At 71.4% G+C, this 86,967-nt stretch carries 84 protein-coding genes and 5 pseudogenes (1 of these 89 running past the window's edge); 54 read left to right on the plus strand and 35 right to left on the minus strand.

Annotated elements, in window-relative coordinates; translation table 11 throughout:
- On the minus strand, positions 1-872 hold the 5' end (the start) of the coding sequence (locus tag TN53_RS10595; RefSeq protein WP_046258217.1) for a phosphatase PAP2 family protein. Its footprint begins 1,063 nt before the window's first position; the window shows 872 of its 1,935 coding nt (coding positions 1-872); it begins with the start codon at positions 870-872; its stop codon lies beyond the left edge, outside the window.
- 168 nt (positions 873-1,040) lie between these two features.
- Positions 1,041-1,979: an N-acetylglucosamine kinase gene (locus TN53_RS10600; protein ID WP_420719093.1), complete on the minus strand. Its 939-nt coding sequence runs from the start codon at positions 1,977-1,979 to the stop codon at positions 1,041-1,043.
- Positions 1,980-2,257: 278 nt separating this feature from the next.
- On the opposite strand from TN53_RS10600, the gene TN53_RS10605 reads away from it, so the two are divergent.
- The 6 genes from TN53_RS10605 to TN53_RS10630 all read left to right on the plus strand — a co-directional run bounded on the left by TN53_RS10605 (position 2,258) and on the right by TN53_RS10630 (position 10,530).
- Complete coding sequence (locus tag TN53_RS10605; protein ID WP_234441553.1) at positions 2,258-3,388, plus strand: ROK family transcriptional regulator; 1,131 nt, start codon at positions 2,258-2,260, stop codon at positions 3,386-3,388.
- Positions 3,389-3,663: 275 nt separating this feature from the next.
- Complete coding sequence (locus TN53_RS10610; RefSeq protein ID WP_046258220.1) at positions 3,664-4,983, plus strand: extracellular solute-binding protein; 1,320 nt, start codon at positions 3,664-3,666, stop codon at positions 4,981-4,983.
- A gap of 125 nt (positions 4,984-5,108) precedes the next feature.
- Complete coding sequence (locus TN53_RS10615) at positions 5,109-6,029, plus strand: carbohydrate ABC transporter permease (protein ID WP_046258221.1); 921 nt, start codon at positions 5,109-5,111, stop codon at positions 6,027-6,029.
- Positions 6,026-6,928 carry a carbohydrate ABC transporter permease gene (locus TN53_RS10620; RefSeq protein ID WP_046258222.1) on the plus strand — a complete coding sequence of 301 codons (903 nt, stop codon included), beginning with the start codon at positions 6,026-6,028 and terminating at the stop codon, positions 6,926-6,928. Before TN53_RS10615 ends, TN53_RS10620 begins: the two co-directional genes overlap by 4 nt.
- Positions 6,929-6,930: 2 nt before the next feature.
- Complete coding sequence (locus tag TN53_RS10625; protein ID WP_046258223.1) at positions 6,931-8,649, plus strand: hypothetical protein; 1,719 nt, start codon at positions 6,931-6,933, stop codon at positions 8,647-8,649.
- 51 nt (positions 8,650-8,700) lie between these two features.
- Positions 8,701-10,530: a hypothetical protein gene (locus TN53_RS10630; protein ID WP_046258224.1), complete on the plus strand. Its 1,830-nt coding sequence runs from the start codon at positions 8,701-8,703 to the stop codon at positions 10,528-10,530.
- A 1-nt stretch (position 10,531) separates the two neighbouring features.
- On the opposite strand, the gene TN53_RS10635 is transcribed toward TN53_RS10630, so the two are convergent.
- Positions 10,532-11,122, minus strand: a complete 591-nt coding sequence (locus tag TN53_RS10635; protein ID WP_046258225.1) for a hypothetical protein — start codon at positions 11,120-11,122, stop codon at positions 10,532-10,534.
- 10 nt (positions 11,123-11,132) lie between these two features.
- On the minus strand, positions 11,133-11,978 hold the full coding sequence (locus TN53_RS10640) for an NAD(P)H-binding protein (RefSeq protein ID WP_046258226.1): 846 nt from the start codon (positions 11,976-11,978) through the stop codon (positions 11,133-11,135).
- Positions 11,979-12,081: 103 nt separating this feature from the next.
- Between TN53_RS10640 and TN53_RS10645 the strand changes: the two genes are divergently transcribed.
- Complete coding sequence (locus TN53_RS10645) at positions 12,082-12,447, plus strand: winged helix-turn-helix transcriptional regulator (RefSeq protein WP_234441554.1); 366 nt, start codon at positions 12,082-12,084, stop codon at positions 12,445-12,447.
- Here the strand turns inward: TN53_RS10645 and TN53_RS10650 are convergent.
- Positions 12,432-13,094: a nucleoside/nucleotide kinase family protein gene (locus tag TN53_RS10650; protein ID WP_046258228.1), complete on the minus strand. Its 663-nt coding sequence runs from the start codon at positions 13,092-13,094 to the stop codon at positions 12,432-12,434. The genes TN53_RS10645 and TN53_RS10650 overlap by 16 nt on opposite strands.
- 84 nt (positions 13,095-13,178) lie before the next feature.
- On the opposite strand from TN53_RS10650, the gene TN53_RS10655 reads away from it, so the two are divergent.
- The 4 genes and pseudogenes from TN53_RS10655 to prcB all read left to right on the plus strand — a co-directional run bounded on the left by TN53_RS10655 (position 13,179) and on the right by prcB (position 17,109).
- The gene (locus TN53_RS10655; protein ID WP_046258322.1) at positions 13,179-13,574 is read left to right on the plus strand and encodes a YybH family protein; all 396 of its coding nucleotides are present in this window, start codon (positions 13,179-13,181) and stop codon (positions 13,572-13,574) included.
- Between the two features lie 165 nt (positions 13,575-13,739).
- Complete coding sequence (locus tag TN53_RS10660; RefSeq protein WP_052745171.1) at positions 13,740-15,215, plus strand: hypothetical protein; 1,476 nt, start codon at positions 13,740-13,742, stop codon at positions 15,213-15,215.
- On the plus strand, positions 15,212-16,147 hold the full coding sequence (locus tag TN53_RS10665) for a lysylphosphatidylglycerol synthase domain-containing protein (RefSeq protein ID WP_046258229.1): 936 nt from the start codon (positions 15,212-15,214) through the stop codon (positions 16,145-16,147). Before TN53_RS10660 ends, TN53_RS10665 begins: the two co-directional genes overlap by 4 nt.
- A 109-nt stretch (positions 16,148-16,256) precedes the next feature.
- Positions 16,257-17,109 (plus strand): annotated as a pseudogene (prcB, locus tag TN53_RS44845) (proteasome subunit beta).
- 39 nt (positions 17,110-17,148) lie between these two features.
- Here the strand turns inward: prcB and TN53_RS10680 are convergent.
- Together TN53_RS10680 and TN53_RS10685 are read right to left on the minus strand one after the other, a co-directional pair.
- Positions 17,149-18,108, minus strand: a complete 960-nt coding sequence (locus TN53_RS10680; protein ID WP_046258232.1) for a hypothetical protein — start codon at positions 18,106-18,108, stop codon at positions 17,149-17,151.
- Between the two features lie 11 nt (positions 18,109-18,119).
- Positions 18,120-19,592, minus strand: a complete 1,473-nt coding sequence (locus tag TN53_RS10685) for an APC family permease (protein ID WP_046258233.1) — start codon at positions 19,590-19,592, stop codon at positions 18,120-18,122.
- Between the two features lie 374 nt (positions 19,593-19,966).
- Here TN53_RS10685 and TN53_RS10690 point away from each other — a divergent pair.
- Positions 19,967-20,209: pseudogene (locus TN53_RS10690) on the plus strand (hypothetical protein); the annotation flags it as partial.
- 25 nt (positions 20,210-20,234) lie between these two features.
- Here the strand turns inward: TN53_RS10690 and sthA are convergent.
- A complete protein-coding gene (sthA, locus tag TN53_RS10695) occupies positions 20,235-21,638 on the minus strand; it encodes a Si-specific NAD(P)(+) transhydrogenase (protein ID WP_046258234.1) in 1,404 nt (467 codons plus the stop codon).
- A 91-nt stretch (positions 21,639-21,729) separates the two neighbouring features.
- Between sthA and TN53_RS10700 the strand changes: the two genes are divergently transcribed.
- Positions 21,730-22,860 (plus strand): sulfite oxidase, encoded by a 1,131-nt coding sequence (locus TN53_RS10700; protein ID WP_046258235.1) that lies wholly within the window; start codon positions 21,730-21,732, stop codon positions 22,858-22,860.
- 260 nt (positions 22,861-23,120) lie between these two features.
- Here the strand turns inward: TN53_RS10700 and TN53_RS10705 are convergent, their stop codons facing one another.
- Positions 23,121-23,327, minus strand: a complete 207-nt coding sequence (locus TN53_RS10705; protein WP_046258236.1) for a hypothetical protein — start codon at positions 23,325-23,327, stop codon at positions 23,121-23,123.
- A gap of 141 nt (positions 23,328-23,468) precedes the next feature.
- On the opposite strand from TN53_RS10705, the gene TN53_RS10710 reads away from it, so the two are divergent.
- Entirely contained in the window at positions 23,469-25,700 is a 2,232-nt protein-coding gene (locus tag TN53_RS10710) for an MMPL family transporter (RefSeq protein ID WP_046258237.1), read from the plus strand.
- Here the strand turns inward: TN53_RS10710 and TN53_RS10715 are convergent.
- Positions 25,687-26,778: a PP2C family protein-serine/threonine phosphatase gene (locus TN53_RS10715; RefSeq protein ID WP_046258238.1), complete on the minus strand. Its 1,092-nt coding sequence runs from the start codon at positions 26,776-26,778 to the stop codon at positions 25,687-25,689. The genes TN53_RS10710 and TN53_RS10715 overlap by 14 nt on opposite strands.
- A 222-nt stretch (positions 26,779-27,000) precedes the next feature.
- Here TN53_RS10715 and TN53_RS10720 point away from each other — a divergent pair.
- A pseudogene (locus TN53_RS10720) lies at positions 27,001-27,900 on the plus strand (GNAT family N-acetyltransferase).
- Between the two features lie 210 nt (positions 27,901-28,110).
- Complete coding sequence (locus TN53_RS10725) at positions 28,111-29,079, plus strand: phosphotransferase enzyme family protein (RefSeq protein WP_046258239.1); 969 nt, start codon at positions 28,111-28,113, stop codon at positions 29,077-29,079.
- Positions 29,080-29,085: 6 nt separating this feature from the next.
- Here the strand turns inward: TN53_RS10725 and TN53_RS10730 are convergent, their stop codons facing one another.
- Positions 29,086-29,964: a Gfo/Idh/MocA family protein gene (locus tag TN53_RS10730; protein WP_046258240.1), complete on the minus strand. Its 879-nt coding sequence runs from the start codon at positions 29,962-29,964 to the stop codon at positions 29,086-29,088.
- 217 nt (positions 29,965-30,181) lie between these two features.
- Between TN53_RS10730 and mftR the strand changes: the two genes are divergently transcribed.
- The 4 genes and pseudogenes from mftR (at position 30,182) to TN53_RS10745 (ending at position 33,191) form a co-directional block, all read left to right on the plus strand.
- Entirely contained in the window at positions 30,182-30,826 is a 645-nt protein-coding gene (gene mftR, locus TN53_RS10735) for a mycofactocin system transcriptional regulator (protein WP_046258241.1), read from the plus strand.
- Between the two features lie 145 nt (positions 30,827-30,971).
- Positions 30,972-31,139 carry a hypothetical protein gene (locus TN53_RS49490; RefSeq protein ID WP_420719096.1) on the plus strand — a complete coding sequence of 56 codons (168 nt, stop codon included), beginning with the start codon at positions 30,972-30,974 and terminating at the stop codon, positions 31,137-31,139.
- Positions 31,090-31,341: pseudogene (locus TN53_RS44850) on the plus strand (aldo/keto reductase); the annotation flags it as partial. The gene TN53_RS49490 and the pseudogene TN53_RS44850, both read left to right, overlap by 50 nt.
- 77 nt (positions 31,342-31,418) lie before the next feature.
- Entirely contained in the window at positions 31,419-33,191 is a 1,773-nt protein-coding gene (locus TN53_RS10745) for an ABC transporter ATP-binding protein (RefSeq protein ID WP_046258243.1), read from the plus strand.
- 15 nt (positions 33,192-33,206) lie between these two features.
- Here TN53_RS10745 and TN53_RS10750 read toward each other — a convergent pair whose 3' ends face one another.
- Complete coding sequence (locus TN53_RS10750; RefSeq protein WP_052745172.1) at positions 33,207-33,539, minus strand: hypothetical protein; 333 nt, start codon at positions 33,537-33,539, stop codon at positions 33,207-33,209.
- A gap of 250 nt (positions 33,540-33,789) precedes the next feature.
- On the opposite strand from TN53_RS10750, the gene TN53_RS10755 reads away from it, so the two are divergent.
- Positions 33,790-34,044 (plus strand): DUF5133 domain-containing protein, encoded by a 255-nt coding sequence (locus TN53_RS10755; RefSeq protein WP_046258244.1) that lies wholly within the window; start codon positions 33,790-33,792, stop codon positions 34,042-34,044.
- 27 nt (positions 34,045-34,071) lie between these two features.
- Here TN53_RS10755 and TN53_RS10760 read toward each other — a convergent pair whose 3' ends face one another.
- Entirely contained in the window at positions 34,072-35,043 is a 972-nt protein-coding gene (locus tag TN53_RS10760; RefSeq protein WP_046258326.1) for a GlxA family transcriptional regulator, read from the minus strand.
- 179 nt (positions 35,044-35,222) lie between these two features.
- Between TN53_RS10760 and TN53_RS10765 the strand changes: the two genes are divergently transcribed.
- Both TN53_RS10765 and TN53_RS10770 read left to right on the plus strand, forming a co-directional pair.
- On the plus strand, positions 35,223-35,678 hold the full coding sequence (locus TN53_RS10765) for a DUF2269 family protein (RefSeq protein ID WP_046258245.1): 456 nt from the start codon (positions 35,223-35,225) through the stop codon (positions 35,676-35,678).
- A gap of 102 nt (positions 35,679-35,780) precedes the next feature.
- Positions 35,781-35,996, plus strand: coding sequence for a hypothetical protein (locus TN53_RS10770; RefSeq protein WP_046258246.1), 216 nt, complete (start codon positions 35,781-35,783; stop codon positions 35,994-35,996).
- 3 nt (positions 35,997-35,999) lie between these two features.
- Here the strand turns inward: TN53_RS10770 and tgmB are convergent, their stop codons facing one another.
- From tgmB to TN53_RS10785, 3 genes are all read right to left on the minus strand, one after another.
- On the minus strand, positions 36,000-36,974 hold the full coding sequence (tgmB, locus tag TN53_RS10775; RefSeq protein WP_046258247.1) for an ATP-grasp ribosomal peptide maturase: 975 nt from the start codon (positions 36,972-36,974) through the stop codon (positions 36,000-36,002).
- Between the two features lie 16 nt (positions 36,975-36,990).
- On the minus strand, positions 36,991-37,182 hold the full coding sequence (gene tgmA, locus TN53_RS10780) for a putative ATP-grasp-modified RiPP (protein ID WP_046258248.1): 192 nt from the start codon (positions 37,180-37,182) through the stop codon (positions 36,991-36,993).
- A 178-nt stretch (positions 37,183-37,360) separates the two neighbouring features.
- Positions 37,361-37,636, minus strand: coding sequence for a YkvA family protein (locus TN53_RS10785; RefSeq protein WP_046258249.1), 276 nt, complete (start codon positions 37,634-37,636; stop codon positions 37,361-37,363).
- A 266-nt stretch (positions 37,637-37,902) separates the two neighbouring features.
- On the opposite strand from TN53_RS10785, the gene TN53_RS10790 reads away from it, so the two are divergent.
- Positions 37,903-38,928, plus strand: coding sequence for a hypothetical protein (locus TN53_RS10790; RefSeq protein WP_052745173.1), 1,026 nt, complete (start codon positions 37,903-37,905; stop codon positions 38,926-38,928).
- A gap of 65 nt (positions 38,929-38,993) precedes the next feature.
- Here the strand turns inward: TN53_RS10790 and TN53_RS10795 are convergent, their stop codons facing one another.
- Positions 38,994-40,055, minus strand: a complete 1,062-nt coding sequence (locus TN53_RS10795) for a hypothetical protein (protein ID WP_052745174.1) — start codon at positions 40,053-40,055, stop codon at positions 38,994-38,996.
- Positions 40,056-40,445: 390 nt separating this feature from the next.
- A complete protein-coding gene (locus TN53_RS10800; protein ID WP_046258250.1) occupies positions 40,446-41,039 on the minus strand; it encodes a TetR family transcriptional regulator in 594 nt (197 codons plus the stop codon).
- A gap of 108 nt (positions 41,040-41,147) precedes the next feature.
- On the opposite strand from TN53_RS10800, the gene TN53_RS10805 reads away from it, so the two are divergent.
- The 4 genes from TN53_RS10805 (at position 41,148) to TN53_RS10820 (ending at position 44,052) form a co-directional block, all read left to right on the plus strand.
- Positions 41,148-41,867 carry an NADPH-dependent F420 reductase gene (locus TN53_RS10805; RefSeq protein ID WP_046258251.1) on the plus strand — a complete coding sequence of 240 codons (720 nt, stop codon included), beginning with the start codon at positions 41,148-41,150 and terminating at the stop codon, positions 41,865-41,867.
- Positions 41,864-42,607, plus strand: a complete 744-nt coding sequence (locus TN53_RS10810) for a dienelactone hydrolase family protein (RefSeq protein WP_046258252.1) — start codon at positions 41,864-41,866, stop codon at positions 42,605-42,607. Before TN53_RS10805 ends, TN53_RS10810 begins: the two co-directional genes overlap by 4 nt.
- An 81-nt stretch (positions 42,608-42,688) precedes the next feature.
- A complete protein-coding gene (locus TN53_RS10815) occupies positions 42,689-43,051 on the plus strand; it encodes a PadR family transcriptional regulator (RefSeq protein WP_046258253.1) in 363 nt (120 codons plus the stop codon).
- Positions 43,048-44,052 carry a hypothetical protein gene (locus TN53_RS10820; protein ID WP_046258254.1) on the plus strand — a complete coding sequence of 335 codons (1,005 nt, stop codon included), beginning with the start codon at positions 43,048-43,050 and terminating at the stop codon, positions 44,050-44,052. The genes TN53_RS10815 and TN53_RS10820 overlap by 4 nt, the downstream gene beginning before the upstream one ends.
- Here TN53_RS10820 and TN53_RS10825 read toward each other — a convergent pair.
- Both TN53_RS10825 and TN53_RS10830 read right to left on the minus strand, forming a co-directional pair.
- On the minus strand, positions 44,036-44,530 hold the full coding sequence (locus TN53_RS10825; RefSeq protein WP_046258255.1) for a lamin tail domain-containing protein: 495 nt from the start codon (positions 44,528-44,530) through the stop codon (positions 44,036-44,038). The genes TN53_RS10820 and TN53_RS10825 overlap by 17 nt on opposite strands.
- Positions 44,531-44,624: 94 nt before the next feature.
- On the minus strand, positions 44,625-45,590 hold the full coding sequence (locus TN53_RS10830) for a DUF1152 domain-containing protein (RefSeq protein WP_046258256.1): 966 nt from the start codon (positions 45,588-45,590) through the stop codon (positions 44,625-44,627).
- A gap of 71 nt (positions 45,591-45,661) precedes the next feature.
- On the opposite strand from TN53_RS10830, the gene TN53_RS10835 reads away from it, so the two are divergent.
- Both TN53_RS10835 and TN53_RS10840 read left to right on the plus strand, forming a co-directional pair.
- Complete coding sequence (locus tag TN53_RS10835; protein ID WP_046258257.1) at positions 45,662-46,297, plus strand: GNAT family N-acetyltransferase; 636 nt, start codon at positions 45,662-45,664, stop codon at positions 46,295-46,297.
- 69 nt (positions 46,298-46,366) lie between these two features.
- Complete coding sequence (locus TN53_RS10840; protein WP_046258258.1) at positions 46,367-47,362, plus strand: zinc-dependent alcohol dehydrogenase family protein; 996 nt, start codon at positions 46,367-46,369, stop codon at positions 47,360-47,362.
- Between the two features lie 61 nt (positions 47,363-47,423).
- Here TN53_RS10840 and TN53_RS10845 read toward each other — a convergent pair whose 3' ends face one another.
- A complete protein-coding gene (locus tag TN53_RS10845) occupies positions 47,424-48,788 on the minus strand; it encodes an FAD-dependent oxidoreductase (protein ID WP_046258259.1) in 1,365 nt (454 codons plus the stop codon).
- 212 nt (positions 48,789-49,000) lie between these two features.
- On the opposite strand from TN53_RS10845, the gene TN53_RS10850 reads away from it, so the two are divergent.
- The 3 genes from TN53_RS10850 (at position 49,001) to TN53_RS10860 (ending at position 51,137) form a co-directional block, all read left to right on the plus strand.
- Positions 49,001-49,654, plus strand: coding sequence for an RNA polymerase sigma factor (locus tag TN53_RS10850; protein ID WP_046258260.1), 654 nt, complete (start codon positions 49,001-49,003; stop codon positions 49,652-49,654).
- A complete protein-coding gene (locus tag TN53_RS10855) occupies positions 49,647-50,588 on the plus strand; it encodes a CU044_5270 family protein (RefSeq protein WP_052745175.1) in 942 nt (313 codons plus the stop codon). Before TN53_RS10850 ends, TN53_RS10855 begins: the two co-directional genes overlap by 8 nt.
- 90 nt (positions 50,589-50,678) lie before the next feature.
- Complete coding sequence (locus tag TN53_RS10860; protein ID WP_046258261.1) at positions 50,679-51,137, plus strand: MarR family winged helix-turn-helix transcriptional regulator; 459 nt, start codon at positions 50,679-50,681, stop codon at positions 51,135-51,137.
- Between the two features lie 24 nt (positions 51,138-51,161).
- On the opposite strand, the gene TN53_RS10865 is transcribed toward TN53_RS10860, so the two are convergent.
- The 4 genes from TN53_RS10865 to TN53_RS10880 form a co-directional block, all read right to left on the minus strand.
- On the minus strand, positions 51,162-51,980 hold the full coding sequence (locus TN53_RS10865; protein ID WP_046258262.1) for a chitosanase: 819 nt from the start codon (positions 51,978-51,980) through the stop codon (positions 51,162-51,164).
- A gap of 133 nt (positions 51,981-52,113) precedes the next feature.
- Positions 52,114-54,792 carry a SpoIIE family protein phosphatase/ATP-binding protein gene (locus tag TN53_RS10870; protein ID WP_063776241.1) on the minus strand — a complete coding sequence of 893 codons (2,679 nt, stop codon included), beginning with the start codon at positions 54,790-54,792 and terminating at the stop codon, positions 52,114-52,116.
- A 72-nt stretch (positions 54,793-54,864) separates the two neighbouring features.
- Positions 54,865-57,324 carry a SpoIIE family protein phosphatase gene (locus tag TN53_RS10875; RefSeq protein ID WP_046258263.1) on the minus strand — a complete coding sequence of 820 codons (2,460 nt, stop codon included), beginning with the start codon at positions 57,322-57,324 and terminating at the stop codon, positions 54,865-54,867.
- Positions 57,325-57,487: 163 nt separating this feature from the next.
- Positions 57,488-58,594 carry an EstA family serine hydrolase gene (locus TN53_RS10880; protein ID WP_046258264.1) on the minus strand — a complete coding sequence of 369 codons (1,107 nt, stop codon included), beginning with the start codon at positions 58,592-58,594 and terminating at the stop codon, positions 57,488-57,490.
- Positions 58,595-58,731: 137 nt separating this feature from the next.
- Here TN53_RS10880 and TN53_RS10885 point away from each other — a divergent pair, with 137 nt between their 5' ends.
- The gene (locus tag TN53_RS10885) at positions 58,732-59,961 is read left to right on the plus strand and encodes a PP2C family protein-serine/threonine phosphatase (RefSeq protein WP_046258265.1); all 1,230 of its coding nucleotides are present in this window, start codon (positions 58,732-58,734) and stop codon (positions 59,959-59,961) included.
- A 75-nt stretch (positions 59,962-60,036) separates the two neighbouring features.
- Here the strand turns inward: TN53_RS10885 and TN53_RS10890 are convergent, their stop codons facing one another.
- Positions 60,037-61,239, minus strand: coding sequence for an MFS transporter (locus TN53_RS10890; RefSeq protein ID WP_046258266.1), 1,203 nt, complete (start codon positions 61,237-61,239; stop codon positions 60,037-60,039).
- Between the two features lie 113 nt (positions 61,240-61,352).
- Here TN53_RS10890 and TN53_RS10895 point away from each other — a divergent pair, with 113 nt between their 5' ends.
- A complete protein-coding gene (locus TN53_RS10895) occupies positions 61,353-62,282 on the plus strand; it encodes a LysR family transcriptional regulator (protein ID WP_046258267.1) in 930 nt (309 codons plus the stop codon).
- Between the two features lie 24 nt (positions 62,283-62,306).
- Here TN53_RS10895 and TN53_RS10900 read toward each other — a convergent pair whose 3' ends face one another.
- Entirely contained in the window at positions 62,307-62,732 is a 426-nt protein-coding gene (locus TN53_RS10900; RefSeq protein ID WP_046258268.1) for an arsenate reductase ArsC, read from the minus strand.
- Between the two features lie 19 nt (positions 62,733-62,751).
- Between TN53_RS10900 and TN53_RS10905 the strand changes: the two genes are divergently transcribed.
- Positions 62,752-63,066: an ArsR/SmtB family transcription factor gene (locus TN53_RS10905; RefSeq protein WP_046258269.1), complete on the plus strand. Its 315-nt coding sequence runs from the start codon at positions 62,752-62,754 to the stop codon at positions 63,064-63,066.
- A 28-nt stretch (positions 63,067-63,094) separates the two neighbouring features.
- Entirely contained in the window at positions 63,095-63,838 is a 744-nt protein-coding gene (locus TN53_RS10910) for an aquaporin (RefSeq protein WP_046258270.1), read from the plus strand.
- Here TN53_RS10910 and TN53_RS10915 read toward each other — a convergent pair whose 3' ends face one another.
- The gene (locus TN53_RS10915) at positions 63,839-64,198 is read right to left on the minus strand and encodes an ArsR/SmtB family transcription factor (protein ID WP_046258271.1); all 360 of its coding nucleotides are present in this window, start codon (positions 64,196-64,198) and stop codon (positions 63,839-63,841) included. It lies immediately after the preceding gene.
- A gap of 79 nt (positions 64,199-64,277) precedes the next feature.
- Between TN53_RS10915 and TN53_RS10920 the strand changes: the two genes are divergently transcribed.
- The 5 genes from TN53_RS10920 (at position 64,278) to TN53_RS10940 (ending at position 68,910) form a co-directional block, all read left to right on the plus strand.
- On the plus strand, positions 64,278-65,642 hold the full coding sequence (locus tag TN53_RS10920) for an FAD-dependent oxidoreductase (RefSeq protein WP_046258272.1): 1,365 nt from the start codon (positions 64,278-64,280) through the stop codon (positions 65,640-65,642).
- A gap of 28 nt (positions 65,643-65,670) precedes the next feature.
- The gene (locus TN53_RS10925) at positions 65,671-66,051 is read left to right on the plus strand and encodes an ArsI/CadI family heavy metal resistance metalloenzyme (RefSeq protein ID WP_046258273.1); all 381 of its coding nucleotides are present in this window, start codon (positions 65,671-65,673) and stop codon (positions 66,049-66,051) included.
- 76 nt (positions 66,052-66,127) lie between these two features.
- Positions 66,128-66,763, plus strand: a complete 636-nt coding sequence (locus TN53_RS10930) for a CatB-related O-acetyltransferase (RefSeq protein WP_046258274.1) — start codon at positions 66,128-66,130, stop codon at positions 66,761-66,763.
- A 35-nt stretch (positions 66,764-66,798) separates the two neighbouring features.
- Positions 66,799-67,524, plus strand: a complete 726-nt coding sequence (locus tag TN53_RS10935) for a DUF2625 family protein (protein WP_046258275.1) — start codon at positions 66,799-66,801, stop codon at positions 67,522-67,524.
- A gap of 213 nt (positions 67,525-67,737) precedes the next feature.
- The gene (locus tag TN53_RS10940; protein ID WP_046258276.1) at positions 67,738-68,910 is read left to right on the plus strand and encodes a barstar family protein; all 1,173 of its coding nucleotides are present in this window, start codon (positions 67,738-67,740) and stop codon (positions 68,908-68,910) included.
- A gap of 28 nt (positions 68,911-68,938) precedes the next feature.
- Here TN53_RS10940 and TN53_RS10945 read toward each other — a convergent pair whose 3' ends face one another.
- The 3 genes from TN53_RS10945 to TN53_RS10955 form a co-directional block, all read right to left on the minus strand.
- A complete protein-coding gene (locus tag TN53_RS10945; protein WP_046258277.1) occupies positions 68,939-70,048 on the minus strand; it encodes an EstA family serine hydrolase in 1,110 nt (369 codons plus the stop codon).
- 326 nt (positions 70,049-70,374) lie between these two features.
- Complete coding sequence (locus TN53_RS10950) at positions 70,375-71,190, minus strand: class I SAM-dependent methyltransferase (RefSeq protein ID WP_046258278.1); 816 nt, start codon at positions 71,188-71,190, stop codon at positions 70,375-70,377.
- Positions 71,191-71,210: 20 nt separating this feature from the next.
- On the minus strand, positions 71,211-72,128 hold the full coding sequence (locus TN53_RS10955; protein ID WP_046258279.1) for an EamA family transporter: 918 nt from the start codon (positions 72,126-72,128) through the stop codon (positions 71,211-71,213).
- 39 nt (positions 72,129-72,167) lie between these two features.
- Here TN53_RS10955 and TN53_RS10960 point away from each other — a divergent pair, with 39 nt between their 5' ends.
- Complete coding sequence (locus tag TN53_RS10960) at positions 72,168-72,692, plus strand: MarR family winged helix-turn-helix transcriptional regulator (RefSeq protein WP_046258280.1); 525 nt, start codon at positions 72,168-72,170, stop codon at positions 72,690-72,692.
- Between the two features lie 22 nt (positions 72,693-72,714).
- On the opposite strand, the gene TN53_RS10965 is transcribed toward TN53_RS10960, so the two are convergent.
- From TN53_RS10965 to TN53_RS10980, 4 genes are all read right to left on the minus strand, one after another.
- Positions 72,715-73,686, minus strand: a complete 972-nt coding sequence (locus TN53_RS10965) for an NAD(P)-dependent alcohol dehydrogenase (protein ID WP_046258281.1) — start codon at positions 73,684-73,686, stop codon at positions 72,715-72,717.
- Between the two features lie 276 nt (positions 73,687-73,962).
- Complete coding sequence (locus tag TN53_RS10970) at positions 73,963-74,682, minus strand: DUF1775 domain-containing protein (RefSeq protein ID WP_046258282.1); 720 nt, start codon at positions 74,680-74,682, stop codon at positions 73,963-73,965.
- Positions 74,683-74,739: 57 nt separating this feature from the next.
- Positions 74,740-75,366 carry a hypothetical protein gene (locus tag TN53_RS10975; protein ID WP_046258283.1) on the minus strand — a complete coding sequence of 209 codons (627 nt, stop codon included), beginning with the start codon at positions 75,364-75,366 and terminating at the stop codon, positions 74,740-74,742.
- Between the two features lie 82 nt (positions 75,367-75,448).
- Positions 75,449-75,961: a hypothetical protein gene (locus tag TN53_RS10980; protein ID WP_046258331.1), complete on the minus strand. Its 513-nt coding sequence runs from the start codon at positions 75,959-75,961 to the stop codon at positions 75,449-75,451.
- Positions 75,962-76,345: 384 nt separating this feature from the next.
- Between TN53_RS10980 and TN53_RS10985 the strand changes: the two genes are divergently transcribed.
- From TN53_RS10985 to TN53_RS48210, 11 genes and pseudogenes are all read left to right on the plus strand, one after another.
- Positions 76,346-77,647, plus strand: a complete 1,302-nt coding sequence (locus TN53_RS10985; RefSeq protein ID WP_052745176.1) for an extracellular solute-binding protein — start codon at positions 76,346-76,348, stop codon at positions 77,645-77,647.
- Between the two features lie 7 nt (positions 77,648-77,654).
- Complete coding sequence (locus tag TN53_RS10990) at positions 77,655-78,557, plus strand: carbohydrate ABC transporter permease (RefSeq protein WP_046258284.1); 903 nt, start codon at positions 77,655-77,657, stop codon at positions 78,555-78,557.
- On the plus strand, positions 78,554-79,435 hold the full coding sequence (locus tag TN53_RS10995; protein WP_046258285.1) for a carbohydrate ABC transporter permease: 882 nt from the start codon (positions 78,554-78,556) through the stop codon (positions 79,433-79,435). The genes TN53_RS10990 and TN53_RS10995 overlap by 4 nt, the downstream gene beginning before the upstream one ends.
- A 5-nt stretch (positions 79,436-79,440) precedes the next feature.
- Complete coding sequence (locus TN53_RS11000; RefSeq protein WP_095046426.1) at positions 79,441-80,811, plus strand: carboxylesterase family protein; 1,371 nt, start codon at positions 79,441-79,443, stop codon at positions 80,809-80,811.
- The gene (locus tag TN53_RS11005; RefSeq protein WP_046258286.1) at positions 80,805-81,950 is read left to right on the plus strand and encodes an ROK family transcriptional regulator; all 1,146 of its coding nucleotides are present in this window, start codon (positions 80,805-80,807) and stop codon (positions 81,948-81,950) included. Before TN53_RS11000 ends, TN53_RS11005 begins: the two co-directional genes overlap by 7 nt.
- A gap of 60 nt (positions 81,951-82,010) precedes the next feature.
- On the plus strand, positions 82,011-83,537 hold the full coding sequence (locus TN53_RS11010) for a GMC oxidoreductase (RefSeq protein ID WP_046258287.1): 1,527 nt from the start codon (positions 82,011-82,013) through the stop codon (positions 83,535-83,537).
- Positions 83,538-83,551: 14 nt separating this feature from the next.
- The gene (locus TN53_RS11015) at positions 83,552-84,160 is read left to right on the plus strand and encodes a nucleoside deaminase (RefSeq protein WP_046258288.1); all 609 of its coding nucleotides are present in this window, start codon (positions 83,552-83,554) and stop codon (positions 84,158-84,160) included.
- The gene (locus TN53_RS11020; RefSeq protein ID WP_046258289.1) at positions 84,157-85,095 is read left to right on the plus strand and encodes a sugar phosphate isomerase/epimerase family protein; all 939 of its coding nucleotides are present in this window, start codon (positions 84,157-84,159) and stop codon (positions 85,093-85,095) included. The genes TN53_RS11015 and TN53_RS11020 overlap by 4 nt, the downstream gene beginning before the upstream one ends.
- Before the next feature lie 9 nt (positions 85,096-85,104).
- Positions 85,105-85,452: a VOC family protein gene (locus TN53_RS11025; protein ID WP_046258290.1), complete on the plus strand. Its 348-nt coding sequence runs from the start codon at positions 85,105-85,107 to the stop codon at positions 85,450-85,452.
- Between the two features lie 33 nt (positions 85,453-85,485).
- Positions 85,486-86,316 carry a hypothetical protein gene (locus TN53_RS11030; RefSeq protein WP_046258291.1) on the plus strand — a complete coding sequence of 277 codons (831 nt, stop codon included), beginning with the start codon at positions 85,486-85,488 and terminating at the stop codon, positions 86,314-86,316.
- A gap of 183 nt (positions 86,317-86,499) precedes the next feature.
- Positions 86,500-86,967 (plus strand): annotated as a pseudogene (locus TN53_RS48210) (hydrolase); the annotation flags it as partial.

Raw genomic sequence — 86,967 nt, forward strand, 5'->3', positions numbered from 1 at the left:
GGAACGGCGTACGCGAACGCCAGCGCCGCCAGGTGGAAGGCGTTGGTGTGGCCGCTGGGGAAGCCGCCGTCCTCGGCCGCGTTGGTGCCGCGCTGACGCAGCAGCTGGGTCACGACGACCACGTCCGAGTCGTACACGGGGAAGCCGAGCGCGTCGGTCTTCCCGGTGTCGACGACCTCGCTGTCCTCGTTCATCCGCCACGGACGCGGGTACTGGAAGGCGAACTTGGCCGGGTTGCCGGAGGCGAACGGGCCGCGCACGGTGTCGACCAGCCTGGCCACCTGGCCGAGGTCCGAGGTGTACGAGCCGGCGCCGATCGCGGACCCCGCGGGCGCGCCGGCCGGGACGGCGTCGCTGATGGTGGTCGCGGGTGTGGTGTCCGGCGCGCTGGTGATCGACGTGACCGCCTTGGCACCCGACCTGTACAGGTCGGCGAGCGGGCCGAGCGCGCCGATCATCGCGTAGCTCTGGTGCTGGCGGTCGTAGACGAACGCCTCCTTGGCCTGCGCCTCGGTGCGTGCCTGCGTGATGCGGGCGCAGTAGCGCATGTTGGCGCGCAGGATCTCGGGCAGCAGCGGCGTGCCGGTGTTCCAGGCGGCGCCGGTCTTCCATATCTCGGCGAAGCCGCCGAGGATCCGCAGCACCGCGTTGGTCTCGGCGGTCTGGTTCGCCGTGATGTTGGTCTTGTAGTCGTCGACGAACGCGGCGGCACCGGTGGCGGCTTTCGCGTCCGCGGCTCCGAGCCACGAGGCGAAGGTGGGCGCGGCCAGGACGCCGGCCGAGACACCGATGGAGGTCCTCAGGAACCCCCTTCTGTTCAGGGCGAGTTCACTGACCGACGACGTGGAGCGGGGCCCGGCGGATGACGGCATGCTGCTGCCTCTCTTGAGTTCTTCGGCCGTGCGGCCGGGGGAGTCGAGCGATGACAGCCCGTGGGGCGCGGCAGGAGGAGCGAGCCGCGAGGTGCCCCATGAGGCTTACGAGCGAAGATCTACGGGCGAGTTGTGTCGGACGGGGGTGGACCCGGCGTCCGGCGGGTGTCACAGAAGTGAACGCGCCAGCGCCACCGCCCCCTCGACCGGCGGCACCCGCAGCGGCTGTGGCCTGGCCGTGGGCACCCTGTCCGAGAGGGCGGAGGTGAAGGCGTCGTAGAGGACGGGCTGGGCGAGGACGGTGCTGCCCGCGACCACCACGTCGTCCACCGCGACTCCGCGTGCGGCGAGTCGCTCGACGAGCGCGGCCAGCGACCGGCCGCCCTCCTCGATGACCGCGAGGGCGAGCGGTGAGCCCGCCGCGGCGGCGGCGAACACGGCCGGGGCGTGCCGGCCCCACTCGGCGGAGATGTCCTTGGCGGCTTCCATCGCCGCCCCGATCGCGGGGACTTCGGCGACCTCGAAGGAGGCGACGAGAGCGTGCGCGAGCGCGTCGGGCTCCTCGCCGCGATCATGGGCCGCCCAGACGGCGCGTACGGCATCACGGACGAGACCGGCGGCGCCGCCCTCGTCGCCGAGGACCGCACCCCAGCCGCCGACCTGAGCGGGGCGTCCGTCGGGGAAGCGGCCCACCGCGACCGAACCGGTGCCGGCCACCAGGCCGACCCCCTTGTCCAGGCCCGCTGCGGGCACGAGGAGTTCGGCGTCGCCCACGACCAGCGCGGGCGCGTCGAAGTGGAGCTGCAGGGCGGTGCGGATCTGAGCGCACTGGCGAGGGGTCTCGCAGGCATGTCCGCCGACCGCCAGAGCGGACGGGCGGGCGCCCGTCGGCAGGGCGTCGGCGGCCAGCGTGGCCAGCCAGCCGGCGGCGGTCACGGGGTCGTGCGGCCGCCAGCCGCTGCTGGAGCGGACGTGATCGGCGACCAAGGTGTCGCCCGCGAAGGCGCGCAGATGTGTTTTGGTGCCGCCCACGTCGATACCGACCACGAGCGGGCCAGAAGGTGTGGCGTCCTGCACGGATCCTCTTTCGTCGGTGCGCTGAAGCATGCGACGGCGGGCGAAACCGTGCCGGAGGAAGGCAGTTGAAGAACTAGGGAAGCCCCGGGACGGGCCTCTGACGGACCACGGCAGGCGAGTACCGTGACGTTCGTTAGGAAGTTAACTAACGAAGTACAGTGCGTCAAGAGAAATCGCGCACTCGACCACCGCAGGGCCGCTGCGGGGCGGGAACGCGTGACGTCATGGCATCCCATCGCCGCACCCCGTGAAGACGCTTCGACCGGGGCACGGCGCTCGACCTCCGTGGGAGAACTGTGGAACACGACGTGGCGGAAGCCCCCCGTCTGACCGAGAGCGCCAGCGCTGTATTCGCCGTGCTGGCACAGGCCGGCACGGCTACCCGCCCGCAGCTCGCGAGCCTGGCGGGCCTGTCGAAGCCGACGGTGTCCTCCGCCGTCGCGGAACTCGAGAGCGCCCGCCTCGCCGCCCACTCCGGCACCGCCTCCGGTGCCACCGGCCGCTCAGCCGCTGTATACGGTCTGGGACCGGCCGCCGGTGCGGTGCTCGCCGTCGACCTCGGCCCCGCCCTCACCCGGGTGCGTGGCTGTGCCCTGGACGGCACCCTGCTCGCCCAGGCCACCGGCTCCCGGGACGAGGCCGCCGATGTCGTGCGCGAGGCCGTCTTCGCGCTGCCCGACGGCGCTCCGCTGCGCTCCATCGTCGTCGCCGTCGGTGACGTCACCGCGGAGCAGGACGGCGCGGGAGCCCGCCCCGCCACCGCCAAGGCCAGGCCCGTCTTCGACGCCATGGCCGTCGCTCTGCCGAAGGGCGTCCCGGTCCATCTGGAGAACAACGTCAATTGCGCCGCGCTGGCCGAGCTGCACGAGGGCGCCGCCCGCGGCCGCGCCTCCTTCGGCTATCTGCGGATCGGCGTCGGTATCGGTCTCGGCATCGTCGTCGGCGGCCAGGTGCTGCGCGGGGCCAACGGGGCCGCCGGTGAGCTCGCCCGGCTGCCCTACCCCTGGGACGACGGCGTGGAGCCGCGTCAGGAGGCCCTGGAGGAGTACATCGGCGCCCGCTCGCTGGTGCGCAGGGCCGCCGAGGCCTGGCCGGAGGACGGCGGGCCCTGCCCGCGCACAGCCGACGAGCTCTTCGCCCTCGCCCAGGAGGGCCGGGCGGTGGCCCGTACGGTCGTGGACCGGCACGCCGCCGACATCGGCCGCCTGGCCGCCGCGGTGACCGCCGTACTGGACCCAGGCCTCATCGTGCTGGGCGGCAGCACCGGCGCTGATCCCCAGCTCCTGGCGGGGGTGCGGGCGGAGATGGCGCGGCTGAGCTGGCCCACCGAGGTGGTCAGCAGCACGGTGGGTGATCTCGGCACCGTCGTGGGTGCTTCCCGGCTCGCCGTGGCCCGGGGAGTCCAAACCGTGACCGATGTGGCGCGGGCCAAGGATTGACGGGTTCCGGCTCGGTCTGCCAATGTCCGGACAAGCGCTTTCTAAGTCGGCCGGGACGCCGGCTTGGAGCGAGCGTCCCGACCGTACTGACGTACGGCAACCGCACGAGGGCGTGCCCGCGCGGTGACGGCCATGAAGGCCGGGGATCCTCGCCCGTCAGGATGACGCGGCCGGGCGAGGCCGCGCCCCCGGAAAGCGACTTCTCCTGCAAAATGCACCCGTGCCGCCTTGATCGGCGCCGTGCTCCGTCCCCTGCGACGAAAAAGGGATCGAAGATGACCAATGTAGGTGTACGGCGCTCTCGCCGACTCGGCCGCGGCATGCGCCGCATGGTTCCCCTCGCTGCCGTGGCCTCGGCAGGCGCCCTGCTGCTGACCGCCTGCGGAGGAGGCTCCGACTCGGGCGGCACCTCCAAGTCGCTGACGTTCTGGATCTCCACGGTTCCGGGGCAGGACGCGGGCTGGAAGAAGATGGTGGCGCAGTACAAGAAGGAAACCGGCGTCGCCGTCAAGCTCGTCAACATCCCCTACGACGGCTACACGACGAAGCTGCACAACGCCGCGCAGGCGAACTCCCTGCCCGACGTGGCGGCCGTGCCGGCGCTGGACCCGATCTGGTCGAACAAGCTGATCGACCTCAGTGACATCGCCAACAACAAGGCGAACAAGATCAACGCCAACTTCGTCGCCAAGGACTCGTCCGGGAAGGTGCTTTCCATCCCCTCGGACGTCACCGCGTCCGGCATGTTCATCAACAAGTCGCTCTTCGAGAAGGCCGGCGTCGACTTCCCGACCTCGCCCGACAAGACCTGGACCTGGACCGATTTCATCAAGGCGGCGAACGAGGTCCGGGAGAAGACCGACGCCAAGTACTCCCTGACGTTCGACCAGTCGCCGTCGCGACTGCGCGCCATGGTGTACGAGATGGGCGGCCAGTACGTCCACGCCGACGACTCCGGCAAGTTCTCGGTGGACGCGGCGACCAAGAAGGCCGTGAACACCTTCGTCGGATGGAACGACGACAAGGTCATGCCGAAGTCGGTGTGGACCAGCGGCGCCGACCCGTCGGCCATGTTCCAGAGCGGTGACGTCGTCGCCTACTGGTCCGGCGTGTGGCAGGTTCCCGCCTTCGCCGACAGCATCAAGAAGTTCGAGTGGGCGAGCGTTCCGACCCCCGCCCAGCCGGTGCAGGCCAGCGACGTCAACAGCGGCGGCATGACGGTCGGCTTCAACAACAACGCGGACGCGTCCAAGGCCGCGACGAAGTTCCTGTCCTGGCTGTACGAGCCGGCCCACTACCAGGTGCTGTGCGAGACGTCCGGCTTCCTGCCGGTCGAGAGCGGACTGAACCCGAAGTACCCCTTCAAGTCCGAGGCGGCACAGGCGGCGTTCAAGCTCTACAACGAGTCGATCCCGCTCTACGACCCGATCTCCGGCTACTTCAACAAGGCGCAGACGAACTGGGTGCTGAAGGGCAAGAGCCTGACCGAGGACCCGACCAAGACGGAGCTCGGCAAGGCGATCAACGGCCAGCAGTCCTCCGACAAGGCCCTGGAGAACATCGTGGCCGGCTACAACCAGCAGGTTGGCGGCTGATCGTAGGCCGGTGGGCCCGGGCGGCGGTGGCTCGACCACGCCGCCCGGGCGCCAGGACCCCACGTGATGCCGGGCTCATGGCCTGAGCCCAGAGCAACCCCATCCACCAGCACGGAGTCAGGAAGATGACAAAACGCGCCTCGGCCGTGTCCACGAGCCCGCCCAGGCCGCCCAGGAGACGCAGTAAGTACACCTTTGCGCCGCTCGTCCTCATCGCGGCCAACGTCGTGCTCTTCGCGCTGTTCTTCCTCTGGCCGGCGGTGATCGGGCTTGTCTACTCGTTCACGAACTACACGGGTGTGGGGTCGTTCCAGTTCGTCGGACTCGACAACTACAACAACCTGGTCGGGGACTCCACCTTCTACGACGCGCTGACGCGGACGCTGCTGTACACCGTGCTCTTCGTCCCGCTGAACTTCGTGTTCTCACTGCTCATCGCCAACGTGCTGGTGAGCAAGCACGCCAAGGGCGTATCGGTGGCCCGCATCTTCTTCTTCATCCCGTGGCTGCTGTCGCCCATCGTCGTGGGTGTCCTGTGGCGGTGGCTGTTCGGTGAGAACTTCGGACTGGTCAACTACCTCATCGAGAAGTTCGGCGGCAGTGCCGTTCCCTGGCAGTCGAACGCGGACCTGTCGCTGCTCGTGGTCGTGGTGGCGGCGTCCTGGGCCTGGACGGGCTTCTCGATGCTGCTGTTCATCGCGGCGATCAAGAACGTACCCACCTCGTACTACGAGGCGGCCGCGCTCGACGGTGCCGGTCCGTGGCGCCAGTTCACCAGCATCACCCTGCCGAGCATCGCGCCGACCTCCTTCATCGTCATCCTGCTCAACACGATCCACGCGATGAAGGAGTATCCGCTGTTCGCCTCGCTCAACAACGGCGGACCCGGAACGTCGAACAACCTGCTCGTCCAGTACATCTACCAGACCGGCTTCAAGACGGGCCAGATCGGCTACGCGAGCGCCGCGTCGTTCGTGCTCATGCTCATCCTGATGGTCGTCGCGGTCATCCAGATGATGGTCAACCGGCGGCTGGAGAACCGATGACAACCACAGACATGCCGCGCAAGTCCGACGCCGGTTCCGCACGGGCCGTCGCCAAGAAGCGGTCCCGCAGTGGGCGCAGCGGTGAGTTCCGGCGCGCGGTGGCCCCGACGACCCTGCTGTGGGTACTGGCGGCCCTCTACGCGGTACCGGTGCTGTGGTTCGTCCTCAGCTCCTTCAAGCCGGCGGGAGACCTGTTCTCCCTTCCGCTGACCCTGTTCCCGAACAACCCCACCGTGTCGGGTTACAAGGCGGCGTGGGAGAGCGCCAACTTCTCCCAGTACTTCATCAACACGACCATCGTGTGTGTGATCGCGACGATCCTCACGGTGGGGGTCAGCTGCTGTACGGGGTACGCGCTGGCCAAGTACGACAACAAGTGGCTCAAGGTCTTCTTCGTCGGCATTCTGGCCACCACGATGCTGCCGTCCGAGGTCATGCTCGCCCCGCAGTTCCTGGTGGTCCGCGACCTCGGCCTCTACAACTCGCTCGCCGGCATCATCCTCCCGGCCCTGCTCACCGCGACCGGCTGCTTCATGTTCCGCCAGTTCTTCCTGACGGTCCCCGACGAACTCATCGAGGCCGCCCGCATCGACGGGGCGCGTGAGCTGTCGATCTTCCTGAGGATCATGGTGCCGATCTCCCGGCCCATCATGCTGACGCTCGCCATCCTGTCGTTCCAGTGGCGGTGGAACGACTACATCTGGCCGCTGCTGATGCTGAACGACCCCGAGAAGTTCACCGTGCAGATCGGTATCCAGAGCCTCGTCGGTGCGCAGAACATCAACTGGTCGGTGCTGCTCGGCGGATCGGTCATCTCCATGATCCCGCTGATCATCGTCTTCCTGGTGTTCCAGAAGTACGTCATGAACGCCGACATCAACGCCGGCCTGAAGGACTGACCTTGCCCACCCCGCTCGACCGCGAGTTCGTCCGGTCGGCGGCCCGTGCCGCCGACCGGACGGCCGTCCCCCTGGCGGCCGAACCCGACCGGGAACCCGCCGGTGTGCAGCACCGTGGTCTGGCGCGCCGGGTCAAGACCCTGATCGCGGCATACCGTTCCCCGGACTCGGCACTGCACGGCGACCAGCGGGCCGTGGCCGCCGCCACGACCCACCTGCGCGCCCTGCGCGCCGCGCAGACACTCACCGGCCTCTTCGCCGGAGGGGACAACGTGCAGTCACCGCCGGACTCCGCGTTCACGGTCAACGACGTGTGCGACGCGCATGTCCTCGCCGCCGGCGCGGGGCCGGAACTGCGCGACGTCACGGCGGCGCTCGCCGACATCGCCGACGCAGCCACCGGCCCCCTGCTGACCGGCGGCGCGCACACCCCGAACCACCGCTGGGAGCTGTCCGCGGCGCTGGCCCGGCTGCACCGGTCCTTCCCGGACGACCGGCTGCTCGACCGCGTCGAGGAGTGGCTCGCCGAGGGCGTCGACATCGACGCGGAGGGCCTGTACTCGGAACGCAGCGCCCTCTACGCGTCCCACGTGACCAACCCGTCGCTGCTCCTGCTGGCCGAGGTGCTGGACCGCCCCGACCTGGCGGCCGCCGTCGAACGCAACCTCGCCACCACCCTGGACCTCATCAGGCCGGACGGCACGGTGGAGACCGTCCACTCACGACGGCAGGACCAGAAGCACCCGTTCCCCCTGGCGCCCTACCTTCCGCACTACCGGCTGCTCGCGATCCGCACCGGCCGGGGCGACTTCAGCCGGGCGGCGCGACTGGCGGCCGCCGGCGGCATCGACGACTGGGACCTGCTCGCCCAGACCCTCCTCACCCCGGACCTGTGCCGCGCCCTGCCGGCCCCGGACACGGAGACGCTTCCGCGCGACCGGTACCTCACCACCGCACGCCTCGCCCAACGCGCCTCGGCCACCGCGCACACGGTGGTGTACGGCGGCTCCGACGTGCCCGAGCACCGGCGCATCCGCTCGGGCCTCGCCTGCAACCCCACCTTCCTGCGTCTGTTCGCGGGCGACGCCGTCCTCGACGCGATCCGCCTGACGCGAGGGTTCTTCGACCTGGGCCCGTTCCGCGCCGCCGACATGCGACAGCTCGCCGACAACCGGTACCGGCTCACCGAAACCCTGACGGCCGCCTACTACCAGCCGCTCCCGAAGGACCAGCGGCGGGACGACGGTGGCTACCGGCTGGTGGACGAGGGACGCTTCTCGGCCGCGATGGCCTTCCCGGACCGGCCTCGGGACGAGGTCTCCCACACGACCCACGTCGACGTGGACCTCAGGGAAGACGGGGCCGACCTGCGGATCGACATCAGCGGACCACGGGTGCCCTGGGCCCTCGAACTCACCTTCCGGCCCGGCGGTGTGACCGAGGGCGCCGTACCGATCGGTGACGGACGCTGGTGTCTGACGACCGGGCCGATGACCTACCGGGTCGGCGACGACGAGATCCGGGTCGAGGCCGCCGTCGAGGCGGGCGAACCGCTCGCCGGGCCGGACCGGAGCGACATACTGCGGTACGACCCGGGTCAGGACTACACCGTGGTCGGCGGCACCGACGCGACGACCGGGAACGGTGTCCACATCGGTGGACTCGGCCCGCACACGGTGACCCTCGCACTGCGCGCCCGCCGCCCCGCACCTGTCGTATGACCCCGACGACCCACGCCATGGCCATCTCCGGCACGAAGGGCTGATCCACCCGTGCACCTCCTCCACCAGCGCGGCCCGCTGCACGACCTCCCGGACACCCCGGAGGCATACGACGCCGTCCTCGCCGACGTCGTCGAGCAGGCCCTGGCCCGGCTCACGCCGGAGGGCAACCTCGAACACCCCGACTGTGTCGACGACATCGGCGACACCTCACTCGGCATCACCTCGCTCCTCGCGCTCGCCTGGCAGCGCACCAAGGACCCGCGGCTGCCGCAAGCCGTGCGCCGCAGCCTCGCCTTCCATCTGCGCGAGCGGGTGTACACCGCGGACAACCCCGGCTATCCGAACCTGAGGGTCCGCAACTCCGGTCTTCCGTACGCCCGTTACACCCTCGCGGCAGGCGCACACCCCATCGGTGACTGGCCCAGCACGGTGTGGGCGCTGCTCCAGGCGGTCAATGTGCTGGACGCCGCGGACGGTCTCGTCGACGACACACAGCGCGTCGAGCTGCTCGAGGTGGCCCGCGGCTACTGGCACTGGCTGACCGAGGCGACGTTCTTCAACCCGCAGGAGGCGGGCAACCAGGCGATCGGCTGCATTGTGGGCGGGCTGATGCTGGCGAGCCATCTGCCGTCCCCGGAACGGGAGTCGGTCCGTGGGCGCGCCGTGGACCTGTACGTCGACAGGATCCGCGCCCACCGGGTCCGCGACCGCGGCGCCCTGCTGCCCCCCGAGCACGGCGGCGCCTACGACAACAACTACGGCCCGATCTCGCTGTCCTTCCTCGCCCAGGCCCATCGGGTCAGCGGCGAGGACATCTTCGCGGAGGACGGCGACGCCCTCGCCCGCTACATCGACGCCCGCCTGACAGGCGGCGGTTTCGACAACGGCGGCCCCCGCTACAGCGAACAGCACTCCGCGTTCGAGTCGGTCCTGGGCCTGCGCTACTTCGGCGCCCGGATCGGCTCCGACCTGGGCCGCTACCGGGGCGACAGCCGCTGGGCCCGGCACGCGGTGAAGGCGGACGGCGGGGTCGACGGGCACTTCGCGTGGATGCTGGTCTGGCAGATCGAGGACACGACGCGCTGGCACCGTACGCCGTCGGCCGCCCCCGTCCGCCATCAACTCCGGGCGGGAACCGTGTCGGTGGCGTTCGACGGCCACATGACGCCGTCGGTGATCGAGGCGGACGGCACGTACTGTCTGCCCGCCGCCGTCGACCGTCAGCACGGGTACGGCCCGGTCGTCGACGGCTTCGTGTTCTGCCGCCCGATGGGCGAGATCCGCGTCCGCGACGTCCGCGCCGAGGGCCTCGCGGCCAAGCTGGTCACCAAGCCGGTCGTCGGCCGCGACCACGTCCTGCGGCATGTGCGGTCCCTGTACGTCACCGACGGCACGAGCCTGTGGGTGACGGTCGCCGTGGAACGCCTGCCCGGCACGCCGTATCTGCTCGCCGGCATGCCGTACGCCACGGACGACGGCGACCGGGTCCGCCGGACCGCCGAGGCCCAGGTCGCCTCCGTCGGCGAACTCCGGCTGACCCACCCGCAGTCGGAGGGCGCCGACCACTTCGACGCCCGCTCGGACACCACCCAGCAGCAGGCCGCGTTCGCGCTCGCCGCCGATCCCCGCGGTTACGGCAATCCCGACGAGGGCTGGAGCCATCTGGTCTCCTCGACGGCCCTGGAGGCCGACCCGGTCCCGGACGCCCCTGAGGACCTGCATGTCTTCGCGGTGCGCTACGGCCCCGGCGGCACGTTCACGGTGACGGTCGAGCAGCGCCCCGAGGGCCTGACGGTGCGGGCCGAGGCGTTCACCGCCGTGATCGGCGACATCGCGGGCGACGCCCAAGGCGAACCGGACCTGACGCTGCACCTCTGAATCACAGGGGCAGGCCGACCAGCCCCCAGCCCCGCCGGTCGGCCTCGCCCACCACCACCGCCCACTCTCGCAACAGCACCGAGAACTCGTCGAAGTCCTCGATCCACCGCCCCGGAGACGCGGCGTGCACGGCGAACGGCTCGCGCAGGCTCTCCAACAGCGGTTGCGCCAGGGCCCAGTGGACAGACAGCGCGGAGACGGTCGGCGGGGGACAGACGAGCAGCAGCTCGGGGCGCCGAGGATCGGCGCCGGCCGGGAAGAGGCCGGTGCCATCCTCGTCCCAGAGCAACGGGTGCAGGAAACCGTTCAGTTGCTCCCGCAGCGCGGGGCCGGCGAAGTCCCGTACGTCCTGCCAGGCGTGACCCGCCCAGAAGTGCGGCTTGTACGAGCCGGTGGTGCTGTGGAACTCGTAGCGTCCGCACCACGGCACGTTCGACGCCGCCGGGAACACCCAGCCTTTCCGTGGCTCCGCGTCCCAGTCGATCTCGTCCTCGGGAAGCGCCGCGTCCTCGAGCAGCCCGAGCCGTTCCTCGAACGGTGTCGCCTCGAGCCGCTCCCAGTCGACGGCGAGCACGGTGATGTCCAACCCCATGCGGTAAGTCCTACCGGAACATGGCGGTGTGCCGCCGCGCCCAGTCGGCGAACGTGCCCGCGGCGCGGCCGGTGACGCGCTCGATGTCGGGGCTGACGCGCTGTTCGGCGGGGGTGGGGGCGCCCAGGATGGCGAGGGTGGTGTCCACCACGGGCTCGGGCATGAACCCCAGCATCCGCGCGCGGGCCTCGTCCCGGCTCCACTCGACGAACCCGATCGGCTCGCCCAGCGCCTCGCCGAGGGCCGCGGCCTGCTGTCGGGGAGTGACGCGGGCCGGGCCAGTCAACTCGTAGACCTGCCCGGCATGTTCGGCCGAGCGCAGCGTCACCGCGGCCACCGCCGCGATGTCGGCCGGGTCGACCGTGGGCAGTGCGACGTCCCCGAACGGCGCGGCAACGGTGCGCTGTTCGCGTACGGACCCGGCCCAGGCGAACGCGTTGGAATGGAAGCCGCCCGGGCGCAGGAACGTCCAGTCCAGGCCCGACTGCCGTACGGCCTCCTCGATGCCGTGCCCGATGCCTCCGTGCGAGTCCGACTCCGGGCGGGTCACGACCCCCTGCGACGACAACAGGACGACCCGCTCGACCCCGCCGGCCTTGGCGACGTCCAAGAGGTGCGGGACGTCCAGCAGATGGGCGCTGGGACCCCCGTTCTGCAGGAACAGTGCGTGCGCGCCGTCGAACACGGGGCGCAGGCTCTCCGGGTCGACCAGGTCCGCCGGTCGGTGTCGTAGGCCGTGCGGAACGTCGGCGGAGGTGATCTGCCGGGATGTCGCGATGGTCTCGACACCGGATTCGGCCAGCGCCCGGACGAGCTCCCGGCCGACGTTCCCCGTCGCCCCCGTCACCACGATCATGAGCAACTCCCTTGTGAAGTCGGCGTTGTTGCCGACGAAGGGACGCTAACAGCGTGGATATAGTAGGTACCTAGAGGAAAGTGGCTATCCCGGAGGGATGCGCATGAAGGCCGACGTGACGACCGACCCCGCACTCGCCTGTCCCATAGGCCCGGTCGTGGACATCGTGTTCAGCCGCTGGACCACCCCGATCCTGTGGAGCCTGCACACGCACGGCCGGCAGCGCTTCGTCGAGCTGGAGCGGCGCATCACGAAGATCACGCCGAAGGTCCTCACCCAGCGGCTGCGGCAGTTGGAGCGGGACGGGCTGGTCGTGCGCACGTATCACCCCGAGGTTCCGCCCAGGGTCGAGTACGAGATCAGCAAGCTGGGCCGCAGCCTCGCCCCGCTCTTCGCGCACCTCGCCGACTGGTCCGCCGGCCACCTCGACGAGGTCGAGCGGGCGAGGCACACCTACGACAACGCCTGACGGCGCTCCAGGACCCGGGTGGGGACGACCAGGTCCGCGCGGTCCCGGGTCGCCGTGACCAGGGCGGCGTTGTGCTGGTCCGTGCCCAGCACCCAGGTCACGGCCTCGTCGTGCTCCTTGCCGAACCGCTCGTGCCGGGCCACCAGCCGCCGGATCCGCTCCGGCTCGTCCAGCTCGCAGAACCACACCTCGTCCAGCTGCTGCCGCACCCGTACCCACGCGCCCGTGTCCAGCAGCAGGTAGTTGCCCTCGGTCACCACCAGCCGAGCCGTCGGCGGCACCGGCAGAGCGCCCGCGACCGGCTGCTCCAGCACCCGCTCGAAGCCGGGCGCGTACACGATGTCGCCGTCCTCCTCCGCGCGCAGCCGCCGCAGCAGCGCCGCGTAGCCCGCCGCGTCGAAGGTGTCCGGCGCGCCCTTGCGGTCCCCGAGGCCGAGGCGCTCCAGTTCCACGTCGGCGAGGTGGAAGCCGTCCATGGGGACGTGCGCCACCCATGGCTCCCCGCCCGCGTTCAGCTCCCGCACCAGGAACTCGGCGAGTGTCGTCTTGCCCGCGCCGGGGCTGCCCGCGACACCGAGGATCGCGCGCCGGTCGTCGTGGGCCAGGGCCCGGGCGCGCAGGAGCAGGTCGTCGAGTGTCAGCGGCACACGCAGAGTGTGTCACCCCGTCGTCGGGCGGGGACCCGGACCGGCGGGGAGGATGGCGAGGGGACCCAGGAGGGAGCCGCCACCGTGCCCGACGACGCCGCACAGATCCGCACCCTGATCACGAACTGGGCCGACGCCGTCCACCGGGGCGACCTCGACGGTGTCCTGGCCGACCACGCCGAGGACATCGTCATGTACGACGTCCCGCCGCCCCACCACGGCATCCACGGACTGTCCGCCTACAGCGCCGCCTGGCCGCCCTTCTTCGCCTGGCAGGCCCAGGGCGCCTGCTTCGACATCGAGTCCCTCGACGTCACCGCCGGCTCCGAGGTCGCCTACGCCCACGCCCTCCTGCGCTGCGCGACCCCCGAGGAACTCGCCGAACACCCCGGCCTCCGCCTGCGCCTGACCTTCGGTTTGCGCAAGCAGGACGGCCGCTGGCTCGTCGCCCACGAGCACCACTCGTTCCCGCACGACTGACGCGACGGTTGCGCCGATAATCGGACGAAATATCAGGCACCTGGCCGAACTTCGCGCTGCGCACCGACCGGACGCGGGTTAGTTTGTCCGTGTTTTCTCTATTTCCCCAGCTCATGGCCGTGGGGTCTCGGAAACCCTGCGACGCGTAGGGGTAAGGGGTGGACGATGGTGCACGGCGCGAACGCGACGCTCGTGAGCGTGCGACGGCGCGACACGGCGACCGTGCCCGGTACGGCCCGGCGCAGGCGCGGCGACGTTCTGCTCGCCGTGGTGGCAGGTGCGTTCGTCCTCGCCCAGCTGGTACTCGTACGCCCCTGGATGGGCCTCGGCTGGGACGAGACCGTCTACGTCAGCCAGGTCAGCGCTCAGGCGCCACCCTCCTACTTCAGCGCACCCCGCGCGCGTGGCATCTCGCTGCTGGTGTCGCCCATCGCGTCCTGGTCGACGTCCACCGCACTGCTGCGCGTCTACCTGGCCGTACTGTCGGGCATCGGCCTCTACCTCGCCCTGCGCGTCTGGCGCGGGGTCTTCCCGGCCCGTGTCCTCGCCGGCGCCGGGGCGCTCTTCGCCTCCCTGTGGGTGACGCTCTACTACGGCCCGCAGGCCATGCCCAACTACTGGGTGGCGATCGGCGCGCTGGTCTGCGTCGGCTCCTTCCTGCGCGCCCCGGCCAACCTGTGGGGAGTCGCGGCGGGTGCCGCCCTCATGGCGCTCATGCGGCCCACCGACGCCGTCTGGGTGACCCTGCCCCTCCTCGCCCTCGCGGTGGCGCTGCGCCACTGGCGCATGCTCGTCGCCCTCCTCGCCGGAGCCGTCCTCGGCGCCGCCCAGTGGGTGGTGGAGGCGTACCTCACCTACGGCGGTCTGGCGCAGCGGCTGCACGACGGCTCCCGCATCCAGGGGGGACTCGGCTGGAACCTCGCCGTCGACGACCAGATGCGCAGCCTCGTCGGGCGCACCCTGTGCCGGCCGTGCACCGGTTCGATGCCCCACCCCGTGATCACCGTGTGGTGGTACGTCCTTCCGCTGCTCGCCCTCCTCGGCCTCGCCGTCGCCGTCCGGGCCGGGCGCACCGCACGCACGCTCGTCACGCTGGCCTGCGCCGCGTCGGCGGCCTTCCCGTACCTGTTCCTGATCGGATACGCGGCCCCCCGCTTCCTCCTGCCCGTCTACGCGCTGCTGGCCATCCCGGTCGCCGACGGGCTGCTCCACCTGGTCACCGCACCGGGCGGCAAGTGGCGACCGGTGGCCACGACCCTGGTCGCGCTCGGGCTGGCCGGGCACCTGGCCGTGCAGTACGCGGTCCTGGACCGCACCGTCAGCCGCAGCACCGCCGACCGACAGGCCTGGGAGCGCACCGCGGCCGACCTGCACCGGCTGGGCATCCGGCCGCCCTGTCTGCTCACCGGAGAAGAGGCGCTCCCCATCGCCTTCTACACCGGCTGCTCCTCCGCGGCGGTCAGCGGGCCCAACACCAACTCCACGGCGGCGGAGATCCAGGACACCGCCCGCCGGATCCCGGTCGCCCACCTCGTGCCGGCGCACGGCCGCCCGGCCGGGTACGCCCGCGACTGGACCGCGTACCGGATCGACGGGCTCGAGGTACGGATCGGGCCCGCGGGGGAGGACGGCGGCACATGACGTCCGAACCGGTCGTCTTCGCCCCCGGTCGAAGACGCGTCTACTGGCACACCGCACTCACCCTCGTCGTCCTGGTGGGCACGGTCTGCCTCGCCCAGAGGCAGTGGCCGGTCCTCGAGCGCGGGGCCGTGCGGCTCGCCGTCGCCGACCAGGGCTGGCTGCTGGTGGGCGGCACGGCCGCCGCCGCGACCTGGGTCTGCGCGGCGCTCGCCCAGCAGGGCGCGGTCGTGCGGCACCTTCCCCGAGGGCGGCTCGTGGCCGCGCAGTTCGCCGCCTGTGCCGCCAACCATCTGCTGCCCGCCGGGCTCGGCGCGGGCGCGGTCAACCTGCGCTTCCTCATGCGCTGCGGGCTGTCGGCCGGCCGCGCGGCGACCGCCCTCGCTGTCAAGGGCACCGCCGCCGGGGTGGTCCGGGTCGTCCTGGTCGTGGCGCTCGCGCTGGCCTGCCCGGGTGTGCTGCGGTTCCCGCAACTGTCCGGAGCGATCCTCGTCGCCCTCCTCGCCGCCGCAGTCTGTGTGGCCGGCGTGCTGGCGTGGCCCCGGTGCAGGCGCGCCGTGGCCGCCGTGGCCGCCGACATCAGGGCCGTGCACACCAACCCGCCCCGGGCAGCCGCTCTGTGGGGCGGTTCGCTGGCCTTCGCCGCCCTGCACGCCCTCGTCCTGATCGCCGTCACACAGGCCGTCGCGCTCTCCCTGCCGCCGGCCAGGGTGGCGCTGCTCTATCTCGCCGCCAGCAGCGCCGCCGCCCTGCTGCCCACCCCCGGCGGCCTCGGTTCCCTCGACGCCGCCCTGGCCTTCGCCCTCACCACCGCGGGCGCACCGGCCGCCGCGGCCGCCTCCGCCGTACTCGGCTACCGGCTCCTGACCGTGTGGCTGCCGCTGGTGCCGGGCCTGGTCGTGCTCGGCGTACTGGTGCGACGCAAGGCCTTGTGAGCACAACAGGCGCGTCCAAGGCGCGAGTTGTGATCCGGGCCGCGTGTTTCCCGTCCACCCGCTTCAGGTAGGACTCGGATGTCGGACCGGGGACACGAGGGGGAACGTCATGACGGAGAGCGAGCACGGCGGACGGCTGGGGGAGGAGTTCTTCACTCCGGGAAGCGCGTCCTTCACCGAGTTCCTCACCGCCCACCGACCCGCCCTGCTGCCCACCCGCAGACCCTTCCCCGACGGCGTGCGCGCCGCCCCCGACCAGTTCCCGCACGGCACCACCGTGCTGGCCCTCGCCTACCGCGACGGCGTGCTGATCGCCGGCGACCGCAGGGCCACGATGGGCAATCTCATCGCCCAACGCGACCTGGAGAAGGTGCATCCGGCCGACGACCACACCGCGGTCGCCTTCGCGGGCACCGTCGGTCTCGCACTGGACATGGTGAAGCTGTACCAGGTCGAGCTCACGCACTTCGAGAAGATCGAGGGCGCGCCGATGTCCCTCAACGCCAAGGCCCGGCGCCTGGCGGGCATGATCCGGCAGAACCTCGGCCAGGCCATGCAGGGCCTCGCCGTCGTCCCCCTCCTCACCGGCTACGACCACACGGCCGACGACGGCGAGAAGGGACGCATCTTCAGCTTCGACGTCGCCGGCGGCCTGTACGAGAAGACGGACTTCCACGCCGAGGGCTCCGGCTCGCCCTACGCCCGGGGCGCGCTGAAGAAGCTGTTCCACAAGGCATGTCCCGGCGCGACGCCGCGCTCGCCGCCCTCCAGGCCCTGTGGGACGCGGCGGACGACGACTCCGCGACCGGCGGCCCCGACATCAACCGGCGGATCTTCCCGATCGTCTCGGTCATCACCGAGGACGGCTTCGAGCGGCTGCCCGAATCGGAGACGGAGCAGCTCACCGGGAGATGGTCGAGCAGCGCAGCAGCCGGCCGGACGGCCCGAACGCCACGCCCTGACGAACCGCCCCGGCCACGATGGCACTCGGGGCGAGTGCGTCAGGCGCGCAGCCCCACCTCCTTGCGCCACTTGGCGATCTGTTTGTCCGGCTCCCCCGTGTAGGACCAGGCAGTGCGGGTGGCCCGCCGCCCCAGCATCCGGAACAGCGGGCCCGCGACATCCGCGAGGCCCGCGTGACAGGCCGCGTGCGTCAGGTAGTTGAGGTCACGCAGCTCGGCGGGGGCGACCGCGCCCTCGGGCCGGCCGGCGATCCAGCGCTGCCAGGTGCGGCGTACGTCGCTGACGGCCCCGTCGTTGCTCCAGTGCTGGGCGAGCGCCACCGAGGACTGCCGACCCTTGGCCGCGTCCAGCGCGAACCGGTACTCCTCGACCCGGGCGTACTGCACCAGCACCGGCAGTGCGCAGCCCGGCGGTGCCACTCCGGCCGCGTCGCGGGCGAAGTCGTACATCAGGCCGTGGGTGCCGTGCCAGCGGGACGAGTAGTAGTGCAGCACCTGGAGGTGGCCCTCCACGCTGTAGGGGTCGCGCTGGTGCAACTCGTCCCACCAGCGCGCCAGTTCCTGCCTGCGTACGCCCGCCGGGTACAGCCGCGCCACGGAGATCAGGGAGATCCACGGGGTGGGGTCGTCCGGATACGCGTCGGCGGCCTGCAGACTCGCCATCACCGCGGTGTCGACGCGGTGCTGGTCGATCGGTACACCGCGGCCCGCGGCGATCGCCAGGTTGAACGCCCGGGCCGTCTCGGTCGCCGCCCGCAGCACCAGCGCGTCGGCGCTGTGCGGTTCGGCGGCCAGCCATGACTCCGCCGTCGAACTGCCCGCGCAGGCCTGGGCGAGCAGCCGGACCCGATGGCCGCGGACCGGCCAGTCGGGTCCGGTCGCCCGCAGCAGTTCCCTCAGTCCCTGCCAGCGTCCGATGACGATGTCCTGGCGGGCCGTGGTGAGGGGTACGTCCCCGCAGTCGGGGTCGAAGTCGGGAGCGAAGCGATCCCGCGTCATCGCCACACCCCTCAGAAGTCGGTGGAGAGACCCTCGTGGGCACGGGACTGCGTGGGCACGGCGCCGGCCGGGACGTAGTCCGCCTCGACTGTGTGGGTGGCGTCCAGTTTGGCGGGCCGGTAGTAGTCGCTGCCCTTCTTCCAGTACCAGAGCATCGGGACCAGCCCGGCGGCGAGTCCGCCGACGCCGATCGTGACCGCGGCCCGGCTGAGCTCGCCCAGCGACTCGATGAAGATCCAGAACATGAACAGGGCGCCCAGCAGCGGCCACAGGCCACCGAAGAAGAAGTTGGCGGCGGACTTCAGCAGCGTCTTGCGGTAGGCGACGACGGCCGCGAGGCCCGCCAGACCGTAGTAGACGGCGATCTGCAGACCGATCGCCGAGATCGCGTCGGAGAGGATGTCGCCCACCGAGCCGAGCGCGTTGGAGGCGATGAACATCACCAGCGCCACCGCGCCGACCACCACGATGGCGACCCAGGGCGTGTTCCACTCGCGGTGCACCCTGCCCAGCGCGGACGGCATCGTACGGTCGCGGCCCATCGCGAACAGCGAGCGGGTGACCTGGATCAGCGTGGTCTCCAGCGTGGCGATGGTGGACAGCATCACCGCGACGATCAGCAGCTTGCCGCCCCAGCCCGGCCAGATCTCCTCGCCCAGCACCGCGAGCACATTGGCCTCGTTCTCCCGGACCTGTGTCGAGGACAGCACGACGTTCACCGCGATGGTGAACACCTCGAACAGCAGGAAGACGATGCCGACCCCGATCAGGCCCGCCAGTCCGGTCGTACGACGGCTGTTGCGGGTCTCCTCGCTGAGGTTGCTGGTCACGTCCCAGCCCCAGTAGTAGAACGCGGCGATCAGCGCGCCGGACGCGAAGCCGGCCATGCCGTCGAACTGGCCGAAACCGAACCAGGACCAGTCGAAGGCGCGGGCGTTGTCCGTGTGGAAGAAGGCCAGGACCGCGAACAGGGCCAGTATCGCGAGCTCGACGCCGGACATGAGGAGCTGGGCGCGGACGGTGAGCCGGGCGCCGCCGAGCACGACCAGCAGCATGGCCACGAACCAGGCGGCGCCGACGAGCGTGGACAGCGCGGTGTCGTCGGCGAGGCCCTCGTCGAACAGGGCGAGCGTCATCGAACCGGCCGGCAGCGAACCGGCCACCATGAAGATGGTCGCCGACACCACCAGCGCCCAGCCGCTGAGAAAGCCCAGGAACGGGTGGAGAGTTCGCCCCACCCACGAGTAACTGGCGCCCGCGTTCACGTCGATGCGGCTGAGATAGCTGAACGCCAGCGCGATGCCCAGCATCGGGATCGCGCAGTACAGGAGTGCGGCCGGGCTGGCGAGACCCACCGCGCCGACGAGGACGGCGGTGGTGGCGGCGATCGAGTAGGCCGGAGCGCTTCCCGCGACCGCCATCACCACTGTGTCGAACGTGCCGAGGGCGCCTGCCTGCAACCCTCTGCCCCTGCTGTTGCTCATGCTGAAGCTGCTTTCCGTCGTGCACGACGCGAGGACGACCAGGCCTCGACGGCGTAAGGGGTGGGGGGTGGAACCCGCCTCGGACCGAAGAGGGATGGCCTCGGCCAGGGACGGCACATTGGGGGGCGGCGGACACCGTTCAGCGTCGCGTCGGCAGACGGTCACACACCGTGTGTGCGAGTGATGATAGCCCTACGCGATCCCCTTTCAAGATTGACCGGAGGGTAACCTCCCGCATCCAACTCCGCCGCAGGTCAGGGGCCTTGTGGAGGCTCCGTGACGGAAAACCGTGGTTCGGAGGGGCGGATCTGGAAACGCGGATCGGGATACCGAAGAGGACCGAGAAGAGGACCGAGTCGACAGGGGAGGCTCCCATGGCCACGGACCCGGCGCACGCCGATGACGTGTACCAGCCCACCGCAACCGACGAGGAGCAGGAGGACGCCGCACCCCTGGACCCCGAGAACGTGCTGGACGAACGGACCTACGACGACACCCTCGACCAGGGCTACTCGCCCCCCGAGCGGCCGCTCGGCGTGACCAAGTACGGCACCACGGCCGCCGAACAGCACGACGGCGAGAGCCTCGACGAACGGCTCGCCCAGGAGAGGCCGGACGAAGGCGTCTGAGCGCCGGGTTCCCTCAGTCCCCGATGCGGTCGATCTGGCGGAGTTTGTTCGTCGCGTCGAGAGCGGCGACCTTGTAGGACTCCGCGAGCGTCGGGTAGTTGAACACCGCGTCGACGAGATAGTCGACCGTGCCGCCGCAGCCCATCACGGACTGGCCGATGTGGATGAGTTCGGTGGCGCCGGTGCCGAAGCAGTGCACGCCGAGCAGCGTGCGGTCCTCGGGGGAGACCAGCAGTTTCAGCATGCCGTGCGAGTCGCCGATGATCTGTCCGCGGGCCAGTTCGCGGTAGCGGGAGATGCCGACCTCGAACGGCACGCTGTCCTCGGTGAGTTGATCCTCCGTGCGGCCCACGAAGCTGATCTCCGGGATGGTGTAGATGCCGATCGGCTGGAGGTGGTGCATCCGCCCGACGGTCTCCCCGCAGGCGTGGTAGGCCGCCGACCGGCCCTGCTCCATCGAGGTCGCGGCCAGCGCCGGGAAGCCGATGACGTCGCCGACGGCGTAGATGTGCGGCACCTCGGTGCGGTAGTGCTCGTCGACCGTGATCCGGCCCCGGCGGTCCGCCGCCAGCCCCGCCTTGTCGAGGTCGAGGTCGTCGGTGAGCCCCTGTCGGCCCGCCGAGTACATCACCGCGTCGGCGGGGATCTTCTTGCCGCTCTCCAAAATGGTGAGCGTGCCCCGGGGGTGCCGCTCGACCGCGGACACCGTCTCCCCGAACCGGAACGTCACGGCGAGGTCCCGCAGGTGGTACTTGAGCGACTCGATCACCTCGACGTCGCACATGTCGAGCATCCCGGCCCGTTTCTCGACCACAGTGATCTTGCTGCCGAGCGCGGCGAACATGGACGCGTACTCCATGCCGATGACACCCGCGCCGACGATGACCATGGACCGCGGAACGTGTTCCAGGGCGAGGACGTTGTCCGAATCCAGGATCGTCCGCTCGTCGAACTCGACAGTGTCCGGCCGGGCGGGCCGGGTGCCGGTCGCGATGACGATGTGCTCGGCGCTGAGCAGCCGTTCATGGCCGGTCACCTCGCGCAGGGCGACGGTGTGGGCGTCGACGAAACGGCCGGTTCCGGCGTAGAGGGCGACGTGGTTGCGGGAGAGCTGACTGCGGATGACGTCGACCTCCCGGCCGACCACGTGCTGGGTGCGGGCGGTCAGGTCGGCGACGGTGATGTCCTCCTTCAGCCGGTAGCTCTGCCCGTACAGATCGCGCTGGGTGAGACCGGTGAGGTAGAGCACCGCCTCGCGCAGCGTCTTGGAGGGAATGGTGCCGGTGTGGATGGAGACCCCGCCGACCATGTCGGGGCGGTCGATGACGGCCACGCGGCGGCCCAGCTTGGCCGCGGCGATGGCGGCCTTCTGGCCACCCGGACCGGATCCGATGACAAGCAAGTCGAAGTCGGGCACCTTCCGCAGTCTGGCAGTTCCAGGGCCCGATTCGAAAGGGTGAACCGGCAGACACCGTGCAAGGGTTGGCTCGCGGCGCGACACTGGTGTCATGGGTCATCGACTCGGTGACGCGAGCGCACCCGCCCGGCTGGCCGGCCCCGAAGAGGGCATCGGCCCGGACGAACTCGCCCTCGCCACCCGCAACCACGGACTGCCGCTCGAAGCCCTGCGCCACGACCTCACCCCGCCGGGCCTGCACTACGTGCTGACGCACTACGACATCCCTTACGTCCCCGACGACACCGCGTGGCAGCTCACCGTCGGCGGCCTGGTCCGCCGCCCGCTGCGCCTGGACCTGGCCGACCTGCGGGCGTTCCCCCAGGTCACCACCCGGGTGACGCTGGAGTGCGCCGGCAACGGGCGGGCCCTGCTGACGCCCCGGCCGGTGAGCCAGCCCTGGCTCGTCGAAGCGGTCGGCACCGCAGAGTGGACCGGCGTGCCGCTGCGGCTGCTGCTGGCGGAGGCCGGCATCGAGCCCGGCGCCGTCGACGTGGTCTTCACCGGCGCCGATCACGGGGTGGAGCGCGGGGTCGAGCAGGACTACCGGCGCTCCCTGTCCGTCGAGGACGCCACGGGCAGTGAGCCCGAGGTGCTGGTGGCGTACGCGATGAACGGCTCCCCGCTGCCGCCGCAGCACGGGCATCCGCTGCGACTGGTGGTGCCCGGCTGGTACGGCATGGCCCACGTGAAGTGGCTGCGCGACGTGAGCGTCGTCGACGAGCCGTTCACCGGGTTCCAGCAGACCGTCGCCTACCGCCTGCGGGAACGCCCGGAGGACCCGGGCGAACCCGTCACCCGCATCGCGCCGCGCGCACTGCTGGTGCCGCCGGGCTTCCCGGACTTCATGTCACGGACCCGGATCGTGCGGCCGGGCGAGGTTCCGCTGGAGGGGCGCGCCTGGTCCGGGCGGGCGCCGGTGAGCCGGGTCGAGGTGAGCGCGGACGCCGGACGCACCTGGCACGAGACCGCGCTGGAGCCGGACGACGGGCACCGCTGGGCGTGGCGCCGCTGGCGTCTCACCTGGACGGCGACGCCCGGCGAGTACCTGCTGAGCGCGCGGGCCACCGACGCCGAGGGACACACCCAGCCGCTGGACCAGCCCTGGAACCGGGGCGGGTTCGCCAACAACCTCGTACAGCGGGTTCCGGTGCTCTGCCTGGACGAGGACGCACCGGACTGACGGGCCCGGCCGAACGCACCGGGCCCGGACGGTGGTGGAGCCAGGGCCGCTCCGCCGGACAGGGCTAGGGCCCTTCTGACGGATCATCGCGGCGTCGCGACGCCCGGCACGCACTCCCCCACTGCCTGAAGGGCGTGGGGGGACCCCCAGACGCACGGGGTGGAGGGCCAGGTGGCTCCGCCACATGACCCTCCACCCCGCACGACGATCGCACGCACCGGACGCCGCTCCTCGGCCCACGCTGATCCGTCAGAAGGGCCCTAGGGCAGCAGCTTCTCCATGGCGGCCGGCCCCTCGGCCGCCAGCTTGCGCCTGGCCCACTCCAGGTTGCGTGGGGTGAGGTCCCTGCCTGCGGCAAGCACCAGGTCCTCGGGCGACACCTCGGTGCCGGTACGGGTGTGGAGCAGGGCGTCCGGGGTGGCGCGGTCCTCGGACGGCCCGGACGCGTCGGGCTGTGACGTCGGCATGATCTCTGCTCCTCGGGTCGTCATCGGGTCCGATATCACCATTCACCCGGGGAGCGCCGCGTGCATCCGGAGCGACCTCACCCGGGGTGCCGAGGAGATCGCGCGGGCGTGTAATGGGGGTAGCGAACAAAGGTCCAGGACATGTCACCCACCCGAGGTAACGCAGGGGACGAGGGGACCGCCGCCATCGGGGCACTGCGACGGCTGGGCCAGTGGTGCGCCCGGCACTTCGTGATCGTCATCGTGGCCTGGCTGGTCGCCCTGATCGCTCTGCAGGCCCTGAACCGGTCCGTCGGCGGGGAGTACGAGGACAACTTCTCCCTGCCCGACGTGCAGTCCCAACAGGGCCTGGACGTCCTGAAGAAGCACGACCCGGCGGCGGGCGGCTACAGCAGCCAGATCGTCGTGCACGACGGCGGCAAGGCTCTCACCTCGCTGGACTCGCAGATGTCGACGACGGTCGGCGACCTGCAGAAGCTCCCGCACGTCCTGGCCGTCCAGAACCCGCTGACCGCCACCGCCTCGGCCGTCGGACCGCTGTCCTCCGACGCGAAGACGGCGTACATCACCGTCCGCTTCGACGTACAGCCCTCCACCCTGGGCGACGACTACCTGCACGGGGTGGACACGTCGGTGCAGCCGCTGCGGTCGGCCGGCGCCGACGTCGAGTACGGCGGACCGCTCGGCGAGCTGGCGCGGCCCGCCGCCGACGACCGGGTGAGCGAGTTGATCGGTTTCGCGGTGGCGATCGTCGTCCTGCTCGTCGGCTTCGGCAGTGTGATCGCCGCGGGTCTGCCGCTGCTGACCGCGTTGATCAGTGTGATCGGCGGGCTCGCCTGCCTCGGACTGCTCGCCGCCGCGTTCACCTTCGCGACCGTCTCGCCGACCCTGGCCACGATGATCGGACTGGGCGTCGGCATCGACTACGCACTGTTCCTGATCACCCGTCATCGCCAGCTCCTGATGAACGGTGCCGACCCGGTCGCCGCGGCGGGCCGGGCCACCGCGACCAGCGGCCGGGCCGTGCTCGTCTCCGGCTGTACGGTCATCGTCGCGCTCGCGGGCCTGTCCGCGTCCGGTGTGGCGTTCATCGGCAAACTCGGTCTCGCCGCCGCCGTGACGGTCGTCTCCGCCGTGCTCGGCGCGCTCACCCTGGTCCCGGCCCTGCTCGGGCTGATCGGTACCCGAATCGACCGCTACCGGGTGCGCCGCCCCGTCGCCGAGACCGACGCCGAGGAGGGCGCCGAGCCGCACGGCACCTGGCACCGTTACGCGCTCCGCGTGGAGCACCACCCGCTGCGCTATCTGGCCGCGGGCGTGGCAGCCGTCGCCGTCCTCGCCGTCCCGGTGTTCTCCATCCAGCTCGGCCACATCGGCGACGGCGCCGACCCCACCTCCTTCACCGACCGGCGCGCCTACGACCTGATGACCGACGCGTTCGGCCCCGGCTCCAACGGCCCGCTCACCGTCGTCATCGACCAGACCTCCGTGCCGGACTCCAGTCGCTCCGCCCTCACCTCACAGGCCCAGAAGACCCTCGACGGCGTCTCCGGCGCGACCGCCGCCACTCCGCTGACGCCCACCAAGGACGGCGACGTCCTGATCAGCACGGTCTACTCCAAGACGTCTCCGCAGAGCGCCGCCACCACGGACCTGACCAACCGCCTGATCGACGACACCCTGCCCGCCGCGGTATCCGGCACCGATGCCCAGGGCTACGTCACCGGCACGACCGCGGCCCAGGTCGACTTCCGCGACATCGTCTCCAGCCGGCTGCCCCTCATCATCGGCGTCGTGGTCGCGCTGGCCTTCCTGATCATCCTCGCGGTCTTCCGCGGTCTGCTCGTCGCGATCAAGGCGGCCGTCCTCAACGTCCTGTCGATCGCCGCTTCCTACGGTGTCGTCGTCGCCGTCTTCCAGTGGGGCTGGGGCGGTCCGGCGCTGGGAGTCTCCGGCAAGGTGCCCATCGAGAGCTATGTCCCGATGATGATGTTCGCGATCATCTTCGGGCTGAGCATGGACTACGAGATCTTCCTGCTCTCCCGGGTGCACGAGGCCTGGCTGCGCACCGGGGACGCCAAGGCGTCGGTCGCCCATGCGCTGGAGATCACCGCGAGGGTCATCACCTGCGCGGCACTGATCATGGTGAGCGTCTTCGCGGCGTTCATCGTCAGCGACAACATCGTGGTCAAGATGCTCGGCCTGGGGCTCGCCGTGAGCGTGCTGATCGACGCGACCGTCGTCCGGCTGCTCATGGTGCCGGCGGTCATGACGCTGCTGGGCCGGCACGCCTGGTGGACGCCGCGGTGGCTGGACCGGATCCTGCCGCACATCGACGCCGAAGGGGAGCACGAACAGGTCAGACAGGGCTGAGGACGAGCATCGTCACATCGTCCTGGACGGTCCTCCCGCAGTACCCCGTCAGGTCGCGCCACACATGCCGCACCATGACCGCGGGATCGTCTTCGGCGAACGCGGGGAGCCGGTCGAGCAGCGGATAGAAGGCACCGTCGGTGCCCCTGGCCTCGGAGACACCGTCGGACGCGAGAAAGAGCCGGTCACCCGCGCGCAACGGCACCGTGACCCCCACCGCCGGGCCGGCCCCGGACAGCCCCAGCCCCAGCGGCACACCCGCCGTCACCTCCAGCTCCGCCACCCGCCCGTCGCGCAGCAGCAGCGGCGCCGGATGCCCGCACACCACGATCCGCACGGCCCGCGCGTCGGCGGAGAACTCCAGCACCACCGCCGTGGCGAACAGCTCGGCGTGCGACACGTCCGCGGAGTCCACCACCAGCCTGCGGTCGAGCCGCGCCGCCACCGATTCCGGGTCCGGCTCGTCCAGCACCGCCTCCCGGAACGCGCCCAGCAGCGAGGCGACCGTCGCGACGGCCGACAGCCCGTGCCCCTGCACATCGCCCATCACCGCCCGCACACCGTGCGGGCCTCGCCGTACATCGAAGAAGTCACCGCCGACGAGCGTGCCGCGCTGCGCCGCCCGGTACAGCCCCGCACACCCCACCGGCCCCACACGCTCCGGCAGCGGCGGCACCACGGCCCGCTGGGCGGCCTCGGCGACCGCCCGTTCGGTGACCAGCTGGGCGTCCCGCCGGCTCCGTACGTAGGACACCAGCACGCTGAGCGCGGCGACGAAGGAGACGGTCAGCAGATCGGTGGTGCCGGGGTCGTTGAGCCGGAACGCCGGGACGACCAGCAGGCTCACGACGAGGGCGCCGAGCAGCGCGGTGCCCGCAGGGCCGTAGGACAGCACGGCCAACGGGGGGATGGCTCCCAGCAGGAAGCCGATGTCGAGGGGGCCGGGGCTGGCCAGGGTCGCCGCGCACACCCCCGCGAGCAGGGCGGGCGGCAGCACTCGTACCCAGCCGGGCGGCGGTGCGCCGTGCAACCAGCCGCGCCGGTCCCGGTGGTCCCGTGTGACCTGCGCCTTTCCCACGCCTCTACGGTCCTCCGACCCGGTGCGCCGCGCACGCCGGGAAATTCGCTGGACGCCCGCCCGCAGCAGCTTCTAGCGTGAGCGCGTCACGCCCCGACACCGACGGAAGGAGGCGAGTGCCGTGCAGTACACCGACATCCCGCGCTCCCTTCCCGTCGCCCCCGGCGTGCGTCTCTGAGCTTCCCGGGAGCGCTCCACGCAGCACGCATCCCGGAGGAATCCATGACCGGAACGGTCATCCGCCAGCTCGACGACAGCACCGCCCATGAGTTCGACTCCCTGCCCGACCCGCTCGGGGTGCGCGCCGCGCACCCGCTGACCCGGCACCGCCCCGACTGGCAGCGCGTGGCGCTGCGCGACGGCCGGATCGTCGCCAGGGCCGCCTGGTGGGGCGGCCCCGACGACACCGAACCGCTCTGCGTCGACCGGCTCGACATGGCCGAGGGTGAGACCGAGGCGGCCGCGGAACTCCTGCGTTCGGCGCCCTGGCAGGTCGACATCGACTTCAGCCTGCCGCCCGGCTGGCGCGAGGACCCGGATCTGCGCACCGCCGTCGAGGCCCGCTTCACCGCCGCAAGGGCGGCCGGATACGAGCTTCTGGTGGAACGCTTCACCTACCGCTGGACCCCCGGATGCGGGCTGTCCGAACGGCCCGGACGTCTGGTCTTCGGCGCCGAACCCGACGACGCCGTCTTCTTCGACGCGCTGCGCCGCATCCACTCCGCCACCCTGGACGCCCACGCGCTGAAGGCCGTCGAGGAGGGCGGCGTAGACAAGGCGGCCCAGGAGGAACTCGACTTCTTCCGCTGGTGCCCCTCGCCGCGCGAGTAGTGGCAGGTCGCGCACACGCCTGAAGGAGAGCTGGCGGGGATCCACATCCCGGCCCGCAACCACCAGGCCCCGATCGTCGGCTTCATCGGCGTCGTACCCGAACAGCGCGGACACGGCTACGCCTACGACCTTCTGACCGAGTGCACCCACCACCTCGTCGCGCAGGGCGCCGAGTTCATCGTCGCCGCGACGGACCAGGGCAACGCCCCGATGGCCGCGCACTTCGCCAAGGCCGGCTATCCGGTCACACGCGAACGCGTCAACTTCCATCGGCCGGCGGACGCACGGTAGCCAATTCGCCGCTGCGGGGCCGTTTCACGGCCGGTCCGGCCTTCGACACCCTGCGGAAGCTGTTCGCCCGTGACGGAGCGGGTCTACGACGAGGTCCGGCGACGCGTGTCCCTGACCTCGCCGGAAGGCCAGGTCGGAGCGACAAACCCTTCGACGAACAGGTGCCCTCCCTGCGATCTTGGGTGGCCGAGACGCATGGAGGAGACCCGTATGCAGAGCGCCGCGGACTTGATCGCAGACACCTACGCACTCGGTGCCGGGCCCTGGACGATGACGCCCGTCACCCGCGGCGCCCTGGGGCAGATCTGGAAGCTGACCGGGAACGGCGCCTCGTGGGCGGTGAAGGAACTGATCTTCGGCGGCAGCGAGGAGCAGTTCCGGCACGAGATCGCCCTGCGTGCCGCCACAGAGCATCTGGGGATCTCCGCACCACGGCTCCTGCCCAACCGCGACGGCCTGCACGTCTCGCAGCTCGACGGGTCCGCCGTGAAGCTCTACGACTGGGTCACCGGAACCCAGGCGGACCCCACCGACCCGGACATCCTGAGCTGGTGCGGCCGGACCCTGGGCCTCCTCCACCGGGCGGGCGGGGGCGCGACCGGAACCCCGCACCTCTGGTACGAGGAGTGCCCCCAGGACACCGACTGGGCTGTGCTCCACCAGCAGGTCCGCAGGGCCGGGATGCCGTGGGCCGACGAGCTCGGCCGGTTCATCGACACCACGGCACCCGGACTCGCGCGGTACGTCACCCCGTCCGGCCCCGGTGACCTGGTGGTGTCGCATCTCGACATGCAGCCGCAGAACGTCCTGGTCGGCCCGGCCGGCCCGACCCTCCTGGACTGGGACAACGCCGGACCCATCGCGGCCGAACGCGAACTCGCCCGTGTCCTGTACGTCTGGGCGGGCGGCAACGACTTCACCGCCGGATCCGCGCGTCGGCTCGTGCGGGCGTACGTGGACGCCGGCGGCCGTGCGACGGTCAAGAGCCCGGACTCGTTCTCGATGCTGTTCGCGACGGATCTGAACTTCGTCAAGGTGCAGGCCGAGGGCGCGATCGACCCGAACGCGACCACCGCACAACGCGAGTTCGCGAGCAGGAAGGTCGTCGACACGCTGGCGAGCCTGCCGGATCCGGCCGCCGTCGCCCGGCTGACGGAGGCGGTCGAGAGCCAGTGGTGAGCGGCGTCAGCCGCCCAGCAGAGCCTCCGCCGTCGCCAGGATCTCCGTGACCCGCAGCCCGAACGCGGCGTCGCACGGATGGGGACGGCCGCTGCGAGCGGCGGCGAGCAGCGCGTCCGCGGCCCGTTCGAGCGCGGGAACCGCACCGTCCGGGCTGCGTGGGAGAAGCGTCACCCCGCCCTCGCCGCGCAGTTCGACCGCCGCACCCGCCGCCGCCGGCGGTGCCGTCAGGCTCAGCGTCAGCGTGCTGGAGGCGCCACCGGTGTGGTGGAGGACCAGGTGCACGGTGTCCGCGGGACCGTGCACGGCGGCGGCCACCTGCCGTACGTCGCCCAGGACCGGCAGCAGCACCGACAGGGCGTGCGGTCCCACGTCCCACAGCGCGCCCTTCTCCCGCCGCCACGGCGAGGCCCCGAACGGACTGTCCGTGGTGAAGACCGCGCCGAGCCACTCGGCCCGCGCGGTGAACCAGCCCTCGACGGCGGCCTGTTCGGTGATCCACGCCTCGGTCACGCTCTGGAAACGGGTCGTGAAGAAGACGACCGAGGCGACTCCCGCCTCCTGGACCGCCGCCACCACGGCCCGGCCCTCCTCGGCCGTCGGCGCGAGCGGCTTGTCCAGCAGCAGATGGCAGCCCGCCCGCGCCGCCCGCACCGCCAGACCGGCCTGGACCGCGGGCGGCAGCGCCACCGCGACGGCGTCCACGTCGGCGAACAGCGCGTCGACGTCGTCGTAGGCCCGGGTGCCGAAGCGGCCCGCCAACTCCTTGGCGGCCTCCGAACGACGGCCCCACACCCCGACGAAATCCAGCTCGCGGTGTTGGCTCAGGGCGGGCGCGTGCGCCCCCTCGGCCCATGAGCCCGTGCCGAGCAGTCCGATGCGCATGCCCCCGCCTTTCCACACCCCGAAGGTCCAGCCCGAGAGTGCCACACGGACCTGAGGGGCGCGCAACCGGAATGCGGGGAAAGATCGATGACATGCCCAGTCCTGGCGCCGCAGCGTCCGGACAGGTCGCAGACAGCCCGGTTGCGAGCGGTGGCGTGGTCGGGGTCCGCCCGATGCATGATGGGGGCGTGGGTGCGGATACAGGACGGGGCAGCCGGTGACGGGCAGAGCGGCGGGAGTCCGAGCGGGACGCCCGCGAGCGACCTCGCGGGCCGTGCTGGAGCGCCTCGGTTTCGAGTTGTTCGACCGGCAGGGCTTCGACGCCACGACGGTCGACGACATCGCGGCCGCCGCCGGCATCGGGCGCCGCACCTACTTCCGCTACTTCGCGTCCAAGAACGACCTCGTGTGGGGCGACTTCGAGGAGCAACTGGTCAGGCTGGAGGAGCTGTTGGCGGCCACCGATCCGGCCGCCCCGATGATGGACGCGCTGCGCGACGCCGTCGTCGAGTTCAACCGGTTCGACCCGGCGGTGGTGCCCTGGCACCGGCAGCGCATGGCCCTCATCCTGCGGGTGCCCGCGCTCCAGGCCGACTCGGCGGTGCGCTACACCTCGTGGCGGGCGCTGGTCACGGAGTTCGCCGCCCGTCGTACCGGACTGGCGCCCTCGGACCTGCTGCCCCGGCTGATCGGGCACGCGGCGCTGGCCGCATGCGTGACCGCGTACGAGCACTGGCTGACGGAGGAGACGGCGAGTCTGAGCGACCTCCTGGACCAGGCCGTGCGACAGCTCGCCGCCGGCTTCGACGAGCCCGCCCTCGCCGTGCTCCGGGGCACCGGGCAGGGAGAGCGCCTGCGGTGATTCAGTCCTCGCGCTGCTGAATACGTTCGCGTTCTTCTATTGGACCTGCGGGCCGAGGCGGGTTCAGGCTGGTGTGCGACCGGTGCGGTGCAACCGCTTGCCGGCGCCCAGCGTCCCGCGACAGCCCGGAAGAGGTCACGAGCCCATGCACACGCGACGCATCGGTGATGCCGAGGTCAGTGCGATCGGTCTGGGCGGGATGCCCATGTCGATCGAGGGGCGGCCGGACGAGGCCCGTTCGCTCGCCACGCTGCACGCCGCCCATCGCGTTCCTGCCCTGGAGCCCCCTCGGCGGCATCTCCCGGGCCCGTGAACTGGGCTCCGCCTACGCGCCGTTCGCCCGAATCGCCGAGGAGCACGGGGTGAGCCCGCAGCGTGTGTGCCTGGCCTGGATGCTCGCCAAGTCGCCGGACGTCGTACCGATCCAGGGCGCCAGCCGCCCGGAGACGATCCTCGACTCCCTCGACGCGGCCGACCTGGTCCTGACGGCGGACGAGATCGCCGTGCTGGATGCGGTGTGGTCCGGCACACCCGGGGGACAAAGCGCTGCTGAAAGCCCCATGATCCGAACGTTCGGAAGGAACCGCCACCAATGGCCTCGCCGTTGGAGAGACCGCTCGACCACCGCTACCGGGGCGAGCATCCCGTCCGTACCCTCGCCTACCTGTTCCGTGCCGACCGCAGGCGCCTGGCCGCAGCGGTCGGCATCTTCACGGTCAAGCACAGCCCCGTCTGGCTGCTGCCGCTGATCACCGCCTCCATCATCGACACCGTCGTCGAGCATCGGGCGATCACCGAACTCTGGCTCAGCACCGGGATCATCCTGCTGATCCTGCTCGTCAACTACCCCCTGCACATCCTCTACGTCCGTCTCCTGTACGGCAGCGTGCGCCGCATGGGGACCTCCCTGCGCTCCGCTCTCTGCATCCGTATGCAGCAGCTGTCCATCGGCTACCACTCCCGCGTCAGCGCCGGCGTGCTCCAGGCCAAGGTGGTCCGGGACGTGGAGACCGTCGAGCAGATGGTGCAGCAGACCGCGGAGACCGGGCTCGGTGCGGGCACCGTGCTCATCGGCGGCCTCGTCATCATCGGCATCCGCACACCGGAGTTCCTGCCGGTCTTCCTCGTCGTGGTCCCCGCCGCCGCCCTCGTCGTGGCCCGCCTCCGCGCCCGGCTGCGCACCCACAACGAGCACTTCCGCCACGAGGTCGAGACCCTGTCCTCCCGCGTGACCGAGATGACCCGTCTCATCCCGGTCACCCGCGCCCACGGCCTGGAGGGCAAGGCGCTGCGGCGCATGGACGGCACCCTGCACCGCCTGCTCACCTCCGGGATGCGCCTCGACCTCGTCAACGGCCGCTTCGGCTCGCTGGCCTGGGTGGTGCTCAACGTCGTCGGCGTGCTGGTCCTCGCCGGTGCGGCGCTGGTGTCGTACTACGACGTCTGGGGTGTCACCGCCGGCGACGTCGTCATGCTCAGCGCCTTCCTGACCACGCTCACCAACTCCACGACCACGTTGGCGGGTCTCGCCCCGGTCATCACCAAGGGCCTGGAGTCCGTCCGCTCGATCGGCGAGGTCCTGCAGGCGCCCGAACTGGAGGACAACGAGGGCAAGTCGGAGGTCTCGGAGGTGCGCGGGGCCGTGGCCTTCGAGCAGGTCGGCCACGTCTACGGGGACGGCGAGCGGCCCGCCGTGCACGACTTCACCCTCTCCGTGCGGCCGGGGGAGACCATCGCCCTCGTCGGCGCGTCCGGGGCGGGCAAGTCCACCGTCCTCAACCTCGTCATCGGCTTCATCCGCCCGACCTCGGGCCGGCTGCTGCTCGACGGCACCGACATGAACACCCTCGACCTGCGCACCTACCGGCGGTTCGTCTCGGTCGTGCCGCAGGAGTCGATCCTCTTCGACGGCACGATCCGCGAGAACGTCGCCTACGGCATGGAGGACGAGGCCGACGAGGCGGCGGTGCGCGCGGCGCTGCGGGACGCCAACGCGCTGGAGTTCGTGGAGCAGCTGCCGCAGGGCCTGGACACCCTCGTCGGCGAGCGTGGCGCCCGGCTGTCCGGTGGCCAGCGACAGCGCCTCGCCATCGCCCGCGCCCTGATCAGGAATCCCAGGGTGCTGGTGCTCGACGAGGCGACCTCCGCCCTCGACACCCGCTCCGAGGCCCTGGTGCAGCAGGCGCTCGCCCGGCTGCTGCGCGGACGGACCACGTTCGTGGTGGCCCACCGGCTGTCCACCGTGCGCGGCGCCGACCGGATCGTGGTCATGGGCGACGGGCGCGTCCAGGAGATCGGCACGCACGACGAACTCCTGCGCCGGGGAGGGGCGTACACGGCGCTGCACAGCGGACAGGTCGCCTGACGGCACCAGCACCCGTCAGGCGGCGCTGCTCCGTGGGACGCGGTGCGGGCAGGTCGCGTCGTGCTCGGTGCCGCAGCTCGTCCACCAGCGTTCGCAGCACGCGGCGTCGAGCTCGGTGCGCACGACCTCGTCGTCGGCACCGGGCCCGACGCCCCGCAGCCGCCGTTCGGTCGACGGCGCACGCGGCTCGGCCTCGCGCACGACGGCGACCAGGGGGACGAGGCTCGCGGCGGCGAAGAGACCCGCGGCCCACCAGGGGCCGTGCCGGAACTCGTGGACCGTGGTCAGGGCGAGACCGGAGCTCGTGCTGACGTAGAGCGCGCAGAGCAGGCGCTGGGGGCAGTTCATGGGCGTACACCGTTCGTGCGTCCGTGCTGAGGGGCTGCCCCCTGTTCAACTGCCCGCGTGCCCGGGGGGAAGCGGGTCGGTGCCGTACCCGCCGAAACGTCACTCCTGTGGGTTTCGCACTGGTGGGATTCGAGCGTCAGTCGGGTGCTCGGCGACAGGATCCCGTCAATCGCGAGCCGGAGAGCGGGAGATGAGATTGATCTCCCCCTGCCCGGGCACACGCAGCGGAAAATCGAGAGAGGGGCTCTCCGTGCTCGTTCCGGATCCGAAGGTCGTCAGAAAGCTGCTGACGCGGTACGCATCGCTGCGGATCGCCGACGCGGAGCGGGGCAACCCGGCGACGACAAGGGAGTTGGAGGATGTCAGCTACACACTCTGCGTCATGATGGGCACCACCGGCATCCGCGACGCGGTCGCGAAGGCGGACGCCCTGCTCCTCGGTGTGGGCCGGACGGCGTCCACGGTGGAGGAACCGGCGCGACGCGGCGGCCTGTTGGCCGTGTGAGACCGCGTCGGCACCAGGTCCGCAGGCTCACACGCGCACTGCCGGGGAGCCCGACTTCCCGTGGAAGGCCGAGCGATAGCCCTGCGGACTGGTGCCGACCACCCGGCGGAACCGCTCGCGGAACGCGGTCGGTGAACCGAACCCCGCCTGCTGCGCGATCCGTTCGATCGGGTGGTCGCTGTTCTCCAGCAGGTACTGGGCACGCCGCACCCGCGCCCGCAGCAGCCACTGCAGCGGTGTGGTGCCCGTCTGCTCGCGGAACCGGCGGCCGAACGTCCGCTCGCTCATCCCCGACCGGGTCGCCAGGGCGCCCAGGGTGATCTCCCGGGCCAGATTGTCCTCGATCCACTCCAGGACCGGTTCGAGCGTCGAGCCGCGGGGCACGGGCGGATGGTCATGGACGATGAACTGGGCCTGTCCGCCCTCCCGTTCGAGAGGCATGACGGACATCCGGGCCGCGTCCGCGGCGACCGCCGAGCCGAAGTCGCGGCGGATCATGTGCAGGCACAGGTCGAGGCCCGCCGCGGCACCGGCCGAGGTGAGGATCTGCCCGTTGTCGACATAGAGGACGTCCGGCTCCACCCGTACCTCCGGAAAGCGGCGCGCCAGCTCCTGTGCGGCCACCCAGTGCGTGGTGGCGTGCAGCCCGTCCAGCAGCCCGGCCTCGGCCAGCACGAAGGCACCCGCGCACACCGAGGCGATCCGGGTGCCCGCCGCGGCCGCCTGGCGCAGCGCCTCCAGAACGGGCCCGGGCGTCGGTCCGGCCGCCGGGGAGCAGCCCGGCACGACGACCGTGTCCGCGTCCGCCAGTGCCTCAAGACCGCGCTCGACGCGCAGCGAGAAGCCGCCGTCGGCCCGTACCTCCGGCGATGCGGCGCACAGCCGGACCCGGTACGCGGGGCGGCCGTCGGGCAGCCGTGTCCAGTCGAAGACCTGCATGGGCGCCGCCATGTCGAACGGCACCACCTGGTCGAGAGCCAGGATCGCCACGGTGTGCATGAACGACACGATAGGCGGATTCCCGCCAGCCCCACCACACCGGGCCGAGGGAAGAGCAGCAGGCCCCCGCGGTTGGCGGGAACCCGTCGGAAGCTGTCGTTTCAGCCTCTGGGCGACCTCGCACGGAGATCCCTAGCGTGGGCGGCCGAACACCTCCGAACCACCCTGGACGCCACCCCATGACGAAGTTCCTGCTGTCCCTCCATGTCCTGGCCGCCATCGTCGCCATCGGCCCCGTGACCGTCGCGGCCAGCATGTTCCCGCCCGCCGTGCGCCGCGCGGACCCCTCCGGGACGGCGGCGGACACCGTCGCCCTGCTGCACCGCATCTGCCGGGTCTACGCCCGCTTCGGCGTGGCCGTGCCGGTGTTCGGCCTCGCCACCGCCGTCGCGATGGGTGTCCTGGGTGATGCCTGGCTCATCACCTCCATCACCCTGACCGCCGTGGCCGCCGGCATCCTGGTCGCCTTCGTACTGCCCCGTCAGGAGGAGCTTCTCGAAGAGCTGGGCGCCCGACAGACGGTCGAGCGCGCCCACACCGTCCAACTCGCCATGTTCACCGGGATCTTCAACCTGCTGTGGGCCACGGTCACCGTTCTGATGATCGTTCGCCCAGGTTCCACGACGGGAGCCTGAGTCAAGCCGAACGGTGGAATTCACCCCGCAGGGTGCAGGGGCGCCTAGACTCGGCAGCTGCGCCCATACATATGGGCCATGACACGAAAGGCACGTTGACGGGTGTTCCAGGATTCCCCCATCTATGACCGACTCATCGCGGAGCGCGGCGACGTCCCCACTCAGGTTCGCAGGGAGGCCGAGCGAGTCAGCAGGGAACTGGAGTTCGTCATGCAGCCCCTCCGCTCCATGGACCGCTCCCACTACGGAGAACTGCCCTCCGCGCCGCCCGCCCCGCAGTGGCAGCGGGCGGCCCTGCCCGGACCCGGGCAGCGGTGAGGCTCAGGGGACCACGGTGTCCCTGCCATTGACGCGCCCCGCACCGTCCGGCACGGGCCGGGCCAGCCACTCGGCTATCGAGCGGGCGATCGGCTGACCCGTCTCCACCTCGACGAAGCCGAACTGCCCCGACTGATTGCACTCCAGGAACCACCACGTCCCGTCGGCGTCCTCGGCGAAGTCGAAGGCGCCGTAAGCCAGTTCGGCGTCGCGAACGTATGCACGCACCCCCTCGGCGACCCGTGGCGGGACGTCGGTGGGGCGCCACGGAGAGGTGGGGGAGGCGAAACGGACGTCCACCTCGTCGTCCTCCGCGGTCGTCTTCCGCGCGGCCAGCATCCGGTCGCCCACCACCGTGAGCCGTATGTCCGCCCGCTTGGCGACCCGCCGCTGCAGCAGCGTGGGACCGAACGCGACGGCGGAGAAGTCCGTGTCCGGCGTGACCCGGCTGGTCGGCACCGCCCTCGGCGGGTCCTGCGGATGCGCCCCGGAGACCGGCTTGACCACCAGGTCCGGATAGCGCGCGGAGAACTCGCGGGCGGCCTGCGGAAAGGTCGTGATCAGCGTGGCCGGCACGGGCAGCCCGCAGCGCTGGGCGTGCCGCAGCTGCCAGGGCTTGTGCCGGGCCCGACGGGAGGCGTCGGGGTGGTTCATCCAGCGCGCCCCCGAACTGCGGAGCATCCCGTACAGCGCCTGTGACGACTCCTCGGTCAGCCACCCGGACGGCTCGGCCGCCCGGGTGGCCGCGGTGCCCGGCCGCCGCACCCAGACGGACCGCAGCCCGTTGATGCTCACCAGCCGGCCCCCCGACGACAGATGGCCCCGGAAGGCGCCGTGCACGTACTCGCCCGACAGCGCCACCCCCTCGGTCAGGTCGGCGGGGTCGAGACGGACCACCGGAACCCCCGTCGAATTGAGGTGGACGACCACCATGTCGGCGGTGACATCCGCCTCACAGGTCAGAATCAACACGGTCATCAGAGCCTGCCCGTGTTCAGTCGTCGAAGTGCGTCTTCGACCCCGCGGTCGAGGTCGTGGTCCCGAACTCTCTCAGCAGCGCGTGGTCGTGGGCGGCGATCCGCCCGTCCGAGAGCACGTTCAACTGCAGTCCGGTGTCGTAGGCGTACGGAGCGGTGACCTCCGACTCCGCTGCCGGACGTGCGTAGTTGAGCGCGAACGGTTGCATCGTCTCTCCCTCGTGGGTCCTGCGCCGATCCAGCGATGGTCACCTTGCGCCGTCGCTCGGGCCGCCGACTCCCGTCGGCTTCCTGAGACTTATACGAATCGAACGGGTGATTGGTTTCCTTACGCTGCGTAGTCATGGGCGGTTCATGGTCCGGACAATGGGGGAGACGTGGGCGAACTCAGGCAGGTTCACTGCCCGAGTGCCTGCGCATCGTGCGCAACGCGAGCAGCAGGACGCCGATGTCGTCGAGGTACACGGGGTCGGGCACCAGGTCGGCCGGCAGGAAGAAGTACGCGAGAGCTCCCCAGAAGACCCAGCGCGGGCCGGTCGGAAGTCCGGCCTGCCGCAGGCCGCGCCGGGCCCGGACCAGTCGTACGAACACCGCGACGGCAACGGCGAGGACGGCCGCTGCGAGGAGCACGGCGACAGCGATCCATCGGGTGGTGGTGTCCAACGGCCCTCCTCGTTCCGGTGCGCCCGCGAAGGGCGCGCGAATAACCGGATTCCCGCTCGGGGCGCCGGTATTGCCTGCCAGCGTCAAACCGGTGCACTCGAACACCAGTGGGAGTGGCGGGGTGGGGGTGCCGAAGCGGGAGTCATACCTGTGGCGCACCCGAGTGGCGCCCCCGGCGCGGACGCCCGGTAATGGTCACCGTAAGGTCGCGTGTCGCGCTTCGGGGACGCAACAGCGGCCGCATCCCCTCGCTTGGAGAGCCGCGCATGACCACTCGCTCGTCAACCCCGCAGTCGAACGATCCCGCCATACCCGCGACGGAGATCACCGACGCCCTGAGCCCGGCGCCCGTCGTCGTCGGGGGGAGCGGTTCGGCCTACGGCGATCCGGTGGACGGCCTGGTGCGTGCCGCCGTGGCCGACCGGCCGCTGGAAGAGGTGGCCCAGCTCATCACGCTGCTCGAACAGTCCCCCCTGTACGCACGGGCCACGGTCGACGCGCTTCGCGCGGTCGGTGTGAACCGGTCCGTGGACGACGTCACCCGGCTGGTCGTCCTGCTCACCCAGCCGCCGCGGGACGTGGCGAGCGCGGACGAGGCGATCCGCGCCGCGGCCGAGACCCGCCCGGTCGAGGACGTGACCCGGCTGATGGCCCTGCTGCAACAGGCACCGCTCGAGCCGCACTGCGGGCAGGAGGCGGTCAGGGCGGCCGCCACCGGCCGGTCCGTCGAGGAACTCGTGGAGCTGATCGGCCGACTGGCCCAGGAGCGCAAGGGAGCCCCTCCGCCGCAGACCACGGAAACCGCCGCGCCGACGGACGACGCGGACGACGCCGACCAGGACCGGAACCCGGCGAACCTCCCCGGCCTCGTGCGCCGCCGGCCCGCCGGACCTCCCCTCCGGCCCGCCCGCCTCACCGCGGTGGCCCTTCTCCTCTGCGCCGGCGCCCACTTCCCGGTGCACCAGGACGGGGTGTCCCTGCGCCGCTACGGTCTCGTCCTCGGTCTGGCCGGCCTGTGCGTGCTGCTCGGTCTGCTGGTGGCCGTGCGTCCTTCCGTGCCGGTACTGGCCGGAGCGGTCCTGGTGCCGGCCGCCCTGGCCGCGGCCCAGCTGTACGCGAGCCGCTTCGACTCGGGCCGGCTGTCCGCAGCCCTCGACCTCACACTCGCACCGGCCTGGATCGCCGGCCTCGCCGCCGTCTGCGCGGCACTCGCGGCGCTGACCGCCCTGGTCGTCCGGCTGGCCTCGCACACACCGGGGCGGAGCGCGGCGGACCGTCTGCTGGCGGAGTGATCGCGCGGCGGGCGCCGCGGCCGACGGTGACCGGACTGCCGTCGTGACCCCAGCGTCCGCGGCAGTTAGCCGACGCCGTTCTCGTCCCGTGGGGGCCGGCGAGGCTTGAAGCGTTCCAGGGTCCGGGTCAGCTGCTGCAGCGGCGAGCCCGGCTGTTCGGCGGACGGTTTCGGTGCCTCGGCGCCCGCCTCGCGGTAGGCGGCCAGCGCCTCGTTGGCGCGCTCGGCGGCCTCCCGGTACAGATCGCGGGACTTCGTCATCGCGTCGAGTGCCTCGGCGTACATGGCGACCAGCTCGCGCTGGCGGACCAGCTCCTCCTCGGCGGTCGTCAGCCGCCACTGCTCGCGCAGCGCGGTGAGCGCGTCCTCGGCACCCTCCGGCAGCGGCCTCGGCAGCCCGGCGAAGCGGGTCACGGCGTCGAAGAGTTCCGTGGGCCGGGTGCCGTCCAGGAAGACACTGCGCACGGAGAAGTCGTCGGCGTCGGTGTCGTGGTCGAGGGGCAGCGGGGACAGTACGACGGCTCCACCGCGCGGGACCTGGACGTCGAACTCCTTCAGCGCCCAGTTGACCGCCCGCAGCTGATGCGGCGCGGCCCGGTGCTCCACCACGCGGTGGCGCAGACTCGCCGGCAGATGCTCGGTCAGCGGCCGGCGGCCACGCTCGTCGGGGGTCATGGCCTCGTGGACGACGATGTGCAGCGCCCAGGAGTCGCGCACGCAGTCCCGCAGCAGGCGCCGCAGCTCCTTGTCGTCCTCGGGCAGCCGGTTGGCGTCCCGCAGGCGCAGACCGGCGACGGTGTCGTGGTCCCAGCCCGCGTCCGGACCCAGCGGCCAGAACATGCCGATGGGGGAGGCCCACGCCGCCTTCCACGGCTGTTCCGCCTCCGCGACCAGGACCCACTCCTCGCCGGACCCGAGCGTCAGCCGGGCCCGTACCGTCACGTCGCCGTCGACCCGCCAGCGGGCCTCGAAGACCTGCTCCTCCTTGAGTTCCAGGAAGTCGTCGACGACCGCGCCGTCCTTGAGCTGCTGGAGGTTGACGCGGAGCACGTCCGCGGCGGCGGATCCGACGTGACGGCCGCGGGCCGGCCACACGGTGGGGGGAAGGGCTGCGGGGGAGGTCTGCATGAGTCCATCTGTGGGGCGGGGTTCCGTGCGGCTACCAGTATCGTCACCGCCGGTCCGCGGAGGTCGGGCGGGGTCGGTATCCCGCCACCGTCCCCGTGCGAACCGCGCACTCGGGGTGTGCGCGATCCACTTCGGGTGGCCAGGGTTCACCCATGTCGGGGGTGCGATCCGCGCACCACAATGTCTGGGACGAACAGGGCCCGCCCACCATCCGCATTGGGGCGGGCCCTGTTCCCACTGACGCGCGCGACGGCTGCACCGCGGCCTTCACGGCGAGGACCGGGCCGCCGGTTCCGAGCAGGCTCTCCTGTGCGGCCGAGCCCGTGATCAGCTTGCCGAGACTTGTGGGCGTGAGGGACCCCGGCACCCACCCGCCTTCACCACCGCGGTTCAGCGTGGTGCGAGCGCGGCGAAGGCCTCGTCGAGCAGGGTGACCAGGTCGAGCCGGCCGTCGGAGGCCGTCCAGTGGTCGAGGGCGACCTGGAGACAGTCGATCGCGGCGGCAGCCCGCACGGTCTGGGCCAGCGTCGGGTGTCCCGCGGTGCCGGACCGCTCGGCCAGCGCCTCGACCAGCGCGGGCCGCCAGCTGTGCTGTTTCTCCAGGTGACGGGCGCACAGGGCCGGGGTCTCCCGGACCAGCCGGGTCGTCGCCAGCGATTCCTCCGGGTTCTCGTGATAGCGCGAGATGACGCTGTCCAGCGCGCCCCGCAGAGCCGTCCACTCGTCCTCGCCCGCCGGGCGGGCCCGCAGCGCGTCGGCCACCCGTCGGTCGTGGCCCTCGAAGGCGCCCAGGACGGCGTCCTCCTTGGTGCCGAAGTAGCGCAGGAAGGTGCTGCGCGACACTCCGGCGGCCGTCGCCAGGTCATCGAGAGTGACCTTGTCGAACCCCTCGCGACGGAACAACTCGAAGGCCACCTGTGCCAGTTCGGCCCGTACGGCGGCCCGGGCGATGTCTCTGGTGTTCGTACGCGCTGCTCCGGTCACCCCGTGATCGTACCGCTATCCCGACTCTCACTTGCAAGAGTGAAACTCGATGGCTAGCCTGACGCTCAGTTTCACATTGGACATCAAGAACCATGGAGGCGTGACCCTGTGCCCCAGACCCTCGGACTCATCGGCAGCGGAATGATCGGCGGCGCCATCGCCCGGATCGCCGTGGCCGCCGGACTGGACGTCGTCCTGAGCAACTCCCGCGGCCCCGAGACCCTCACCGGCCTCGTCGCCGAACTCGGCGGACAGGCCCGCGCGGCGACGCCCGTCGAGGCCGCCCGCGCCGGAGACCTGGTGGTCGCCGCCCTGCCGCTGAAGGCCTACCGGCAACTCCCGCCAGACGACCTCGCGGACCGGATCGTCATCGACGCGATGAACTACTTCCCGCAGCGCGACGGGACCGTCTCCGAGCTGGACTCCGGCGAGCCGGCCTCCAGCGTGCTGGTGCAGCGGCACCTGCCCGGCGCCCGGGTGGTGAAGGTCTTCTCCACCATCGACTTCCACCACCTGGTCACCCTCGCCCGCCCCGCCGGCGCCCCCGACCGCAGCGCCCTGCCCGTCGCCGGTGACCACGCCGGGGCCAAGGCCGAGGTGGTCGCGCTCCTCGACACGCTCGGCTACGACGCGGTGGACATCGGCGGCCTCGCCGGCAGCGGACGGATCAAGCCCGGCAGTCCGGCGTATGTCCAGCCGTACATGGGGGAGCGGCCCGAGGGGCTGAGTGCGCAGGAGGCGCAGCGGTGGTTCCTCGCGAGCCCCGGCGTGCCGGTTCCGGCCGCCCGGGTGAAGGAACTGGTCGAGGCCGGGAGCGCTGCCGCATGAGCACGATGATCGACATTGCCACGCAGGACGGCACCGCCGACGCCTATCTCGCCCACCCGGACGACGGCGCCCCGCACCCCGCCGTGCTGCTGTACATGGACGCCTTCGGGCTGCGCCCCCACCTCAAGGGCATGGCGGACCGCCTGGCCTCGGCGGGCTACACGGTCCTCGTCCCCAACGTCTTCTACCGCTCCGGCCGGGCGCCCCTGGTGGAGCTGCCCGACTTCATCAACCCGGCGGAACGCCCGGAGATCATCGCGAGCCTCCGCCCGGCCGCCCTCAGCCTCACCCCCGAGGGAGCCATGCGGGACGCGGCCGGCTACCTCGACTGGCTCGCCCGGTCCCCGCTGGCCACCGACGGCAAGGTGGGCGTCACCGGCTACTGCATGGGCGCGGGGCTCGCCCTGCGCACCGCCGGCACCCACCCCGACCGCGTCGCCGCGGCGGCCGGCTTCCACGGCGCGTTCCTCGCCGGCGATGCCCCGGACAGCCCTCATCTCCTCGCCGACCGCATCACCGCCGAGCTCTACTTCGGCCACGCCGACCAGGACTCCACCAATCCGGCCGACCAGATAGCCCGCCTCGACAAGACCCTCACCGCGGCCGGCGTCCGCCACCGCGCCGAGGTCTACCCCGGCGCCCTCCACGGCTTCACCCAGGCCGACACGGCGATGTACAGCGCCGAGGCGACGGACCGCCATTGGGCGGCACTGCTGGAGCTCCTGGGTCGCGCGCTCTGACCCCGCATTGACTGACAGGGCGTGTTGCCCTCGCAGAATATATCGGTAGCCGATATATTCTGTTCCATGGCATCGAGGAACATGACACAGGCGGCGTTCTTCGTCCTCGCCGCCCTGGCGGACGAGCCCCGGCACGGTTACGGCATCCTGCGCGAGGTCGAGGAACTCTCCGCCGGGGCGGTGCAGATGCGGGTCGGCACGCTGTACGGCGTGCTGGACCGGCTCACCGCGGACGCTCTGATCGTGCTGGACCGCGAGGAGGTCCACGACGGCCGGCTCCGGCGCTACTACCGCCTCACGGACGAGGGCATGCGGGCCCTCGGCGCCGAGGCGGAGCGGATGGCCGCGGGCGCCAGCGCCGCCAAGCAGCGGATCGCCGAGGGCCGCAAGGCCACCGGCACCCCGCCCGTCACCGGACCGGGACTCGCGGGAGGCCTCGCATGACGACCCTGCTCGAAGCGCGCTACCGCACCGTGCTGCGCCTCCTCCCCGCCTACTACCGCAGGGATCGGGAGGAGGAGATGGTCGAGGTCTATCTGTGGGACGTCGACCGCGACACCCAGGACCAGAGCAGGCCCACGCTCGGGGAGGTGGCCAGCATCGCCGCGCTCGCCGTGCGCAGCAGACTGGCCACCGTCGGCGCGCCCCGGCGCTACGCCCTGCTCGGCTCGGCCGTCCGGCACTTCGCGCTGTACGCCGTACTGCTCCAGGCGGCCGCTGTCGTCTCCGACGAGATCCTGCGGGTGACCTGGTCGGCCACCCGCGGCGCGCGTGAATGGGACATGTTCCTGACGGGCTTCGCCGGTCGCGGCCCGATGGAGAGCGTCGCCGCCATCGCCGGCTGGGTGCTGCCGTTGCAGTGGACGGTCGGGTTCTTCGCCCTCGTCCACGACCGCCGGCGCCTCGCCCGGGCCGCCGTGCTGCTGGCCGCGCTGCCCTCGCTGTGGCCGCTGATCGCGCCGCTGGTGAGCGACTGGTCGGCGTCCGACCCGTGGTTCGCCACCGCCAACGCGCTGTTCGCCTGGCTGCCGGCCCTCGCCGTGTGCGCCGCGTACCACCGCGACGCCCCGCAGGCCGCGCTGCCCGGCGATGCCCCCGGCCTCGCCTTCCTGGCCTGCTGCGTCGTCACGGGCGCCTCCGTCGCTGTCCTGCCCGCCATGGCCGACATCGCCTGGGCGCCCGCGACCTGCTTCGTGCTCGCCGTCCTGGGCTGGCTGCTGCTGGGTTCCCGCCGCGCGGAACCGGGCGCCGGAAGCAGTGCCCTGGCCCTGGCCGTACTGGGCCTGCTGATCCTCGTGGTGCGGGTGGCGGCACTGTTTCCGTGGCTCGGTTTCCCCCTGCCCGCCGTGTTCGTCGTCGGGGCGGTCGCCCAGGCGGCCGCGCTCACGCTGCTGGTCGTGGTGCTGGGGGTGGTGGCCAGGCGCGACCTCAGCTGTGGAACTTGATGTAACCGTTCCGGTCCGGGTCGGAGCCGCTCTTCGTGTAGGAGTGCACGTCGGCCCGGCTGCCGGAGGGCTTGTACACGTAGATCGTGTCCTTGTCGTTGTTCCACATGAAGTTGCAGTTGTCGCGGTAGGCGACGTTCTTCGCGTCGGAGTCCGTGCCGTGGCCGCCACGGAGCTTCACGTAGTCACCGGGCTGGAGGTAGTGGTTCGCCGGGAACTCGTAGTAGTTCCCGGCCGCGTCCTCGACGGCGTAACCCTTGAGGTTCACGGTCTTGGTCGAGGAGTAGTTCTTGATGGTCAGGTACTCCTCGTCGGTGTTCCCGGTGGCGCAGTTGTTGGAGTCGCTGCCGGGCGCGTCGTACTGGACGCCGCGGATCTTCAGCGCGGACGTGTACTCGGCGGCCTGGGCCGGTACGGCCGTGAGCGCGATCAGTGTGCCCGCGGCGGCGGCGGTCGTGGCGGCAAGGCGTATACGCATGACAAGGCCCCCCTTGTGAAGGTTCAGTGAAGAAGAACCTGGAGCGTATACAGCCTTGCTGCGCGATCACGGCGGATTCTCCGAAACGTGACCTTCAGTGCGGATACGCGCGTGGCGGCCGCTGTCGTGGCAGTTCGTCACGGAACTCCGCGATGACGGAGCTGATCTGGCGCATCAGTGCGGTGTTCTCGAGCCGGTCGAGGTAGAGGTTGCGGCCGGCGAGGGCGGTGGCGTCCACACAGAAGTACAGGGCCATGAGCGGATTGATGAACAGCTCGCTGTCGCGGGTCCGTTCGGTGAAGCGGACGTCTCCGAAGTCGCCGCGCACGGCGGCGGCGACGGAGCCGTTGACGATGCTCGGATACTCCGGGGTGCACTCCTGGGCATGGGCCACCGCGTCGAGGTAGAGGGCCCCTTCGCGGCTTTCGTGCGGCAGCGAGAACGCGCCGAGGTAGCCGCCCTCGCGGTCCAGCGCGGCCAGGTTCTCCAGGACCAGGCTGTGGTTGACACCGTGGTAGGAGTCCACCCCGAACCCGAGGCACGCCACCAGGCGTTCGGGTATCTCCTCCAGCCCCGCCACCGCGGCCAGGCTCGCCATGTCCTCCTCCGGGGTGCCGAGCCCGTGCTCGTCGCCCCGCAGCAGGATGTCGGTCCCGCCGTCCACCAGCACGAGCGCGTCCACCGGGCCCAGGTGGTCGAGGAGAGCGCGATAGGCGGCCCGCAGCGGTTGCACGCCGGAGCGCGGGAATGCGTACACCGTCGCGGGCAGGCCCTGGCGGTCCAGCCACTGGGCGAGGGAGCGTTCGGGGAAGTAGTCGCCGCGGGCGGCGGTGTCGGGGCGCACGGCCGCGACGTCCATGTCCAGCCACGCGTCCGCGTCGAGGCCGTAGAGATCCGCGAACGACAGATTGGCCAGATGTACTTCCTTCCCGGCCGACCTCAGCGCGAGGGCCAGCGGAAGACCGGCATAGATGTCGAAACCGCCGCCCGCACCGGCGATGAGCACCCGTCGCGCGGTACGAAGTCGGGTGAAGAGGGCAGGCTCATGGAGGGAGAACACCGCAGGACGCTAACAGGTGATCTTCCGCCCACGGGGTTGTGGGAGCGCTCCCAACTATGCAGGATGCTGCGATGACTTCGCCAGCCGTGATCCGCGCGTACCGTCCCGAGGACCGAGCCGCCCTTGAGGACATCTGCATCCGCACCGCACACAACGGCCTGGACAGCCGCCCTGTGTACGAGGACCCCGGAATCCTTCCGGTCATCTTCGCGACTCCCTACGCGGAACTGGAACCGGACCTCGTGTTCGTGCTGGACGACGGGCGCGGGCGGGCGGTCGGCTACATCCTCGGCACCGCCGACACCCCTCGCTTCGCCGACGACTTCCGAAAGAAGTGGCTCCCTCTGGTCGCCGACCGTTACCCGGAACCCAGCGGCCCGCCCGCAACCCCCGACGAGGCGATGATCCCGCTGTTGCACCACCCCGAGCGCATGATCGTCCCCGAACTCGCCGCCTACCCCGCCCACTTGCACATCGACCTGCTCCCCGAGTGGCAGGGTCACGGTCACGGCCGAGAGCTGATGCGGACGTTCCTGCGGGCCCTGCGGGACCGAGGGGTGCCGGCCGTGCATCTGGTGATGGCGACGGCCAACGTCCCGGCCCGCGCCTTCTACGACCGCCTCGGCTTCCATGAGATCGACGTCCCGGACCTGGGCGGCCCGGTCGCCTGCCTCGGGCGTACGACGGGAGAACTCGACCGTCTCTAGGGGGCATTGAAGTACGATGACTGTCGAACTACGATCATCATCGAACTTCAGGCTTCAGGGGGATACGTCATGACCAGGACCGTGCGGTTCCATGAGCTCGGCGGGCCCGAGGTACTGCGGCTGGAGGACGTGCCGGTCGGCGAACCCGGCGCCGGCGAGCTGCTGATCCGCGTGGACGCCATCGGTCTCAACCGGGCCGAGGTGCTGTTCCGCAGCGGCCGGTACATCGAACCCGCCCGGCTCCCGGCCCGGCTCGGCATCGAGGCCGCGGGCATCGTCGAGGCGGTCGGCGCGGACGTGACGGGGTTCGCGATCGGCCAACAGGTCAGCGTGGTGCCGGCGTTCTCCATGAACGACCACGGGGTCTACGCCGAGCGCGCCGTCGTCCCCGCCAGGGCGGTGCTCCGGCGCCCCGAAGGGCTCGACGCCGTCGCCGGAGCCGCGGTGTGGATGCCGTACATGACGGCCTACGGCGCGCTGGTCGAGGTCGGCGGGATGCGGGCCGGGGACACCGTCGTCCTGACGGCCGCGTCCAGCAGCGTGGGCCTGGCCGCCATCCAGGTCGCCCGCAGCGTCGGCGCGGTCCCCGTCGCCACCACCCGCACCCGTGCCAAGAGGGAGGCGCTGCTGAAGGCGGGCGCGGCCGAGGTGATCGTGACCGCGGAGGAGGATGTCGTCGGCCGGGTCATGGAGCTGACGGCGGGGCGCGGCGCCGAGTTCGTCTTCGACGCCGTCGCCGGTCCGGGCGTGGTGGACCTGGCCCGGGTGGTCGCCCCCGGCGGCACGCTGTTCCTGTACGGCGCCCTGAGCGGTCTGCCCACGCCGTACCCCGGGTTCGACCTCGGCATGCCCGCGCTGAACATGCGCAGCTACACCCTCCCCGAGACGACGCGGGACCCCGAACGGCTGCGCCGCGCCGAGGCGTTCGTCACCGCCGGTCTGAGCACGGGTGTCCTCGTACCCGTCGTGGACCGCGTCTTCGCTCTGGAAGAGATCGCCGAGGCGCACCGGTACATGGAGGCGGGCTCGCAGGTCGGGAAGATCGTCGTCACCGTCGAGCACTGAAACGCGGGACGGGGCCGGGGAACGAATCCCCGGCCCCGTCACGTCGTACGGAACAACTCGCTTACGCGCCGCTCGCCTTGAGCATGTCCTCACGCTCGACGAGCTTCACGCGCTCGCGGCCCTGCGGCTCGCCCAGCGCCTTCTCGGCGGCGTCCAGCTTGTACCAGCCCTCCCAGGTGGTGACGCGGAGCTCGCGCTCGGCGAGGAACGCCTCCACGGCCTCCGGCTCGGGAGAGGTCGGCGTCTGCAGACGGTCGTTCGCGAAGTCGTCCAGCAGGTTCGCCACGGTCTCGTTGGCGTCGCCCTTGGTGTGGCCGATGAGGCCCACCGGACCGCGCCGGATCCAGCCGGTGACGTACACGGACTGAAGGTGCGCGCCGCTCTCCTGGATCACACGGCCGCCCTCGTCCGGGACGGTGCCCGAGCCGATGTCCCAGGGCAGCTTGGGGAGCTTGTCGGAGAGGTAACCGACCGCGCGGTAGACCGCGTTGACGTCCCAGTCGGTGAACTGCCCGGTGCCCTTGACGTTGCCGGTGCCGTCCAGCTCGGTGCGCTCGGTGCGCAGACCGACGACCTGGCCGTCCTCGCCGAGTATCTCCGTCGGGGACTCGAAGAAGTGCAGGAAGAGCTTGTGCGGGCGGTCGCCGATGTCGCGGATGGCCCAGTTCTCCATGGTCTTGGCGACCATGTCGACCTGCTTGTTGCCCCGCCGCTCGGCGATCGAGCCCTCGTCGTAGTCGATGTCCTCGGGGTTGACGATGACCTCGATGTTGGGGGAGTGGTCCAGCTCGCGCAGCTCCATCGGGCTGAACTTCGCCTGCGCCGGGCCACGGCGGCCGAAGACGTGGATCTCGACGGCCTTGTTCGCCTTGAGGCCCTCGTAGACGTTCGGCGGGATCTCGGTCGGCAGCAGCTCGTCCGCCGTCTTGGCGAGGATGCGGGAGATGTCGAGCGCCACGTTGCCCACGCCCAGGACGGCGACCTTCTCGGCCTCCAGCGGCCAGATGCGCGGCACGTCCGGGTGGCCGTCGTACCAGGAGGCGAAGTCGGCGGCGCCGTAGGAGCCGTCGAGCTCGACACCGGGGATCCTCAGCTCGCGGTCCGCCATGGCGCCGGTCGAGAAGATCACACCGTCGTAGAACGCGCGCAGGTCGTCCAGGTGGAGGTCGGTGCCGTAGTCCACGTTGCCGAAGAGACGCACCTGCGGCTTGTCGAGGACCTGGTGGAGGGCCTTGATGATGCCCTTGATGCGGGGGTGGTCGGGCGCGACGCCGTACCGGATCAGCCCGAACGGGGCGGGCATCCGCTCGAAGATGTCGATGGACACACCGGGCTCGGTGGCCACGTCGGACTTGAGCAGAGCGTCGGCGGCGTAGATGCCGGCCGGGCCGGCGCCGACGATGGCTACCCGCAGGGGGCGGGGCATGATCAGGTTCCCTTCGAGTGGCGACAAGCGATCTCGTCGGGAAGCCTAAACTAAGGCAAGCCTAAGCTGGTACGCGGGTCCGATCTATGAGCTCATAAGGCTACTTTATGACCTGGACGGGCTGTGCGAGCACTCTCTCATGCCGGACGGGAACCCGATCGCGGGCATCGGCCAACAGCTGTCGACCATGCCCATGACTTCGAGGGAACCGCATGCAATCGACAAGCGATCCGCGCGTCCGAGACCGTCCGGAGGTCGTCTCCCGGCAGGACGCTCTCTCCGACGCCTCGGTCGTCGAGCGGTCCTGGGAGGAGCCCGATGCCTTCGAGATCCTCTTCCACCGCTACGCCGACGACATCCACCGCTATGTGGCACGACGGCTCGGCGCCGAGGTCGCCGACGATCTGATGGCCGAGACCTTCGTCGTCGCGTTCCAGCAGCGCCGCCGCTACGACCTGTCCCGGCCGCAGGCCCGCCCGTGGCTGTACGGGATCGTCACCAACCTCGTCGGCCAGCACCGGCGTGCCGAGGCGCGGCGGTTGAGGGCGTTCTCGCGCGTCGCCTCGACGGGGAGCGGCGACGGCGGCGATGCGCTGGCCGACCGGGTCGTGGCGAGGGTCGGCGCCGAGCACTCCCGCGCCCAACTGGCCGCTGCCCTCGCGAAGTTGCCCGCACGGTATCGGGACGTGCTGCTGGTGATCGCCTGGGGCGATCTCGACTACGCCGAGGCCGCGGAGGCTCTCGGCATCCCGGTGGGCACGGTGCGCTCACGGCTCAGCCGGGCGCGGACCAGGCTGCGCGACGCACTGGGAGGGGCGGACCCCACAGCCCTTCACGAGGAGACAGAGGAGACCGATCGTGGATGACCTGACCGCAGTGCGCGAGTTCGAGGCCGACGTGGCCCCGCTCACCGACGACGCCCGTAGCGCCGCCCGTGTCCGACTGCGGCGCGCCATCATCCAGGAGGGGCGCCCGGGCGCGCTGTCACGGCGGCTGATGCTCAGGGCCGCGGTGGTCGGGACCGCCACGGCGGCGGTCGCCGGTGGCGTGGTCGTCGCCGGCCGGCGCGAGGACGGCGGGGGCACGGACGCCTCGCGGATGGCGCCGCTGAGCGCGGCCGAGCTGCTGCACAAGGCCGCGGTGCGATCCCGTGCCGACAGCGCCGGGACGCCGATTCCGCGCGACGACCAGTACGTGTACACCAAGACGTACATCACCCGGACCTTTGTGAAGGGCGGGAAGCGCAGGACCTGGACGGACCAGAGCTGGATGTCCGTGGACGGCTCCAAGCCCTCCAGGCGCCAGGAGTACGGCAAGGTCCACCACGATCCTCCCCTGGGCAAGCACGACGTGATGTGGCCGCCGACCGAGTACGCCAAGCTGGCGAAGTGGCCGACGGACCCGGACGAGCTCCTCGAGAGGCTGCGGATGGGGGCCCAGGACGGCCAGGACCGCCGGGACCGCACGGCGTTCGTGAACGCCGTCCAGTTCTTCGTGGTCCCGCGGATCATGCCGCCCGGGCTGGAGGCGGCCACGTTCGAGGCGGTCGCGCGGATCCCCGGCATCCGGATCGATCGTGAGGCGGTGGACGGCCTCGGCCGCAAGGGAGTGGCCGTCTCCTACCCGAAGTTCGACTTCGCGTTCATCTTCGACGCGACCGACTACACGTACCTGGGGCTGCGTCTGAAGGGGAGCACCGCGGACGTGGTCGACGGGAAGTTCAGGCATCGCGACTGGTACCACGAGATGCGTGCCCGGGAGGCGTTGGGCGTCGTGGACCGCATCGGTCAGCGCCCCTAGTACTTCAGCCGGTGGCTTGACCTCAAGTCCAGTTGAGTTTCTACGGTCGGTCTCGTCGAACTGGCTCGGACAACGACAGGGGTTTCGGCCATGGAGTACTCGCACAGCGACAGCGACCTGATCAAACAGCCCATCGGCTACTGGAGTTGGGCGGCCTACAAGGCCGTCGTCGCCCGCACCCGGGCCGCCCTCGCCGGGATCGGCACCACCCAGCCGCAGTGGTGGGCCCTGGCGCAGGTCGCGGGCGCCGACACCGTCAAGACCCGTGACGAAGTGTCCCGCCTCCTTCGGAACTATCTCGACACCGGCCCGGAAACCATGGAGTCGGAGATCGACACGATCATCGCCCGGGGCTGGATCACCGAGGATGCCCAGGGACGCCTGGGCATCACGGCTGAGGGCAGGGCGTTCCACGACAAGGCCGCAGCCCTTCAGAGCGAGCTCTGGGCGGAACGGCACGCGGGTATCACCGACGAGGAGTACCTGACCGCCCTCAAGGTGTTGCAGCGGTTCATCCACAACACGGGTGGGCAAGCCTGGCACCACTAGTGTCCCGGCGGTGCCTCGGGACGGTCAGTCGATGTGGTAACTGTCCCCGTAGACCTGCCAGTCCAGCGGCGGGTTCAGGTCCAGGTTGCCCGCGCGCAGGAAGACCCGCTGGGCCGTGTCGACGCGGCTGGTGTCGCTGTGGGCCTCCTCCTGCTTCATGGCCCACACCCGCGCGTCCAGGAAGGCATGCAGGTAGGTGACCTCGTCGCCGCCCTGGGCCGGGGGCCGGGCCCGGTTCAGGGCGCGCTTTCGGATGTTGCGGAAGCTGGTCGGGTCGGTGCCGTCGCCGTGCATCACGATGGCGTCGTAGTAGGCGAACTGGCCCAGCACGCGCAGCCCGTCGGCCTTGCCCTGGCCTACGGCCGGGTCGAAGTACACGCGGTCGCGCTCGTCGTTCTGCGCCTGCCGGAACGCCTGGTCCTGGGCGGCCCGGCGCCAGTCCCGGGGAAAGTTCGGGTCGAGTCCGGCGTGCGAGTCGGTGCCGTCGACCCGGCGGAGAGCCGGCAGGTAGGGGGCGAGGACGTTCCCGGGGCGGCGGTCGGCGTAGAGCTCGACGAGGTCGAGCATGTCGCCGGTGCCGGAGCAGAAGCCGATGATGCCGGCGGTGTAGCCGCGGCCGTCGCCGATGTCCTCGATGTACTGGTACTGCGCCTTCCAGTCGAGCGAGGAGTTCTCCGCGCTCGACACCAGCTGCATGGCGATCTCCTTCTTCGCCGGGTCGTCGAGTCCCGTCGCGGTCGCGCAGACCGCGGCGGCTCGGGAGGTGAGCAGGGGTCCTGTCGCGAGGGACGCGCCGATCAGAGTGAGGACGGTGCGGCGCGACGCGTGCGTGGGGTGTTTCACGGCGGCTCCAAAGGGAGGTGGGGGGTGGGGAGTTGGCCGTACGTGAGACTGATAGGAAGGTTTACTATCAGAGCTGCGGCGCAATGAACACCCGTCGCGTCAAAGGTTCGTACCTATGAACAAGGTGTGCCGGTTACGGCAGCGGCTGCTCCGCCCAGATGACCTTGCCCTCGGGTGTGTACCGCGTGCCCCAGCGCTCGGCGAGCTGCGCGACGAGGAACAGGCCGCGGCCGCCCTCGTCCGTCATCGCCGCGTAGCGCAGATGGGGCGAGGTGCTGCTGCTGTCGAAGACCTCGCAGATCAGGCTGCGGTCACGCAGCACCCGGACGCGGATGGGCTCACCGCCGTACCGGATCGCGTTGGTCACCAGCTCGCTCAGGATCAGCTCGGTGGCGAACTCCAGCTCCTCGAGCCCCCATCGGGACAGCTGCCGGGTGACATCGGCGCGCACCCGCGCGACGGCAGCCGGGTCGGACGGCACGTCCCACTCGGCGACCTGGTCCGCGCCGAGCGCCCGGGTACGTGCCACGATCAGGGCGATGTCGTCGCTCGCCCTGGAGGTGAGCCGGGAGTCGAGCACGGTCCGGCAGGTGTCCTCCGGCGAGTCACCGGCCTGCTCCAGGGCGGCCCGCAGGAGTTCCAGACCTACGTCGATGTCCCGCTCCCGGTCCTCGACCAGCCCGTCCGTGTAGAGCACGAGGCGGCTGCCCTCGGCCAGTTCGAGGTCGGCCGTCTCGAACGGCAGACCGCCAAGACCCAGCGGGGGACCGGCGGGCACGTCCGGGAACTCCACGCTGCCGTCGGGGTGGATCAGGGCGGGCGGCGGGTGTCCGGCGCGGGCGACGGTGCAGCGCCGGGAGACCGGGTCGTAGACGGCGTACAGACAGGTCGCTCCGGTGACCGGGGCGCTGTCGCCGTCCTGGGTCTCGTCCTGGTCGATGCGGCCGACCAGTTCGTCCAGCAGGACCAGCAGTTCGTCGGGCGGGAGGTCGAGGGTGGAGAAGTTGTGGACCGCGGTGCGCAGCCGGCCCATCGTCGCCGCCGCGTGCAGTCCGTGGCCGACGACGTCCCCGACGATCAGCGCCACGCGCGCGCCGGACAGCGGCAGGACGTCGAACCAGTCGCCGCCCACACCCGCCTGCGCGGGGAGGTAGCGGTAGGCGATGTCGAGGGCGTTCTGCTCGGGCAGGTTGCGCGGCAGCAGACTGCGTTGCAGCGTCACCGCCATGGTGTGCTCGCGGGTGTAGCGGCGGGCGTTGTCGATGGAGACCGCGGCCCGGGCCACCAGCTCCTCCGCCAGGGCGAGTTCGTCGGTGTCGAAGGGCTCGGGCTTCTCCGAGCGCCAGAAGTTGACCACACCCAGGACCAGGGCGCCCGCGCGCAGCGGCACCGCGATCAGCGAGTGGATGCCGAATTCCAGGACCTGCGCGGTGCGTTCGAGATCCTGGGCCCGCCAGCCCGGGGACTCGGCCAGGCGCGCTTCGAGGACCGCCTGCCCGGAGTGCAGTGCGCGGATCTGCGGCGAGGACGCGACCAGCCGCATCCGGTCGCCCACGGAGTGGAGGGGAGGGTCCTTGCGGATCCCGCTGCACGCCGTGCGGCGCAGATCGGTGCCCGAATCCGGCTGCCCGCCGCTCAGTACGGCGTCGAACAGGTCCACGGTGACGAAGTCCGCGAACCGGGGCACGGCCAGCTCGGCCAGTTCCTCGGCGGTCCGGGTCACGTCCAGGCTGGTGCCGATGCCCACCCCGGCGTCGTACAGCATGTTCAGGCGCTCGCGTGCCGTCTCGGCCCGGCCGGACAGGGCCCGCAGTTCCGTCGAGTCGCGCAGCGTCGCCACGCTGCCGGCCGGGCCGCCCTCCAGGTCCGTGAGCCGCTGGTTGACGGCCAGCAGCCGGTCGCCGACCAGGTGCACCTCGTCCGTGGCGACCCGCCCCGAGGCCAGCAGGTCGGCAGTGTCCGCCGGAAGGCCGAGTTCGAGGACGTGCCGGCCCTCGGCGTCGGCGGGCAGATGGAGCAGCCGCACAGCCTCGTCGTTGGCGAGCAGCAGCACGCCCTCGCCGCTCACGATGAGCACGCCCTCGCGTACGGCGTGCAGCACGGCGTCGTGATGCTCGTACATCTTGGTCATCTCGTGCGGTCCCAGACCGTGTGTCTGGCGCCGCAGGCGCCGGCTGACCAGGGCCGTGCCCGCTGTGGCCAGGGCGAGGCCGCCCGCCGCGGCGCCCAGCAGGAGCGGCATCTGCTGGTCCGCGTTACCGCCCACGTGCTCGGTGGTGATGCCGGCCGACACCAGGCCCACGACCTTCCCGTCGGGCGCCTTGATCGGTACGACGGCCTGCACCAGCCGGCCGATGGTTCCGTCGATCTCCTCCGTCACGACCTGCCCCGCCAGTGCGGGGGCCAGGGTGCCGACGAACTTCTTCCCGATGCGGTCCGGCTTGGGATGCGTGTAGCGGGTCCCGTCGGTGTTCAGGACCACGATGAAGTCCACCCCGGTCGCCTTGCGCGCCGCCTCGGCCCGCGGCTGCAGGACCGCTGTGGGATCGGGGGCATCGAGGGCCTCGCGGGTGCCCGGCGCGTTGGCGAACGCCTCGGCGACCGCGACCGAACGGTTGCGGGCCTCGGTCGTGCTGTCGTGCCGCACCTGCAGCACCAGCGCCACCACCGCGGCCACGACCAGCAGCAGTACGATCACGACCTGCGATACGAACACCTGTCCGGCTACGCTGCGTCCGCCCAGCGCCGACCGGGCTTCGGCGACTCGCCCGCGCCGCGACCGGCCTGCGTCACGCTGCGAGAGTCGGGCCATGTGCCATGTCTACACTGCACGGCCCCATGAGGCGAGAGGCGTCACACACCGTGACAGAACCGCTACGGCGCCTCACCGCTGTCGCCTCCGGGTGGCGAGCAACAGAGCGATGTCGTCGGGCCGGTCGGCGGCGTGCCGGGCCGCCGCGGTGAGCCAGTCGGCCACACCCGCCAGACGTGCCGTGGGGGCTCCGGCGCGGGCGAGGGCCACGCGCAGCGCGCTGATGCCGTCGTCGATGTCGATGCCCGGCCGCTCGACCAGACCGTCGGTGTAGAGCGCCAGGACGGCGCCCGGCTCGATCCGCAACTCCGTGACCGGGTAACGGGCGCCCGGGTCCACCCCGAGCACGACGCCGCCGGGCAGGTCGAGGACGCGGGTGCTGCCGTCGGGGTTGCGCAGCAGGGGCGGTGGGTGTCCCGCGCGGGCCACCCGGGCGAGCCCGGTGACCGGGTCCAGACGGATGTAGCAGCAACTGGCGAACTGACCGGGGTCGAGGTCGATGAGGAGATGGTTCGTGCCGCTCATCACCTCGTCGGGCGGCCGGTCGCCGAGCGCGAACGCCCGCACCGCGCTGCGCAGTTGGCCCATCGTCGCGGCGGCCTGCACGCCGTGTCCCTGGACGTCCCCGATGACCAGGGCCAGACCGTCGCCCGCCTCGACGACGTCGTACCAGTCCCCGCCCACCTCCATGCCCTGGGTGCCGGGCAGATAGCGGCCCGCCGTCTCCACCAGCGGATGGTCCGTCAGACGGCGGGGGAGCAGCGCCTGTTGGAGACCGCGGGCGAGTGCGGCCTCGCTCTCGTAGCGCCGTGCCTTGTCCATCGCGTGGGCGATCAGCCCGGTGAGCGCGGTGAGGACCGAGCGTTCCTCGCCGGTGAAGGTCCGGGGGCGGTCGAAGCCCAGGATGCAGGAGCCGACCGGACGCCCCGAGGCGATCAGCGGCAGGAAGGCACGGGCGCCCTCCGTCGCGTCCAGCGGGATGCCCGGGTAGGCGTCGGTGAGTTGCTGCATCGAGTCGAAGAACAGGGGCTTGCCGGTGGTGAGCGTCTCCACGCCGGGCAGATGCGTGTCGAGCCCCACGCCGTCGAACGGCGCGAGGAAGCCCGGCGGGAAGCCGGACTCCCACGCCAGGTACAGATGCCGGTCCTGGAGGAGGTAGATCGCCAGCCGGCGACCCCCGAACACGGGCAGCAGCTCCTTCATGACCACGGCCGACACCTGACGGGCGGTGACCGCCTCGGTCAGCGCGATGGCCAGCACGATCGGGCGGTACAGCGGCGCCAGCGACGACGTACCCGTCTTGGCGGCCTCGAAGGTGTCGGCGGAGTCCGGCATCCGGCTCGTCGGCTGAACCGTGCAGGTCAGCACGTCCGGACCGGGGTAGACCGACAGTGCGAGCCAGTCGCCCTCGTAGGCGTCGTCCACGTCGGGTGGCCGCCGCACATGGAGATGCACCGGCTCGGGCGACAGCAGGGCGCTGCGCAGATGGTCCTCGAAGTCCGGCTGGGCCAGCCAGGGCACGCCGTCCCACAGCGGGTGGCCCAGGAGTACGTCCCGCGGCCGGCGCAGCAGCTGTGCGGCGCGGGGATTCGCGTAGGTGACCAGCCCCAGCCGGTCCAGGCAGAACACGCCCTCCGGCAGCAGATCGGCGGCGGCGTCGGCCGCCGAACCGGGGCCGGGATCGAGGACGAAACCCCTGACGGGCCGAGCGCCGGACGCGGTTGAGGAGGTCTCGGGGGTCCAGAACTCCATGAGCCGCAGCCCGCCGTCCGCGGCCCGCACATACAGCGGCAGCGACGGGGTGCTCGCGGCGGTCTCCCGCAGTGCGGCGAGCACATGCTGGGTGTCGTCGGGGGCCACGGCGCGGGCCAGCGCCTCGACCGTGCCGCCGAACTCCGTGGGGGCCACGCCCAGCAGGGCATGCAGATGCGCGTCCGCGGTGACCACACCGGTCGCCGGATCCCAGGCGAACCGTCCGAGCCGTCCCGCCGATGCATGCGCGGTCGGCGGCCGCACGCACATCGGCTCACCGTCCCAGGCGACCGGGTCGGTGTCCCGCAGATCCTCCAGACGGCGGGCCAGAACCTCAGCCACCCGCGCCACCCGTTCCCGCTCGGCCAGCACCTCGGTGGCGTCCGCGGCGGTAGGGCGCAGCACGGTCAGTACGCCGAAGGTCGTGGACGTGCCCACGACCGGTACGTACAGCGATCCGAACTGGAACGGCAGACCGGCCGCGAACTGGGGGTAACGGCGCATGGTCTCCGTGGCGTTCGGCAGCACGACCTGCACCCCGAGCCGGTAGGCGTCCGCGACGGGGAACGGACGGTCGGCGTGCAGCCGCCACCATGGCCGGAACAAGGGTCCCGGGAGCCCGGCGAGCACCGCGAGGCGCAGCATCCCGGGGGTGCTCGAACGCAGGTAGACGCCGCCGGCGTGACCACCGCCCGCGCCGATCGCCTCCGTCGAGGCGTCGATCAGCAGCGCGGCCAGCCGTCCCGGCGTCCGGTGCGCGTCCTCGCCGCTCCCAGTCATCGGCCTGCCTCGTCCCTGCGCCGCCCCACGGGCGACACAGCAAGAATGCGCCACGAGGTGCCTGCGGCGCATCCGGGTGGGGCAGATGTGACGGAAGCCGGGCGGGGGGCCGGGTGCCCCCCACGGTCGGGTGGTACGAAGACCCGGGCGCAGGGCGCAGGGCTCAGCCGGCGAGCCCCTGCAGCCCCTCGTAGGCCGCCATCACCAGTTCCAGGCCCCGCTGGTCCGCCCCCGGCTCGCGCATCTGGTTCGTCACGTACGCCACGGTCATACGGGCGTCCGGGTCGATCATGACGAGTGAGCCGCCCCAGCCGCCCCAGCCGTACGTGGTGCCGAAGCGGCCGTAGCCGAGGCCCCAGCTCACCGGCATGCCCAGGATGCGGTCCTCGCCGCTGTACTGCTCCTCCCAGGCCCGTGCGCAGCCCGCCGGGGACAGCAGCCGGGCGCTGCCCACCGTGCCCGCGCAGGCCATCGCCGACTGGACGAGGGCGACCGAGCGGGCGTTGCCGAAGCCGCTCGCCGCGGGGATCTGGGACCGGCGCCAGGACACGCTGTTGCCGTCCCGGAGGCGGATCCCGGTCGCCGTGGAGGGGGTCGGGTCCTGGCCCGCGGCCCCGGCGACGTAGTCCTCGTCCTGACCGGGCGGCGCAACGGCGAGCGCGACACGGTGGTCGTGCTCGGCGGACAACCCCATCCGGAAGTCGGCGCCGAGCGGCCCGGCCACCTCTTCGGCGAAGAACGCGCCCGGCGTCCGGCCCGTGATCCGGCGGACGACCTCGCCGACGAGGAACCCCTGCGTCAGCGAGTGGTACCCGGCCGCGGTCCCGGGCTCCCACTGCGGCGCCAGCGCGGCCAGCCGCGCCGTGACCGCCGCCCAGTCGTACAGCTCCTCCACCGGCCCGTCGTAGTCCGGCAGACCCGCGGTGTGCGAGAGCAGATGCCGTACGAGCACCTTCTCCTTGCCCGCCGCGGCGAACTCCGGCCAGTACCGGGCGACCGGCGCGTCCACGTCGAGATCGCCCCGGTCCGCCAGCACCAGCGCGGACAGCGCCGTCATCGTCTTGGTGACCGACCAGACGTTGGTGACGGTGTCCCGCTCCCACGGCACCGTGCGGCCGGCGTCCGCGAAGCCGCCCCAGACGTCCACCACGGGCTCACCGCCCACGAAGACCGCGGCCGAACCACCCACGTCCCCGGCGTCGAGGAAACCGGCCAGTGCGTTCGGCACGGCGGTGAACAGATCGTCGTACGAGCCCCGAATGTCTGCCATGCGCGGAATCTAGCCCGTGGGGACAGGGCCGGGGCAACCGAATTACCGGCACCCGCGGTCCGCGAGAACCGCCCGCCGGCAGCTCACGGCTCATATCGTGGAAAGTGATGCGATATCGGCAGTGAGGCGGCAGTGCCATGGCGGACGCGGGGATCGACTACGCAGCGGTGTTCCAGGCCCTGCCCGGCATGGTGGCGGTCCTGACCCCCGAGCTGGTGTACGCGGACGCCAACGAGGAGTTCGTCCGTATGTCCGGCCGCAGCCGGGAGCAGCTGGTCGGCCACTACCTCTTCGACGTCTTCCCGGACAACCCGGAGGACCCGGCCGCCTCCGGCATGCGCAATCTGGCCGCCTCCCTGCAGCGCGTCCTGACCACCGGCGAGCGCGACACCATGGCCGTGCAGCGCTACGACGTCCGGTCGCTGGAGCTGCCGGGGCGCTGGGAGGAGCACTACTGGAGCCCGGTCAACGCCCCCGTGCTGGGCCCCGACGGCGAGGTCGTCCTCCTTGTGCACCGGGTGGAGGAGGTCACCGAGTTCATCCGCGACCGCGGCGGACCCGTCGGCACCCGGGCTCGCGCGCTGGAGGCCGAACTGTACATCCGTGCCCGGGAGTTGCAGGAGGTCAACGAGCGCCTGAGAAAGGCCCACGCCCGCGAGCGCGAGGTCGCGCTGGCGCTTCAGGAGGCCATGCTGCCGACGCCCCGGCTGAAGGGGGACCACCGGGTGGCTGTCCGCTACCGGCCCGCGATCGGTGCGCTGAACGTGTGCGGCGACTGGTACGACCTCGTGGATCTGGTCGGCGGCGACCGTATCGGTGTCGCGGTCGGTGACGTCGTCGGCCACGGACTGGCGGCGGCCTGCGCGATGGGTCAGCTGCGCAGCGCGCTGAGCGCCGCCTCGCGGGTGGCCGAGGGCCCCGCGCAGGCCCTCGACGTCCTGGGCCGCTACGCACATGTGGTGGCCGGCGCGGAGTCCGCCACGGTGGTCATCACGTTCATCGACTTCGACGCCCGCACCGTCACCTACAGCAGTGCGGGGCATCCTCCGCCGGTCCTGGTCCACGCCGACGGCAAGGTCGAGTTCCTCGACGCGGCCACGGACCCGCCGCTGGACGCCAGCCCCGACCCGGTCCCGCGACCGCAGGCGACGACCGCCTTCGCCGACGGTGCCACTCTGGTGCTCTACACCGACGGCCTGGTGGAACGCCGCCGCGAGGACATCGAGATCGGTCTGGAACGCCTGGCGGACTCCCTCACCCGTCACCGGGACGCCGATCCGGAGACGCTGGCGGACGCGGTCCTGCGGGAACTCCTCCCGCCGGAGGGGGCCACGGACGACACGGCCCTGCTCGTCGTACGACTGTGAGGAGCGGGTCCTCCGGGCAGGGCCGGGGCCGTGCGCTCGGCCGTGCGTGCGCCCCGGAGGTGATCCGCTGCCGTGTCAGGCCGACGGCAGCGCACGTCTGCCGAGCAGGAGCGGTGTGGCGAGGAGGAGGAGTCCGGCCACGGCGATGGCGGTGCGGGTGGTGGTGAGGCCGGCCAGCAGGCCCCAGAGCGCGGTCAGGGCGGCGATGGTCAGTTTGGCACTGATGGACCAGGCGGACAGCGTGCGGGCGACACGGTCGGGCGGGGTGTGTTCGAGCCGGTAGGTGGCCAGGACCGGGTTGAAGACGCCGATGCAGGTGATGAGTCCGAGTTCGACGACCATGACCAGCAGGAGTCCGGGTACACCGGGACCGACGAAGGCCAGCCCCAGCGGCCAGCACACCCGCAGGGTTCCGGCGGTGACGAGCACCTCGTGCCGGCCGAACCGTGCGACGAGCCGCCGGGACAGACGTGCGCCGATCAGTCCGCCGACGCACGGCACCGCGAAGGCGAGGCTGTACTGCCAGGGCGCGAAATGGAGGCCGCCGAGCATGAGGACGGAGAGCAGCGGGGCGGCCACCATGATCAGCCCGTTGACGAGGACGGCGTTGAGGAACAGCGGGCGCAGCACCGGATCGGTGAGGATGAAGCGCCAGCCGTCGAGCAGGTCACGGCTCCTGAGCCGGATTCCCTTCTCGGGCCGTACCGGGCGGCTCTCCTTCTTCCCGCCCATGGCGCGGATTCCGACCGCCGAGAGCAGATAGCTGACGGCGTCGGCGACGACGGTCACCACGGGGCCGAGCAGTCCGATCGCCGCGCCGCCGAGGGGTGGCCCGATCATGGTGGTGGTCCACATCGTGGCCTCGAACCGTCCGTTGGCGGTCAGCAGATCCCCCTGCGGCACCAGGGCCTTGAGACAGGCGCCGGACGCGGCGGTGAAGGTGATGTCGGCCGCGGCGACAAGCACTGACACAACCAGAAGTTGTGCGAAGCCCAGTCGATCGAAGGCGTACGCGACAGGGACGCTCAGCAGCAGTGCGCACCGGGCCAGATCCATGGCCATCATCACCGGCCGCTTACGGCGGAACTCCACCCACGGCCCGAGCGGCACCGCAACCACCGCCCCGACCGCGAGCCCCGCCGCCGCCAGCGCCGACACCTGGGCCGGACCTGCGTGCAGCACGAGGATCGCGATCAGCGGAAAGGCGTGAAGGGCCAGCGCGGTGCCCAGCGCACTGACGCCGTACGCCGCCCACAACCACCCGAAGGACCGCCCCATGCCGCCGCCTCTCTCCCTGATCCACGGACATCCAAGCGGTCCACGGATCCAGAGATCAAACAACCCCCGAGCGGCTCGGACACAACCAGGGGTTGTGGCTCTACGATGGCGCCATGGACCTCGATGCCGTGCGGACGTTCGTGACGGCCGCGGAGACGGGACGGCTGCAGGACGCCGCCACGACCCTGGCGGTCACCCAGCAGGCGGTCTCCAAGCGCGTCGCCGCGCTGGAGAAGGAGCTCGCCGTACGACTGTTCACGCGCACTCCGCGAGGGGTGCGGCTCACCATCGACGGTCAGGCGTTCCTGCCGCACGCCCGGGCGCTTCTCGACACCGCGGAGCGGGCCATGGCCTCCGTACGGCCCGGCTCCCGTGCCCTGCGCGTGGACGTGATCGGCCGCCGGCTGGGCCCGGCCGCACTGCTGCGCGGCTTCCATCGCGCGTGTCCCGAGGTCGAACTCGATGTGGTGACCCTCTTCGATGCCAGGGAGGCGCTGGCCGCCATCCGCTCCGGCACGATCGACGCCTCCTTCCGCGCCGTCACCGTCCCCGCCCGCCGGCTCCCCGACGGCATCGCCGCGGCGCGGGTGTACGACGAGCCCGTCCAGCTGCTGACCGGGCCGCGGCACGCCCTGTCCACGGCCCGCGCGGTCACCCCGGCCCAGCTCGCCGGGCACCGGATCTGGATGCCGGGCCTGGTCGCCGACACCGAATGGGCGGCGTACTACGACGAGTTCGCCACGGAGTTCGGCCTCACCATCGAGGCGACCGGACCCGACTTCGGCACCGATCCGCTCCTGGACACGATCGCCGACTCCCCGCGGCTGGCCACGCTGGTCGGCGAACAGACCCGCATGGTCTGGCCCACCGACCAGGACCTGCGCCGCATCACACTGCGCGACCCGATGCCGGTGTACCCGCACTCACTGCTCTGGCGGTCGGACAACCCCCACCCCGCCCTCGAGAGGCTCCGTACCTACCTCGACAGTGCGGGGCCGGGCCGTCTCGACGCGGAGACCTGGTCGCCGCACTGGGCGCAGTGAATCGGCGGGGGGTGTCGCGAACGGTTACGGCGTCGCGTCCCGCCGGCCGTCGATCTCGGCGACCAGTGCCTCGATACGGCTCCTGATCTCGTCCCGGATCGGCCGGACGGCCTCGACGCCCTTGCCCGCCGGGTCCTCCAGGGTCCAGTCGAGGTACTTCTTGCCGGGGAAGACCGGGCAGGCGTCGCCGCAGCCCATGGTGATGACGTAGTCGGACGCCTGGACGGCCTCGGTGGTCAGGATCTTCGGCCGGGCCGCCGAGATGTCGACGCCGATCTCCTTCATCGCCTCGACCGCGGACGGGTTGACCTGGTCGCCGGGGACGGAGCCGGCGGAGCGGACCTCGATCCGGTCGCCCGCGAGGTGGGTCAGGAATCCGGCGGCCATCTGGGAGCGGCCGGCGTTGTGGACGCAGACGAAGAGCACGGAGGCGAGCGGGGTGTCGGACATGATGTGAAAGTATCAGCCCATGCTGACATCAGTCGACGCTGATCTGATGCGGGTGCTGGCCGACCCGCTCCGCCTGCGGATCATCACCCTGCTGGCCCGCGAGACGCTCTGCACCACGCATCTGATCGAGGAGACAGGGGCGAAGCAGACCAACCTCTCCAACCATCTGAAGGTGCTGAGAGAGGCGGGTGTGGTGGAGACGGAACCGTGCGGCCGCTTCACCTACTACCGGCTCACGCCGGAGGTCATCGCCTCGCTCGCGGGCGGGTTCGCCGAGTTGGCGGAGCTCGCGCGCGCCACCGCGGAGAACAACGTCAAGCGGTCCTGTCCGTGATCCCCGAAGACCTTTGTGAGGAGTCCCGTTGACCGTCACCGACGCCACGGCCGCGGCGCGGTCGGACCTGACCGCGACCCCGCGGCCCGCACCCCTGACCGCCCGGGCGGCGGCCGAACTGCTCGGCACCGCCGCACTGGTGGCGATCGTGGTCGGCTCCGGCATCCAGGCGACCGGGCTGACACGGGACGTCGGTGTCCAGCTCCTCGCCAACTCCCTCGCCACCGTCTTCGGCCTCGGCATCCTGATCCTGCTGCTCGGCCCGGTCTCCGGGGCGCACTTCAACCCGGTGGTCACGCTGGCCGAGTGGTGGACGGGGCGACGCGGCGGTGACGGTCTCGGGATCCGTGAGGTCGCGGTGTACGTCCCCGCGCAGATGGCCGGCGCCACAGCGGGCGCGGTCCTGGCGGACGCGATGTTCGGCGAGCCGCTGGTGAAGTGGTCCACGCACGACCGCTCGGCCGGCCATCTGCTGCTGGGCGAAGTGGTGGCGACCACCGGCCTGATCCTGCTGATCTTCGGCCTCGCCCGCACGGACCGTCTGCGCTTCGCGCCGGTGGCCGTGGCCTCGTACATCGGCGCGGCCTACTGGTTCACGTCCTCCACGTCCTTCGCCAACCCGGCGGTGACGGTCGGCCGTACCTTCAGCGACACGTTCGCGGGCATCGCGCCGGGCTCGGTGCCGGGATTCATCGGTGCCCAACTCGTCGGCGGGGTGCTCGGACTGGCCCTGGTGGCGCTGATCTTCGTACGCGGGCGGTCCTTCGAGTAGTCACCCGAAGGTGCGCAGCATCTGTCCCATCGTGGCGACCACGGACGGCTCGACCCGGTAGTACACCCAGGTGCCGCGCCGCTCAGAGGTGAGCAGGCCCGCCTCCTTGAGCTTCTTCAGATGGTGGGAGACGGTCGGCTGGGAGACTCCGACGTCGGAGATGTCGCACACGCATGCCTCGCCCCCCTCGTGCGAGGCGATCAGCGAGAACAGCCGCAGCCGCACCGGGTCGCCGAGCGCCTTGAACATCGCGGCGGTCCGCTCGGCCTCCTCGGCGGTCAGGGGCCGCTCGGTCAGGGGCGGGCAGCACGGTGCCGCGGTGTCGGGTTCGAGCAGGGGCAGCACCTCGGTGTTCGACATGCATCTATGTTGACACTTGTCGAATCAGGGGCCAAGCTGGCTTCTGTATCGATGAACATCGAAACAAAGGGGATCGCCCGTGAACGCCTCCACCATCGACCGTCTGCCCGTCGTGGTCATCGGCGCCGGACCGATCGGCCTGGCCGCCGCCGCCCACCTGATCGAGCGCGGCCTCGACCCCCTGGTCCTGGAGGCCGGCCCGACCGCGGGCAGCGCCGTGCGGGAGTGGTCGCACGTCCGTCTGTTCTCCACCTGGGGCGAGCTCGTCGACCCGGCCGCGGAGAAGCTGCTGGCCCCGACCGGCTGGATCCGCCCCGACGCCACCGCCTATCCGACCGGCGGCGACTGGGCCGAGCGGTACCTCCAGCCGCTCGCCGACCTCCTCGCAGACGCGGTCCGCTACGGCGCCCGGGTGACCGGCGTCGCCCGCGCCGGCCGTGACCGCATCGTCGACCCGGGCCGCGACGAGCAGCCCTTCACCGTGCACATCGAGACCTCGGACGGCCGCGAGGAACGCCTCACCGCCCGCGCCGTCATCGACGCGTCCGGTACCTGGTCGACGCCGAGCCCGATGGGCGCGGACGGCCTGGCCGCGCTCGGGGAGAAGGCGGCCACCGACCGCGTCTCCTACCGTGTCCCCGACTTCGACGACCCGGCCGTACGCGCCCGTTACGCGGGCAGGCGCACCGCCGTGATCGGCTCCGGAGCCTCCGCGTTCACCGCCCTCGCCCTCCTCGCCGACCTGGCCGCCGACACCCCCGGCACGCATGCGGTGTGGGTCCTGCGCCGGGGCATCGGCGCGAGCACATACGGCGGCGGCGAGGCGGACCAGCTGCCCGCGCGTGGCGCGCTGGGCCTGCGTGCGAAGGCGGCCGTCGAGGCCGGTCACGCGAGCGCGATCACCGGGTTCCGCACGCGGGCCGTCTCCTGCGACGGCGACCGACTGGTCCTCGAGTCCGACGACGGCCGCCGCACGGACCCCATCGACGAGATCATCGTCCTCACCGGCTTCCGCCCGGACCTCTCCTTCCTCTCCGAGCTCCGCCTCGGCCTGGACGAGCGCCTCCAGGCCCCGACAGCCCTGGCCCCGCTGATCGACCCCAACGTGCACTCCTGCGGCACGGTCTACCCGCACGGCGTGAACGAGCTCTCCCACCCCGAGCGGGACGTCTACCTGGTCGGCATGAAGTCCTACGGCCGCGCCCCCACCTTCCTCGCCATGACCGGCTACGAGCAGGTCCGTTCCATCACCGCGGCGATCGCCGGTGACCAAGAGGCCGCCGAGCGCGTCGAGTTGACCCTGCCGGAGACCGGAGTCTGCGGCGGCGCGGGCCTGTTCGAAGAGCCGGAGAACACCGAGCCGGCCGGCGGCGGATGCTGCGCCGCCCCCACCACGCTCCAGATCGGCACCGCCGCCCCGGCCTCCCCGTCCGGCGGCTGCTGAACCCCGCACCCCCACCAGGAGGTTCGCCATGACAACCCGCGTACAGCTCGCCCTGCGCGTCCCGGATCTCGACGCGTCCATCGCCTTCTACAGCAAGCTCTTCGGCACCGAACCCGCCAAACTCCGGGACGGCTACGCCAACTTCGCCATCGCCGAGCCACCGCTCAAACTCGTCCTGATCGAGGGAGCGGAGGGCGAGGCGACCCGCATGGACCATCTCGGCGTCGAGGCCGACAGCGCCGAGGCCGTCCACGCCGCCACCACCCGCCTGAGCGATGCCGGCCTGACCACCGACGTCGAGAACGACACCACCTGCTGCTACGCCCTCCAGGACAAGGTCTGGGTCCGCGGCCCCGGCCAGGAGCCCTGGGAGGTGTACGTCGTCAAGGCCGACGCCGACTCCCTGTAATCCGGTGTTGCCGGGCCCGGCGCACTGCGATCGTGGCTCCGGACCCCCGTACCCGGATCAGCAAGGAATCGCCACCATGCCCGTACCCGCCGACCCCACGGTGCTTCATCCGATGCCCGAGCAGCCGCGTGTGGTGCTGCTCAAGCCGTTGGTGAAGTCGCCGCTCATCGAGGTGGGGGAGTTCTCGTACTACGACGACCCGAAGGACGCGACCGCCTTCGAGACGCGGAACGTGCTGTACCACTACGGGCCGGAGAAGCTGGTGATCGGCAGGTTCTGCGCGCTGGGCACGGGGGTGCGGTTCATCATGAACGGTGCCAACCACCGTATGGACGGCCCCTCGACGTTTCCCTTCCCGACCATGGGCGGCTCCTGGTCCGAGCACTTCGACCTCCTCACCGGACTGCCGAACAGGGGTGACACGGTCGTGGGCAACGACGTCTGGTTCGGCCACGGCACGACGGTGATGCCGGGCGTACGGATCGGTCACGGCGCCATCATCGGCACCGGTTCGGTGGTCACCTCCGACGTCCCCGACTACGGGATCGTCGGCGGCAACCCGGCCCGCCTCATCCGCACCCGCTACAGCGACGAGGACATCGCCCGGCTGCTGGCGGTGGCGTGGTGGGACTGGCCGGTGGAGCACATCACCGAGCACGTCCGGACGATCATGTCGGGCACGGTCGCCGACCTGGAGGAGGCGGCCCCCTAGGCCGGCCGTCTCCAGGGGTCTGCGATCATGCTCGGATGCGGGAGATCGACGAGTTGACCCAGGTGGACGACCCGGCCTGGCCGGAACTCCAGGAGGCGTTCGCGGCCGGCGCCGTCCCGGTGCGGGTGCTCGCCGCCGACTCGGCCGAGGGGCGTCGGAGCGTGCTGCAGATGCAGGTCACCGCACGCTCCACGCTCGGCGCCCTGGCCTGGAACTGCGGCGGACTGGTCCTCGACGACGGATGGGTACGGGTCTTCGGTGGCGGCTCCGAGGCGAGCGGCGGCCTGCCGAGCCTGGCCCAGGTCAATCGCTTCCCCGACGCGTTCGACCCGGACTGGTCTCCCGAGGCCGGACTCGTCGTGGCACAGGACGCGCTGGGAGGCGTGTTCGCCCTGAACGGCCATGATCCCGCCGCGTCCGGACGCCCCGGTTCCCCGGGCCGGATGACCTACTTCGCGCCCGACACCCTGGCGTGGGAGGCGATGGACATGGGCCACTCCTCATGGGTGCACTGGCTGTTGTCCGGCCGCCTGGAGACGTTCTACGACGGGCTGCGCCGGCCCGGCTGGCGCGAGGAGGCCGCCGCGCTGGATCTCTCGCAGGGCATCAGCGTGGTCCCGTTCCTGTGGACCGAGGAGGCCCACGCCGATCCCGCCGCGAACAGCTGGCGGGCCGTGCCGATGCGCGAAGTCCTCGGAGTGGCCGCCGACTTCGCCCGGCAGCTGGGTCCAGCCGATCCGGGGTTTCTCGGCGACGTTTGAGTGAGACCCCTCGGTCTCCGACGAACACGAGGTAGCTGCCGGCAGTCGTGGCCCAGGCCTCAGGGATCTACCGGAGCGCGGCCTCGGCCACCTGCTCGCCGCCGCCGGTACCGGACATGAATCGAGAGGCGTGAACCGCGCTCGGGTGACACGCTTCGGGTGACCTGATCCCAAGTGCGGCTCGGGCGCGGGTGGTTCGAGTGTGGGGGATGGGTGCGGGGCGAGGAGCATGCGGTCTGGGAGCGGGATGTCCCGGTCAGGTTTCTGCTGGTTCAGGAGGACGCGGACGGCGAGGAGCGGTACTGGGGACGGTGTGCCGGTGTCGAGGGCCTGTTCGTCGACAAGGTACCGCCGCCGCGTGAGGTACTGACGCTGCGGGGCTGCACGCCCGAAGGCCCCTTGCGGGACGCCTTGTTGTCGGACGGCACGGGCACCGGGCTGCTGGGTGACCTGTGCGTCGAGGTCCGGGACGAGGAACAGCCGCTGCAGTGGTGGACCCTGGTCGACACCGTCGTCCTGGCACACCGGCCCCACCGGAGCGATCCGGCACTGGTGGATGTCGTCGTGGGCGCGGGCGTCGAAGAGGAACACGCCTGGGAGCACACGCGGCCGGCCCAGCCGGTGTTCAAGGTGTTCGCGGGGACCACCGCGGGTACCACGCCCGCCGGGCAGTGCCTGGACGTGGAGGGGCTGTTCGCCTCCCGCTGCGGCCGGGGGCCGGTGCCGATGCACCTCGTCGGCTGCGAGCCCGCCGAGCCGCTGCGTACGGTGCTGAGTCGACGGCGTAAGGGGGACAGGGACAGGGACAGGGTGGGGCTGTGGGCGCTGGACCGCCACGGCCGGGTGATGCACCGCCACGACGTCCATCTGCGTATCGAGAAGGCGCGCCCGTCCGTGCTCGGCACCGACCTCCTCGACATCACGCTCACCGACGGCGGCGACCAGCGCCCGCTGGTGGCCCGTCCGATCTGGGAGACCTGGTACCGGGGAGTCCCGTCGGTCCGTGATCAATGGGCTCCGTACACGGCCGAGGGCCGGTACGAGTGGCTCGAACTCACGGCCTCCGGTGTCGGCGAGCGGCGCCCCGACCGCTCCGGTGGCGTCCACCGTCTCGACGGCAGGTTCGTCACCGACGAGCCGGGCCTGCACTGTGCGATGGCCGAGGCGCTGGTGGGTCCGGGCCGCTACTTCGGGCGGGAGTGGAACGCGTTCAGGGACTGCCTGGGCGGTGGCTTCGGCATAGCCGCGCCCTTCACCCTGATCTGGCACGACTCCCACATCGCACGGCAGGCCTTCGCCGGCGACGTGTCCGGGGAGGGGCTCACCTACTTCGAGGCGATCGTCCAACTCCTCGAACGCCGTGGCGCCACGGTCGAGCTCCACTAGAACGGGCGCCCTTCGGAGCGGGACCCGCTCAGTCCTCGCCCACGACGGTCAGGTCGTCCCCCAGGGCCGTGGCGATCTGCGCGGCGCGCGCGTGGTCGTCCAGACGGCGGGTCAGGTACGCGCAGGCATGTCCGTGCCGCAGTGACCACCACGCGGCGGAACCGCCGATGCCGCCCTTGGCGATCTTCCCCTTGTCCCGGATGAGGCCGAGCGTCCAGGTGATGCGGGTGCCGAACACTTCGTCGTGGCCGGTGACCTGGGAGGTGAGGAGCTCTGAGTGCAGCCGCGGGCCCAGGAGTTGACGTACGGGTCCGTCGTCGTCGGTGAGGCGGGAGAAGAAGGCCGCCGTCGAGGTGGCCGTCGTCTGGAGGTTGGCCGCGCCGAACACCGACTGGCGCCAGGCCCGGGAGTTGGTCCGCTCCGTGTCCAGGGCACCGTGGGGGATCCGCAGCCAGGGCGCGGCGGGCAGTTGCTCCGGCCAGTCGGGGTGCGCGTACTCGAGGTCGGCGACGCGGTCCAACGCTTCGTCCGGTACGCCGAACCAGGCGTCGAGGTCCAGTGCCGGCCGCACGACGTCGTTGAACATCGCCCCGAGCGTGGTGTCGGCGGCCGCGCGCAGGATGCCGTCGACGAGATGGCCGTACGTCAGGGCGTGTTCGCCGAGCGAGGTGCCCGGGACGTACTCCGGTGCCGCCCGCGCCAGGCTGTCCCGCAGCCCGGCGTCGTCCAGCAGGTCGAGGTCCGCGGCCCCGGCGGGGAAGCGCGGCAGGCCCGCCCGGTGGGTGAGGATCTGGCGGAGGGTGGTCGCCTCCTTGCCGTTGCTCCCGTACGCCTTCCAGTACGTGCCGACGGGCTCGTCCAGCGCCACCACGCCCTCGCGCACCGCCACCAGCGCCGCGAGCGTGACGAAGGTCTTCGACAGCGAGTACGGCATGACCAGCGTGTCAGCCCGCCACGGCCGGCTCCGCCCGGCATCGGCCCACCCCGCGCTCAGCCGCGCCACCTCCCGCCCGTCCCGCCAGACCGACAGCCCGGCCCCGGTCTCCGCCCCGTCGTCCACGAGCTGCTGAAAGACCCGCCGCACCTCGTCGTACCCGTCCTCGGCGAAGCCTTCGACGCCGGCAGGGTTCTCGGACATGGCGTTCACCCTCCTTGTGCCGTGGGGAGTTCCTCTGGGCGGAACATACCCCGGGAGGGTATATGGGACAAGGGTCGGGGCGCTCACCCTTGGTCGTCGTCGACACCCCTCTCAGGCCCCACTCGTCGAGGCCGGAGTAGATCAACGCCGACGCCACGACGCGGTCTATCTCCTCCGCGGGGATGCCGAGCTCGAGCCACGCCTGGCGGTGTTGCTCCCTCGGTTGGACGTCGACCTTGACGCAGTGGGTGCCGATGAAATCGCGGGCCCGCAGGGTCAGTCCTTTGGGTACCTTGCCGGAGAGGTTCAGATTCACCGGGCGGACACTACCGGGGGCTGTCAGTGATCCTGCTTGCTCCCCGTACGGCCCACGCGCGGGCTTTCAGGGCGATCGTGCCGTCGGCCCCCGCCGGCACTCGGTCGCGCAGTGTCTGGCGCAGCCGTTCCCGGGTGGCCGGTGAGAGGGTGGCGACGTAACCGGGGGCGGGCCCCTGGCCGGACAGGAACGGGGACCACAGGTCGTCGAAGTGGGGGAAGAGGGTGGTGATGTCGATCGGTGCGACCGTCACCCGGGTCAGCCCGGCCTTGTCCCACAGATCGCGCAGTGCGGTGGGACCGCAGAGCGGGAAGCGGCGGCTCTCGTCGTGGGCGGCCGCCGATGGATCCACGGTTGTCGCCGCACTCCAGAAGTGGCGCAGGAACTCCATGCCCTCGGCGTAGTCCCACACATAGGCGGCGACCAGGCCGCCGGGCCGCACCGCGCGTGTCGCCTCGGCGAGCGCGACGCCGGGCGTGGCGAGGAAGTTGAGGACCAGTCCGCTGACGGCCACGTCGAAGACCGCGTCCCGCACCGGCAGGGCCTGGGCGTCCGCTACCGCGAAACGTGCCGGTTCGGGGGTCGAGGCGCGGGCCGTGGGCACGAACCCGGCGGACCCGTCCAGCCCGAGCAGTGTCCGGGGGCGGCAGCGGACCGCCACCGTGGAGGTCAGGGCGCCCGAGCCGCATCCGATGTCCAGCCATCGTGCGTGGGGCGGGCAGGGGAGCCATGCCACGAACGCGTCGGCCACGAGTCGGCTCCAGCGGCCCATGTACCGCTCGTACGCGTCCCCGGCCGCCCATACGTCGAAGCGTCGTTCGGTCACCCCTCAACCTTGCACCGGCTTCACCGGCGATCGCAGGCGGAGGGCTCAGGTGCGGGAGGCGTGAGGGCTCGCGGACGGGAGTCCCTTCGAGCCGTGCGCGCGGGCCGTCCCAGGACCACGCCGGCCAGCACGAGCGCCAGCCCGCACAGTTGCCGGCCCGTCATCGCCTCGCCTGCGACGGCCGTGCCGAGCAGCACACCCGTCACCGGGTTGAGCAGCCCGATCAGCCCCACGGTCGCCGCGGGCAGATGGCGCAGTCCGGCGAACCAGACAGTGAAGGCCAGCGCGGTGGCGACCAGGGAGACGTAGCCGAAGGCGAGGAGTGCCGACGGGGAGAGCGCGGGCGGTGGCCCCTCCACAGCCGCGGCGACCGGCAGCAGGAACACCGCTCCGGCGGTGAGTTGCCAGGCGGTGGAGGCGAGCACGTCCGTACCGGCGTTCCACCGCTTGGTCAGGATGTGGCCGAAGGCCGACACCAGCATCGCCCCCGCCGAGGCGAGGACGCCCGGCACGTTCACCCCGCCCTCCCCGGTGAGCAGCATCAGGCACACCCCGCCGAGCCCGACCGCCGCACCGGTCAGGTGCGCGAGGCCGGGCCGCTCGGCGACCAGGGGCCAGGCGATGAGCATCATCGTCAGCGGGGACATCGCCATGACGGTCGAGGCGATGCTCGTCGGAAGCAACTGGGAAGCGACGTAGACGAGCACGAAGAACACGCTCACATTGAGCAGCCCCAGCACCACCGACCGCCACCACCACGCGCCGCGCGGCAGCTTCCGGCACAGCGCGAGCAGGACGAGCCCGGCGGGCAGTGCCCGCAGAGTGGCCCCGTACAGCGGGCTGTCCGCGGGGAGGTACTCGTGCGTGACGAAGTAGTTGGTCCCCCAGGCCACCGGCGCGACCGCGGTCAGCGCCACCCAGCGTGCATTGGCTTCCATGGAAGCCAATATAGCTTCCCGGGAAGGTATTGTGACCGCATGGAACAACCCGACCGCGTGGCCCGCATCCAGGCCGACTGGCGTCGTGAACGGCCCGACGTCGACGTCACCCCGCAAGGAGTGATCGGCCGGCTGCACCGTCTGGCCGGCCGGCTCACCGAGGAGCTCTGCCTCGTCTACGGCGACTACGGCCTGAGCGAGGGGGAGTTCGACGTCCTGTGCGCCCTGCGCCGCGTCGGCGAGCCCTACGAACGGGCACCCGGTGAGCTCGCCGCCCACACCATGGTCACCACCGGCGCGATGACGAAGCGGATCGACCGCCTGGAGCGCGCCGGACTCGTCACCCGCCGACGCGCCGACGACGACCAGCGGGGCCGGATCGTCGCCCTGACCAGGCCCGGCCGCGAACTGATCGACCGGGCCTTCACCGAGCACATGCGCAACGAACGCCGGCTCCTGGACCTGCTGACACCCACCGAGGCCGGGACCCTCGAAACGCTCCTCACGACCTGGCTGGCCCGCGTGGAATCCGCCGGAGGCCAGGAGGGCGCGCGCACCGACTGATGCCGGAGCAGCCGCACGCCGCTCAGACCGTGACGACCAACTTGCCCCGCGGATGCCCCTTCTCCAGGTGGCGTACGGCGTCGGCCGCCTCGGCCAGGGGGTAGGCGCGGTCGATGACCGGAGTGATCGCGCCCGTCTCGACGAGGGCCTTGAGCGTGAGGAGGTCCTGCTGCCGGGTGGCGGCGAACACCGGTCGCAGGCGCTGGCCCACGAAGGCGGAGAGGACCAGACCGCGGACCCACCGGTCCAGGCCGCCGAGCAGGGGGCCGGCGTCCTCGCCGCCGACGAAGACGGCGGTGCCGCGCGGGGCGAGGATACGGCGCAGCCGGGTCAGGGAGCGGTTACCGGCGGCGTCGACGATCAGGTCGTAGCGGACGGGCCGGTCGGTGATGTCCTCCTGGGTGTAGTCGATGACGTCGGTGGCGCCGAGCGAGCGGACCAGGTCGCCCGCGGTGGTGCCGCAGACGCCGGTGACCTGGGCGCCGTAGTGCGCCGCGAGCTGGACGGCGTACGTCCCCACCCCGCCCGACGCGCCGATGACGAGGACCTTCTGCCCTGGTCGGGGGCGCGCCACGGCGAGGGCCTGGAGGGCGGTTACGCCGGAGACGGGCAGGACGGCGGCCTGCTCGAAGGAGAGGCTTGCCGGCTTGGCGGCCAGCTGTTCGGCCTTGCCGCGCGCGTACTCGGCGAAGGAGCCGTCGCACTGGCCGAAGACCTCGTCGCCGGGCTTGAAGCCGGTCACCTGGGCGCCCACGGCCTCGACCCGTCCGGCCGCGTCCCAGCCGCGCACGGTGTGGGCGGGGCGGCGCAGCCCGAGCTGAGGACTGAGCCGGGCGATGTAGGGCCGTCCGGTCATCAGGTGCCAGACGCTCGGGTCGACGCCGGCGGCCCGCACCTCGACGAGCACCTCGTCGTCGCGGGGCACGGGACGGTCGATGTCCCGCAGGTGCAGTGTGTCGGTGGAGCCGTAGGCGTTCTGGACGATGGCCTTCACAGGGGCTCTCCTTGACCGCCGATTGGTCGGGATTCCCTCGGATCGTCGCGGTGAACCGTGCCGCTGGCCAGTGCCCGGGGTAGGACTGCGTCAGGAGTCGAGGAGAGGGTGGACGCGATGCGCAGGATTCCTGTCCGGGCCGTCCAGGTGATCGGAGTGCTCGCCGCGGTGGTGGTCGCGCTGTGGCTGGCGACGTTGCTCGTCAAGAACTTCTGACGAAGGGCCCCCGCACCGCGAACTGCCGTGGGTGCGAAGGCCCTTGGGAGTGCTGCCGGACTACTGCTGGGCGCCGCCCCGTCGGCGTACGACGAGAACGACCGCCCCGGCCACGAGCAGAACCGCCGCCGCGATACCGATCCACGCGCCCGTGGACAGACCGCTGTCCTCGTCCTGCTCGGTGTCGGCGGCCTGCGGGGTGGGGGAGACGCCGGTCTCTGTGGCGGTGGGTGTCGGGGTCGGGGTCGGCGACGCGCTGGGGGTGGGGCTGACCGTGGTCGCGCCAGGCGCGGCCGCCTTCAGTTCGAGGACCGGGGCCTCGTTGCCGTGCCCGTGTCCGTGCCCGTCGTCGGACTCGCCCAGTTCGATCCAGCGGTCGACCTTGCCGTCGCTGTAGGTCTGGAGCGTCTTGAACACCAGCTCCTTCGCGTCGGGCAGCTGCCGTACGACGACCGAGTGCTCGGCGTCGCCACCGACCTTCACGGCCGGGCCCTTGACGGTGTAACCGTCGTCTGTGGTGGCGAACTTCCAGCCCCCGGGGCCGTCCTCGTACGTCACGTCGGACGGGGTGATGCCCTTGGGCAGGATCACCCGGAGCTGGGTGATGCCGGCGGTGGCCGACTCCGACTCGGCGGTGAAGGTGAGTTCGACGTCCTGGGCGAGCGCCTGTGCGCCGTCGGCCTCGACCTCCACATGGGCGGCGGCCGGAACGGCGGTGAGCAGGACGGCGGTTGCCGCGGCCGCGGTGGCGACGGCGAGGCGGCGGATGGTGCGGGGCATGGGTGTCTCCAGGCAGGAGGGTTCGCCGGGGCGGCCGGAACAGGCTTCCCGGCGGGGTCAGTTGACTTCGGCCGGCCCGGACGCGGGAGGACCGCGCCGTACCACCGCATACGCGAGCACCGGACCGGTGGCCGCGGACCATCCGGTCTCCCTCGGCACGAGAACCGGCGGCCAGAGCCGCACGGCGGTCCGAGGCCGCGTGAACAACGTGCGCGCGGCGGCGACATGGGCGCGCGCCGCGTCGAGCACCGCGGCCACGCCACGCGCGAGGGTCCAGCAGGCCGCGTCCGCGCGGTGCAGCAGCACCGCGACGAGGACGGCGGCCGCGGCGTGGGCCGCCGCCATGGCCACGGAGTCGTACGAGGCCGAGTGGGCGCCCCGCATGTGGTGACCGTGCTGGTGAGCGGGCGGATGTGCGTGCGCGCCGAGTGTCAGCCACAGGTGCAGCCCGGACTGGCCTACGACACTGCAGGCCACGACCGTTCGCATGCGCCGGGGACGGCGTACGCCGACCAGCCCCAGAGCGAAGAGTGCGGCGGCCACGGCCGAGCCCTGCGCCCACGGTACGGCGCCCTCGGCGGCCAGATGGTGGGCGCTCACCCCCAGCACCGTGCCGACGACGGCGAACACCGCGGCCCGCAGGACGGGCAGGGGCGCTGGACGGTGCGCGGCGGGTTGGTGCATGACCTGCTCATCTTCGGCCATGGGTTGCCCGGCGCGCAGGCCGGTCGGCAAATGAGACGGACGCCTCGGACCTGTCAGGGCGTCACAGTCTGAAGACCACGCCGCGCCACGTCCATCCCGCGCCGAGGACCGCCGCGCGCAGCGGATCCTTGAGCTCCGCGGGATCGAAGCGGAACACCTCCGTCTTGTGCATCCGGCCGTCGTCCCCGCGCTCGTACGTCCACTGCCGGCTGACCGCGGAGACCTGCCCGCGCGAGTACTCGCGCGAGATGGCCAGCCTGGGCGTCTCCCCGACCCAGGTGACCTGCCACTGCTCGTCGACCGCCCGCACCTCCTGGTCGTCCGGGACCAGACGCATCCGCGTCCTGAGGGTCGACGTGAGCTGGGAGCGGGCGAAGAAGGTGTGCCAGGCGGGTTCCTCGATCCGCCACTCCGCGACCAGGTCGGCCCGCTCGTCGGGCCGGGCGTGGCGCACGACGTACGGCACGTCGGGCCTGTTGACGGCGAGCAGCGCGGTCCTGACCTCCTCGGCGGAACGCGGTGCGATGCCGATGTCGGGGTGGCGCGTGCCGGTCAGCTTGTCGAAAAGGCCCATCGGGTCAACGTACGGACGGGCAGCGGAGATCGGCAAACCGGCCACCACGTCACCGGCACCGCGCACGCCCATGCCGACCCCTCCGGCAGGGGCCGCACCCGCGCCGACGTACCCACCCCGGTCATCCCCGCCCCCCGCCGAGGCGGTCCTGGAGCACACGGCGAAGGCCTGACGCCGGGCGCGGCGTGCTTCTGATCCCGTCCTGATCCGGAGCGTCCTCCGGAGGCGGGGCCGGAGCGAACGACGCCGCCTCGATTTCGCTACAAGTTCCGAAATCATTCGCGACGGCTCCGTGCATATGGCCGAAATGCATGCCTCGTAGCTTCGTCATCGGGTCCGCCGGACCGAAAACGCTACTTCCCCCTGAAATCCCAGGAGCCCAAGGTGCCCAACCTCTCCAGACGCGGTGCCCTGAAGCTGACCGCCGGCATGGCCGTCCTCGGCACCCTCGGCCTCACCGGCTGCGGACGCGAGGACGGCGCCACCGCCGCGAAGTCCTCCGCCTCGCCCATCGGGGACTCGCCGGCCACCGGCACCGTCACCGTCTGGGCCGCGCAGGGCGACGCCGATGTGCTCGACAAGGTCATCAAGCCGTTCAAGACCGCCAACCCCGACGTCACCGTGAAGCTCACGCTGATCCCGAACGCCGATTACTACACCAAGCTGCAGTCGGCGGTCGCGGCGGGCAAGGGGCCCGACATCGCCCAGTTCTTCCCCGAGTCGCAGGCCCAGTTCCTCGACCCGTCGATCCTCCAGCCGGTGCCGGGCGGCCTCGTCGACCCGAACAGCTTCTTCAAGAGCCTCTGGGACGCGGGTGTCGTCGACGACGTGGCCTACACGGTGCCCTGGTACGCCTACACGTACGCCCTCGTGTACCGCTCCGATCTGGCCAAGAAGGCGGGCGTCGAGGCGCCGGCCACGTGGGACGAGATGGTGCCGTTCTTCAGGGCCCTCCAGAGCGCCGGCGCCAAGCACGGCCTCGCGGCCGACATCGGGTGGGACATCTTCAACGGCCAGGACGTCGCGATGTACGCATGGCAGGCGGGTGGCTCGCTGCTCTCCTCCGGCGGGAAGTGGACACTCGACACCCCGGCGATGATCGACGCGCTCAAGTACAACGCGTCGTTCTTCACCTCGGGCGTCGCCGACACGGCCACGCCCACCTTCCTCGACGCGCAGCCGTACTTCGTCAGCGGGAAGACCGCCACGATGATCACCGGCCCGTGGGTGGTCGGCCAGCTCGACACCGCCGCGAAGAAGGACGGCTGGACCGCGTCCCACGTCGCCACCGCACCCCTGCCGGCCGGGACCTCGGGCAGCGTCTCCTTCTCCGCCGGCGGCAGCTGGGGTGTCCTCGCGGACAGTGGCAACGCGGACGCCTCGTGGAAGCTCGTCCGGCACATGGCGCAGCCGAGCACCCAGATCGCGCAGTACAAGGCGTACAGCTCGCTGCCCGCGGTGGTCTCCGCCTGGGACGACCCCGCGATCAAGGGGCAGCCGCTCCTCGACGCCTTCCTCACGCAGCTCAAGAACACCCGGACGTTCCCGCAGGTCAGCACCTGGCAGCAGGTCGCGACCCGGATCGGCAAGGAGATGGAGGCCGTCGCCAGGGGCACATCGACCGCGGAGAAGGCCGCCGCGGACATCCAGTCGTACGCCGACAGCCTCGGCACGGGTGCGAAGTGAGCCGCCCATGACCACCACCCCTGTCGTGGGCACCCGGCGGCGCGCCCGTCGTACCGCCGTCGCCTGGCTGTTCCTCGCGCCGTTCGCCGTGGTGTTCCTGCTCTACACGGCCATCCCCACCGTCGCCGCGCTCGGCTTCAGCCTCACCGATCTGCGGGGCACGGACCTCAGGCATCCGTTCGCGGTCGACTTCACCGGCCTGGACAACTTCGTCCGGCTGTTCCAGGACGACAGCTTCCTGCGCGACATCCTGAACACCGCCCTGTTCGTGGCCGTCGGCGTGCCGCTGACCATGCTGATCGGCTTCGCCCTGGCCGTGGCGCTGAACTCCGGCATCCGCCGCCTGCGCGGCACCTTCCGCACGCTCTTCTTCGCGCCGGTCGTCACCAACGTCGTGGCGGTCGCCCTGATCTGGCAGTACGCCTTCTACGCCGACGGCACCGTCAACAGAGGGCTCGGCGCCGTCGGCCTCGCCGGACCGAACTGGCTGGACGACCCGAACCTCGCCATGCCCGTGGTCATCCTGCTCGGCATCTGGCGCAACTTCGGCACCGCGATGGTGCTGTTCCTCGCCGGTCTGCAGGCCGTCCCGGACGACGTGTACGAGGCCGCCTCCCTCGACGGGGCGGGAAAGTGGCGGCAGTTGAGGCACATCACCGTTCCGCTGCTGCTGCCCACCACCTTGATGGTGTCGGTGCTGCTGACCGTCTTCTACCTCCAGGTCTTCGACGAGCCCTACCTGCTCACGGACGGCGGCCCGCTCGGCTCCACCGAGTCCGTGGCGCTGTACACCTACCACCAGTTCGGCGCCGGCGAGTTCGGGATGTCCTCGGCCGCGTCCTTCGTGATGCTCGTCCTGGTGGCCCTGGTGAGTCTTGTCCAGTTCCGACTGCTGAGGCCCCGCACATGACCGCTCTCGCCGCGTCGCGGAACACGTCAACCACCATCGACCGTCTCGCCCCGCGCCGCCGGCCCGTGGCCCGACCACTGCTGTACGGCGCGCTGGTGCTGTGCGCGCTGCTCACGACGCTGCCCTTCTTCTGGGTGGTCAGCGGCTCGCTGCGAAGTCTCGACGAGATCCGCTCCGACCCCGGCGCCTGGCTCCCGCAGCACGTCACCTTCGACAACTTCCTGCGGCTGTTCCGCACCGAGGGTTTCGGTCAGTTCATGGTCAACAGCGTCGTCGTCGCGACCATCGTCGTGGTCGGCAACATCGTCGCGGCGTCGGCCGCCGGATACGCGCTCGCCAAGCTCGACTTCGCGGGCAAGAGGCTCGCGTTCGGCGCGGTCATGGCGGCGATGATGGTGCCGTTCACCGCGGTGTTCGTCACCCAGTTCGTGATCACCGTCGACCTCGGTCTCGCGGACACCCTCACCGGGATCGCCCTGCCCGGCGTGGCGATGCCGCTGTCCGTCTTCATCATGCGGCAGTACGCGATGTCGATCCCCGACGAACTCCTCGAAGCGGCCCGGATCGACGGCGCGGGCGAGTTCCGGATCTTCTTCCGGATCTTCCTCCCGCTGTCCGGCCCCGCCGTCGCGACGATCACGATCATGTCGTTCCTCGCCTCGTGGAACAACTTCATCTGGCCGCTCATCGTCGCCCAGAGCATGGACACCTACACCCTCCCGGTGGGCCTCGCCGCCACCAGCCAGGCGGCCGCCAACGTCAAGGACTACGGCCTGCTCCTCGCCGGTGCGATCGTCGTGATGCTGCCGGTGCTGCTGCTCTTCCTGTTCCTCCAGCGCTACTTCGTACAGGGCATCTCGGGAACGGGAATGCGGTGAGCGTGATGAACTCCCTCGACGCGCCGGGCGAGCCGGTCACCGTGCACGCTCCGGCCGGCACGATCACCGGTCGCCGCCACCGTCAGGTACGCCGCTTCCTCGGCATCCCCTACGCCGAACCGCCCACCGGTGCACGGCGGTTCGCCGCACCCGTCCCACGCGGTCGGTTCCACGAGCCGTACGACGCGGCCCGGCATGGCCCGACCGCCCAGCGCGTGCCGCTGTTCGCGACGACCACCGTGCCCGAGCCGTCGGTGCCGGGGGACGACGTGCTGAACCTCGGCGTCGTCGCCCCGGCCGCGGACGGTGATCGCGGGCCCTTTCCGGTCATGGTGTGGATCCACGGGGGCGGGTTCCTCGCGGGAAGTCCGGCCAGCCCCTGGTACGACGGCCGCGCCTTCGCCCGCGACGGCGTCGTCTGCGTCACCGTCGGCTACCGGCTCGGCGTCGACGGATTCGCCGTACTGGACGACGTCCCCACCAACCTGGCGTTGCGGGACCTGCTGCTCGCCCTCGACTGGGTGCGCGAGAACATCGCCGCCTTCGGAGGTGATCCGGACCGGGTGACCGTCGCCGGGCAGTCGGCCGGGGGCGCGGCGGTGCTCGCGCTGCTCTCGTCGCCGGCCGGCCGTGGCCGCTTCCAGCGGGCGGTCAGTCTGTCCGGCGGGTTCTTCGAACCACGCGCGGTACGCGCGTTCCTGGGACGGCTCGGGGATCGGCTCGGTGTGCCCGCGACGCGAGCCGGATTCGACACCCGCGGCGTGGCGGACCTCCAGCGGGCCGTCCTGGACCAGCGGGACGAAGGAGGCGACGACACGCTCGTGCTGGGCCCGTTCGTCGGAGACGACATCCTCCCGGTGCCGGTCGCGCAGGGCCTCGCCGTGCACGGGCACGACGTACCTCTGCTGCTCGGCGCGACGGGGGACGAGTTCGACAGCGGCCCGGGTCCCGTGCACGGAGCCCGCGCGGCGGGCACCCGCCGCACCGACACCCTGTTCCGCGCCGCCTGCCCGCGCGCCGCGGCCGCCCGTCGCGCCGCCCGCGCCGGCACCTGGCTGTACTCCTTCGAATGGCCCTCGCCCGTGCTCGGCGGTGCCGCGCACTGCGTCGACATCCCGTACTTCTTCGACGTACTCGACGCGGGCGGGATCGCCGAGGCCCTCGGCACCGACCCGCCCCAGAACCTGGCCACTTCGATGCATGCCGACCTGGTCGCGTTCCTCCACGGCGAGGAACCGGACTGGGCGCGCGCGACCGGGGCGCCCGGCGACCCGGCGCGCGAGTACGGCCGTACCGGTGCACCGCTGGTGGCCGACACCACGGGCGTGTTCGATCCCGTCGTACGGCCGCTGCCCGAGGCGGCGGCGACATGCTGATGTCGGGGATGAACCAGAGCGCCGTGCGACGCGTCAACACCTCGGTCGTCCTGCGTGCGCTGGCGGTGTCGGCGGGGCCGACGACGCTGACCGCGCTGGCCGGTCAGGCCGGTCTGTCCCGCCGTACCATCGAACTCATCCTGGACTCGCTCGTCGAGGCCGGCTGGGTGGCGGAGCTCGACCGGGTCCCGGTCAGCGGCTCTGCGGGGCGCCCCGCCCGGCGGTACGAACTGCGTGCCGAACACGCCCTGTTGGCGGCCGTGTGCCTCACCACCTCGGGCGCGTCCGCGGTCGTCGCGGATGTGCGCGGACGCATTCTCGGCCGGGCCGAGGGGCCGCTGCGCGCCTACCAGGACCCGCAGGCCACGCTCGACGACGCGGCGGCGCTGGTCCTTCGGGCGCTCGACGACGCGGGCGGGTCGTTGGACCGGCTGCGCGCCGGGGCGGTCGCGGGCGGTGGCGCCATCGACGACGAGGGAGTCGTACGGCGGCTGGTGCACACGAAGCACTGGGAGGGCGTGCACCTGCCCGAGGAGCTCGAACGGCGCATCCCGATGCCGTGGTTCGCGGACAACGACACCAACCTCGGTGCGCTCGCGGAGCGTTGGCGGGGCGTGGCCGGCGACCACGACAACGTCGTCTGGGCGATCCTCGGCAACCGCACCGGTCTCGGCATCCTGATACGGGGCGCCGTGCACCGCGGTCTCGACGGCGCGGCGGGCGAGATCGTCGAGGCACGGTCGATACCGACGGCCTCGGTCGAGAACCACCCGGTGGCCTGGCTGAGTTCACCCGAACCGGCACAGCGGGCCGTCGCCCTCGGCCGCTGCGAGGCCGCCAGGGCGGGTGAGGCGTCCGCGCTCGCGGAGGTCGACGAGTTCGTGGAGAACATGGCGTCGATCCTCACCATCCTGTCGTGGACGGTCGCCCCCTCGCTCATCGTGCTCGGCGGCGGTCTGGAGGACGCGGCCGACGTGCTGCTGCCCCGGGTGCGGGAGGCGATGCGCGACGCCCGCGCCCCCGAGATCGAACTGCGCGCCACCGTCCTGGGCCGCGACGCGGCCCTGATCGGCGCCGTGAAACTGGCCCTCGACCGCATGGACACCGAACTGTTCGGCCCGCTCGTCCCGCGCGCTTGACCCACACCCCCACAGCTCGCCCCCCATCCGCACCCGTGGCACGACACATGGAGTCTCACCTTGACCGACACCCCCCGCACCGACGTCCTCGTCGTGGGCAGCGGCATCATGGGATCCGTCGTGGCCCGGCAGCTGCGCGACAGCGATCCGGCGCTGGACATCACCATGGTGGACGGCGGCAGCACGATCGGCGCGGCTCCCGGCCTGCACCTGCACGACCTCGACGACCCGGACCTGTGGGCGCGCTACAACGAACGCGTCGCCACCGGCATCCAGGGTATGTACACCGGCGCCGAGGTGGTGCGCGAGATCGCGGGCAGTCTCGCCGACCTGACGCCCGGCATGTTCCACGCCCTGGCCTTCGGCGAGGACGCCGAGGAGATGCCCCAGGCGGCGCTCGCGTGGAACGCGGGCGGCATGGGCGTCCACTGGACCGCCGCAACCCCCTGGCCCGCCGGGGACGAGGTGTTCGACTTCGGCGACCCGGTCGGCTGGGCGACGGACCTGGACACCGCGCGCCGGATCCTCGCCGTCACGCCCGCCGCGATCGGCCCGACCGAGGTCGGGAGCCGGGTCCTCGACATCCTGCGCCGCCGCTTCGACGGCGGGGGACCGCACGACCGGCGACCACAGCCGATGCCCATGGCCGTCACCCCGACCGCATCGGGCCCCATGCCCCGCACGGCTCCCGGGACGATCTTCCCCACCATCGCGACCGGCGGCGACCCCGCCTTCACCCTGCTGACCGGCACGCTCGTGACCTCCCTCCTCGCCACGGACGACCGGGTCACCGGCGCCCGGCTGCGCCGCGTCGCCGACGGCGCCGAGTCCGAACTCCGCGCCGACACCGTGGTGGTGTGCGCCGATGCCCTGCGCACCCCCCAACTGCTGTTCGCCTCGGGCATACGGCCCCCCGCGCTCGGCCGCCGCCTCAACGAGCACGCATTCATCACCGCCCGCGTCCTGCTCGACCTCGACCGGTTCGGCATCGACCTCGACGCCCTGCCCCTGCCACGCCCCGGCGAGTTCAGCACCGACTCGCTCTGGCTGCCGCACAACGGGTCGGCCCAGCCGTTCCACGGCCAGATCATGAACCGCACGTACGTCGATGACGGCGGCCGCCCCCTCGCCCACTCCGTGGGCCTGTCGCTTTACGCCCCCGTCGAGTCGCGCCCCGAGAACCGGCTGCTGTTCTCCGACACCGAGACCGACCTCGCCGGAATGCCCCGGATCACCGTCGAGTTCGGCTACTCCGACGCCGACCGCACACTGATCGACCGAGCCCTGGCCGAAGTCCGGTCGCTGGCAGAGGAGTTCGGCCCCTTCGACCCGGCGACCGAGAGCGCGCTGCTCCCGCCCGGCTCGTCCCTGCACCAGACCGGCACCGTCCGCTCCGGCACGGCCGACGACGGCACCAGTGTGTGCGACCCGGACGGCAGGGTGTGGGGCTACGACAACCTGTACCTCGCCGGCAACGGCGTCATCCCCACCGCGATGGCCGCCAACGTCACCCTGACCGGCGCGGTGACCGCCATCCGGGCCGCTCGCGCCGTTGCCGTACGCAACACCGCACTCGCCGCCCACTGACAGGAAGTCCCACCGTGATCGACATCGCCAAGCAGTTCCACCTGGCCCTGCCGGACTGGATCGACGAAGAACTGGCCGACGTGCCCGCCGTCGTCCCCGGCCGCGACGAGCGGATGCGCCTGGTCCACCGCCTGGCCGACCGCAACTGGCGCGAGGGCAACGGCGGCCCGTTCGCCGCCCTTGTCGCCGAACGGGACACCGGCCGGATCGTCTCCGTCGGCGTGAACGTCGTCCTTGCCTCCGGCGTCTCCAGCGCTCACGCCGAGGTCCTCGCGCTCGGCCTCGCCCAGACGGCGACCGGAGGCTGGGATCTCGGTGGCGAGGGGCTCCCCGCCCATGAGCTGGTCGTCAACTGGCGTCCCTGCATCCAGTGTTACGGCGCCACCATGTGGTCCGGCGTGCGCGGACTCGTCGTCGCCGGTGAGGGCCCGGAACTGGAGGAGATCACCACCTTCGACGAGGGCCCGCTCGGCGCGGACTGGGCCCAGCAGTTCGCGGCACGCGGCATCGAGGTCGTGGGTGATGTGCTCCGCGCCGAGGCTCTCGCCGTGTTCCGCGCCTACCGCAAGGCCGTCGACGAGGGCGACGGCGTCGTCTACAACGCCCGCGGAGGTGCCGAATGACGACGCCGCGTTTCGCGACCGACATCATCACCTTCTACCACCCGGACTTCTGGCAACTCGCCTCGGCGGACGCCGTACGCGAATGGGCCCTGGCACACCCGGAGCTCTTCTGGGCCCGGGTCATGGACGCCCTGGCCGACGCCGGTGTCACCGGCATCGAGCTGACCTTCGCCCCCGGCGACATCGACTCCGCCCTGCGCGCCTTCGGCAGCGCGGCCGCGTTCCGCGGCGAGCTCGCGGCCCGGGGCCTGTCCGTCGTGAGCGCGTTCATCGCGGGCAGCGACGCCCCCGACTGGCGGCACGGCGACAACCTGCCCGCGATCGTCGCCGACGCCGAACGCCGGGCGGCCTTCCTCGCCGAGGCCGGCGGTGAACTCCTCGTCGCCGGGCTGCCGATGCGGACGACGTACGGGACGCGGCCGCCGTTCTTCGTCGACGCCGCCTACATGACCCGCATGGCCGACATCGCGCATGTCGTCGGCGAGGCCGTCGCCCGGTACGGCGTGAAGCTCGCCTTCCACACCGAGTCCCACAGCACGCTGTGGTACGAGCGGGACATCGACCTGTTCATGACCCTGACCGACCCGCGCTACGTCTGGCTGTGCCCCGACTCCTGCCACATCGCTCTCGGCGGCGGCGACCCGGTGGCCGTCGCCCGCCGCCACGGCCCACGGATCGCGCTGGCCCACTGGAAGGACGCGGTACGCCCGATCGACGTCCACCTCACCATCGACGACACGGTCTACGCCCGACAGCAGCCGTACATGACCGAACTCGGCAACGGCATCGTGGACTGGCCGGGCTGGGCCGCGGCGATGTCCCGCACGCCGGGTGCAGGCACCGTGCTGATCGAGTTGGACGAGGCGGCCGATCCCGTGGCCGCGCTACGGGCGGGAACGGCCGTGGCGAAGGCCGCGTGGAGCGCGAGCGCCTAGCATGGGCAGATGTCCCTGGACCTCTTCGCAGGCATTCCGGTCAGCGACTACACGGTGGCTCTCGCCTGGTACGAACGACTCTTCGGCACCCCACCGGTGTTCTTCCCGAACGACACGGAAGCCGTCTGGGAGCTGGCCGAACACCGCTACATCTACATCGAACACCTTCCCGCCCGCGCCGGCAACGCCCTCCACACCCTCTTCGTCGACGACCTCGACACACGCATCGCGGGCATCGCCGACCGGGGTCTGAAGCCCACGCAGCGCGAGACCTACTCCAACGGCGTCCGCAAGATCACCTACCACGACCCGGACGGCAACGAGATCGGGCTCGGGGGCGGTCCTGCGCCGACGTAGTGCGCGGAGTCCCGCTCTGGGAAAATCAGCGGCATGGGGGAGTCGGAGTCGGAGTCGGACCGCACGACGGGATCGGACCCGGGGCAGGAACAATCGAGCAGACCTTTCCTGACTGCGATCACGGCATTCGGGAGTGCTGTCGCCCTGGCGTTCACGAGTGTCTTCTTCGGGTGGCTGCCGAACCCGTGGGAGGGGGACGACGGGGCCGAGCCAGGACTGGAGGCTCTTTCGTTGTCGGTGGAGGAGGAGGTGCGGGTTCCCGCTGTTCTGGCGGCCGGGGAAAGCAAGGCACCGGGCAAGACCACCACTTTGGGTACTCCGATCCTGCTCACCTTGCGCAACAGGGGTGATCTGACGGCCGTGATCACGGACTTCCGATTCACGGTCGAGCACGTCTACCGGGCGACCGATCCGTGTGGCCGGGAGCTCCCGCCCACAGGGGGTGGGGTCACTGTCACCGGCAGCTTTGATGTGACCTTGCCCGATGAAGGCAGTGAGCTGCTTGTTCGGCCCTTCGAGATCTTGCCCGGTACATCTGAGGCTGTTCAATTCGTACTCGGTGAGCCCGAAAAGGATCCCTACTACGAAAAGGAGCAAGGGGCGACACGTGTCCATGTCGTGGAGGTGTCCTATCGCGAAGGGACGGATGAGCCCTTCCGTGACGCAGGAGCAGTGGCGTTCTTGTCGCCGCCCGAAGCCTCCCGGATATTGCTTCAGTTCGCACAGAAGTTCCCGAAGCTCCGGAAATCCGACCTTGATTGCAGTGGAAAGGTCCGACGGGATCTCGCGCGGGCTGTCGAGGAATCGGACCGTCATGGACGCGATCTGGATGACTACTTGACCCTCCTCAAGGGCATCAAGTGACACCGGCCGGTCCCCGGCCTGGTAAGAGCTCTACGTGAACCCCCAGCAGGCCCTGCCACCCTTCTGGATCTTCTGTGTAGCGTCCAGCCTTGTGTCGAGCGGCGGTCGTGCAACTGCCGTTCTACGCGCGAAGATTCGGCGCCCGCACCGCCTCCCGTCCCCCCACTCCTGGAGGTTCACCGCATGCTCGGCCTCGGCAAGTCCCCCCGCGGATTCACCACCGCCGTCACCGTGTTCGGCCTGCTCGCCACCGGCGCCGCAGTCCAGGTTTCCACCGCCGATCCGGCGGCCGCCGCCACCACGCACCGCGTCCTGTTCGACAACGCGCACGCCGAGACGGCCGGCAACGCCGACTGGATCGTCTCCACCAGCCAGCCCGACCCGACCGGTGAGGACTCCTCGCCCTCCGGCGAGGCGGACTGGACGGGCGCGCTGTCCTCCTGGGGTGTGGCGCTTCAGCAGACCGGCGACTACGCGCTGGACACCCTGCCGTCGGGCGGCAGCCTCACCTACGGCGGCTCCTCGGCGACCGACCTGTCGAACTTCGACACGCTGGTCCTGCCGGAGCCCAACACGCTGTTCACGACCGCCGAGAAGACGGCGATCATGAACTTCGTGAAGAACGGCGGCGGCCTGTTCATGATCTCCGAC

Source organism: Streptomyces sp. WM6386, from assembly GCF_000972385.1.
Taxonomy (GTDB): Bacteria; Actinomycetota; Actinomycetes; order Streptomycetales; family Streptomycetaceae; genus Streptomyces.

What these genes read in the sequence shown, in the direction of transcription:
- TN53_RS10970 (WP_046258282.1), bottom strand. Translation starts at nt 74,682, where the DNA reads ATGCCCCGCACCATCCGCCGCCTCGCCGTCGCCACCGCGGCCGCGGCA.
- TN53_RS10825 (WP_046258255.1), bottom strand. Translation starts at nt 44,530, where the DNA reads ATGCGTATACGCCTTGCCGCCACGACCGCCGCCGCCGCGGGCACACTG.
- TN53_RS11005 (WP_046258286.1), top strand. Translation starts at nt 80,805, where the DNA reads ATGCTGATGTCGGGGATGAACCAGAGCGCCGTGCGACGCGTCAACACC.
- tgmA (WP_046258248.1), bottom strand. Translation starts at nt 37,182, where the DNA reads ATGCAACCGTTCGCGCTCAACTACGCACGTCCGGCAGCGGAGTCGGAG.
- TN53_RS10620 (WP_046258222.1), top strand. Translation starts at nt 6,026, where the DNA reads ATGACAACCACAGACATGCCGCGCAAGTCCGACGCCGGTTCCGCACGG.
- TN53_RS10790 (WP_052745173.1), top strand. Translation starts at nt 37,903, where the DNA reads ATGACCACTCGCTCGTCAACCCCGCAGTCGAACGATCCCGCCATACCC.
- TN53_RS10685 (WP_046258233.1), bottom strand. Translation starts at nt 19,592, where the DNA reads ATGAGCAACAGCAGGGGCAGAGGGTTGCAGGCAGGCGCCCTCGGCACG.
- TN53_RS10890 (WP_046258266.1), bottom strand. Translation starts at nt 61,239, where the DNA reads ATGGGGCGGTCCTTCGGGTGGTTGTGGGCGGCGTACGGCGTCAGTGCG.
- TN53_RS10930 (WP_046258274.1), top strand. Translation starts at nt 66,128, where the DNA reads ATGCCCGTACCCGCCGACCCCACGGTGCTTCATCCGATGCCCGAGCAG.
- TN53_RS10875 (WP_046258263.1), bottom strand. Translation starts at nt 57,324, where the DNA reads ATGACTGGGAGCGGCGAGGACGCGCACCGGACGCCGGGACGGCTGGCC.
- TN53_RS10680 (WP_046258232.1), bottom strand. Translation starts at nt 18,108, where the DNA reads ATGACGCGGGATCGCTTCGCTCCCGACTTCGACCCCGACTGCGGGGAC.
- TN53_RS11030 (WP_046258291.1), top strand. Translation starts at nt 85,486, where the DNA reads ATGGGGGAGTCGGAGTCGGAGTCGGACCGCACGACGGGATCGGACCCG.
- TN53_RS10725 (WP_046258239.1), top strand. Translation starts at nt 28,111, where the DNA reads ATGCAGAGCGCCGCGGACTTGATCGCAGACACCTACGCACTCGGTGCC.
- TN53_RS10820 (WP_046258254.1), top strand. Translation starts at nt 43,048, where the DNA reads ATGACGACCCTGCTCGAAGCGCGCTACCGCACCGTGCTGCGCCTCCTC.
- TN53_RS11020 (WP_046258289.1), top strand. Translation starts at nt 84,157, where the DNA reads ATGACGACGCCGCGTTTCGCGACCGACATCATCACCTTCTACCACCCG.
- TN53_RS10815 (WP_046258253.1), top strand. Translation starts at nt 42,689, where the DNA reads ATGACACAGGCGGCGTTCTTCGTCCTCGCCGCCCTGGCGGACGAGCCC.
- TN53_RS10610 (WP_046258220.1), top strand. Translation starts at nt 3,664, where the DNA reads ATGACCAATGTAGGTGTACGGCGCTCTCGCCGACTCGGCCGCGGCATG.
- TN53_RS10745 (WP_046258243.1), top strand. Translation starts at nt 31,419, where the DNA reads ATGGCCTCGCCGTTGGAGAGACCGCTCGACCACCGCTACCGGGGCGAG.
- TN53_RS10980 (WP_046258331.1), bottom strand. Translation starts at nt 75,961, where the DNA reads ATGGGCCTTTTCGACAAGCTGACCGGCACGCGCCACCCCGACATCGGC.
- TN53_RS10705 (WP_046258236.1), bottom strand. Translation starts at nt 23,327, where the DNA reads ATGCCGACGTCACAGCCCGACGCGTCCGGGCCGTCCGAGGACCGCGCC.
- TN53_RS10810 (WP_046258252.1), top strand. Translation starts at nt 41,864, where the DNA reads ATGAGCACGATGATCGACATTGCCACGCAGGACGGCACCGCCGACGCC.
- TN53_RS10880 (WP_046258264.1), bottom strand. Translation starts at nt 58,594, where the DNA reads ATGGCAGACATTCGGGGCTCGTACGACGATCTGTTCACCGCCGTGCCG.
- TN53_RS10765 (WP_046258245.1), top strand. Translation starts at nt 35,223, where the DNA reads ATGACGAAGTTCCTGCTGTCCCTCCATGTCCTGGCCGCCATCGTCGCC.
- TN53_RS10915 (WP_046258271.1), bottom strand. Translation starts at nt 64,198, where the DNA reads ATGTCGAACACCGAGGTGCTGCCCCTGCTCGAACCCGACACCGCGGCA.
- TN53_RS10750 (WP_052745172.1), bottom strand. Translation starts at nt 33,539, where the DNA reads ATGAACTGCCCCCAGCGCCTGCTCTGCGCGCTCTACGTCAGCACGAGC.
- TN53_RS10990 (WP_046258284.1), top strand. Translation starts at nt 77,655, where the DNA reads ATGACCACCACCCCTGTCGTGGGCACCCGGCGGCGCGCCCGTCGTACC.
- TN53_RS10700 (WP_046258235.1), top strand. Translation starts at nt 21,730, where the DNA reads ATGGGTCATCGACTCGGTGACGCGAGCGCACCCGCCCGGCTGGCCGGC.
- TN53_RS10975 (WP_046258283.1), bottom strand. Translation starts at nt 75,366, where the DNA reads ATGCACCAACCCGCCGCGCACCGTCCAGCGCCCCTGCCCGTCCTGCGG.
- TN53_RS10760 (WP_046258326.1), bottom strand. Translation starts at nt 35,043, where the DNA reads ATGCACACCGTGGCGATCCTGGCTCTCGACCAGGTGGTGCCGTTCGAC.
- TN53_RS11000 (WP_095046426.1), top strand. Translation starts at nt 79,441, where the DNA reads ATGAACTCCCTCGACGCGCCGGGCGAGCCGGTCACCGTGCACGCTCCG.
- TN53_RS10640 (WP_046258226.1), bottom strand. Translation starts at nt 11,978, where the DNA reads ATGATCGTGGTGACGGGGGCGACGGGGAACGTCGGCCGGGAGCTCGTC.
- tgmB (WP_046258247.1), bottom strand. Translation starts at nt 36,974, where the DNA reads ATGACCGTGTTGATTCTGACCTGTGAGGCGGATGTCACCGCCGACATG.
- TN53_RS10960 (WP_046258280.1), top strand. Translation starts at nt 72,168, where the DNA reads ATGGAACAACCCGACCGCGTGGCCCGCATCCAGGCCGACTGGCGTCGT.
- TN53_RS10795 (WP_052745174.1), bottom strand. Translation starts at nt 40,055, where the DNA reads ATGCAGACCTCCCCCGCAGCCCTTCCCCCCACCGTGTGGCCGGCCCGC.
- TN53_RS10845 (WP_046258259.1), bottom strand. Translation starts at nt 48,788, where the DNA reads ATGCCCCGCCCCCTGCGGGTAGCCATCGTCGGCGCCGGCCCGGCCGGC.
- TN53_RS10935 (WP_046258275.1), top strand. Translation starts at nt 66,799, where the DNA reads ATGCGGGAGATCGACGAGTTGACCCAGGTGGACGACCCGGCCTGGCCG.
- TN53_RS10665 (WP_046258229.1), top strand. Translation starts at nt 15,212, where the DNA reads ATGACGTCCGAACCGGTCGTCTTCGCCCCCGGTCGAAGACGCGTCTAC.
- TN53_RS11025 (WP_046258290.1), top strand. Translation starts at nt 85,105, where the DNA reads ATGTCCCTGGACCTCTTCGCAGGCATTCCGGTCAGCGACTACACGGTG.
- TN53_RS10850 (WP_046258260.1), top strand. Translation starts at nt 49,001, where the DNA reads ATGCAATCGACAAGCGATCCGCGCGTCCGAGACCGTCCGGAGGTCGTC.
- TN53_RS10600 (WP_420719093.1), bottom strand. Translation starts at nt 1,979, where the DNA reads ATGCTTCAGCGCACCGACGAAAGAGGATCCGTGCAGGACGCCACACCT.
- TN53_RS10945 (WP_046258277.1), bottom strand. Translation starts at nt 70,048, where the DNA reads ATGTCCGAGAACCCTGCCGGCGTCGAAGGCTTCGCCGAGGACGGGTAC.
- TN53_RS10870 (WP_063776241.1), bottom strand. Translation starts at nt 54,792, where the DNA reads ATGGCCCGACTCTCGCAGCGTGACGCAGGCCGGTCGCGGCGCGGGCGA.
- TN53_RS10925 (WP_046258273.1), top strand. Translation starts at nt 65,671, where the DNA reads ATGACAACCCGCGTACAGCTCGCCCTGCGCGTCCCGGATCTCGACGCG.
- TN53_RS10895 (WP_046258267.1), top strand. Translation starts at nt 61,353, where the DNA reads ATGGACCTCGATGCCGTGCGGACGTTCGTGACGGCCGCGGAGACGGGA.
- TN53_RS10635 (WP_046258225.1), bottom strand. Translation starts at nt 11,122, where the DNA reads ATGGGGTTGGACATCACCGTGCTCGCCGTCGACTGGGAGCGGCTCGAG.
- TN53_RS10995 (WP_046258285.1), top strand. Translation starts at nt 78,554, where the DNA reads ATGACCGCTCTCGCCGCGTCGCGGAACACGTCAACCACCATCGACCGT.
- TN53_RS10710 (WP_046258237.1), top strand. Translation starts at nt 23,469, where the DNA reads ATGTCACCCACCCGAGGTAACGCAGGGGACGAGGGGACCGCCGCCATC.
- TN53_RS10840 (WP_046258258.1), top strand. Translation starts at nt 46,367, where the DNA reads ATGACCAGGACCGTGCGGTTCCATGAGCTCGGCGGGCCCGAGGTACTG.
- TN53_RS10730 (WP_046258240.1), bottom strand. Translation starts at nt 29,964, where the DNA reads ATGCGCATCGGACTGCTCGGCACGGGCTCATGGGCCGAGGGGGCGCAC.
- TN53_RS10835 (WP_046258257.1), top strand. Translation starts at nt 45,662, where the DNA reads ATGACTTCGCCAGCCGTGATCCGCGCGTACCGTCCCGAGGACCGAGCC.
- TN53_RS10955 (WP_046258279.1), bottom strand. Translation starts at nt 72,128, where the DNA reads ATGGAAGCCAATGCACGCTGGGTGGCGCTGACCGCGGTCGCGCCGGTG.
- TN53_RS10660 (WP_052745171.1), top strand. Translation starts at nt 13,740, where the DNA reads ATGGTGCACGGCGCGAACGCGACGCTCGTGAGCGTGCGACGGCGCGAC.
- TN53_RS49490 (WP_420719096.1), top strand. Translation starts at nt 30,972, where the DNA reads ATGCACACGCGACGCATCGGTGATGCCGAGGTCAGTGCGATCGGTCTG.
- TN53_RS10900 (WP_046258268.1), bottom strand. Translation starts at nt 62,732, where the DNA reads ATGTCCGACACCCCGCTCGCCTCCGTGCTCTTCGTCTGCGTCCACAAC.
- TN53_RS10645 (WP_234441554.1), top strand. Translation starts at nt 12,082, where the DNA reads ATGAAGGCCGACGTGACGACCGACCCCGCACTCGCCTGTCCCATAGGC.
- TN53_RS10885 (WP_046258265.1), top strand. Translation starts at nt 58,732, where the DNA reads ATGGCGGACGCGGGGATCGACTACGCAGCGGTGTTCCAGGCCCTGCCC.
- TN53_RS10905 (WP_046258269.1), top strand. Translation starts at nt 62,752, where the DNA reads ATGCTGACATCAGTCGACGCTGATCTGATGCGGGTGCTGGCCGACCCG.
- TN53_RS10615 (WP_046258221.1), top strand. Translation starts at nt 5,109, where the DNA reads ATGACAAAACGCGCCTCGGCCGTGTCCACGAGCCCGCCCAGGCCGCCC.
- TN53_RS10860 (WP_046258261.1), top strand. Translation starts at nt 50,679, where the DNA reads ATGGAGTACTCGCACAGCGACAGCGACCTGATCAAACAGCCCATCGGC.